This is a genomic window from Actinoplanes sp. TBRC 11911, from assembly GCF_012933445.1.
Taxonomy (GTDB): Bacteria; Actinomycetota; Actinomycetes; order Mycobacteriales; family Micromonosporaceae; genus Actinoplanes.
The window spans coordinates 1-85,624 of the sequence record NZ_JABBNC010000044.1 but is presented as its reverse complement, the minus strand read 5'-3'; the positions used below and the strand labels follow the sequence as shown (position 1 = coordinate 85,624).

The window sequence follows — 85,624 nt, the reverse complement described above, 5'->3', positions numbered from 1 at the left end:
TCTCCTCGACCCGCAGTCGGTGATGAAGGACCAGGTCAAGAACGTGATCGCCGATGGCTTCGTCACGAAGGCCGAGGTCTGCACCGCGGCGTTCGCCCAGGCATGCACGGCGGCGGGCATCAACTGACCTGAGGCAATATTCGGGCATGGCCCGATCTGTTTCGACGGCGCCGCCTGCACCCGGTCACGGGTGTGGGCGGCGCCGGAGTCAGGTCACCCCCCTCCGTCGCCATGGCGTTGCCAGGACGACCAACGGTCACTAACGAAGGAGAACCACCGTGGCCGCCACACCCCTCTTGGAACTCAAAGGGATCAACAAAGGCTTCGGTCCCGTACAGGTCCTGCACGACGTCAGCATCGCCGTTTATCCGGGTGAGGTCACCGCGCTCGTCGGTGACAACGGCGCGGGTAAGTCGACGCTGGTCAAGTGCATCAGCGGTATCTACACGATCGACTCGGGATCCATCTCATTCGGGGGCAACCCCGTGACGATTCACAGCCCGCGCGACGCAGCAGCGCTGGGCATCGAGGTCGTGTACCAGGACCTCGCACTCGCGGACAATCTGGACATTGTGCAGAACATGTTCCTGGGCCGCGAGAAGAAAAAGGGAATCGTCCTCGACGAAGCAACCATGGAGCAGATGGCCGGGGACACTCTCGCCAGCCTCTCGGTGCGCACCGTGAAGTCGTTGCGGCAGCTAGTCGCGAGCCTCTCCGGTGGACAGCGACAGACCGTGGCGATCGCGAAGGCCGTGCTCTGGAACAGCAAGGTCGTGATCCTGGACGAGCCGACCGCCGCACTCGGTGTGGCGCAGACCGCTCAGGTGCTCGAACTGGTCCGCCGGCTGGCCGACAACGGCCTCGGCGTACTGATCATCTCGCACAACATGAACGACGTCTTCGCGGTGTCCGATCACATCGCAACGCTCTACCTCGGCCGGATGGCCGCTCAGGTGAAGACCACCGACGTCACGCACGCGCAGGTCGTCGAGCTGATCACCTCGGGACGCAGCGGCGACATGGGACTTCCGCCGGAGAAGCCGGCCGAATTCGCCGACGCGGCGATCGACATCACGCCCGGAGGCGAGAAGTGACCACCACGACCCCCGACGAGACCACGACGGCAGGCGGCATCAAGGTCGCCAAACCCTCCGTCGGACGCTATTTCAACGACTACTGGGGCAAGATTCGCGCCGGTGACCTAGGCACGCTTCCGGCCGTCCTCGGCCTCATCGTGCTCAGCCTGATCTTCGGCATCTCCCAGGACACCTTCTTCAGCGCGCTGAACTTCGCGAACCTGTTCAACCAGGCCGCGCAGGTCGTCTTCATCGCGATGGGCCTGGTCTTCGTCCTGCTGCTGGGCGAGATCGACCTGTCCGCCGGCTTCGCGTCCGGCGTGTGTGGCGCGATCATGGCGATCCTGCTCACCAAGCACGACTGGCCCTGGTACGGCGCGATCCCGGCCGCCCTGGTCACCGGCCTGGTCATCGGCTGGGTCCTCGGCTTCCTGGTCGCCAAGATCGGTATCCCGTCGTTCGTCGTCACCCTGGCCGCGTTCCTCGGCTTCCAGGGCCTGCTGCTGGTGCTCCTCGGCGGCGGCACCAACATCACGATCACCGACTCGTTCGTGGTCAAGCTCAACAACGGCAACCTGTCGGTGCTGTGGAGCTGGATCCTCGCGGTCGCCGCGGTCGTCGGTTACCTGCTCGTCCAGCTCAACAAGCAGCGGAGCCGGGCGAAGGCGGGCCTGGTCACCGATCCGATGGGCGTGGTGGCGATCCGCGTGATCGCGCTCGGTGTCGTGATCCTCCTGGCGACCTTCGCGCTCACCCAGCAGCGTGCGGTCAACCCGGCGATCACCTCGGTCAAGGGCGTTCCGATCGTCGTTCCGATCATCGCCGGGTTCCTGATCATCTGGACGTTCGTGCTCGGACGCACCGCCTACGGCCGGCACGTCTACGCGGTCGGTGGCAACTCCGAGGCCGCCCGCCGGGCCGGTATCCCGGTCGACCGGATCCGCATCTCGGTCTTCGTGATCGGCTCGTTCATGGCCGCCATCGGCGGCATCATGGCGGTCAGCCGGGCCAACTCCGTCGACCCCAACACCGGTGGTAGCAACATCCTGCTCTACTCGGTGGGCGCGGCCGTCATCGGTGGCACCAGCCTCTTCGGTGGCCGCGGCAAGGTGATCCACGCGATCATCGGTGGCGCCGTGATCGCGGTCATCGACAACGGCATGGGCCTGCTCGGCTACCAGGCCGGCACGAAGTACATCGTCACCGGCGCGATCCTGCTGGTCGCCGCCAGCATCGACGCCCTGGCGAGGCGCAGATCGGCAGCCGCCGGCACCCGATGAGTGCCACGGTCCAGGCGACGGGGACGGCACGCTGATGCGGGCCGCCCCCAGCCAGGAAGAGGTTCGCCGGCACAATCTCGGGACGCTTCTCCGCTATGTGCACCTGCATGGCGCGACGACCCGGGCGGAGCTCACCACCAGGCTCGGGCTCAACCGGAGCACCATCGGGGCCTTGACCGCCGAGCTGACCACCGCGGGGTTGGTCAGCGAGGCGGCACCACGCGAAACCGGCCGGGCCGGGCGACCGTCCTTGGTCGTCCGGCCCGAGTCTTCCAAGGTGTACGCGTACGCGCTCAGCATCGAGGTGGACCGGCTGCGTGCGGCCCGGGTCGGGCTGGGCGGCCGGATCCTGGACCGCCGCGAGATCGAACGCCCGCGCGGTATGCAGGCGCTCGACGCGGTCCAGCCGCTGGCCAAGTTCGTCCGCGAGATGCGCGCCGGTGCGCCCGACGACGCCCGCTACATCGGCACCGGTGTGGCGGTGGCCGGCATGGTCCGGCGCGACGACGGCGTGGTCCGCCTCGCACCCACCATCGGCTGGGTCGAGGAACCGGTCGGTGCCGCCCTGACGGCCGAACTCGACGACGGCGAGAAACTGACCGTGGGCAACCACGCCGACGTCTGCGCGCTGGTCGAGCACAGTCGCGGCGCCGCGGTCGGCAGCGACAACGTCATCTACCTGTACGGGGATGTCGGCGTCGGTGCCGGGATCATCGCGGACGGCCGACGGGTGGCGGGTCACGGCGGGTACGGCGGCGAGGTCGGCCACATGGTCGTCAACCCGTACGGCCGGGAGTGCAGTTGCGGCTCGCGGGGTTGCTGGGAGACCGAGATCGGCGAGTACGCGCTGCTCAAACACGCCGGCCGCAGCGAGGAGAGCGGCCGCCAGGCGGTGCTGAATGTGGTCGACGCGGCCATGCGCGGCGACAGCCAGGCCAAGTTCGCGGTGCGCGAGGTCGGTGAGTGGATCGGCTTCGGGGTGGGCAACCTGGTCAACATCTTCAACCCGGAGGCGGTCATCTTCGGCGGCACGCTGCGCGACGTCTACCTGGTGGCGGCGGCCCAGATTCGCAGCCGGTTGACCGCGATCGCGTTGCCGGCGGCCCGCGAGCACATCCGCCTGCGGACGCCGGAGCTCGGCTACGACGCCGCGCTGATGGGTGCGGCCGAGCTGGCCTTCGAGCGGCTGCTGGAAGATCCGTTGCTGAGCTGAGACGGGCGCGGGGCGAAGCCCATGATCACGATCATTTATGCTTCGCGCCGTGCCCGCCCCCGCCACCGTCGAGTGCTACCGATTCACGCCGACGGTCGGCACGCGATGATCGAGCGCATCGACGTCGACGGGGTGCCGGCCCTGCTCGCCCCGGGGTCCGGCCAGACGCGTGCGGGACTGGCCTTCCGGGTCGGTTTCGTGGACGAGCCGCTGGCCCGGCGCGGCATCACCCACCTGGTCGAACACCTCGCCCCGTACTCGGCCGGTGTCGCGGACTACCACTACAACGGCGCGACCGGCGTCGAGTTCACGCTGTTCGACATGCACGGCAGCGACGAGGACGTGGCGAGCTTCCTCAGTGGTGTGTGCTCGTCGCTGCTCGAGCTGCCCATGCACCGGCTCGCGATCGAGAAGGACCTGCTGCGCGCCGAGGCGAACGGACGCGGCGCCCGGATAGCCGACGACCTTCCGATGTGGCGGCACGGCGCCCGCGACTACGGGATGCCCGGCTATCCGGAATGGGGACTCGCGGCGGTCACCGAGGATGAGCTGCACGAGTGGGTGGCGCGCTACTTCACCAAGGAGAACGCGGTCCTCTGGGTGGCCGGCGATCACGTTCCCGAGGGACTCAAGCTGATGCTGCCGAACGGCGAGCGGCGGGCCCTGCCCACACCGTCGTCGGCGCTGCCCGAGACACCAGCCTGGTTCACCGGGCCGAGCGGCGTTCTGGTGTGGGACGCGCTGGTGCCCCGCGGTGCCGCCGCGCCGGTCTTCGCCGACGTGCTGGAACGCGCGATGCGGCGGGAGATGCGCCAGGAGAGCGGGCTCTCCTACACGGTGACGACCGATTACGACACGCTCGGCGCGGAACGGGCCGTGGTCACCGCGGTCGCCGACGCACTGCCCGAGAAACAGGGCGAGCTGGTCGGCGCGTTCACCGGCGTGCTGGACGCGATGTGCGCCGGGCGGATCCACGAGACGGACCTGGCCGCGGTGGTCAAGCAGCGGGTCGAGGGGCTCGAAGAGGCGGCCCGTCGCGGCGCGACAGTGTCCGGGCAGGCGCTGAACCTCCTGGTCGGTGCCCCGGTGCGGGACGTCGCCGAGATGATCGACGAAGTGCGGGCGGTCACCGTGGCCGAGGTGGCCGATGTCGCGGCGGCGGCCGTCGCCTCCGGTCTGCTGCGCACGCCGGGGACGCGCGCGGACTGGGCCGGTTACGCGGCGGCGCCGGGTTTCTCCGACCACACGGTCGACGGGACCTCGTACGCAGCCCTGGCCGAACCGCGCGACCATCTGATCATCGGTGCGGACGGGGTCAGCAGAACTTCCTCGGACACCACGGCGACCGTACGCTTCGACGCCTGCTCGATCGTGCTCGCGTGGCCGGACGGCGGCCGGCAACTCGTCGGGCACGACGCCATGGTGGTCACGGTCGAACCCACCTTGTACGCGGACGGGCGGGCCGCGGTGACCCGGCTGGACGAGCACATCCCGGCCGGCCTGCGGGTGGACCTTCCGGCCCGCGACCCGGACGGCATCCCGCAGCCCCCGGCCGTCGCGGTGCGCGAACGTAGGGCGCCGCGGGACCGGGTAGGCGCCGTCGTCGGCCTGATCGTCCTGATCCCGCTCGCGTTGCTGTGTGCGATGGCCGCCTTCGGGTTGCTGCTGTTCATCACCGAGGGCGAGGACCCGGTCTACAACGGCGTGCTGATGGCGATCTTCGCGGCCGGGCTGGTGGTCTGCGGCTTCGCCATCCATCGCTGTGCTCGACGCGTCTACGGCCGCTGAAGGGAACCATGTCCACCCTGATCTTCGACCCAGCTTTGATGTACGCCGAGGTCACGCCCCTGATCTCGGCTCTGACCCGGCGGGACTGGGCGGGTTGCCGCACGGTGCTGGATGCCGCCCCGGCCACGGCTCGCACGCGCCTGATCGTGCTGGGCGGCGAACAGAGCGATCTCGACGGTTTTCTGCGCGGCGTGCTGCGCGAGGCCCCGGACGACGGCGCGGCGGCGGCCATGCTCGGCTCCCATCTGACCACCGTGGCGTGGCAGATCCGGAGCCGGAAACAGGCCCAGTTCGTCGGCCGGGACCAGTTCCGGGCCTTCCACGAGATGCTGGCCGCGGCCGAGGAGGTCCTCGTCGACGGCGCCGCCCGTAATCCCGCGGATGCGGCAATGTGGACGGCCCGGATGCCGACCGCGCGCGGCCTCGAACTGGGACAACCCGAGGCGCGGCGCCGATACGACCGGCTGAGCGCGGTCGAGCCGAACCATCTGCCCGCGCAGGAACACCTGCTGCAGCAGCTGTGCCCGAAGTGGGGCGGCACCTGGGAGACGGCGTTCACCTTCGCGCGAGACGCGATGCGGGCCGCGCCGCCGGGATCGCCGAATGCGGTGCTGGTCGCCGAGGCGCACCTGGAGCGATGGGTGGACGCGAACGGCAGCGACGCGTACATGCGCTCGGCCGAGGTGATCGCCGAGCTGCACGAGGCGGCACAAACGTCCATCTGGCACGCCGGCTTCGGTCGTGCGCACGGGTGGGTGCGGGTGTTGAGCACCTTCGCGATGGTGTTCAGCCTGGCGGACGACCAGCCGGCGGCGGAACGGGTGTTCGCCGCGCTGGGCGGGTTCGCCACCAAACGACCGTGGGATTACCTGGGCGACCCGGCGGCTGTCGTCCGGGAACGCCGCCGGAGAGCGGGGATCGGATGATCGAGCAGCACGAGGTCGACGGCGTACCCACGCTGCTGGCCCCCGCCGACGGGCCGATGCGGGCCGGCCTGGTCTTCCGGGTCGGACAGGCCGACGAGACGCTGGCCCGCAAGGGCATCACCCACCTGGTCGAGCACCTCGCCCTGTTCTCGTTCGGGGCCACCGACTACCACTACAACGGCGTGACCGGCAATGCGTACACGCTGTTCCACACGCAGGGCGACTCCGAGGAGATCGCCACCTTCCTCACCGGCGTCTGCGCCTCGCTGCGCGACCTGCCGATGACACGGGTGGCGACCGAGAAGGAGATCCTGCGCACCGAGGCGAGCGGTCGCGGCACCAGCGTGGGCGACGGGCTGGGACTGTGGCGGCACGGCGCGCGCGACTTCGGCCTGTCCGGCTATCCGGAGTGGGGACTGCAGTCGATCACCGAGGACGATCTCCGGTCCTGGGCGTCGCGCTACTTCACCCGGGAGAACGCCGTGCTCTGGGTGGTCGGCGACGCCGTGCCGACCGGGCTGCGGCTGGACCTGCCGGCGGGGGCGCGGATGCCGTTACCGCAGCCGTCCTCGGCCCTGCCGCGGACCCCGGCGTTCTTCGCGAGCCCGTCGAACGCGCTCGGCTGGGACACCGTGCTGCCGCGCGACACCGAGTCGGCCGTCTTCGCCGACATGGTGGAGCGCCGGATGTTCCGGGAGCTGCGGCAGGAGGCCGGCCTCTCGTACACGGTCGGCGTCTCGAGCGAACTGCTCACGGCGGACACCGTGCTGGTCACCGCGATCGCGGACGCGCTGCCGGAGAAGCAGGGCGCCCTGCTCGGCGGCTTCGTGGATCTGATGGCCGCGCTGCGGGTCGGCCGGATCACCGAGGACGAGGTGACCGCGGTGCTCGGGAAACGCTGCGACGACCTGAGCCAGGCCGAGAAGAACGGTGGCCGGCTGCCGGGGCAGGCGCTCAACCTGCTGGTCGGCAACGAGATCGAGCAGCTCGACGAGGTGCTGGCACAGACCCGCGCGGTGACCCGTGACGACATGGTGGAGAGGGCGGCCGAGGCGTACGGCAAGGGTTTGCTTCTGACCCCGGTGGTCCCGGGTCCGGCGTGGGCCGGATATGCCGCGGCGCCGACGCGCTCGGAGCAAGCGGTGGACGGCACCGCATACCGCGGCCGGCCGGACGGTGACCGCCGTCTGATCATCGGCTCCGACGGGGTCACCCTGGCCGATCACGGCGAGTTTGCGACCGTACGCTTCGACGCGCTCGCCGCCATGCTCGCGTGGCCCGACGGCGGCCGCAGGCTGATCGGGCACGACGCCATCGCGGTGAGCATCGAACCGTCCCTCTATCGTGGACTGTCCGCCGCGATGACCGCCGTCGACCGCCGCGTGCCGGATGACCTGCGTGTCGATATGCCGCCCCGATCGCCCGACATGATCCCCAGTCCGGCCCGGGTGCCGTGGCGGCGCCGGCTTCGTGCGCGCCTGCGGGTGCCCCACGTCGCGATCCTCAAGCTGATCCTGCCGTCGGCGATGCTCTCGCTCGCCTGCCTGGCCTTGGCGATCGGGATCGCCGTCGTCGGCTTCACCGGTGATCGAGCGCTGCAGAGCGTCGCGGCCTTCGGCATTCTGCTCGTGGCAGCCGCCCGCTACGCCCGCCGGGCCCGCGCCGTCATCCGGGCGATGCGATGACGTGGCCGGTCCGGTTCGCTCCGGATGACGCGTATCCGCAGGTGGGCGAGCTGCGCGACGCGGTCCGCGGGCGGGACTGGGCGGCGGTCGCCACGATCGTGGACCGGCTGGCCGGGGCCGACCGGACCGGGCTGCTGATCGACGTGGCGGCGACACCCGGACTGGCCGAACCGCTTGGCGAGTCACCGGCCGGCGACCCGACGGCCGCCGCACTGCTCGGGTTCCACCTCGTCGAGGCCGCGTGGACGGTCCGCACCGATCTGGCCGCACCCCTGGTCGGGCCGCGGCGATTCCGGGCATTCCATCAGGGCCTCAAGGAAGCCGAGCGAGTCCTGATCGCCGGCGCCGGCCGGCGTCCCGACGACCCGGCGATCTGGACGGCTCGGCTGGCCACCGCACGGGGGCTCGAACTCGGGCAGGACGAGGCCTGGCGCCGCTACCGGCGCCTTGCCGCGATCGACCCGAACCACCTGCCCGGCCAGCTCCACATGCTCCAGCAGGTTCTCCCCAAATGGGGTGGGACCTGGACGCGGGCGTTCGAGTTCGCCCGTACGGCCATGCGATCGCAACCGCCCGGCGGACCGAACGCGGTGCTGATTCCGGTCGCGCACCTGGAACGCTGGTTGTCGTTGGCGCCCCCGCACGACCAGGACTACATCGAGTCGCCCGCGGTACGCCAGGAGGTGGCCGAGGCCGCGCTGTGGTCGGTCGGGCATCCGGACTTCGCGCGTCGGCACGGCTGGGTGGGTGTGGTGAGCGCCTTCGCCGTGGTGTTCAGCCTGCAGGGTGACCACCGGTCGGCGGCGACGGCCTTCCGGATGCTCGGACCGCTGGCGAACCGACCCATCTTCGGCTATCTCGGAAACCAGCCGGCGACCGTCGTCCGACGTTACCGGCTGCTCGCGCTGAGCCCCGGGGCCGGCGGGCTGACCTGGACGAACGCGAAGGGCAGGCGGGCCTGGCATGCCCTGCGCCGGGCCCTTCCGCTGGTGGCGGGAGCCGGGCGATGAGCGAAAATTTCGAGATCGACGGCGGGCCGGCTCCGGACTCGCCGAGCGGTCGCGCCACCTGGGTGCCTGGACGGGTTCCGGGCCTGACCTGGGAGACCGTCGTCCCAGCGACGCCGGCGGCCGAGGTCTTCGCGGCCGTGCTGGGCCGCCGGATGGCCCGGGAACTGCGCGACGAAGCCGAGCAGGTACGGGTCGAGTACGAACCGCGGACCGACGGCAGCGCCCGGATCATCGCCGTGGCGGACGCGGCGGGCGGCCGGTCGGGGGCGCTGCTGGGCGGGTTCGTGGACGTCCTGGCCGGGCTGCGGGCCGGGCGGATCGACCCGGACGAGCTGCCCGCAGACGCCTCGGCCGGCGACCTGGATGAGCCGCCCGCGGACGCCTCGGTCGGCGTCACCCGCGACGACGTGGCGGCGGTGGCCCTCGACGCGGACGCCGCGGGGCTGCTGACGGCGCCGGTCGGCACCAACCCGGAATGGGCTGGGTTTGTCGCCGCGCCGGTTCCCGCCGACGCCGCGGGGCCCAGGGGCGGACCGGCATGGCCGCGTGGATCTCTGGCCGCGCAGTGGATCGCCACCGCGAGGTACGCGGCGATGCCGTTGGTGTTCTTCGTCTTCCTGGCCGTCGTCACCGTGGCCGGAGCGACCGGCATCACGTCGTCCTCCGACCCGGCCGGCACGGTGACCTTGGTGGCGATTTTCGGTGCCGCCGCGGCCCTCTGCGGGTGGTGGCTCTGGCGGCGAGCGCGCCATCTGGTGTTCTGAGTTCTTACGAAGGGGTTGTGTCCCTCGCAGGCTGGGTGGATCACGCGCATTCTTGAAGCGTGAAGTTATCGGTTCGCGCGGGCCTGTCCGGAGTGGTGGCGGCCGGGGTCGCCGTCGGCGTGGCCGAGATCGTCGCGGTCGTCAGCGGGCCGTTGTCGTCGCCGCTGCTGGCGGTCGGTGGCGTGGTGGTCGACAACGTGCCCGAGTCGGTCAAGAGTGGCGGCATCCAGATCTTCGGGGTGCACGACAAGACGGCGCTGATCGTCGGCACGGCGGTTCTGCTGGGCGTCTACTCGTACGGCGTCGGGGTCCTCGCGTTACGCCGGTGGTGGCAGGCGCTTGCCGGGATCGGGCTGTTCGCCGCCATCGGGGTGGCGTCCGCCATGACCCGCCACGATGCGAGCGCGTTCGCCTGGCTGCCGACGATCGTCGGTGCGGGGCTGTCCGTGCTGGTGCTGCGCTATCTGCTCGGGCTGGCCGGGGCGACCGACACGGCCACGGCGATCGGTGCGCGGCGACCGGCGACGGCCGGCGTCGCAGCGGGCAGGGGCGGCGCTCTGAGCTCAACCACGCAGATCCGCCCGGCGGCCGCGGACGGCCCGGACCACGACGAACCCGAGTTTCCGGGGCCGGGTGCCTGGCCCGTCGCGTACAGCCAAGAAAGCCGGCGCCGATTTCTCCAGGTCTCCGGGACGTTGGCGGTGGGTGCGGTGGTCGCGGGGTTCGGCGGGCGGCTGCTGACCGCGCGGCGAGCGGTGACCGCCGAGCGCAACGCCGTCGTGCTGCCGGCGCCGCGGCAGAGCCCGCCGATGCTGCCGGCCGGAGTGCAGGCGCCCGGCGCGGTGCCCTACGTGACCTCGAACAACGACTTCTACCGGATCGACACCTCGCTTTATCCCCCGCAGGTGGATCCCTCGACCTGGGAATTGCGCATTCACGGGATGGTGCGGAACCCGATCACGCTGAGCTGGGATCAGCTGCTGCAGCGGCCGATGATCGAGCGCTACATCACGATGACCTGCGTGTCGAACGAGGTCGGCGGGGATCTCGTTTCGAACGCGTTGTGGCTGGGCACGCCGATCAAGGAGCTGCTCGACGAGGCCGGCGTGCTGCCCGGCGCCGATCAGGTGATCCAACGATCGGTGGACGGGTGGACGTGCGGTACCCCGACGGCGGCATTGACCGACGGGCGGGACGCGCTGCTCGTGGTGGGGATGAACGGGGAGCCGCTACCGGTGAAACACGGTTTCCCGGTACGCATGGTGGTGCCGGGTTTGTACGGCTATGTGAGCGGCTGCAAGTGGATCACCGAGATCGAGCTGTCCCGATTCTCCGACTTCGACTCGTATTGGGTGCGCCGCGGTTATGCGCAGCAGGCGCCGATCAAGACGGAGTCCCGCATCGACGCGCCGCGCGACGGCTCGAATCGGCAGGCCGGGACGGTGATGGTGGCCGGTGTCGCGTGGGCGCAGCAGCGCGGGATCGCCAAGGTGGAGGTGCGCGTCGACGACGGGGCGTGGCAGCCCGCGACGCTTGCCGCGACCGTCTCCAGCGACACCTGGCGCGAGTGGACCTTCCCCTGGGCCGCTCCGAAAGGCACGCACACGCTGACGGTCCGGGCGACCGACACGACCGGCGCGACCCAGACGAGCACCCCCGCTGACGAGTTCCCGGACGGGGCCACGGGGTGGCATTCGATCCAGGTCGAGGTCGATTAGTTAATAGTTGAAGGCCGCACTGCCGGTCCGTCTTGATTTCGCAAGTCGCTCATACGGTGGCTTGCATGTCAGCCAATGCGGTTGTTGAAAAGCCGCGAAGCAACGCGGCCCGGCCCCCCACCGGGGACCGGGTCCTCATCGTGATACCGGGTGCCGCGCCGGGTCAGGCGGCCGGCGAGTGCCGTTGCGTGGGCACCGCCGATTTGTGGGGTCGTCCCAGGCGAGCCTCGAGACGAGCAAGGTCGACGCGTCCGTGATGCCGGTCGGCGAGGTCCTCCCAGCCGACGGCGAGCAGCCGCAGCCGCTCCGCTTCGCTGAAACCTCCCCAGACCCCGTACGGCTCGCGTACGGCCAGGGCGTGCGCGGCGCATTCCGCCCGAACCGGGCAGGCGGCGCACATCGCCTTGGCCTTTGCTTCCCGGCGGTTGCGGGACGACCCGCGCTCACCGTCCGGGTGGAAGAACTGAGCACTGTCCCGGCCTCGGCACAGCCCGTGTCGCTGCCAGTCCCACAGGTCGGCGATGGGCCCGGGCAGTCTGCGAACGTTCGACATCAAGCACCCTCCAGTCGCGCGGCACCGCGGAGTCCGGCCTTTGCTCAGGCCTGTCGCGGTGGTACCCCGGTGATCCGAGGCTCACACCCGACACTTCGATGTCTTCGGAAGTCGCATGACATCGGGCAAGCAACTCATACCGATCTTTCCCATTTTTTCCATCTAAAGCGCGTAATGCTGCGGCCCTCGCGTGATCTCCTCTGAGAGAGAAGGAGGATCACTGTGCGTACCGTCCTCGTGTGCGTCCGAACCCCGCTGGCGGCCCAGACCGTCGCGTCCACCGCGGCCCGGCTCGGCATGACCGGCGTCGTCCGGACCGCGGTCAGCGAGACCGAGGCCATGATCCGCCTCGCTGAACGGCCGGCCGAGATAATCCTGGCCGATACCGCCGTGACCCGTCCGGACAGCGTCGGTTTCACCCGCCGCGTCCTAGCCCGCGCGCCGCAGGCGCAGGTCGTGCTCTTCGGTGCCGAGGATCCGCGGGTCGCCGCGGCGGCCGTCGCGGCCGGCGCCCGCGGTGTCATCCGTGGCGTCGAGCATGACCTGGTCAGCGTCGTTGCCAAGGCGCTGCTCCTACTGCTTCTCCCGGTACGCCCGCAGGGGATGCCGATCAACGGCACCAACGCTCAGCCGGCCACCGTGGCCGGGGGAGCGCGCAACAACAACTCGCCGGCCGGGCGCGGCGCCTACCAGAACGGGATGGGGATGGGGTCGCCGAACGCGGCCGCCGTGCCGGCCATGCTGCCGAACTCGCCGATGGTTCCGGCGCAGCGCGGCGACGCGCCGATCGACCCGGTGACGGGCCGCCCGATGGTGTCCTGGCCGGGCAACGAGGGCCAGGTCGGTGTCGCGGAGCAGGCCCCGACCGGGCGGCGGCTCACGCTCACCGAGCGCGAGCTTCAGGTGCTGCGCGGGATGGCGGACGGCAAGAGCAACGCGGAGATCGGGCGGGAGCTCTTCGTCTCCGAGGACACGGTCAAGACGCACGCCCGGCGACTCTTCCGGAAGCTGGGCGCCCGGGACCGCGCGCACGCGGTGGCCGCCGGCTTCCGAGCCGGGCTGGTCGCATAAATAGGTGTTTCTCTGGATGAGGGGGCTTACTTACGCCCCCTCATCACCGTCGTCCGATCCCTCGGTCAACGTGTCATGTACGCCGTCGGCGTAACCCCTCGCGTACTCCCACGTCACGTAGTGATCGGGGTCGGGATCGTAGGCCGGCTCGTGCACGCGCGGCCGCCCGCTGCTCAGCAGATGGCGCAGATTTCCCCTGAGCAGATCCCAGTCGAAGTAGTGCGGCTCGTGGCAGTCCTCGCACTCGATGACCAGGCCGCGGATGCCCGTCGGACTCAGCAGGGCCTGGTAGATCTCCAGGTCGGACAAGTCCTCGAGGACGTCCTGCCGCTCGGCCTCGGTCAGCGGGTCGTTCTCGGCGTCCTCGTTGAGGTCGTCGAGTCCGGCGGCCGGGTCGGCGGGGTCGCCGTTGAACGGGTCGATCGGCTCTTCTTGCACCCCCTTACGGTACTCACCTCAGGCCGATGTGTGCTGGCCCGCACGCCCGGTCCGCCACCGGAGGCCACCCTCGGCGGATGGGTACGATGAAACATCCGTCCTCCTGCAGTAAGGGAAGCTCCGTGGAGACTGAGTCCGCCCGTTTGGTTCCTCTTGGCCTGACCTTTGACGACGTGCTTCTGCAACCCGGTGAATCGGATATCGTGCCCAGCCGGGTCAATACGAACACGCGGCTGACTCGCAACATCGAGCTGCGCATTCCGCTGCTCTCCGCGGCGATGGACACGGTCACCGAGGCGCGTATGGCGATCGCCCTGGCGCGCGAGGGCGGCATCGGCGTCCTGCACCGCAACCTCGCGCCCGAGGACCAGGCCGCCCAGGTCGACCTGGTGAAGCGCTCCGAGTCCGGCATGATCACCAACCCGGTCACGTGCAGCCCCGACGACACGCTCCGGCAGGTCGACGCGCTCTGCGGGCGGTACCGGATCTCCGGCGTCCCGGTGGTGGACGCCGACGGCACCCTGGTCGGCATCGTCACGAACCGGGACATGCGCTTCATCAGCGACTCGGACGCCAAGGTCCGCGACGTCATGACCAAGATGCCGCTGGTCACCGCCCCGGTCGGGGTCACCAAGGACGCCGCGCTCGCGCTGCTCCAGCAGCACAAGGTGGAGAAGCTGCCGCTGGTCGACGACGGCAACCGGCTGCGCGGCCTGATCACGGTCAAGGACTTCACAAAGTCCGAGCAGTTCCCGGACGCCACCAAGGACCCGCAGGGCCGGCTCCGGGTGGCGGCCGCGGTGGGGGTCGGCGACGACGCGTACAAGAGGGCCCGGGGCCTGATCGACGCGGGCGTCGACGCGATCATCGTGGACACGTCGCACGGTCACCAGCGCCAGGTGCTCGAGATGATCGCCCGGCTCAAGCGCGACACCGCGACCGACATCATCGGCGGGAACGTGGCGACCTACGCGGGCGCCAAGGCGATGGCCGAGGCCGGTGCGGACGCGGTGAAGGTCGGCGTCGGGCCGGGCGCCATCTGCACCACCCGGATCGTGGCCGGCGTCGGCGTCCCGCAGATCACCGCGATCATGGAGGCCGCGCGGGCCTGCCGCCCGGCCGGCGTGCCGGTGATCGGCGACGGCGGCATCCAGTACTCGGGCGACATCGCCAAGGCGATCGTGGCCGGCGCCGATACGGTGATGCTGGGCGGGCTGCTGGCCGGCTCCGAGGAGAGCCCCGGCGACCTGATTTTCGTCAACGGCAAGCAGTACAAGTCGTACCGTGGCATGGGGTCGCTGGGTGCCATGCAGTCGCGTGGCCAGGCCAAGTCCTACTCCAAGGACCGCTACTTCCAGCACGACGTACCGGAGGAGAAGCTGGTGCCCGAGGGCGTCGAGGGCCAGGTGCCCTATCGTGGGCCGCTGTCCCGGGTGGTCGGCCAGCTGGTCGGCGGCGTGCGCCTGGCGATGGGTTACGCGGGCGCCGAGACGATCCCCGACTTGCAGGAGCGCGGGCAGCTCATCAGGATTACCGCCGCGGGCCTCAAGGAGAGCCACCCGCACGACATCCAGATGACCACCGAGGCCCCTAACTACCACTCCCGCTGATTCCGAGAAAGCAGAAGCCATGCGTGACGTCGTGGAGATCGGTCTAGGCAAGACCGCTCAGCGCGGTTACCACTTGGACGACATCGCCATCGTCCCGAGCCGGCGCACCCGCGACGTGGACGACGTGTCCACCGAGTGGCGCGTCGACGCCTATCCCTTCAAGATCCCCTGCGTCGCGCACCCGTCGGACGCGACCATGAGCCCGCAGTCGGCGATCGCCCTGGGCCGCCTCGGCGGCCTGGGCGTGCTCAACGCCGAGGGCCTGTGGACCCGCTACGAGGACCCGACCAAGATCCTTGAAGAGCTGGCCGCGCTGGGCGAGGACGTGGACGCCACGCCGCGCCTGCAGGAGGTGTACGCCGAGCCGATCAAGCCGGAGCTGATCGCCGAGCGGGTGAAGACGATCCGGGACGGCGGCGTCACCGTCGCCGTGCGGGTGTCGCCGCAGCACACCCTCGCGCTCGCCCCGGTGGTGCTGGACGCCGGCGTGGACCTGCTGGTCATCCAGGGCACGCTGGTGAGCGCCGAGCACGTCTCGACCACCGACGAGCCGCTGAACCTCAAAGAGTTCATCGCCGACCTGGACCTGCCGGTCATCGTCGGCGGCTGCACCGACTACAAGACCGCGCTGCACCTGATGCGCACGGGTGCGGCCGGCGTCATCGTCGGGGTCGGCGCGGACGAGTGGTCGACCACCGACACCGTTCTCGGTATCCGGGTGCCGATGGCGAGCGCGATCGCCGACGCGGCCGCCGCCCGCCGCGACTACCTGGACGAGACCGGCGGACGGTACGTGCACCTCATCGCGGACGGCGGGATCAGCACATCCGGCGACATCGCGAAGGCGATCGGCTGCGGCGCCGACGCGGTCATGCTCGGCGAGCCGCTGTCGCTGGCCGAGGGCGCCCCGGCCGGTGGCGCATGGTGGCATTCGTCGGCGAGTCACCCGTCGCTGCCGCGCGGCGGGTTCGGGGTCGCCGGCGACCCGGAGGGCACGCTGGAGGAGCTGCTGTTCGGGCCGGCCGACCACCCGGACGGCCAGCTGAACCTGTTCGGCGGGCTGCGCCGCGCGATGGCGAAGTGCGGATACAGCGACGTCAAGGAGTTCCAGAAGGTCGCGCTCGTTTTGGACAAGTAGCCTCGGCCCTATGAGGCGGGCCGGGTTACTCGCAGTTGTGATCGTGCTGGCCGGGTGCTCTTCGGAGCCCCGGCCGGCGGCGTCTTCGAGCCCTCCGGCGTCTTCGAGTCCCCTGGCGCCGTCGAGCCCTGCGGCGTTCCATGCCGGTGCCGAGGGGGCCGGGGATCCCTACTTTCCGAAGTACGGCAACGGTGGCTACGACGTGGCCGGGTACGACCTTAAGCTGAAATATGATCCCAAATCGGGCGAGCTGGGCGGCACTGCGACGATCACCGCGACGGCCACTCAGGACCTGTCGCGATTTGACTTCGATCTGGCCCGGATGACCGTCCGAAATGTCCAGATAGACGGACGCGCCGCAACCGTGAAGCAGCAGGACGCGGAACTGATGATCACTCCGTCGGCCGGTATCACGAAAGGCCGGAAATTTACCGTCATCGTCGACTACTCCGGTAAACCCGGGCAGATCGGCAACCAGAGCCTCGGCGAGGGCGGCTGGCTGCGCACCGGCGACGGGGCGATCGCACTCGGCCAGCCGGAATCCGCGAGCACGTGGTATCCGGTGAACGACCACCCGTCGGACAAGGCGACCTTCGCCCTGGCCATGACCGTGCCGGACGGCCTCGAGGTGATCAGCAACGGCGTGCCCGGCGCTCAGCAGCGGGCCGGCGGCTGGACGACGTGGCATTGGAGCGAGTCGTCGCCGATGGCGAGTTACCTGTCCACGGTCGTGATCGGACAGTACGAGGTCAGCACGTCCACCCACGACGGCAAGCCCATGGTGATCGCGCTGGCCGACTCCCTCGGCCCGGGCAGTGGGGCGGCCAAGTCACTCAACCGCACCGGCGAGATCGCCGACTTCCTGGCGACCAGGTTCGGGCCGTACCCCTTCGACGCGTACGGGGGCGTGGCGCTGGACGACTCGCGGATCGCGTACGCCTTGGAAACGCAGTCCCGTCCGGTCTACGGGCAGGCCTTCTTCACGCAGGGGCAGAACGATCGGGTGGTGGCGCACGAGCTCACCCACCAATGGTTCGGCGACAGCGTGGCGCTGACCCGGTGGAAGGACATCTGGCTCAACGAGGGCTTCGCGACCTACGCCGAGTGGCTGTGGGCCGAGCACGAGGGCACCTCCACCGTGCGGCAGAGCTTCGACGACGCGTACGCGAGCTTCGCCTGGGGTCAGGGGGAGAAGGCCGGCGATCCGGGCGTGAACCGGCTCTTCGGGGACGCCGTCTACACCCGCGGTGGCATGACCGTCTACGCGCTGCGCCAGACCATCGGCGACGCGGCCTTCGATCAGTTGCTCCACCGGTGGACCGCCGATCATCGCGACGGCAACGCGACGACCGACGATCTCAAGAGGCTGGCCGAGCAGCTTTCCGGCAAGGACCTCGATCCGCTGTTCAACGCGTGGCTCTACAGCGGCGAAAAGCCGGCAAAGCCCTAGCTAGACCTTATTGATCAGCTTGGGGTGTTTAGCAAGATACTGCTCGATCTGGCCCGCGGTAACGGCCTTGAGGAAGCCCTTGCCCTCCGCGGTGAGCTGCTCGCCCAGGTAGGAACCGCCACTGCCGACACCGGAACCGGGCAGGCCGACGAGCGTGATGTCGGCCGGCGTCAGGTCGCGCAGCGCGTAGGCGTACTCGAGCGGCTGCCGTCCGCCCACATAGACCAGTGAATCGCCGAGCGCGTCCATGATGCTCTGCAGCCTGGTCTGGTCCGCGACCAGACCCTCGTCCATCGCCTTGCCCAGCAGCGCCTTCACCAGCTGGCGCTGATGCCGCTGCCGGTCGTAGTCGCCGTCCGGCAGCCCGTACCGCTGGCGGGCGTAGTCGATGGCCTGCCAGCCGACCAGGTGCCGCTTGCCGGGTTGATACACCGCCTGCGGTCCGGTGTAGTCGCCGCCGCCCGGCTTCAGCGGCCGCAACGAGCCGTCCGGCTTGCGGTGATGCGACGACACCTTCTGGTCGATGACCAGGTCCACCCCGCCGAGCGCGTCGGTCAGCTTCTGCAGGCCGCCGAAGTTGAGGATCACGCCGGCCTGGAACTGCTTGATGCCGGTGTACGCGCTGAGCGACTTGGTGAGCAGCTCGTAGCCCTGGGCCACGTCGTGCTTTTCCGAGCCCGGCACCCGTGAGCCCCGGCCCATCGCCTCGGTGATCTTGTACGTCCCGCCGGGGAACCCGGCCTTGGGGAACTTCGGCATCTTGACCCGCAGATCGCGCGGTAAGGAATAGAGGTATGACGATTTCAGGCCGGGCTCGACGTGCAGCAGCATGATCGCGTCCGAGTGCGGCTCCCAGTCCGGGACCGAGACGCGCGTGTCCACCCCGAGGATCAGCAGGTCGAGCGGCCCGGTGATGTCGGCGCCCGGCGAGGGCGGCGGTGTGGTCGGGGTTTCCGCGACCACCGGCGCTGCCGAGGACGGTGCCGGGCCGGCCGTCCGGTGGCTCGGCCGCGATGTCACCGCCCACGCGATGCCGCCACCGGCGAGCAGCGCGACGACGACGGCGCCGCCGACCCAGAGACCCAGCTTGTTGGATTGCACAGCGGAACAGTAAAGGACCCGCTCAATCCCGCAACCCGATCACTCCCGGACATCACCGGAACGGTGCCACGCCGCGCCGAACGTGAGGGGACCGGCCTCGAAGCCGGCTTTCTCATCGGGGGTGGGCATGCGGGGTCTGATCGCGGCGGTGCTGGTGGGCGCGGCACTGGTGGTTCCGGCGCGGTCCGCCGTGGCGCACGCCGATGCCATCCGCCCGAACGATCCCGGCTACGTGCGTCAATGGGGACTGACCAAGACCCGGGTGAACGAGGCATGGTCGGCCGGCAAGGGCAACGGCCGCGTCGTGATCGCGGTGGTGGACACCGGTGTCAGCCCCGTGTCCGACCTGGCCGGGCGCGTCCTGCCCGGATACGACTTCGTGAACGGCGACACCAACGCGGCCGACGACAACGGGCACGGGACGATGGCGGCCGGCGTGATCGCGGCCTCCGGCTACGACGGCAAAGGTGTCGCGGGCGTCTGCTGGGCCTGCCGGATCTTGCCGGTCAAGGTGCTGAACGCGAACGGTGAGGGCGGCTACGACAAGATCGTGGCGGGGATCCGGTACGCGGCCGATCACGGCGCGACGATCATCAGCCTGTCCCTGGGTGCGGCGGAGGACGATGCCGCGTTGCGCGCCGCCGTGGCGTACGCGCAAGGAAAGGGTTCGCTGGTCATCGCCGCGGCCGGGAACAGTGGCAAGTCGGCCGTGCACTTCCCGGCGGCGTTCCCGTCGGTGCTCGCGGTCGGCGGTGTCGATCAGGCCGACAAGCGGTATGCCTGGTCGAACTACGGCAGCTGGGTGGATGTCGCGGCGCCCGGCTGCAACGTGGCGCAGCAGCCGTCCGGCGTGATCGGCGACTACTGCGGCACCTCGTCGGCGACCCCGTTCGTGGCGGGCGTCGCGGGGCTGCTCGCCTCGACCGATCCGGCTCCCACGGCGGCGCAGATCCGGGCCGCGCTGATCGCCTCGAAGGTGCGCCCGTCCGGCCGGATCGACGCGCTCGCCGCGATGAACGCGCTGCCGTTCGCCGGCGACGTGACCCGCCCGGCGGTGGCTTTTGTCGGGGTTCCGGCGGTCGCGCGCGGTCGCGTGACGATCACGGCGGCGGCCGCGGACCAGCACGGCGTGGCCAAGGTCCAGTTGTACGCCGCCGGCAAGCTGGTCAGCACCGACACCACTTCCCCGTACGCCCTGACGTGGCAGACACCGGGCAAAAGCTCCACCGTGCGCCTCGAACTGCGCGCCTACGACCGGGCCGGGAACGTGACCGCCGTCCGCCGTGACGTGCGGACTCAGTAAACTCGGAGGGTGAGCACACCTCGCCCAGTTCTCGTCGTCGATTTCGGCGCCCAGTACGCCCAGTTGATCGCCCGCCGCGTCCGCGAGGCGCGGGTCTACTCGGAGATCGTGCCGCACTCGATGCCGGTGGCCGAGATGCTCGCCAAGAACCCGGCGGCGATCATCCTGTCCGGCGGACCGTCCAGTGTGTACGAGACGGGCGCGCCCTCGCTCGACGCCGGTCTGTTCGACCACGACGTGCCCGTTTTCGGCATCTGCTACGGGTTCCAGGCGATGGCCCAGGCGCTCGGCGGCACGGTGGCGCACACCGGCGCGCGGGAGTACGGGCGTACGGTGCTCAGCGCCCAGGGCGGCACCCTGTTGCGTGACCTGCCCGCCGACCTGCCGGTGTGGATGAGCCATGGCGACAGCGTCGCGGTGGCGCCGGAGGGGTTCGCGGTCACCGCCTCGACGCCGGGCGCGCCGGTCGCCGCCTTCGAGGACCTCACCGGCCGGCGGGCCGGCGTGCAGTTCCACCCCGAGGTGGCGCACACCGCCGACGGGCAGCGGATGCTCGAGCGGTTCCTCTACGAGATCGCCGGGATCGAGCCCACCTGGACCCCGTCCAACATCATCGAGGACCAGGTCACCGCGATCCGTTCGCTTGTCGGCGACAAGCAGGTGATCTGCGGCCTGTCCGGCGGGGTCGACTCCGCGGTCGCCGCCGCGCTCGTGCACAAGGCCGTCGGCGACCAGCTGACCTGCGTGTTCGTCGACCACGGCCTGTTGCGCGCGGGCGAGGCCGAGCAGGTCGAGAAGGACTACGTGGCGGCCACCGGCATCCGGCTCAAGGTGGTCGACGCGGCCGACGTCTTCCTAGGGCACCTCGAGGGCGTCACCGACCCGGAGCAGAAGCGCAAGATCATCGGCCGCGAGTTCATCCGGACGTTCGAGGCCGCGGCCCGCGAGCTGGACGCCGAGCGGCACATCGAGTTCCTGGTGCAGGGCACCCTCTATCCCGACGTGGTGGAGTCCGGTGGCGGCACCGGCACCGCCAACATCAAGTCCCACCACAACGTCGGCGGCCTGCCCGACGATCTGCAGTTCGCGCTGATCGAGCCGCTGCGCACGCTGTTCAAGGACGAGGTGCGCGCGCTCGGCACCGAGCTGGGCCTGCCCGACGAGATCGTGCAGCGGCACCCGTTCCCCGGCCCGGGCCTGGCGATCCGGATCATCGGCGCGGTCGACCGGGACCGGCTCGACATCCTGCGCGGCGCCGACCTGATCGCCCGCGAGGAGCTCACCGCGGCCGGTCTCGACCGCGACGTCTGGCAGTTCCCGGTGGTCCTGCTGGCCGACGTCCGCAGCGTCGGCGTCCAGGGCGACGGCCGCACGTACGGGCATCCGGTGGTGCTGCGCCCGGTCTCCAGCGAGGACGCGATGACCGCGGACTGGTCGCGGCTGCCCTACGACGTGATCGCCAAGATCTCCACCCGGATCACCAACGAGGTGCGGGAGGTCAACCGGGTGGTTCTCGACGTCACGAGCAAGCCGCCGGGCACCATCGAGTGGGAGTGAGCCATCAGGCCGCCGGTGGTTGACCCCAGGTGGGATCCGAGGGATCGCGCCAGGCGGGTGCCGCCGGCGTCGGCTCTTCCGGCATCAGAAACCACATGATCGGGTACGCGATGAGCGCGGTACCCCAGGTCAGCACGGCTAAGAACGCGAGCGCGACCCGGATGAGCACCGGGTCGACGCCGAAGTAGCGCCCGACGCCGCTGCAGACGCCGGCCACGATGCGGTCGTCCTGGGGACGCAGAAGTTGGCGGTACGGAACCTCAGTCATGCATCGAGAGTGCCGTGGAACGGGTCGCAGAAACCTCGGTGAACGCCCGGATACGGACCCTGAAAATCTCACCCGTACGGATAGTCACGTAGCGTACGCACCACGTGCTCACACCCCTGCTGATCTGCTATTACGCGCCTTCACTCAGGTGTCAGGAATCTGACAGACGTTTTCTGTAGGTAACATATTCCGGGCAGAATGCCGCCGTGACCCCCGCACTGGAACCACTCCGCCGGATCGCCGCGTACGCCGTCGCCATCGACGACGACGGCCGCGTGCTGCTCGTGCGCGCTTCGAGCCGCTCCGGCACCCCCGGCGTCTGGTCGCTCCCCGGCGGCGCAGTCGACCACGGGGAGGACCCGAACCACACCGTCGTCCGCGAGACCGCGGCCGAGACCGGGCTGTCCGTCGCCGTTGACGGGCTCCGCGACGTCCTGGCCGACATGCGCTCGCTGCCGCACCGCGGCGTCACGATCCACACGGATCGTCTGATCTATTCGGTGTCGATCCGCGGCGGCACCCTGATCGACCGGGTCGGCCACCCCACCGACCTGGCCCGGTGGCACACCCTGGAGGAGGCCGAGCGTCTCCGGCTCCGGCCGTTCACCGCGGCGGCGCTCGGGCTCAGCGGCGAATCGGCCGACCTGCGGCCGGAGGAGGCGCCCGACTTCCCGTCGTTCTACGCCTATCCCGGGCCGGACGGTCTCTACCGGGCGCAGCGCTTCGCGGCGTACGCGATCGCCACCGACGAGCACGAGACCAGCCTGCTGCTCACCCGGATCGCCCCGGGCTACCCCGGCGAGGGCCGCTGGCACCTGCCCGGCGGCGGCACCGACTACGGCGAGCAGCCCGGCACCGCGCTGATCCGCGAGCTCGTCGAGGAGACCGGCCAGGCGGGCCGGCTGGTCGAGCTGCTCGGCGTGGCCAGCCACCGGGACGCGGCCTCACTCGGCCCCGAGGGGTACCCGATCGACTGGCACGGCGTCCGTGCCTTCTACCGGGTGATCGTCGACGCGCCCACCGAGGTGATCGTCAAGGACGTCGGCGGCTCCACCTCCGAGGCCCGGTGGATGCCGATCAAGGAGGTCGCCGACCTGCCGGACGAGCTGCTCACCGAGGTGACCGACGAGGCCCTGCGAAAGGCGAAGCTACTCTAGGCCGGGTGAAGATCAGGCGCGTCGGGGCGTACGGCGTGAGCCGTGACCCCTCCGGATGGATCCTGCTGGCCCGCAATTCGGATGCCAGCGAGTTCCCCGGTCTCTGGACCCTGCCCGGTGGCGGGGTCGAGCAGGGGGAGCACCCCGACGACGCCGTGATCCGCGAGTTCGGCGAGGAGACCGGGCTCGAGGTCGGCATCACCGGACTGCGCGACGTGACGGCGGACGTGGAGGTCCTGCCGAACGGCAACCTGGAGCACACCGACCGGATCATCTACGACGTGCTGCCGGTCGGCGGCTCGCTGCGAGCCGAGGTGGGCGGCACCACCGACCTGGTCGAATGGGTCGCGCCGGACGCGCTGGAGGCGCTGCCGCTGATGCCGTTCACCGCCCGGGTGCTCGGCATGCCGGTGCCGGCGCTGCCCGCCTACCAGGTCGCCAACGGCGGGGTCGCGGCCCGGCCGGCGTCGGTGCAGCGGTTCAGCGCGTACGCGGCGGCCACCGACCCCGCCGGACGCATCCTGCTCACCCGGATCGCCGCGGGCTATCCCGGCGCCGGGCTGTGGCACGCGCCCGGCGGCGGCACCGACCACGGCGAGACCCCGGAACAGGCCCTGCATCGGGAACTGGCCGAGGAGACCTCGCAACACGGCCGAGTGATCAGCCTTTTGGGTGTTTCGCACCGATACGACCCCGCGGCCGTTGGACCGGAGGGGACACCTGTCGACTGGCACGTCATCCGCGTCCTTTTCCGGGTCGTGGTGGACGCGCCGACCGAACCCATAGTGAGCGAGGCCGCCGGCGGATCCACCGACGCGGCCGCCTGGTTCTCGCTGCGGGAGGCCGACGAGCTCGAACTCACCGAGCTTGCTCGCGGTGCACTGACGGGGATCAGAGCGGAAACGGCGGGTTAAACTCCAGCCAGGGCTGAGCTAGCAAAACCTGGCCGCAGCGGGCCGACCGGCGAGTAACTTGATCACTCGCCAACGCCGTCCGGCTGTGCGATGGTGTAACCCCGCAATCGAGGGTCCGCGGGTGCGGGCGGGCTACAGGGCATTAACCCACAGCCATAAGTGCAGGTGGGCACACCGATCCCATGGAGGAAGCACGTGCCGAGTACCCCTTGGCGCCGGCGTCGATCGACGGATAGCCCCCGTCCCGCCGGACGCCGTTGGGCAGGCCGGTTGCGCCGCGGCGGAACCCTCGCGCGGCAGGCATTGCTGGTGCGGGTCGGCCGCCGGTCATCCGAGTCGGGCCGCGCCGCCACCGCCACCCGGGCCGAGGTGATTTATACCGGTCCGGAGCTCGGCCAGACCCGGGAGTACGCCCCGGCCGGAGCGCACCTCAGTAACCCTGTGTCACCCTCGGCGCCCGCCGACGACTCGCTGCTTCCCGGCGAGCACAGCACCGCCCGCCGCGTCCGCTTCGTTCTGGTCAACGCCTGCACGCTGGCCAGCCTCAGCCTCGGCCTGATGGCGATCTTCCTGGCCATGCACGGCGACGTGCGGTACGCGGCCGCCTGCCTGGTCGCCTGCGTGGCGTTCGACGGCCTGGACGGCGCGCTCGCCCGCAAGCTGGGCGTCTCCAGCCCGTTCGGCGCGCAGATGGACTCGCTGGCCGACATGTGCTCGTTCGGCCTGGCCGCCCCGGTGGTCGTCTATGCGTCGCTGGCGCACACGGTGCCCACCGCGGCCGCGATGGTCGCCTGCATCCTCGTCGCGGTGTGTTCGGCGATCCGGCTGGCCCGGTTCAACGTCTCGCCGAAGGACGGCAAGTTCTTCACCGGCGTGCCCACCACGATGGCCGCGGCCGTGCTCGCCCTGACCGTGCTGATCGGCCTGCCGTTACCCGGGTTCGCGATGGTCGCCGGGGTGGCGCTGCTGGCGTTTGCGATGGTGTCGAGCTTCCCCTACGCGAAACTTGCTCGCTTGATCAAACTGCCGCCGTGGGTGTGGCTGCTTCCGCTGGTCGCCGCGTTCGTGGACCCGCGGCTGTCGTTCGTGATCCTGGTCGGGGGATACCTGGCCAGCGGTCCGGCGATGTGGTTCCGCACCCGTCGGGCCTGATCGCGCCGAAGGCGAGGGCCGCGTCTCGCGGCCCTCGCCTCCACTGCCTTCCGGCCCGGCTCAGCGCCGCCGCGCGGCTTAGCGCGGCGCTGCTCAGTGCCAGCGCGCGATGACCGTCGACCCGCCGATGACCTTGTCGTCGACCGCGACCAGCGCTTCCGCCTTGTCGGCCGGCAGGTAGACGTCGGTGCGTGAGCCAAAGCGGATCAGGCCCATCCGCTCGCCCTTCGCCACCAGCGTGCCGATCGGCACCCGCTGCACGATCCGCCGCGCGATCAGGCCGGTGCGCTGGGCCACCGCGACCGTGCCGTGCTCGGTGTCCAGCACCGTGTACGCCGCGACGTTGTGCTCGGCGGCCGCGGTCATCGCGTTCGCATACCCGCCGTCCTCGACGAAATAGTCGGTCACCCGGCCGGCCACCGGCACCCGGTTGACGTGCACGTCGAGCACCGACAGGAACACCGCGATCCGCAGGAACTCGCCCGCTCCGAACCGGCTGTCGGTCATCCGCTCCACGGACAGCACCCGGCCGTCCGCGGCTGCGACCACGGCGGCCGGGTCCTCCGGCACGTCGCGTTCCGGGTCGCGGAAGAAGGCGGCGACCGGCGCGGCGGCCAAGGCGGGGAGAAGCCAAAGACGGGACTTCGGCCGCAGCGTACGGGCGAGGGCCGCGAGACCCAGCGCGATACCGGCCGCGGCGACCCCGTTCGAGTCGATGTGCATGGTGCGGGTCAGCGGCACGCTGGACGGGCGGTACGCCGGCGCGATCTTCGACGCGACGCTGGTGGCGGCCGCGGTGAAGCGCAGCTTGTGCACGCGGACCGGCGGCTGGTTGCGCACCACCAGGTCGGAGCCGACGCCGAACAGCGCGTTTTGCCGGAACAGCTCGGCCGCGGCCCCGCCGGTGCGGCCGGGCAGCGCCGGGGTCGCGATGGTGACCACCGCTCCCTCGTTCAGGTGTTTGCCGAGGCGGTCGATCAGCGCGCGGGCGTCGTGCGCGGAGCCGGTCACCGGGTCGCCGACGATCACCACGTCGGCCGGCTCGGCCTCGTCGATGGTGTCGAGCACCCGCACCCGGTCGGCGATCCAGCTGCCCAGGCCGGTGATGTGGTCGCGGAGCAGGTCGGCGGTGCTGCGTTCGCCCGCCACCAGGGTCAGCGTGTCGCCCGGGAGCAGGGCCTCGACGGCGGCGGCCACCACCAGCGAGGCGTGATCGGCGCCCACCACCAGCGCCGAGGTGGGCGCGTTGTGCCGGGCGAACTCGGCGGTCAGGGCGCGCGCGGCGGTCGAGCCGAGACCGACGACGGGTGCGTGGGGCGCAACGGGGAACGAGCTCATCGAACGAGCATATGGTGCCGCCCGCGACCCAGGATCCCTGGGCCGCGGGCGGGGCGGTGTGTCGATTTCAGTCTCTGCGCTTTGCGGGCCTCAGTCTTTGCGCTTCGCCGGGTCCGCGTCGGGGTGCTCGCGGCTGAACCGCTCGGCCGGGTCGTCCAGCAGCTCGCGGACGATCGAGGCGTGCATCTCGGGCGGCAGGTCGCCGGGCACCTCGGGCTTCTCCGGCTCGGCCGGCGCGGGCGGCGCCGTCACCGGGACCCGGCGGCCGGCCGAACGCAGTGCGCCGAGCAGGCCGACCACCCCGAACAGGATCAGTCCGGCGGCGACCATCCAGCCCACGGCCGGCAGGTGGATGTTCACCACCCGTGACACCGCCCACCACAGAACCCCCAGCAGGAACAGCACGCCGAAGCTGAGCGAGACGCCATCGGTGCGATGCGGCTTCATCGGTTCACCTCCAGGTTGCCCGTGTCCATCTGCAGATTCAGGGTCAGGTTGCCACCGCCGGGCCCGTCCGGGCCGGTGTTGACGACCTGCTGACCGTCGACGTCGCGGCCGTCGAAGTGCTTGCCGAAGACCTCGGCCCGGCCGTTCTGCATCTGGACCGTGGCCGTGGTGTCGACCGTCGGTGGCAGCAGCACCTTGAGCTGGCCGACCTTCATGTTCACCGTGATGTCCTGCTTCTGGCCGGCGAAGTCGATCTGGGTCAGGTCGAGCGTGGCGTTGCCGACCGCGAAGTCGTACCGGTCGGCGACCGCCTGAATGGTCAGCGGCCGATAGACGCTGTTGCCGATCTCGCCGCCCCAGCGCTCGGCGCCGGTCGAGACGAGCAGGCCGACCGCGGTGATCAGGCCCAGGGCGATCAACCCGCGGGCCCGGCCCAGCCAGGCACCGACCACCAGGCCGAGGCCGATGGTGACCAGGGCGGCGGCGAAGTACGCGGAGACCGCGATGCTCGCGCCGGCCATGTCGATGGCGGCCATCAGACCGAGCACGACGACCACGGCGAAGAAGGTCAGGCGGCCGAGCTTGGACCGCTCCCGGGGCCGGCGCTGCCGGCGCGGCACGCTCGGCACCTGCGGGACCGGCGGCATGGGCGGCATGGGCGGGACCTGCGGCGCGTACGGGCCGTGCGGGGCGAAGGGCGGCCGGTACGAGCTCTGCGGCGGCCGGGGCGGCAGCTGCTCGGTCACCGGTTCCGTGGCCGTTGCGGCTGCGGGTGCCGGGGCCGCGAAAGCCGCGGCCGGGAACTCGGCAGTCGGGGCAGCCGACGGCGCACCCGGGGCCGGTGGTGGTGGCGGCGGCGCGGGGAAGGTGCCGGGAAATGTGGCCGCCTCCGGCGCGGGGCTGTTCGAGTTCGACTGGCCTCGCTTGATCAGCAGGACCGCGGCCAGGATGACCGCGGCGGCCAGCAGCCCGGCCCGCACCCCGTCCTGCACGATGAACGCGAAGGTGAGCACTGCCGCGCCGCCGAGCACGACCACGGACAGCGGGCTCATGCCGGAGCGGCCCTTGCCGAGCAGCGACTCGACCGGCGAGGCGGAGTCTCCCTCGGACGGGATGACCAGCCAGCCGATCAGGTACAGCAGGACGCCGACGCCGCTCATCACGCCGAGCACGGCCAGCAGCACCCGCCAGAGGACCGGGTCGGTGTTCGTGGCCCGGGCCAGCGCTCCGCTCACGCCGGCGATGTATCGGCCCTGCTTGGGGCGGATCAGGTGGGCGCGGTTGAAGCCGGGAATGTTGCTCCAGGGCGGCGGCGTGGGACCGGGACCGGGCGGCGGCGTGGGACCGGCACCGGGCGGCGGCGTGGGACCGGCACCCGGTGGCGGCGGCGGGGCCGCGCCGGGCGGCGGGGGGCCCTGGCCGGCGGGCGGCGCGTCGGCCTCCGGAATGCCACCGGCCGGCGGCGTCCACGCGGACGGCCTCGGCCCGATCGGCGCGGTCGGCTCGTCACCCGCGGCGTCCGCGGTGGGCGCGGTGGCCGCGAAAGGCTCGGTGCCCGCGGGACTCTCGAAAGGCTCGGTGGCGCCGGCGGCCCCGGGAGGCTCGGCGGCCGTCGGGGCCTGCGCGGGCCCGGGGTCGCTGGTGGGAGCCGCCGGCGGGATGCTCTCGGCGGCAGCGGACGGATCCCGCTTGTCGGCAGCTTCGTCGTTCATGCCATCGATCCTGACGCCGAACCCACCCGAGACGCTTCCGGCACCGACCCTGAGGCCACCCTGAGATCCGAGGGCCCCGAACCCGGGGGAAGTTCCCCGTGGCCCGCGCGGCCCGGACGTGTGACGATCGAACGGAACGATTGAGGAGGAGCCATCACCGCCGCCGTCACACCGCCCACGCGCCGCCTGTACCGTCCGCGCGACCATCGGGTCGTCGCGGGGGTCGCGGCCGGCCTGGCGGAGCACCTGGGGCTGCCGCTGCTCGCGGTGCGCATCGCTCTGGTGGTCCTGCTGGGTTTCAACGGTCTCGGCCTTCTTCTCTACGCGGCCTTCTGGGCGGTCCTGCCGCAACAGATTCCCACCGATGCGAACCCGCCGCGCCGCGACTACGCCATGCTGCTGCCGTTCGGCGCCATCGGCCTGGGCGTGGTGCTGCTGCAGGCCCTGGTGTTCAAGGACAACGTGGCCGGCACGGTCGGCTGGCTGATCGCGGTGGTCGCGGTCGGCGCCGGCATCATCTGGCACCAGTCCGACCCGACGCGCCGCGGCCACTGGTCCGGCTCCCGCCCGCCGACACCGTGGCTGGCCGCCGTGGTGGCCGAGAGTGACCGGCGATACTTCTTACTCCGCCTGATCGGCGGCGGCGTCCTGGTCGCCACCGGCATCATCGGCGTGGTCGCCGTGTACGCCCCGACGGGCACCCTCGGATCGGTGCTGAACGGCCTGATCTTCGCGCTGGTCGGGCTGCTCGGGTTCGGCGTGGTCGCCGCCCCACTGATCTACCGCATGTTCAACCAGCTGCGCACCGAGCGTGAGGGCCGGATCCGGGAGCAGGAGCGGGCCGAGGTGGCCGCGATGATCCACGACCAGGTGCTGCACACGCTGGCGCTGATCCAGCGCAACTCGGCCGACGTCAAAGAGGTGCAGCGGCTGGCCCGCGGCCAGGAGCGCAGCCTGCGTAACTGGCTGTACAAGCCGACCGCCTCGCCGACCGAGCGGTTCGCCGCCGCGCTGGAGCAGGCCGCCGCCGAGGTCGAAGACACGTACGCGATCAGCGTGGAGACGGTCGTGGTCGGCGACACCGAGTGCGACGACCGGGTCGCGGCGCTGGTCGCGGCCGCCCGGGAGGCGCTGGTCAACGCGGCCCGCCACGCCGGCGTGCAGACCGTCTCGCTCTACGCCGAGGTCGAGTCCGATGAGCTGAGCGTGTTCGTCCGCGACCGCGGGGCCGGGTTCGACCTGTCCGGTGTGGCGGAGACACGGCACGGCGTTCGTGGTTCGATCATCGGACGGATGCAGCGTCACGGGGGCAAAGCGGAGATCCGCAGTGCTCCCGGCGACGGCACCGAGGTGCGGCTGACGTTGCCGGCCACGCGGGACAGCATGACTGCCGGGAAGGAGACTGCACGATGACCGAGGCCACCGAACCGGTGAACCGCAGGCTGACCGTGTTCCTCGTCGACGACCACGCGATGTTCCGCGCGGGCGTCCGCGCCGAGCTGGGTGCCCACGTCGAGGTGGTGGGCGAGGCGAGCACGGTTGCCGAGGCGATCAGCAAGATCACCGCGCTCGAGCCGGACGTGGTGCTCCTCGACGTGCACATGCCGGACGGCGGCGGCCGCGCGGTGCTGGACGCGATGCGGCGCAGTCACCCGCAGGTGCGTTTCCTGGCACTGTCCGTATCGGACGCGGCCGAGGACGTGATCGGTCTGATCCGGGCCGGCGCCCGCGGGTACGTGACCAAGACCATCTCCCCGGACGAGCTGGCCGCCGCCATCAAGCGGGTGGCCGACGGCGACGCGGTGTTCAGCCCGCGACTGGCCGGGTTCGTGCTCGACGCCTTCGCGTCCAGGCCGGACGTCCCGGTCGCCGATCCGGAACTCGACCAGCTCACCAACCGGGAGCGGCAGGTCCTGCGGTTGCTCGCGCGCGGATACGCGTACAAGGAAATCGCGAAGGAATTGTTCATTTCGATCAAGACGGTGGAAACACACGTTTCCAACGTCTTGCGCAAGCTCCAAATGAGCAACCGCTACGAATTGTCACGGTGGGCGGCGGATCGTCGTCTCGTGTGACCAGTCCGACGTCGATTATCGCGGTGCGTTGTCACATCAATACGCGGTGATGTTTTCCCAGGTCGCGCGCTTGTCCCTTGAGGACGAATGGGTGCTGAGGTTGCCTGTCCACAAGCCATCGCTAATATCGGCTTGATAACGGGACCTTGGCGGTCGCTGGCTCTGTGTCACAGTGGCAGCTACTCACACGACCCCCGTGAGCGCCCCTGAAGGAGGCACCCCTAGATGCCTGGGAAGAGCCGATGGAGAATGGTGGCCCCGGTGGCCACCATCGCCTTGTTGGCGGCAGGTTGCAGCGGTGGTGATTCGCAGGACACCGAGGCGCTGCCGAACAGCATCAGCATCAGCATCGGCGAGCCGCAAACGCTGATCCCGTCGGGCGTCGTCGAGACGTACGGGCTGCAGGTTCTGACGTCGCTGTTCTATCCGCTCGTCGGAATCGACAAGACCAACAAGCCGTACACGATGGCCGCCGACTCGATCACCCACGACAAGTCGGCCAAGGTGTGGACGATCAAGCTGAAGGATGGCTTCACCTTCAGCAACGGCGAGCCGGTCACGGCGGACAACTACATCAATGCGTGGAATTACGCCGCATTCGCGCCGAATGCCCAGGTCACCTCGTACTACTTCGACCGCATCGCGGGGTACGCCGACCTGCAGCCGGACCCGGCGACGAAAAAGCCGCCCACGGTGAAGAAGATGTCCGGCCTCAAGAAGATCAACAACTTGACTCTTCAGGTGACGCTGGACGCACCGTTCATCGGCTTCGAAACGGTGATGAGCTACGCCTCGTTCTACCCGTTGCCCAAGGCCGCCTTCAGCGGGGACGGCGTGCTGAACAAAGACTTCAACGAGGAGCCGATCGGCAACGGGCCCTTCAAGATGACGGGCAAGTGGCAACACGACCAGAAGATCCAGGTGACCAAGGTCCCGGACTTCAAGGGCACGGTCCCCAAGGTCGACAACATCACCTGGAAGATCTACCAGGACCTCGGCGCGCAGTACAACGACCTGATCAGCGGCAACCTCGACGTCGACACCAAGATCCCGACCGAGAGCCTCGGATCCGCCTCCTCCGACCTCGGCCTGCGACTGCAGAAGAGTCCGAGCTCGGCGTTCCAGTTCATCGGCGTCCCCACGTTCGAGAAGGACTTCTCCGATCCGCGGGTGCGCCGCGCGCTGTCCATGGCGATCAACCGCCAGGAGATCGCCGACCAGATCTACCTGGGTACGCAGCTACCGGCGACGTCCTGGGTGTCCCCGCAGATCGACGGCTATCGCGCGAACAGCTGCGGCGACGCGTGCGAATACAACCCGACACAGGCCAAGAAGCTGTACACCCAGGGCGGTGGCCCGGCCGAGATCACCATCTCGTACAACACCGACGGCGGGTACAAGTCCTACATCGACGCGCTGTGCAACCAGATCAAGTCGTCGCTCGGGATCAACTGCACGAGCCACGCGGTGCCGTCTCTGAGTGAGCTCGTCAAGGACCTTCAGGAGAAGAAGAACGTCGGCCTGGTCCGGCTGGCCTGGGCGATGGACTACCCGCTGATGGAGTCCTACCTGGGGCCGGTCTACACGACCACCGGCTCGTCGAACTACTCCGGCTACACCAACCCGACGTTCGACAGCCTGGTCAAGGACGGCGACGAGGCGAAGACCCCGGACGAGGCCATCAAGAAGTGGCAGCAAGCCGAGGACATTCTGAAGGACGACATGCCGGTCATCCCGGTGATGTTCGGTCAGAACGTCTACGGCTACTCGCCGAAGGTCGACGACGTGACCATGGACCTCTCCCAGAACGTGGACATCTACACGATCGACGTGGCCAGCTAGCACGACTCCGCGGTGGTGGCGCCACGGTCGACCAACCGTGGCGCCACCACCGCGTCAACGCCCCGCCCACAAGGCACGAAGAGGCCCTCATCCATGACCCGATACATCGTGCGGCGCCTGCTCCAGATGGTTCTGACCTTCTTCGGGGCCACCTTCGTGGTGTACGCGCTGATGTTCGCCAACCAGGACGACCCGTACCAGGTCCTGGCCGGTGACCGCGTCGTCTCGGACAGCCAGCGCGCGGCGCTCAACGCCCAGTACCACCTGGACAAAGGCTTCTTCACGCAGTACTGGTACTACGTGAAGGGCCTGCTCACCGGCGACTTCGGCACCTCGCTCACCGGCCGCCGGATCGGGGACATGCTGGCCGAGGCGTGGCCGATCACCATCAAGCTCACGCTGCTCGCGATCGTGATCTCGGCGGTCGTCGCGATCGCCGCCGGGGTGTTCTCCGCGGTCCGCCGGGGCGGGATCTTCGACCACGTGACCCTGGTGCTCACGCTGGTGGTGCTGGCCATGCCGATCGTGGTGCTGGCCCCGGTCGCCCAGCTCATCTTCGGGGTCAAGCTGGGCTGGTTCCCGGTGACCGTCACCCGGGACGCGAACCTCTACCAACTGCTGCTGCCGGCGCTGGTGCTGGGCACGCTCGTGGTCGCCACCGAGCTCCGGGTGACCCGGTCGTCGGTCGCCGAAAATCTGCGCGCCGACTACGTGCGTACGGCCCGAGCGAAGGGGTTGAGCACCCGGCGCGTGGTGGGCGTGCACGTGCTGCGCAACTCGCTGATCCCGGTGATCACGCTGATCGGCGTGGACCTCGGCGTGCTGATGTCCGGCGCGATCGTCACCGAGGGCGTGTTCAACATCCCCGGCGTGGGCTTCAACCTCTTCCGCGGCATCCGGACCGAGGACGGCCCGGTGGTGGTCGGGTTCGTCAGCGTCCTGGTGATCGTCTTCCTGGTCGTGAACCTGATCGTCGACCTGCTCTACGCCGTGCTCGACCCGAGGATTCGCTATGAGTGACATCAACGCGGTGACCACCGCGGAGGCGCCCGGACCGGCCGCGACCCGGCCGGCGGACGCCTCCTCGGCGAAGCCGCGCAGCCTGGCCGGGGACGCCTGGCGGGATCTGCGCCGCAGCAAGGTGTTCTGGATCGCGGCCGTGCTGGTCGCGGTGATTCTTTTGATGGCGGTCTGGCCGACGCTGTTCACCTCGGCCGACCCGGCCAACTGTCAGCTCGCCAACCGGCACCACCCGGCCGGCGGCGGCGCCCTGTTCGGGTACGACTTCCAGGGCTGCAACGTGTACGCGCGGACCATCTACGGCGCCCGTGACTCGATCTTCGTGGCGGTGGTCGCCACGCTGATCGCCGGGGTCATCGGGCTGACCGTCGGCCTGGTCGCCGGCTTCTACGGGCGGTGGGCGGACGCGGTGCTGTCCCGGTTCATCGACATCGTGCTCGGGGTGCCGTTCCTGCTGGCGGCGATCGTGCTGGCCCGCCGGTTCACCGTGCACGAGACCGACACCGGCGTGCTGGCCGTGACGCTGACGCTGGGCCTGCTCGGGTGGACCACGGCGGCCCGGGTGATGCGCTCCGCGGTGATCACCGCCCGCAACCAGGATTATGTAACCGCGGCCCGCATGCTCGGCGCCGGGCCGGGACGTCTGATGTTCCGGCACATCCTGCCGAACGCGGTCGGGCCGTTCCTCGTGGTGCTCACGCTCCTGCTCGGCATCAACATCGCGGCCGAGGCCACATTGTCCTATTTGGGCGTCGGGCTCCAAGGGGACGCGATCAGCTGGGGCACGTCGATCGCCGGGAACGGGCCGTACGTCCGCGTGGTTGCCGGTCCGGTGGTCTGGCCGTCGATCTTCCTGGCCGTGACCGTGCTGGCCTTCATCATGCTGGGCGATGCCGTCCGCGACGCCTTCGACCCGAAGCGGCGATGACCCGATGACCGACATCTTCGACCCGGAGCGGCGGACGCGATGACCGACATCTTCGACCCGGAGCGGCGGACGCGATGACCGACATCAAGGCCGAGATGGACGTGCTGCCCGGGATGGACCCGCGCGCACACCTGCTGCACGTCGACGAGTTGCACGTGGAGTTCCGCACCCGCGACGGCGTGGCCAAGGCGGTCAACGGCGTCAACATGTGGCTGCGCCCGGGCGAGACGCTGGCGGTGCTCGGCGAGTCCGGCAGCGGCAAATCGGTCACCGCGCAGGCCATCATGGGCATCCTGGACACCCCGCCCGCGCACGTCACCGGCGGCCGGGTGCTGTACCGCGGCGTGGACCTCCTCAAGCTCAGCGAGGCGGACCGTCGCAAGGTGCGCGCCAACCGCATCGCGATGATCTTCCAGGACGCGCTGTCCGCGCTGAACCCGGTCTTCACGGTGGGATTCCAGCTCGCCGAGATGTTCCGGATGCACCGCGGGATGTCCCGGCGCGACGCCAAGGCCCGCGCCATCGAACTCCTCGACCAGGTGCGGATCCCGGGCGCCCGGGACCGGATCCACGACTATCCGCACCAGTTCTCCGGCGGCATGCGGCAACGCGTCATGATCGCCATGGCGCTGGCGCTCGATCCTGAGATCCTCATCGCCGACGAGCCGACCACCGCGCTCGACGTGACCGTCCAGGCGCAGATCATGAAGTTGCTCGCCGAGCTGCAGCAGCAACGGAACATGGGACTGATCCTGATCACCCACGACATGGGCGTGGTCGCCGACGTCGCGGACCGGATCTCGGTGATGTACGCCGGGCGGGTGGTCGAGGAGGCGCCGGTCCACGACATCTACTCGCGACCCGCTCATCCGTACACGAAAGCCCTGCTCGAGTCGATTCCCCGGCTGGATCGCAAGGGCCGGCAGCTCAACGTCATCCCGGGACTGCCGCCGCCGCTCACCGACCTGCCCTCGGGCTGTTCGTTCCACCCGCGGTGCGCGTACGCCCGGGAGATCTGCTCGCGGGACGAACCTCCGGCGTACCAGATCGCGCCGCAGCGGATTGCCAGCTGCCATTTCGTCCGGGAGGTCCTGGGTGTCTGACGTCGTCCTGGAGGTGCGCGACCTGGTCAAGCACTTCCCGAGCCGCTCCGGTGCGGTGCACGCGGTCGACGGGGTGAACCTGGAGCTGCGCCGGGGCGAGACGCTCGGCATCGTCGGCGAGTCCGGGTGCGGCAAGTCGACGCTGGCCAAGATGCTGGTCGGGCTGGAACGGCCCACCGCCGGCACGGTCTCGGTGCGCGGCCAGGAGATCTCCCGGCTGCGCGGCGGGGCGCTGCGCCGGTCCCGCCGCAACATCCAGATGGTGCTGCAGGACCCGTACACGTCGCTCAACCCGCGGATGACGGTCGGCGACATCATCGGTGAGCCGTTCGCGATCCACCGCGACGCGACGCCCACGTACGGCCGGCACCGCGCCGTGCAGGAACTGCTCGAGGTGGTCGGTCTCAGCCCCGATCACATCAACCGGTACCCGCACCAGTTCTCCGGCGGTCAGCGCCAGCGCATCGGGATCGCCCGCGCGCTGGCCCTGCGGCCCGAGATCATCGTCTGCGACGAGCCGGTGTCGGCGCTCGACGTCTCGGTGCAGGCCCAGGTCATCAACCTGCTGGACGGTCTCAAGCAGCGGTACGGGATTTCGCTGATCTTCATCGCGCACGACATGTCCGTGGTGCGGCACATCTCGGACCGGGTCGCGGTCATGTACCTCGGCAAGATCGTGGAGACCGGATCGGACGTCGCGATCTACGACCAGCCGACCCATCCGTACACGCAGGCGCTGCTCTCCGCGGTGCCGGTGGCCGACCCGCGGTTGCGCGACCGCCGCGGCCAGATCACGCTGGAGGGCGACGTGCCGTCACCGGCCGATCCACCCTCCGGCTGCCGATTCCGTACGAGGTGCTGGAAGGCGCAACCGGCCTGCGCGGAGCACGAGCCGCTGCTGGAGATCCGCCAGCGCTCCGCACACCCGGTTGCCTGCCACTTCGCCGAGGTTGCTCAGGCTCTTTAGAGGGGGCCTCGGCCGGCTCGGAGGATCATCAAGGCGACCTGGGTGCCGTCGGCGCCCAGGGCCGAGCGGAAGCGTTCGACGATCTCCCGCTCGCGGGAGAGCACCAGCCGCGTGCCGCCGCTGGCGATGCGGGTCTTGCCGACCTCCTGGGACAGGCGCGCCCGCTCCAGCCACAGGTCGATGATGGCCTGGTCGATCTCGTCGATCCGCTCGCGGTACGCGCGGATCTGATCGGCGGCCAGTGGCTCGTTCGCGCCGGTGGAGTGGTCCACGGTGTCGGCGGTCATCACTTGCTCCTCGGGTGCGTGCTCCGGTCGGACCGGCCCGGGCAGCATCAAGCCCCGGGCGGGAAGCCCGGGGCTTGATGTAGGTCTGTCGTACGACGCGGCCTACGGCTGCCGGACTTCCGGGCCGTAGTAAAAAAATCGCGCCGTTGGGATCACGAGACGAGTATGCCGCTGCCCGTTGGAGGTCCGCAAGGAAACGGCCCGACCAGTGGGACGCACGCCACTCAAGGGATCGTCACGATGCGGTTGGCCGGGCCGGGGGCGACCGGCGCGCCGGCTCCCAGGTAGGCCACCAGGGCGTCGATGTCGAAGCCGGGAGCGGTGGTGCGCGCGGTGCCCGAGGTGAGCACCGAGAAGCCGTCGCCGCCGTTGGCCAGGAAATCGTTAGTGGTGACGCGGTAACTGACCGCCGGGTCGATCGCGGTGCCGTTCAGCGCCAGGTTCGTGATCTTCGAGCCGAGCGGCGCCGAGGCGCTCCACGTGTACGTCAGGCCGGCCGACACCTGCAGGATCTTCGTCGACGGCTGGCCCTGGAAGCCGGCGAACTGCTGTTCCAGCACGCTCTTGAGCTGTGCGCCGGTCAGCGTCTGGGTGACCACCAGGTTGTTGAACGGCTGCACGGTGAACGCCTCGCCGTAGGTGACCTGACCGGTGGCCTCGCCGCCCGCGGACGACTCGGCGTCGAAGTCGGCGCGGATACCACCCGGGTTCATCAGCGCGAGTTGCGCGCCGTCGCCGGTGGTGCGGGCCAGCTGGGCGTCCGCGATCACGTCGCCGAGCGGGGACTCGCCGGCCGGCGTGGCGGTCCGGGTGATGTCCCCGGTGATGGAGCCGACGATCCGGTTGGCGATCGGGGCGACAGCGGTCCGGTACTTGTCCGCGATCTTCTTCGCCGCCTTATCCACCGTATCCGGATTTTTCAGGAAAACGCCGTTGGCGTCGCGCAGCCACCCGCCGTTGCCGTCCGGCACGCCGTTCTCGACGATCACGTTCTTGGCGGTGATCTGCGCGAACTTCCCGGTACGCCGGTCGATCGAGTAGTCGATGTCGGTGACCAGCTGCCCGTTCGTCCCGGCGCTGGTGACCACCGAGGTGGACTTCGCGTTCGGCAGCGTGCACGAGTAGAACCGGTGCGTGTGCCCGGAGACGACCAGGCCGAACTCCGGGTTCAGGCCCTTGACGATGTCCACGATCGGACCGGAGAAGTTCGTGCAGTCGCTGACGCCCGGGGTCGGCGTGGCCGCGCCCTGCTGGCCACCCTCGTGCACCAGCAGCACCTGCGCCTTGACGCCGAGCAGCTTCAGCACGTTGCTCCACTTGTTCGCGGTCTGCACCACGTTCGCGAAGTGCACGTCGGAGATCCCGGCCGGGTTCACGATGCCCGCGGTGCCCTCCAGGGTCGCCCCGACGAAGCCCACCGGCACGCCGTGGACCAGCCGGATGTCGATCGGCGGGAGGATCGGCAGCCCGGTCTTGTTGTTGATCGTGTTGGCGGCGAGGTAGCGGAACTTCGCGCCGCCGAAGCCGTCGCCGTCCTGGCAGCCGTCGGTCGGGTGGCAGCCGCCGCGCTGCATGCGCAGCAGCTCGGTGACGCCCTCGTCGAACTCGTGGTTACCCACCGAGCTGACCTGCAGCCCGATCTGGTTCATCAGCTCGATCGTCGGCTCGTCGTGGAACGCGGCGCTGACCAGCGGGCTCGCCCCGATCAGGTCGCCGGCGCCCGCGGTGATCGTCTCGCGGCCCTCGGCCTTGGCCTCGGCGCGCAACTTCTTCAGGTACGTGGCCAGGTATTCCACCCCGCCCGCCGGGGTGCTGGTCCCGCCCGCGTTGACGACGGCACCGCTGCCGGACGGCGGATCGATGGCACCGTGGAAGTCGTTGTAGCTGAGGATCTGGCCCTTGATCGTGCTGCCGTGCGAGGTATAGGTGACGCCTGCCGGGGCGTAGGCGGACGGCGCCGCGACGGCCGGCGTGGAACCGGCTGTCACGGGCAGGGTGGCGACGACGGCCAGCGCGATCGCCGCTGCGGTGAGGCGGGGACGGTCCATGGTCTCGGGTCTCCCGATCGAGGTTGTCTACATCGACGGGCATCATCCTGAGACATTGAGGACGGTGAGCGCTACCGCCCTAACGGGTAAGCCACACCCGCCACAACGACGCCGGATCGCTCAGCGGGTCGCCGTGCACCAGGCTGAAGTGCGCCGGCCCGCCCGCCACCAGCCGCCCGGCCTCGGGAACGCCCATCAGGTCGCCGCCGCGCCACGTCACCGCGGCCAGCGCGTCCTCGGCCCGCATCCCGCCCTCGACCAGCGCCTCCACCTCCCACGCGAGATGGTTCGCGCGGGGCGAGCCGCCGCCGGAGTCGGTCCCGGCCGCGATCGTCACCCCCTCCGCGTAGGCGAGCCGAAAGCTCGCGCCGACGGTCTCGCGCAGCGCCGCCTCCCGCTTCTCCGCGGCCGGTCCGCTGAAATCCCCCCGGGTCGTCCCCGCGAAGCCGGCCCGCGACTTCCACACTGCCATCGTGGCCACCAGCGTGACGCCGTTTCGCTTCATCACCCGTACGGTGTCCAGGTCCAGCTCGTTGCCGTGTTCGAGGCTGTCGATCCCGGCCTCGGCGCCGACCCGGTTCCCGGCCAGCAGGGTGCCGTGCGCGGCGACCTTCGCGCCCCGCTCGTGCGCCGCCTCGACCGCCGCCCGTAGCTCGGCGGCGCTGAACGGCGCGGCCGCCGGGTCCGGACCGTCCAGATAGATCTTCACCAGGTCGGCACCCTCGTCGAGCTGCTGGTTGACCGCGGTGACCAGGTCGGCGGCGTGCTCCACCTCGATCATCAAACCGGGGAGCATCGATCCCTTGCGGCTGATCCAGGTGCCGGCCGCGCGCAGGTACGGCCGGTCCGCCCGGCCTTGCCAGCGGTCCCGCAGCGTGAGATTGAGCGCCCGGTCGGCACCGACGTCCGGATCGTGCCACCGCGGCGCCCCGACGTCGCGGGCCCACCGCACCCCGGCCCGGACCAGGAGCTCGCCGTTCTCCTCGGCGACCTGCACGAGCTCCTCGGGTGGGTCCAGGACCCGTTCCACCCACCGTCCGCCGCCCGGGAAAGCCAGGTGGGCGTGCGAATCCACCATGCCCGGCACGATCGTCGCGCCGGACCCGTCGATCACCGGCACGTCGCGGACCTGGGCCGCGGCCGGCTCGTCTCCGTCGGTCCACAGCCCGGCCACCAGGCCGTTCTCCACGAGGAGCGAGACGCCGAGGGTCAGCCGGGACGACCGCCCGTCGGCCAGGGCCGCGTCACGCACCAGAACCCGCTCGCCGTTCAATCTGCTCATGCGCTCACGACGGCCCGGCGCGCCGATAATTCAGCCGGAGTGGTCAGCGACCCAGGACAGGCAGGTTTTGTCCACCGCCGAGAACGGCTGGCCCAACGCCGTACGGGAAGCGGAATCCAAAGATTTTTGCTCGCGCAGCTTGAGGCGGACGAACTCCATGGCGCGGCTTTCGCCGTACTTGGTGACGATGCAATCGACCGAGTAGTGGCCGAGGCCGTAGAAGATGTCGACCTGGTCACCGGTGGCGCTCGACTTCAGTGGCGGCGCGGCGATCGTCTTCGGGCGGTTCTTGCCCTGGAACGCCTGGTGCAGGACCGGCATCTCCAGGTCGCGGCCCGCGTGCAGGGGCAGCCAGCCGGCGTACTCGGCGACACCCTCCATCAGCCAGAGGTCGTCATCGTCCTCGTCGCGGCCGATGTTGCTGAGGGTCGCCACGTGGGCCATCTCGTGCTGGACGGTGATCTGCAGCTGGTGCCGGTTGTCGAAGTCGCTCATGTGCAGCACGACGTCGCTGCCGGAGGCACCCAACGGAATCGTGTACGCCACCGAGTAGCTCGGGAAACGGCCCCCGTACCAGGCTTTCCACGACTTGTCGTCGGCGAGGAAGACGCGGTACTTGTCCTGTGGGTTGCGCATCTTCTTCGCGATCTTGTCGTCCACGGTGGCGGCCTGATCGGCGACCGACACCACCTCGTCCAGGCGCCCGCGCAGCGCCGACGGTGCTCCCACGACGACGCGTTTGCCCTGCTTGAAGACGAGGTCGCCGTTCTGCCACGGGGTCTGCGGCGCACTCTTGCCGGCGGCCAGGCCGGTGATCAGCCAGCCCTTCGCGGTCTGCTTGAGGGTGAGCTTCTGACCGAACCACGGCGGGTCGCTGCACACCTTCGCGGCCCGGAACAGGCAGTAGTCGACGGCGGCGTCCGCGGTGAGCTCGTCGCGCACCTCGATGGCCGGATCGAGGTCGTAGGTGAACTTGGTGACCTTGAGCGAGCGCAACGTCGTGAACAGGTTTTGGTACTGCTTGCGCAGCGCCGGCCGGCTCGGGTCGACGGCGGCCAGCCAGCCGGCCTGGTCGCCCCGGAGCAGGGCGGCGGCCTGCTTGTTGAGCATCTGCTCGGCCAGCTCGTACGGCGCGGGCGGCGCCTTCGCGGCCTCGGCCGTGCTGGGCCCGAAGGAGCGAAGCTCGCCGTGGATGACGCCGGGAATCGGGGCGACGATGACCGCGACCATGATGACAATCCCGGCAATTACCGCGATCAGCCCGCCGTGACGTTCCTTCGTCGGGGGTAACGGCGGCGGCAGCCACCCACCCGGAAGGTTGTCGTGCGTCGGAACGTGTTGCCCCGGAATGGTGACCGGAGTCAGCCCCGTCTCCTCCAGCACTGATCCTCCCCAGCGGCCATCGATGTAGCGCTGATTGAAGCAGACGCGAGCAGACTTCATCGTCACGCCCGGGCGTGCGCCTCTGATTCTTGTCGGTGCGTCGGCATAGACTTGCCCGCGCGATGCGAGCTTCCTCAGAACCCTCGAAAAACGGCGCACTGTTCTCGATGCCGCCGACCACCACGGCGCCCGCGACCGGCTCCGGCGAGCCGCCCAAGGCCAAGGCCAAACGGATCGATCCGGAGTCGCTGCTGCACGGCCTGAACGGCCCGCAGCGGGACGCGGTGACGCACGCCGGGTCGCCGCTGCTCATCGTGGCCGGTGCCGGGTCCGGCAAGACGCGGGTGCTCACCCACCGCATCGCCTACCTGCTGGCCGAGCGGGACGTGCACCCCGGCCAGATCATCGCGATCACGTTCACCAACAAGGCCGCCGGCGAGATGAAAGAGCGGGTCGCCCATCTCGTCGGGCCGCGCGCCCGGCTCATGTGGGTGTCGACGTTCCACTCGGCCTGCGTGCGCATCCTGCGGGCCGAGCACGAGCACGCCGGGCTCAAGAGCACGTTCTCCATCTATGACGCGGACGACTCGCGGCGGCTGATGACGCTGGTCGGCCGCGAGCTCGACCTCGACCCGAAGCGTTACACCGCGCGGGGTCTGGCGGCGCAGGTGTCGAACCTGAAGAACGAGCTGATCGAGCCCGAGGAGTTCAAAGACCGGGCGAAGGGGCCGAACGAGCGGGCCGTCGCCGAGGCGTACGAGCTCTATCAGCGCCGCCTCCGCGAGGCGCACGCCCTGGATTTCGACGACATCATCATGTCGACGGTGCACCTGTTCCAGTCGCATCCGCACGTGGCCGAGGCGTACCGCCGCCGCTTCCGGCACGTTCTGGTCGACGAATACCAGGACACCAACCACGCGCAATACACATTGGTGCGCGAGCTGGTCGGTGAGAGGGGCGGGGAGGTCGAGCCCGGCGAGCTGTGCGTGGTGGGTGACGCCGACCAGTCGATCTACGCGTTCCGCGGCGCCACCATCCGCAACATCCTGGAGTTCGAGCGCGACTACCCGGACGCCCGCACGATCCTGCTGGAGCAGAATTACCGCTCCACCCAGACGATCCTGAACGCGGCGAACGCGGTGATCGACCGCAACACGTCACGCAAGCCCAAGCGGCTCTGGAGCGATCAGGGCGCCGGCGAGCAGATCGTCGGCTACGTGGCCGACACCGAGCACGCCGAGGCCGACTGGGTGGCCCGCGAGATCGACCGGCTGACCGACAACGAGGACGTACGCCCCGGCGACGTGGCCGTCTTCTACCGCACGAACGCGCAGTCGCGAGTGTTCGAGGAGGTGTTCATCCGCGTCGGCCTGCCGTACAAGGTGGTCGGTGGGGTGCGCTTCTACGAGCGCAAGGAGGTCCGCGACGCTTTGGGTTACTTGCGCGCCATCGTGAACGACGACGACACGGTCAGCATCCGCCGCGTGCTGAACACGCCGAAGCGCGGCATCGGCGACCGGGCCGAGGCGACCATCGAGGCGCTGTCCAATCGCGACCGCATGTCGTTCGGCCAGGCGCTGCGCCACGCCAAGGACGCGCCGGGCATCGCCACCCGCGCGGTGAACAGCATCAACGACTTCGTGCAGATGCTCGACGACCTGCGCGAGCTGGCCCGCACCGCCCCGCCCGAGGAGGTGCTGGAGGCGGTGCTGCAACGCTCCGGCCTGCTCGGCGAGCTGGAGGAGAGCCTCGACCCGCAGGACCAGGGCCGGGTGGAGAATCTGCAGGAGCTGGTGAGCGTCGCCCGGGAGTACACGGAGCGCGTCGAGGCCCAGGCCGCCGAGGACGACGAGGCCCAGGCCGCCACGCTGGCCGGCTTCCTCGAGCAGGTCGCGCTGGTCGCCGACGCCGATCAGGTGCCGGTCGACGATCCCGACCATCAGGGTGTCGTCACGCTGATGACGCTGCACACGGCCAAGGGGCTGGAGTTCCCGGTGGTCTTCCTGACCGGGCTGGAGGACGGCGTCTTCCCGCACATGCGCGCGCTGGGCGACAACGCCGAGCTCGAGGAGGAGCGCCGCCTGGCGTACGTGGGGATCACCCGGGCCCGCCAGCGCCTCTATCTGTCTCGCGCGGTCACCCGGGGCGCGTGGGGTCAGCCGCAGTACAACCCGCCCTCCCGGTTCACCGACGAGCTGCCGCCGGAGCTGGTGCGGTGGGAGCGCACGGCCGCGTCGTACACGTCGTGGTCCGGGACCGGCGGCGGGGTGGGTGGTCGCGCCGGGGGCGACCGGTCACGCGGCGGCGGTTTCGCCGGCGGTACGCCCAAGGCCCAGCAGCTGGCCAGCCGGCTCGGCATCGACGGCAGCAAGCTGGCGACCGCGTCCGAGCTGCCTCAGGCGCCGAAGGTGTCGGTGGGCGACCGCGTCAACCACCAGCGGTACGGCCTGGGCCGGGTGCTGGCGGTGCAGGGTCAGGGGCCGGGCGCGCGGGCTCAGATCGACTTCGGCGACCAGGTGATGTGGCTCGTGCTGCGGCACGCGCCGATCGAGAAGATCTAGCTGTGCTGGCCGCGCTCCTCGCTGGTTAACCAGCGGCGGCGGCCAGGCCGGCGTACACCGACTCGACCTGGAGCTTGATGTCGACGCCGCGCTCCTGCAGGAACGGGATCGGGTCCACCGGCTGGCCGTTCACGTGCACCTCCAGGTGCAGGTGGGTGCCGTAGGACGCGCCCGTGTTGCCGACCTCGCCGAGCACCTGGCCGGCCTTGACCTTGTCGCCGGCCTTCACGAACAGCTGCCGCGAGTGGGCGTAGATGACCTCGGTGTTGTCGGCGTTGCGAACGGTCACCGAGTAGCCGTAGCCGCCGTTGTAGCCGGCCTGGGTCACCTCGCCCGCGTGGACCGACTTGTACGGCGTGCCCTCCGGCGCCGCCAGGTCGATGCCGGCGTGCAGCACCCCCCAGCGGATCCCGAAGGCCGAGGTGAACTGGTAGTCGTCGAGGGGGAGCAGCCAGACGTCCTGGGGCGACTCGTCGTCGGCCACCTTGGTCTTGGCCACCGCGTCGCGGTTCTCGCTGCGGGACGCCTTCTGCGGGTCGGCCGCGCGGTTCGCGATCGCGTTGGAGGCGACCTGCCCGCTCTTCAGGCTCTGCATGACGTCGGGGTTGACGGTCTTGGCGTCCGGCAGATTGGACGCCGCGCCGAGCGCGACCACTCCCGCGCCGACGAACGCCGCGGTGGTGACGACGGCGTAGCGGCTGCGAGGAGGGGTGGGAACGCGACGACGGCCGCGGTACCGATCGGGCTCAGACGACAAGCGCTGGCGCACGAACAACCCTCCGTTGACGACATTGCGGCGGTGGTCACCGACCCGGAATCCCGGGTTGTTGATGCTCACCAGGCTGCCGGGTTGGGGGATATCCGGACGGCAGCCGTGGGCCAATGTAACGAAACGACAGTCCAGTCACAAGCCGCAGCGCCATTTCGTTAACGGTTCCGATCCGCTTTGCGCAGCGATTGTCCGAATTGGCTACGTTTCCCTTGGGCCACGCAGGGTGATCACACCAGAAACGCAAAGTCAGGTGACGCAGAATACATTTTTGGCCACCCTGGGTGATCTCGGTTCGGCCGACTGGGTTACCCCCGGGTGTGCCGGCAGGTTACCGTTCGTTCAGGAGAGCTGCAGCCAGCGCGCGGAGGGTCAGGATGTCAGCACGGATCAGGGTCGTGGTCGCGAAGCCGGGACTGGACGGCCATGACCGGGGTGCCAAGGTGGTGGCCCGTGCGCTGCGCGACGCGGGCATGGAGGTGATCTACACCGGACTCCACCAGACTCCGGAGCAGATCGTCGAGACCGCCATTCAAGAGGACGCCGACGCGGTCGGTTTGTCCGTTCTGTCCGGGGCGCACATGACGCTGTTCCGGCGCGTAATTGAACTGCTGGCAGAGCGTGACGCTGCCGACATCGTGGTATTCGGTGGCGGCATCATTCCGGCCGACGACATCGCCGAATTGGAATCGGCGGGGGTCGCCAAAATCTTCACACCGGGAGCCACCACCGCGTCCATCATCGAATGGGTGCGCGCCAATGTGGCATCGCCCGTGAGCTGAGGCAATACCCAAGGTAAAGCGCAAGGGGAGAGGCCGGACGCACCCCTCACACGTCCGGCCTCTCTATGCACGATGCCCCGCCGCCACCCCTCGACCGACAGGGCATCGGCCGCTTTACGCATCGGTTTGCCGTAGCGCTCCGACACCACTCTCAACGACGCCCTGAAGGGTGGGTTACGGGGACTTTTCGGCGGCTTCGCGCCGCAGGGGTGTGTGGTCTTGCACACCATGCACCCGCGACTGCTCGACGCCGGTTCCGGTCGATAGTCTGCGACTGAAGGCCGCTCACGGCCGGCAAACTCTTCACGCTGGCGGCGCCCCCAAACGCCCGCCGCGCACAAAGGTCGGGACGCAACGGTGCGGCTTGCCGACGGTAGGCGTCGCGAGCGAAAGGAGACACGTGGACCTGTTCGAGTATCAGGGGCGTGACCTGTTCGAACGGCACGGGCTGCCCGTGCTGGGCGGCGGTGTCGCGCAGACCCCGCCGGAGGCGCGCGCGATCGCCGAGCGCCTCGGCGGCAAGGTCGTCGTCAAGGCACAGGTCAAGGTCGGCGGCCGGGGCAAGGCGGGCGGCGTCAAGCTCGCCGACGGTCCGGACGAGGCGCAGGCGCGCGCGACCGACATCCTGGGCATGGACATCAAGGGCCACACGGTGCACAAGGTGATGCTGGCCGAGACGGCCGACATCAAGGAGGAGTACTACTTCTCCTACCTGCTGGACCGCGCCAACCGCACGTTCCTCTGCATCGCCAGCGTGGCCGGCGGTATGGAGATCGAGCAGGTCGCCCACGAGCAGCCGGACCGGGTCGCGCGGATCTCGATCGACGCCAGCAAGGGCGTCGACGAGGCCAAGGCGCGCGAGATCGTCGCCGCCGCGAAGTTCCCGGCCGAGGTCGCCGACCAGGTCACCGACATCGCGGTCAAGCTGTGGCAGGCGTTCGTGGCCGAGGACGCCACGCTCGTCGAGGTCAACCCGCTCGCCAAGGTGGGCGACGGCCGGGTGCTGCTGCTGGACGCGAAGGTCACGCTGGACGAGAACGCGGCGTTCCGGCACCCCGACCACGAGGCGCTGGTCGACCAGTCCGCGGTCGACCCGCTGGAGCAGGCCGCCAAGGCGAAGAACCTGAACTACGTCAAGCTCGACGGCGAGGTCGGGATCATCGGCAACGGCGCCGGACTGGTGATGTCCACGCTGGACGTCGTGGCGTACGCGGGCGAACGGCACGGCAACGTCAAGCCGGCCAACTTCCTGGACATCGGCGGTGGCGCCAGCGCCCAGGTGATGGCCAACGGCCTGGAGATCGTGCTGGGCGACCCCTCGGTCAAGTCGGTCTTCGTGAACGTCTTCGGCGGCATCACCGCCTGCGACGAGGTCGCGAACGGCATCATCCAGGCCCTCGCCCTGCTCGCCGAGCGTGGCGAGCAGGTCACCAAGCCGCTGGTGGTACGCCTCGACGGCAACAACGCCGAGGCCGGTCGTGCCATCCTCGACGGAGCGAAGAACCCGCTGGTGGAGCGGGTGGACACGATGGACGGAGCGGCCGAGCGTGCCGCCGAGCTCGCGGCTGCGGGGAAGTGACGTAATGGCTATCTGGCTCACCAAGGACTCCAAGGTCATCGTCCAGGGCATCACCGGTTCGGAGGGGTCGAAGCACACCCGCCGGATGCTCGCCGCGGGCACCAACGTGGTCGGCGGCACCAACCCGCGCAAGGCCGGCACCCGCGTCGACTTCGACGGCACCGAGCTCCCCGTCTTCGGCACGGTCAGCGAGGCGATGAAGGAGACCGGGGCGGACGTCACGGTCATCTTCGTGCCGCCGGCGTTCACCAAGGCCGCCGTCATCGAGGCGATCGACGCCGAGATCCCGCTCGCCGTGGTGATCACCGAGGGCATCCCGGTGCAGGACTCGGCCGCCTTCTGGTCCTACAACGTCGCGCGCGGCGAGCGGACCCGGATCATCGGCCCGAACTGCCCGGGCATCGCGTCGCCGGGCGCGTCGAACGCCGGCATCATCCCGGCCGACATCACCCCGGCCGGCCGGATCGGCCTGGTGTCCAAGAGCGGCACGCTGACCTACCAGATGATGTTCGAGCTGCGCGACATCGGCTTCTCCACCGCCGTCGGCATCGGCGGCGACCCGGTCATCGGCACCACGCACATCGACGCGCTGAAGGCGTTCCAGGACGACCCGGACACCGACGCGATCGTCATGATCGGTGAGATCGGCGGCGACGCCGAGGAGCGGGCCGCCGAGTTCATCAAGGCGAACGTCACCAAGCCGGTGGTCGGCTACATCGCCGGCTTCACCGCCCCGCCCGGAAAGACCATGGGCCACGCCGGCGCGATCATCTCCGGTTCGGCGGGCACCGCGGACGCCAAGAAGACGGCCCTCGAGGCCGCCGGGGTCAAGGTCGGCAAGACGCCGAGCGAGACCGCCCGGCTCATGCGCGAGGCCATGAGCTGATTCCCGTACGCCTGCGGACCGCGCGCCGCCGATCGAGTCGTTGCTCGATTGGCGGCGCGCCGTCGTATCTGCATCGCCGCGCGGCCGTCCACGTGCCAAAGTAGGCGGCGATGCCTTCCACTCCCGACCGTCCCGACGACTCGGACGACCCGTTCGCGGTCGCCGAGGCGGCGCTGCGCGAGACGGCGCCCGCGGAGCGGAGCGAACACGTCGATCGCCCGACCGAGGCGATCGTCGAGGAACGCCCGACCGTCCTGGTCGACGACAAGGCGCTCGGCGCCCGCGAGACCGTGAAGATCCCCGGCCAGCGCCGCCCCCGGGCCCGGATGCGCCGCGCCCCGCTGCCGGTGGCCGCCGGCTTCGCGATGCTGTGGGCGGCCGTCCTGTCCTACCTTCCGGTCGCCGCCGTGGTCGGCCTGGCCCGCACGTTCGAGGCGCAGGGCGGCCTGGCCGGTGCCGCGCGCGGTGGCCTGGCCGGCTGGATGCTCGGCCACGGCGTCCCGATCGGCACCTCGATCGGCCCGCTCGGGCTGGCCCCGCTGCTGCTCACCCTGCTCGTCGTCTGGCGGCTCGACCGGGCCGGCCTGCACGTCACCCGGGCCATCGGCGTCCGGCGCAGCGGCAAGATCGGCGACGCGCTGCTGGTGGCGTTCGCGATCGGGCTCGGCTATTCACTGCTCGGCTCGGTGGCCGCGCTCGCGGTGGACGGCCGGGGCACCGAGGTGACACCGGCCCGCGCCGCGATCAACTTCTTCGTCCTCGGCACGCTCGCCGCGTTCTCCGGAGCGCTGCGCGGCACCGACGCCGTCGCCACCATCGCCGGGTGGCTGCCCGGCCCGCTGCGGCACGGCGTGCGCACCGGCCTGATGGCGTCGTTCTTCATCCTGGCCGCGGGCGCCGCGATCACCGGCCTGTCGGTCGCGGTGGGCGGCGGCCAGGCCGCCGACATGATCTCCGCCTACCGCACCGGGGTGGCCGGGCAGGCCGGGATCACCCTGGTCAGCCTCGCGTACGGGGTGAACGCGGTGATCTGGGCGGCGGCATACCTACTGGGCCCGGGCTTCGCGCTCGGCACCGGCTCGGCGGTGCGGCTCACCGAGGTGACCGTCGGTCCGCTGCCCACGGTGCCGCTGCTGGCCGGGCTGCCGAACGGCCCGATGGGCGCGGCCGGCACGCTGCTGCTGGCCATGCCGGTGGTCGCCGGGCTGGCCGCCGGCTGGCTGCTCACGCTGCGGCTGCGGCGACCCGGCGACGCTGACGCCGACGACGGGCTGGCCCGCGACACCGCGGCTGCCCGGCGAGCCGGCGACACGGCGATTGCCCGGCGGGCCGGCGGCACCGCGGCTGCCCGGCGGGCCGGCGAGACCGCGGCCGACACCCTCCCGCGCTGGTCGCACGTGCTCGGTGGCGGCCTGCTGGCCGGCCCGGCGGCCGGGATCGTGCTGGGCGTGCTGGGCCGGCTGTCCGGCGGCCCGCTGGGCGACGGCCGGCTCGCGATGATCGGCCCCGACCCGTGGCAGGTCGGCTTGATCGCCACCCTCGTCGTGGGTGTCTCGGCGGCGCTGGGCGCGGCCGCCGCCCGGACGTTCGGACCCGCCCCGAAATAGCCCAGGCCAACGGAGATAGGGTTCTCGGGTGACCGACCCCGCGCCCGCCCGCCTGGTCGTCCTGCTCTCCGGTTCGGGCAGCAACCTCCAGGCATTGCTCGACGCCTGCGCCGACCCCGCCTATGGCGCCCGGGTCGTCGCGGTGGGCGCCGATCGGGACGGCGTCGCCGGTCTCGACCGCGCCACCGCCGCCGGCGTCCCCACCTTCGTCGACTCGGTGAAGGCCTACGCGACCCGCGACGACTGGGATGCGGCGCTCGCCGCGCACGTCGCCGAGTTCAAGCCCGACCTGGTCATCTCGGCCGGTTTTCTGAAGCTGGTCGGTTCCGCGTTCCTGGCCGCGTTCGGCGACCGGTACATCAACACCCACAACGCCCTGCTGCCGGCCTTCCCCGGCATCCACGGGCCGCGTGACGCCCTCGCGTACGGCGTGAAGATCGCCGGCGCCACCCTCTTCTTCGTCGACGCCGGGGTCGACACCGGACCGATCATCGCGCAGGTCAGCGTCCCCGTGCTCGACGACGACACGGAGGAGACGCTCACCGAGCGGATCAAGGTGGCCGAGCGCGCCCAATTGGTCGATTCCGTCGGCCGCCTGGTCCGCGAGGGCTGGACCATCGAAAACAGGAAGGTACGGATCCCATGAGCGAGGGCCGGCGCCCGATCAAAAGGGCTTTGCTGAGCGTGTACGACAAGACCGGTCTCGTGGAGCTCGCGAAGGTGCTGGCCGGCGCCGGGGTGGAGATCGTGTCCACCGGCTCGACCGCCTCGACGGTGGAGGCCGCGGGTGTTGCGGTCACCCGGGTGGAGGAATTGACCGGCTTCCCGGAGACGCTGGACGGCCGGGTCAAGACGCTGCACCCGAAGGTGCACGCCGGGCTGCTCGCCGACCTGCGCCTGAAGAGCCACGCCGCGCAGCTCGCCGAGCTCGGGATCGAGCCGTTCGACCTGCTGGTCAGCAACCTCTACCCGTTCACCGAGACGGTGGCATCGGGTGCGGGCGAGGACGAGTCGGTGGAACAGATCGACATCGGTGGCCCCGCGATGGTCCGGGCCGCGGCCAAGAACCACCCGTCGGTTGCGGTGGTCACGTCCGTCGAGACGTACCCGCAGGTGATCGAGGCCGTGCAGAGCGGCGGTTTCACGCTGCAGCAGCGCAAGTGGCTCGCGGCTCGCGCCTTCGCGGACATCGCCGACTACGACATCGCGGTGGCCAACTGGACCGCGACGGTGCTGGCGCCCTCCGAGTGGCCCGAGTTCGCGGGTGTCGGGCTGCGGCGGGAGAACACGCTGCGCTACGGGGAGAACCCGCACCAGCAGGCCGCGCTCTACGTCGACCATGCCGCGCCGCAGGGGCTCGCCCAGGCCGAGCAACTGCACGGCAAGGAGATGTCCTACAACAACTACGTCGACGCGGACGCCGCCTGGCGCAGCGCGAACGACTTCACCGAGCCGTGTGTGGCGATCATCAAGCACGCCAACCCGTGCGGCATCGCGATCGGCGCCGACGTGGCCGAGGCGCACCGCAAGGCGCACGCCTGCGACCCGGTCTCCGCGTTCGGCGGCGTCATCGCGGTCAACCAGGAGGTCTCCGCGGACCTGGCGCGGCAGCTCGCCGAGATCTTCACCGAGGTCATCGTCGCGCCGTCGTATTCGGCGGAGGCCCTGGAACTGCTGCGCGAGAAGAAGAACCTGCGCGTGCTGGTCGCCCCGGCCTGGAACCCGCCGCCCGCCGAGATCAAGCAGATCGGTGGCGGCATGCTGGTGCAGATGGCCGACCGGATCGACGCCGACGGCGACGACCCGGCGAACTGGACCCTCGCCACCGGCGCGCCGGCGAGCCCGGAAATGCTGCGCGACCTCGCGTTCGCCTGGCGGGCGATCCGCAGCGTGAAGAGCAACGCGATTCTGCTCGCGCACGACGGTGCCACCGTCGGCGTCGGGATGGGCCAGGTGAACCGGGTCGACTCGGCTCGCCTCGCGGTCGCGCGGGCCGGTACGGATCGCGCCGTGGGCAGCGTGGCGGCGTCGGACGCGTTCTTCCCGTTCCCGGACGGGCTCGAGGTGCTGATCGACGGCGGGGTCAAGGCGGTGGTGCAGCCGGGCGGCTCGATCCGGGACAACCTGGTGATCGAGGCCGCCGAGAAGGCCGGGATGACCGTGTATCTGACCGGCACGCGGCACTTCTTCCACGGCTGACATGGCCGAGACCCTCGTTCAGGACGAGACCTTCCGGGGCCAGGACTGGGCCCTGGAAGAGGTCTCGTACGTCCGGTACGAGGACTGCGCGTTCCACGACGTCGACTGGTCGGAGGCGCAGCTGACCGGCTGCGTCTTCACCCACTGCACGTTCGGCAACGTGCGGTTCAACGCGTCCGCCCTGACCCGCGTGGCGATCATGCAGTCGACGTTGCAGCGCTGCTCGTTCTTCGACGCCACGCTGACCGACTGCAAGCTGACCGGCAGCCAGTTCCTGGACTGCGGGCTGCGGCCGCTGACCGTCGACGGCGGCGACTGGGGCTTCGTCTCGTTACGCGGCCAGAACCTGACCGCGGCCAAGCTCGGCGGGCTGCGGCTGCGCGAGGCCGACCTGACCGGCGCCGACCTCAGCCGCGCCGACCTGCGCAAGGCGGACCTCAGCGCGGCCCGGCTCAAGGACGCCGTGCTGAACGGAACCGACCTGCGCGGGGCCGACCTGGGCGGCGTCGAGCTCAACGAGGTCAACCTCCGCGGCGCGAAGATCGATCTGGCGCAGGCGGTGCTCGTCGCGGCGGCGTACGGGGCGGTGGTCTCTGAATGACGCAACTAAGCGACTGATACCGTCCGAAAAAGTGTCCCGAGGACTGGGAGAGACTATGGGCAAGAAGGTAACCGTTGTAGGCGCCGGTTTCTACGGGTCGACGACCGCACAGCGACTGGCCGAGTACGACATCTTCGAGACCGTGGTGCTCACCGACATCATCGACGGCAAGCCGGCCGGTCTCGCGCTCGACATGAACCAGTCCCGCCCGATCGAGGGCTTCGAGACCAAGGTGGTCGGTGTGACCACCGGCCCGAACGGCGAGGGCTACGAGGCCATCGAGGGCTCGGACGTCGTCGTGGTCACCGCCGGTCTGCCACGCAAGCCCGGCATGAGCCGCATGGACCTGCTCGAGGTCAACGCGAAGATCGTGCGCCAGGTCGCGGAGAACATCGCCAAGTACGCCCCGAACGCCGTCGTCATCGTGGTGTCGAACCCGGTCGACGAGATGACCGCGCTGGCCCAGCTGGCGACGCAGTTCCCGAAGAACCGGGTGTTCGGCCAGGCCGGTGTGCTCGACACGGCCCGTTTCACGAACTCGATCGCGGAGACGCTGGCGGTGCCGGTCAAGAGCGTGCAGGCGCTGACCCTCGGCTCGCACGGCGACACCATGGTCCCGGTCCCGTCGCGCTGCACGGTGGACGGCAAGCCGCTGTCCGACCTGCTGCCCGCCGACAAGATCGAGGAGCTGGTGGTCCGCACCCGCAACGGCGGCGCCGAGGTGGTCGCGCTGCTGAAGACGGGCTCGGCTTACTACGCGCCGTCGGCCGCCGCGGCCCGCATGGCGAAGGCCGTCGTCGAGGACTCGGGCGACGTGCTGCCGGTGTGCGCGTGGGTGGACGGCGAGTACGGCATCTCCGGCGTGTACCTGGGTGTCGAGGCGCGGATCGGCGCCGAGGGCATCAAGCAGGTCATCGAGGACAAGCTCACCGACACCGAGGTGGCCGGCCTGAAGGAGGCCGCCGAGGCGGTCCGCGCCAAGCAGGCGGACGTCGCCACCCTGTAATCAGGTGTGCCATCGCAAGACCCGTCGCCCGCGGCAACGCGAGGCGGCGGGTCTTTTTGCGTTTGCGCGGTTCCGCGTTCGGTGTATCCGGCGCCGCGCTCGCCGGTTAGTCCGGTGGCCGCCGCTCTGGTTGTCTTGGTGGCGCAACCTGCTGGCCCGCGCAAAGGATTTGGTAATGGCGAACCGATTAGTGGTGCAGCGTTTCGGCCGGGGACTCGCCGTACGCCTTCCGATGCTGTTCCGCGAACCGGCTCAGGTTCCCGAAGGCCCATCGGTAGGCGATCGTGGCGACCGTGGTGGTCGACGGGTCGGCGTCGAGCAACTCGGCATGGGCCCGGGCGAGGCGCACCGAACGCAGCACGGCCATCGGCGATGAGCCGAGATGCCGCTGGAACCCCTCCTGCAAGGTCCGCACGGCCACGTGGCACCGGTCGGCGAGCACGGCCGTGGTCAACGCCGTCTCCGGTTCCGCGTGGATGATCTCGAGAGCCGTGTGTACCGCCGACGGCGGGGCGGGCCGTGCGGGGCGTTCCAGGATTCGTAGATAGCGCGAGTTGGCAACGGCGAGGAAGCCGTGCACGAGGGCTTCCACGTAAGGCATCGCCACCATCGGTTGACGCAGCAGGCTGTGCGGGTCGTCAAGCTGGCGGACGAACGCGCGGACCAGCTCGCTGAAGCTTCGGCCCCGGCCGGTGCACAGGTCGATGCTCGGGGTGAATCCGGTGCCGGTGCGGCCACCGGTGACCTTCATCAGCGCGTGGTCGACGGCGGCACGGTCGAGCACGAACGCCGCGTTGCGGCTGCCCGCCTCCCAGCGGGTGACCTCGACGTTGTCCTCCGGCAGGCAGACGGCGGCGAGCCCGGTGTCCGCGTCGACGTCGACGTTGCGATGCCGATAGTGAATCCTGCCGGTCAACGGGACGCTGACCAGGTAGGTCCCCAACTCGGAGAACGCCAGCCGGACATCGGCGTCGTAGGTCACGTCGCTGTAGACGAGCGAGCCCACGCGGGCGTTCCGAATGGCCGCCATCAGGTGCTGGCCGGTCGTCAACGGCTCCACGGTGTGCCTGGTGAGGAGCTGGCTGCAGTACTCGACGACGTCCTCGGCGGAGTCGAGGCGTACCCGCGGGGCTGTTTCGAGGGTGCCCATCGCCTCATCGTGCCGCCGGGGCGGGCGGGCTGCCCATGACCGTGATCACCGTACGACAAATCATGAGAAAGGCATCATCATGTCTCGTGTCGTCATCGTCGGAGCCGGACCCACCGGACTGTGGCTCGGCTCCGAACTCGCGCTCGCCGGGGTCGACGTGACCCTCATCGAGCAGCGCACCGAGCGCAACCCCGCAGCGCGGGCCTTCACCAACCATCCGCGGACCTTGGAGCTGTGGGCGTCGCGCGGCATCGTGGATCGCTTTCTGGAAGCCGGGCACACCGTGCCGCACTCGCATTTCGGGCTGCTGGACGACCGTTTGGACTTCCATGATCTCGACACGAGGTTCCCGCACGTCCTGATACTCGAGCAACCCCGGATCGAGGAGATCCTGGAGGAGTACGCGCTCGGCCTGGGCGTCGACATCCGCTTCGGGCACGCGTTCACCGGCTTGACACAGCGGCCGGACTCCGTGGTGGTGTCGGTGTCCGGTCCGGGCGGGGAGTACGAATTGGAGGGTGACTACCTGGTCGGCTGTGACGGGTCGCGGAGCCCGGTCCGCGCGGCGGCCGGCATCGGCGCCTCCGGCACCGAGAGCACGGGCGTGTCCTGGATCGCCGAGGCCGTCCTGGACGACCCGCCGGAGGTCAACTACTACTCGGCGCACAGCCCGGCGGGCAACCTGCTGATCGTGGACGTCGGCAACGGGCGGCACCGCATCGGCGGGTTCGACGCCCGCCCGGGCGACCAGGATGACTCGGCCGTCGAATTCACCCTGGCCGAGATGGCCGAGAAGGCCACGGCCGTCGCGGGCACCGACTTCGGGTTGCGCGAGACGTTCTGGCGGTCGCGGGACATCTCGGCCACCCGGCTGGCCGACACGTATCGGGCCGGGCGGGTCCTGCTCGCCGGGGACTCGGCGCACCGGATCTTCCCGGCCGGTGGTCGCGGGCTCAACACCGGCATGCACGACGCGCACAACCTCGGCTGGAAACTCGCCGCGACGATGAACGGCTGGGCGCCCGACGATCTGCTGGACAGTTATCATGAGGAACGGCACCCCGTCGGCGCCGCGGTCATGCGGTTCACCCGTGCGCAGATGCCGCTCATGACCCAGTTCACGCCGCAGATCGCCGCGCTGCGTGAGGTGCTCAGCGAGATGATCGCTCGGGTGCCGGAACTCAACCGGATCCTTTCCGAGAACACCTCGGGCCTCGACGTCGTCTATCCGCCGAAGGCACCGGACGCGCACCCGCTGACCGGACGCCGAGCCCCGGACCTGACCTTCGGCGACGGGACTTCCCTGCTGGGCCTGGTGTCGACACCTGCGCGGTACCTGCTGCTCGACCTGGCCTCGCACCCCCTCGATGTGGACGAGGCCGCGCCGGTGGTGGTGCACTCGGGAACTGCGGAGGGTGACCGGCCCGACTGGCGGAACGTGACCGCGGCGCTCATCCGGCCGGACGGACACGTGGCCTGGGCGACCGAGGAGACCGGCGAGGCCCGGCAGGCGGCGGCGGAGGCCGCGCTGAAGACGATCCGGCGCTGAGGCGGCGCAACGACCGGCGGCGATGAAGAGAACGGGGGCGAAAGTCGATCTTCAAGCCCCTGCAGTACGCTCGTACTGCTAAAGCGTGGGTTTCTGGAGAGGAGCGCCGGCCGATGGCGAAAATCAAGGTCACGAACCCGGTCGTGGAGCTCGACGGCGACGAGATGACCCGGATCATCTGGAAGCAGATCCGGGAGCAGTTGATCCTGCCCTACCTCGACGTCCCGCTCGAGTACTACGACCTGTCGATCCAGCACCGCGACGAGACTGACGACCAGGTGACGATCGACGCGGCCAACGCCATCAAGCGGCACGGCGTGGGTGTCAAGTGCGCCACGATCACCCCGGACGAGGCGCGCGTCCAGGAGTTCGGGCTCAAGAAGATGTGGCGCTCGCCGAACGGGACGATCCGGAACATTCTCGGCGGCGTCGTCTTCCGTGAGCCGATCATCATGGAGAACGTGCCGCGGCTCGTCCCGGGCTGGACCAAGCCGATCATCATCGGCCGGCACGCGCACGGCGATCAGTACAAGGCGACCGACTTCGTCGCGCCGAGCGCCGGCAAGTTCACCATGACCTTCACGCCGGAGGACGGCTCGGCGCCGATCGAGTTCCACGTGGCCGACTTCCCGGCCGGCGGCGTCGGCATGGGTATGTACAACTACGACGACTCGATCCGGGACTTCGCGCGCGCCTCGTTCCGGTACGGGCTCGCGCGGAACTACCCGGTGTACCTGTCGACGAAGAACACGATCCTCAAGGCGTACGACGGAAGGTTTAAAGATCTTTTCGCGGAGATCTTTGAGACCGAGTTCGCCGACGCTTTCCGGGACGCGGGGCTGACCTACGAGCACCGGCTCATCGACGACATGGTCGCGGCCGCGCTCAAGTGGGACGGCGGGTACGTCTGGGCCTGCAAGAACTACGACGGTGACGTGCAGTCGGACACGGTCGCGCAGGGCTTCGGCTCGCTGGGCCTGATGACCAGCGTGCTGATGACCCCGGACGGCAAGACCGTCGAGGCCGAGGCCGCGCACGGCACCGTCACCCGGCACTACCGGCAGTGGCAGAAGGGCGAGAAGACCTCGACCAACCCGATCGCCTCGATCTTCGCCTGGACCGGCGGCCTCAAGCACCGCGGCGTCCTCGACGGGACCCCCGCGGTGACCGAGTTCGCCGAGACGCTCGAAAAGGTCTGCGTCGAGACCGTCGAGGCCGGTCAGATGACCAAGGACCTGGCGCTGCTGATCTCGAAGGACGCGCCGTGGCTGACCACTGACGAGTTCATGAACGCGCTGGACGAGAACCTGGCGCGCAAGTTCGCCTGATTTCCGGGATCCCACCTTTTGCGCGGCGTGGCGTAAAAGGTGGGATCTTCGTGTTTGTGGTCATAGCGGCCTGCGCTTGGTCCCCGGTGACGACCAGACAGATCTTCGTCGTCTGACCGTCCGGATTGGACCATCACCCGTCCGGGCCATGCGGCAAATCGCATGTTTACCTCCGTAACCGGCGGGTACGGGGGTCGTTTTTCATGGCAGAACGGATGACGGTCGCGACGTCGAGGAGTCGCCCGCCGAGCAGGCTGCCTTGTCCCGGGCGCCGCCCGGTTCTCCTTGTCACCGCGCGCGGCCAGTGGGCGCCGCCGCGCTCGCCGTCCCTTCCCCTGCGGGGGGCCTTGTCCCGGGCCCCCCGCCCCTCTCGCCGGTTACTGCCCGATGCGCCCGTCGATGCGTTCGCGCAGCAGGTCGGCGTGGCCGTTGTGCCGGGCGTACTCCTCGATCATGTGGATCATCACCTCGCGCAGCGCGCCACCAGAGGCCCCGGTGTGGCCCAGGTCGTCGACCGAGTCCACATAGTCCTCGGCGAAAGCGATCTCGTTGCGCCAGGACGCGAACGCCTCCTTGACGACCTCCGGGTCGGCGACGGCGCCGTCGAAGTCGGCGTCCTTGTTCGCCTCTGTCCAATAGCGGGGCGGCGCCTCGAAGCCCGCCATCCGGACCCGGAACCAGATCTGCTCCACGTCCGCCATGTGCCGCACCAGGCCGAGCAGGGACAACTTGGAGGGCTCGACGGCACGCGCCGCCAGCTGCTCCGCGTCCAGGTCGGCGCACTTCAGTTCCAGCGTCAGGCGCTGGTCGCGCAGGTAGTTGACCAGGGTGTCGCGCTCACCGGTGAACCCGCCCTCGGTGCGCGGATCCTCCTCGGGCGAGACGAACATGTTGGACCACGCGAAGCCGCTCATGCGGAGAAGTTACCGAATCTCAGACGGCGCTGACTACGACGAGGTCCTTCACCGCTTCCTCGAGGATGTCGCGGGCCTCGGCATCCAGGCCGTCGTCGGTGATGAGCACGTCGGCGCGGTCGAGCGGGACGATCGAGGAGATGCCGACCGTTCCCCATTTGGTGTGGTCGGCGAGCACCACGAGACGTTCCGCGGCCTCCACGAGCGCGCGGTTGACGTCGGCCTCCATCAGGTTGGGCGTGGTGTAGCCGGCCCGCTCGCTCATCCCGTGCACGCCCAGGAAAAGGATGTCCAGGTGCAGCTTGGCGACCGCGTTGACGGCGACCGGGCCGACCAGGGCGTCCGAGGGCGTCCGCACGCCGCCGGTCAGCACCACCGTCTGATCCGGACGGCCGGCCCGGTAGAAGATGTCGGCGACCGGGATCGAATTGGTCACCACGGTCAGCGAGGGCATGTCGACGAGACGCTGGGCCAGCGCGGCGGTGGTGGTGCCGGCGGAGAGCGCGACCGCGTCGCCGGGCGACACCATCGCAGCGGCGCGCAGGACGATCGCCGCCTTCTCGTCGCGCTGGCGCACGGATTTCGCCTCGAAGCCCGGCTCGTGCGCCGAACCGGGGCTGACCGTGGTCGCCCCGCCGTGTACCTTCGCCAGCAGGCCGCGGTCGGCGAGGGCCTCGAGGTCGCGGCGGATCGTCATGTCGGACACGCCGTATTCGGCGGCGAGCTCGCTGACGCGCACCCCGCCGGCGGCGCGGACGCGGTCGAGGATCGCGGCCTGGCGCTGCTGAGCCAGCATCAGTGAGCCCTGGGGGAGAACCGCACTATTTCGAACACAGCCGAACACTACCCTGTGAACCGGATGTGAACAATTGGGTGCGTTAGATTCCCCGCCCCCGTTTGTGCAGCGCGGACAGGACGTTTTCCACCTTTACCGCGCCGGTCATGGCGGCCAGCGCGATCGCGGTCCGCGGCTCGCGCCAGTTGGCCCGCACCGCCTCCTTGCTGAACTGCCAGGCCTGGCTGCGGTTCCCGGTCGCGGCCGACCAGCAGGCAAGCTGCCCGTAGACCCGCGCGGCGCCCGGCCGGCATCCGCTGATCTCGGGGTGCCGTTGCATCATCCAGCGCAGCGAGGAGATCTTCGTCGCGTACTCGTAGGCGTAGTGCGAGGTGCGGCCCCACAACACCCGTACCAGCGGCTCGTCCAGGTGCACGATCGGGGCTCGGCGCGCGGCCCGCAGCAACAGGTCCCAGTCCTCGTTCTGGCTGCCCGGCGCGTCCTCGGCGACCAGGCCGATCGCCTCGGCGACCAGCGCCTCGCGCCGAATCAGGAACGTCGACGAGTGCAGCATCGCCATCCGGGACCGGGCCAGCTCGTCGATCGTCACCCGGCTGTGCCCGGCGAGGCGCGGCGTGCACTTGCCCTCGAACTCCACCTCGATCGCACACGTGGCGAACTCCGAGTCGGGTTCGGCGAGCAGCGCCGCGACCTGGCGGCGCAGCTTGTCCGGGTGCCAGCGGTCGTCGTCGTCGCAGAACGCGACGTACTCGGTGTCCAGGGCCAGGATGCCGGTGTTGCGGGCGCCGGCCAGACCGGACGTACGCCAGTTGGTCAGCACCAGCACCTGGACGCCCTCGGTGGACGCGAGCAGGTAGTCGGGTTCGGTCTGGTCGTAGACCACCAGGATTTTGACGTCGCCGGGATAGCGCTGTTCGCGGACCCCGGCGATCGCCTTGCGGACCAGTTCGGGCCGGTTCCGGGTGGGGATCACGACGCCCACGGATGGCCAGTTCATCTCAGGTCCTTTCCAGCAAGCGGGTATCCATACGCGCGCAGCATCGGGGCGCACACCGCGCCGACCAGTCGCCGCTGCTTGGGCGGGAGCTGGCGGATCCACGCGTCGTCGCGGCGCAGCGCCAGGCGGCCGACGGTGAAGCGCATCGGGTTCCCGGCGGCGCTGTGCCCGGTCCGCAGCTCGGCGTGGCCGTCCGAGACGAACGAGAGATCGTCCGCGGTCGGCGTCAGGCCGGCGAAGGTGGCGATGTCGACGAGCGCGCCGCGCGGGTCGGCGAGGAACTCCTCGTAGCGGATCCGGTGCACCGCCACGCCCCGGCGGGCGAGCAGGCCGAACGCGGCGTTGTGCGCGTTCCACAGCAGAGCCGAGCGGCCCGGCGAGTAGCGCGTCATCTCGTCGGCGCCGTCGCTCTCCGGCCGCGCCACCGTCTTGGTCCACGAGTACGCCACGCCGCGGGCGTCCCGTACGACGTGCACCACGCGCAGGTCGATGTCGCCGGCCCAGCGGAGCACGTGGGCGAGCGCGGAATGCTTGGACGAATCGACCACGACCGACGAGCCCGAAATAGCGGCCGCCGCCGCATAAATCCGGGAATAGTACGTGGCGTACTCATGTACCTCGTCCGGCGCCTCGACGGCGGTGGCCAGCCGAGGAATGTGCCGGGTGCGCTCCACCGCGTCGCGCAGCGCGTGCACCCGCTCGACGTCCACGTTGTGCCATCCGCCGAACGCCAGCTCCCCGACGCGCTGCCAGAACGAGCATGCGGAGAAGCGCGCCCCGCAACCGCAGCGCTCGTCGTCGCGCAGGTCGCGCTGCCACAGGTGGACGACTTCACCGAGGGCGCAGACACCCGGGAGTTCGCCGAGCAGACGTTCGACGAGCGTGGTTCCGCTTCGTCCCAATCCACCCAAAAATAGCACCCGTGCCACTTTGGCCCACCTTCGCTCGTTTCGCTCCTATAACGAGCGAAGTACCGAGGAGGCGTTGGGTGACCATCGAGGCGTTCGACCGGGTCGATCTGGACGGGACCGGGTTCGACCGGATCACCGAGGAGGAGGTGGTGGCCGTCGTGCGCGACGCGCTCGCGCGCGGCCGGGGCGGGCGCATCCTCACCCCGAACATCGACGTCATGCGCCTCGCGCGGACCAACGAGGACGTACGCCGCCTGCTCGGCGAGGCCGACCTGATCGTGGCCGACGGTATGCCGCTGGTGTGGGCGAGCCGGCTCAGCGGGACGCCGCTGCCGGAGCGGGTGGCGGGCAGCAGCCTGATCTGGTCGCTGTCCGCGGGGCTGGGCCGGGACCGGCGCTCGATCTACGTGATCGGCGGCGCACCGGCCGCGGAGGGCGACACCGACGGCGCGACCCGGGCCGCGGACCGGCTCGCCGCCGCCTTCCCGGGCCTGCGCGTGGCGGGCACGTTCTGCCCCGAGTTCGGCTTCGAGAGCGACAACGACGCGTACGTGGACATGTGCGCGAAGGTCGTCGAGGCGGAACCGGACATGGTCTTCGTCGGGCTCGGCTTCCTCAAGCAGGAGAAGGTGATCAGCGAGATCCGCCCCGAGTTGCCGGCAAGCTGGTTCCTCGGCTGCGGCGCGGCGGTCAACTTCGTGGCCGGCGACATCGGCCGGGCCCCGAGGTGGATGCAGCGCACCGGCCTGGAGTGGGCCCACCGCCTGGGCACCGAGCCGAAGCGCCTGGCCGGCCGCTACCTACGCCACGACGCCCCGTACGCCTTGCGCTTGCTGGCCCAGGCCCCGTCCCAGCGAGCCAGGTCCAAATAGCCGGATGCCACACAGAACCTCATTCGTGCCACACAGAACCTCATTCGTGCCACACAGGAACTCATTCGTGCCACACAGCTGCCCATGCGTGCAACACAGGAGTTGGCCTCGCGCGACAAGACGCCCGCCGGTGACAAACCGTACGGGCGTACGGTAGGAAGGGGGGATGGGGTTTGCGTTTGCGGGGCTGCACCACGTTCAGATCGTGATTCCCGTTGGTGGCGAGGACGTCGCGCGCGGCTACTACGGCCGGGTCCTGGGCATGACCGAGCTGGTCAAGCCGCCGGCGCTGGCGGCGCGCGGCGGGTGCTGGTTCCGGGGCGGGGACTGGGAGGTGCATTTAGCTCCCGTGCCCGAGTTCCACGCCGCGGCGCGCGCTCATCCCGGCGTACTGGTCGATGATCTGGAAGGTCTTGCCGGGGTGCTCGAGAAAGCCGGGCGGCTCGTTCAGTGGGATCCGCACTTCCCGGGCCACCGGCGGCTCTACTCGCGGGACGACCACGGCAACCGGCTCGAGTTCCTGGAGAAGCTCAGGGATTGAAGTACGGGTCCCGGACCATCCGGTGGAACGCCTGGAACGCGGCCCGGTCGCCGGTGAGCTGGAACTGTTTCGTGGGGCCGTTGCCGTCCGGGTCCGACTCGAAGTAGGCGATCGCCTTGATCTGCGGGTTCGCCTTGAACGTGCGGGCCGCGTCGCGTAACCAGGCCGCGCGGCCGGCCGAGCCCCACGCCTTCGCCACGCCGAACTCGCCGACCACGATCGGTTTGGGATGCTGCGCGGCCCAGCGCAGGAACGGATCCATCAGCGCGCCGATCGGCTGGAACTTCTCCCCGGCGTAGACGTCCACGCAGGTCCAGTCGACCTGGTCGTCGCCCGGGTAGAAGTCCGGTGCGTCGCCCCGCATGAAGCCCTCGGCGGTCGGGCACCAGACCCACGACACGTTCTCGGCGCGCTCCTGCCGGAAGATCTCCCGGACGTACTTCCAGGCGGCGATGTAGTCGGCGCCGGACCACATGGTCGGGCGCAGGTTGGGCCGGTCCATCTCCCAGCGCATCCGCAGCAGCACCGGCTGATGCAGCTTGCGGATCGCGCGCGCCTGCTTGCGGATCAGCTTGTCGTGCTCACCGTCCAGGATGGACCGGTTGTCACCGGTGGCCCAGCTGATCATCAGGGTCGCGCCCTGCGCCTGGAACTCCTTGTCGGCCGGGGTGCCGATCTTCTGCTCGAAGCGCCGGTACGTGTTCACGATGCTCAGCCGCCGGCCGAGATCCGCCTGCAGGCTCTCCACGGCGGCGAGCCGGCCCACGTGGGTCAGCTCGTCCGGCTTGATCCACGCGCCGACCAGGGCGCCCTTGGCCGGGGCCGGGAACGGTCCGGAGGCGTACGGGCCGGGGTTGACGGCGATGGCCGAGGGCGCGGCGGTCAGGTCGGGGGACGGCGAGGGGGCCGGTTTCTCCTTCTTGCCGATGGTGCACCCGGCGAGAAGGAGAACCAGCACCAGGACAGCGGCCCTACGCACGGCGAGCGGTGTAGAGGACGTTCACCGCGTACGTGTTGGCACCGGGAAGCCGGCGCAGCGCCGCGTCGGCCGCCCGGGCGATCGAGTGGTCGTGCAGCGACGGCGTGATCATCGAGAAGCCGCGCCGTTCGGTCACCTCGAAGCCGTGCCGGGCGAACAGCTTCTCCACCTCTTCGTGGGAGAGCTCGGCGAACCAGCGTTCGCCGCGGTGCCGGCGCGAGCGCAGGTGCCGCAGCGAACCGGCGTTGCCGTGGTTCTCCACCACCAGGATGCCCGAGTCGAACGTCGGCAGCGCCTTCGCGGCGAAGCCCATCGCCCGATCGCGGACCTCTTCGTCCACATTGAGCATCAGCCGGAACATGGTGACGATGGCCGGGTGGCCGGCCGGCACCGGGCTCGGCACCGGGCCGTCCACCGGCACCTGGTGCCACGCCGCCCGGGAACCGACGTCGGCCGCCTTCGCCATCATCTCGGCCGACGTGTCGTAGCCGTGCGCCTCGCGGACCAGGCCGTGCAGCGTCCGGATGGCCCGCCCGGTGCCGCAGGCGAAGTCGTGCTGCACCGGGGCCATCGGGCCGAACTCGCGGCGGACCAGCGTGCGCAGATAGTCGCGCTGCCGGTCGTTGATCTGCGAGGCGTAACTGTTGGGGGCGTACGTGATGGTCTCGTATTTCTCGACCGCTTCGGTGTCCTGGAACACCTTGGTGTAGTCCGTCAACGCGTTCTCCTGATCTTTGTGAAGGCGTCCAGCTCGAGGTGGTCGCGCCACCGCCACGCGCCGGCCACGTATACGGCCACGGCGACGACGACGGCACCGGCGACGGTGACGGTGGCGACGAGCGGCGCGAGGACGCCGAAACAGCCGGCCGCGAGCAGGGCGGCGGTCCGGGTGCCGCGCCCGAACGGGTGCAGCCCGACCGCGCGTCCCACCTGCACGAGCGGCAGCAGGTTGTTGGCGAGCATCGCGCCGGCCAGCCCGATCGCCGCACCGAGCGCGCCCAGCCGCGGGATCAGCAGCACGTCCAGGCCGATCGTCACGGCCAGCGCGATCAGCACGTTGACCAGGTTCCACGAGGTCTTGCCGGCCATCGCGAGAACCATGTCGACCATGCCGCAGCCGGTGGCGACCAGCATCGCGCCGGCCAGCACCACCACCACTGTCGCGCCGCTCGTGTAGTGCTCGCCGAAGATCCGCAGGTAGGTCGGCGCCAGCAGGATCACCAGCAGACTGATCGGCCAGGTCACCAGCACCAGCCAGCCGGTCGCGGTCTGGTAGAGGCGGTTCGCGGTGGCGCGGTCCCCGGTGGCGAGGGCCTCGGCGAGGCGGGGCTGCACCGACTGCGAGATGCCCTGATTGGCGAACTGGATGAGCACCACGAACCGGCCCGCCACCGCGTAGATCGCCGCCGCCGCCAGCCCACCGAGGGCCGCGACCAGCAGCACGTCCACCCGCTGCACGGCCAGTTGCGCCACGCTGGCCAGCGCACGCGGGCCGGTGAACCGCCAGAAGTCGCGGCGCATGCCGCGCCGTTCCACCCGGTGGGTGGTCACCCCGGGCGGTTTGCCGGCGCGATAGAGCTTTCGGAGCGCGTACGCCGCGAGCACCGTCACCGGCAAATAGGGCGCGGCCCACGCCAACGCCAGGGTGGGCAGCGACCCGGCCGTCCACAGTGCCGCGACGCCCGCCCAGCCGACCAGCGCCATCTGCAGCGTGCTGCGCAACACCCGGTCGACCAGCACCGTCGGGCGCATCGCGTGGTAGCCGCGGGTGGCGGTCAGCAACGCGTCGGTCAGCGCCTGCAACGGCAGGAACACCGCCAGCACCCGCAGGCCGGTGGTGTGCGCGCCGACCACGTCCGCCGCCTCGTGCGCGGTGATCCGGGCCAGCTCCGGCGCCGCCACCCACATGGCCGCGGCCAGCAGCACCGACAGCCCGGCGACCGGCAGCAGCCCGGCCCGCAGGCACGCGCCGAGCAGATGCTCGCGCCCGGTCGCGCGCAGCCGGGCTGGCCAGTAGACCAGCCCGGTCTGGGTGCCGAGCTTCGCCAGTCCGCCGCCGAGCACGAACGCGGCGGTCGCGGCGAAGAACGCGCCGGCCTGCTCGGCGCCGAGCGTGCGCGCGACGATCCAGGTGACCACCACCCCGGCACCGCCGGCCAGGGCCGAGCCCACCATGTTGGCGAGCCCGCCGCGCGCGGTCTTCTCGAGAACCGCCGTCATGCTTTACGGCGCCAGATCGGCATCCGCCCGAGCCACCGGGCGAGCGCGTCGTCGTGCGGCAGGTAGTGGTCGGTCAGGTCGCGGCGCAGCCCCGGATCCATGTCGCTCTGCCGGGGCCGCGCGTTGTGCTTCTCGAACACGGGCCGCTCGAAATACGTGGGCAGCCCGAGGAACTCGCACACCTCGTCGTAGACGGTCTCCGGCTCGGCGAAGAAGCGCTCGCTCTCCACCACGTGGATGCGGTCGCGCCCGACGTGCTGGGCCATCACCGACAGGTACCGGGCGTACTCGCCGCGCGCCCGGTAGGCGTGGTGCTGATGCGCGAAGCTGTAGTACGCCGGGTCCTCGGCGAGCCGTTCCTCCTGCCGGTGCAGCCGGGCCGGTTCCAGCGCCAGCGCGCCCCCGAAGTCGCGTTCCGTCTCGAACCCGCGGGCGACCTCGTGGTGATGCTGCGAGTAGGCGCGTTCCACCGGATCGCGGACCAGCACGAGCAGCCGGGCGTCCGGCAGGTCGCGGGCGATCCGGGCGGCCGCCTGCGGGTGGTACATGTAGTACGGGCTCGACTCGAAGGTCTGCGCCGGCACCCCGTACCGCTCGGTGACCTTCTCGGCACTGCGGTTCATCGGGAAATGCGCCTTGTACCAGGCCATCCCATGGTCGTACGAGGTGTCGAAGTAGTGCACGCCCTTGTGCAGCACGGCCTTGAGCACCACCGGATGGCCGGCCAGCGCGCGGTAGAGCGACGTGGTGCCGCAGCGCTGCCCGCCGCAGATCAGGAACGACGGGGTCATCCGGCCCGGGGCGGTGAGCCGGCCGTACGAGCGGGAGCCCAGATGCACGACCCGTTTCATCGGCATCGGCATTTTACGAACGTCCATGATGGCCTTTCAGAGTTCCTCGACCCGGCGGATCAGCACCGGCAGCAGCCAGGTGCCGAGCACGCCCAGGCGGGCGCCGGCCTCGGCCTGGCGATCGGTCAGGTAACGGGTGGCCAGGTCGACCAGGTACAGCAGGGCGGTGACCTCGCGGCCCGGCCCCGGCACCCCGAACGGCGCGAGCAGTTCCGCGGCCCGGCGCACTGTCGACTCCACCGCGTCCGTCGCGTCGCCGGTGGACTGGATCCGCTTCTGCAGCTCGTGGTGCACCGCGTCGAAGCCGAGCGGCACCCCGGTGGCGAACCGTTCCCAGTCCCAGACCAGCAGCGCATCGGCCAGGTTCGCCATGTTCCAGGGCGCCCAGTCGCCGTGCCACGCGCCGTAGCGGAACACGGTGTCGCCGGCGTGCTCCACCAGCTTCCCGGCCGCCTTGGCGAGCCCGGCCCCCTCGGTGCGGTCGGCCACCGCGGCCAGCCGGACCCGCAGCTCGTGCCAGTACGCGCTGCCGTCCAGCGTGCCCTGCGTGTAACCGCAGCAGCCGGCGATGTCGAGCATCGCGGCGGTGAGCCGGCGCGGGGTCAGCGGCGCACGTGGCAGCCACACCGGCAGCGCCGACTGCACCAGCACCTGCAGGTCGCGCCACTGCCCGGCGTGCAGCACCCGCGGCACGATCAGCTTGCTCAGCCCGCTGCCGTTCAACGCGGTCAGCGCCGCCGTCTCGGCCCGCACCAGGCGCTGGGTGAGCGGGCCGGTGCCCAGCTTCCCGAAGCCGAACGTGTCGCCCTCCGGGCCGATCAGCTGCAGCACCGGCTTGCGGTTGGCGCGCGCCGGACCGATGTGGACGCTGACCGACAGCTCGCGGCCGAGCGCCTCGCTCAGGTAGCCGTCGATGCTCTTGGAGAACGGGCCGGTCACCTTGACCCGGTCGCGCAGCAGCACCCCGGACGCGCCGGTGCGCAGCGCGGCGACCACCGCGTCGCGCTTGAAGCGCGCGGCCCTCGACTGCGGCTCGGCGTACCGGCGGACCGCGGCGGCCGCCACCTTCTTCGACGTCGACGGGACCAGCAGCCGCGGGCGGCGCGCGTCCGGCACCACCACGTACTCCACGATCGGGGTGCCGGGCGTGCCGTCGGTGCGGCACGGCGCCGGATACAGCAGATCGAGCACCTCGGCCAGGTATTGGGTGCGTAACGCGGCATCGGAGGCGGTGAGTTCCGCGGGCGCCGTCTTCACCGGGCACATGTTGGGTCGTCCCCCTCGAGTGAGTTGCGCCAGAGCAGCGCAAACGCAAGAACCATGAACGCCAGAGGGGTGACCAGCGAGTTGTACCAGAGCATCGCCGAGAAGGACGTGACGATCGCGGCCGAGCCGGCCACGCCGATCGCGCTGCGGTCCCGGCGGAACCGCCACAGCCCGTAACCGAAGAAGCCGAGATATCCGGCGGTGCCGGCCGCGCCGTGGGCGAAGAGGAGTTGCCACAGCTGGCCGTTGCCGCCGACGGTGAAGTTGCCGCAGCGCTCGCAGCCCGCGCTCTCGCCCACCGTGATCGAGTTCCGGCCGCCGAGCGTGTTGCGGGTGCCGCCGTAGCCGATCACCGGTGACCCGAGGAAGCCGTCGAGCGCGCGGTCGACGAGGAACGAGCGCACGCCGTTCGACTTGCCGTTGTCCAGGCGCGCGCCGACCACGGTGCCCAGCGGGGTGGCCGTCAGCGCCAGCGCGAGCAGGGCGGCGGCCACCGTCACCGCGCCGAGGATCCACACGCGGCCGGCCAGCACGTACCGGGCGGCGACGTAGACGACCAGCACGCCGATGCCGATCCACAGACCGCGGTTGAGCGACACCACCGCCGGGACGATCGAGACGGCCAGGCAGAGGATCGCGCCTAGCTTGGCCCCGGGCTTGCGCGAGCGCCACGCGGCGACGACGAGCCAGCCGGCCAGCAGGCAGAAGTTGTTGCCCCAGGTGTTGGTGTAGCCCCAGGGCGCGGCCGGGCGCGGCTTCTCGCCACCGACCAGGTCCATGATCTGCGCCGCGTACGGATGCACCAGCGACTGCACGAAGCCGTTGGACCGGATGTGCCCGGGCAGCATCAGCTCGACCGGCGAGGTGAACTCGAAGGTGCCCGCCACCATGCCGAGCAGTCCGCCCGCGACGGTCACCACGAACAGCCAGCCGAGGAGGCGTACCAGACGTCGTTTCGGCAGTTCCGACTCGGTCAGGTTGCCGGCGTAGAGCAGGAGCACGGTCGCCGAGGCGTACATGATCAGCTTGTAGCCCGCGCCGGTCAGCCGGCCGGACGCGTGCCCGGCCACGGTGCCGGGCGGGTCGGCGCCCAGCACGGCGATACCAACAACCACCGCCACCAGGAACAACACCCACCAGCCGAAGCCGGGTGGCAGGCGCAGCAGGCGACCCGCCGCGCGCCGCCGGAGCAGCAGCACGAGCATCGGCACCGCCAGCACCGCGAAGACCAGCACGCCCAGGCCCAGCGCCCACCACAGTGGGTAGAACGCCAGCAAGCTCGCGACCGGCCAGGCCGGCAGAACGCGGCTCCGAAGACTGCTGGCGTGGGCGGGTGCCTTGACCGCCAGGGTCACTTGTGGTCGCCGTCCGAGTCCTTGACCAGTCCGGACATGTCAATCACGGCGGTGATGTCCTCGGTGCCGCCGCGCTGGCGCACGGCTTTGTCAGTTTTATCCACATTTTTGCGTCCGGCCGAGGTCGTGCCGGTCGGGATGCGCATCGGCTGGGTCAGCTCGACGTCCGGGATCGCCTGGTCGGCCGTCGGGGCGGGCGCGCTGCCCGACGCCGTCGACGGGGTCAGCGCCACGGCCGGCGCCATCGGCTCGGGCGTGCGCACGTGCGTCAGCCGCGGCAGCACCACCGCGCCCAGCAGCGGCGTGCCGACCCGGCGCAGCTGCTCGGCCGCGTCCAGCAGGGCGGGCCGCCGCGACCGGCGCAACTCGACCGCGAGGATGGCCGCGTCCGCGAGACTCGCGAGGCTCTGCGCATCCGCGCTGCTCGCCGTCGAGGGCGCCTCGATCACCACGTAGCCGCCCTGCCGGCGCAGCGTCTCCAGGGTGTCCTTGAGCCGCTGCGACTGCATCAGGCCGGCCGCGGTGGCCGCGCCGCCCGTGGTGATCACCCGCAGCGACGGGATGCGCGGCGTGCGCTGCAGCGTGCGGGCCAGGCTCACCCGGCCGGCCAGCAGGTCGGACAGGCCCGGGACGGCGGCGACGCCGAGCATCCGGGCCAGCGGCGCCGCGTCCACCACGCTGTCCGGCAGGTGCGCGCCGATCAGCACCACGTCACTGCCGGTACGGGCGAGGGCCGCGGCCAGGTTCGCCGCGACCAGCGTGCTCGCCGAACCCCGGCTCGCCCCGGTGACGACGATGATCTGGTCGCCCTGCGGCAGCGTCGCGAGGACCTCGTTGCGCAGCCGGTTGAAGACGCGCCCGCCCGCCCCGTACGGCTGCAGCACGTCGTCGAAGTGCGGGGTGGTGCGTTCGTCGAGGGCGGCCAGCACGTTCATGCGGCCGCGGTCGCGGACGTCGGCGGCGGTGCGCAGGCGGCGGTCGAAGCGCTCCCGGACGAACGCGAGCGCGGCCCCGGCCAGCAGCCCGAGCATGCCGCCGGTGGCCAGGTTGACCATCGCGTTCGGACTGGCCGGGGTGTCCGGCAGGCGCGCGTCGCTGATGATGCTGCCGGCCCCGACCGTGGTGGTGGTCAGCTCGTTCAGCTTGCCGGTCAGGTTGTTGAGCTGGTTCTGCGAGTTGTTGCGCAGGCTCTGCAGGTTGCTCTCGTCCGGGCTGCCCTTGAGCGCGCGGGCCAGCCGGGCGTTGATTCCGCTGAGCGTCGTGGTGAGCTGCTTGACCTTGGTGGACAGCGTCTTGATCTGCTGATCCAGGCCGCTCTGCGCGGTTTCCTCGCGATTGCGCAGGTACGCCTCGGCGAACGCGTGCGATCCGGCCTGCGCGTCCTGCGGAGTCCCCGCCTGGAACGTGATCACCAGAACCGTGGTGTTCGCCGGCACCTCGACCTTGACGTCCTTGGCCAGGTCGATCGGCGAGCGGCTGGTGCGCAGCAGGGCGGCGGCCTTGACCGCGACCGCACCGGACCCGACGAGCTGGGCCTCGGTGTCGAGGTTGACCATGCTCTTGGTGCGGCCGCCCTGCGCGTTGGTGTCCTGGTCGACCGCCTGCACCAGCACCGAGGTGGACGACTCGTACACCTTGGGCAGGGCCGCGGTGATCAGCACGCCCGCCCCCAGCCCGGCGCCCGTCGCGATCAGCGGGACCCACCAGTGCCGGCGGAACACGCCAAGGTAGTGCGAGACATCCGCGGGGCGTGACGCTTCCATCAGCTGGCGGCCCTTTCGGGGGTGAGTGAGTGTCTATTTCCGGGCGTTTCGCCCCCGGAGGGGTAAACGTCTCACTCCCGCCTTCGTGATGGCTCAGGTCAGTTTTGGCTCCACCCAGCCGTGCTCCACCAGGTATGCCTGCACGAGCTCGACCGCCTCGCTCACCGACATGTGCGTGGTGTCGATGGTCAGCTCGGCGCGGGGCGGCTCCTCGTACGGGTCGTCGATGCCGGTCATGCCGCGCAGCTGCCCGGCGCGCGCCCGCGCGTAGAGGCCCTTGCGGTCGCGCTGCTCGCACACCTCGAGCGGGGTGTTGACGTGCACCAGCACGAACCCGGCCCCGGCCTCGGCGGCCATCGCGCGGGCCGCGGCACGGGCGTTCTCGTACGGCGCGATCGGGCACGCCACGGCCATGCCGCGATGGCGGCCCACCTCGGCCGCGACCCAGCCGATCCGGCGCACGTTGCGGTCCCGGTCGGCCTTGCTGAAGCCCAGCCCGGCGGACAGCTCGCGGCGCACCACGTCGCCGTCCAGCAGGGTGATCGTGCGCTGGCCGTCCTCGCGCAGCGAATCGGCGAGCCCGCGCGCGATCGTCGACTTGCCCGAGCCGGAATAGCCGGTGAAGAACACCACCAGGCCCCGGTGCCGGCGCGGCGGACGGGCCCGGACCAGCTCTTTCGCCACCGCCGGGGGAGTGTGCCACTCGGGCAGCGGGAAACCGCGGTCCAGCAGGTCGTCGATCTCGGCCGGGGTCATGGCGAGGCGGCGGTTACGCGGCGGGATGTCGTCGCGCCAGCGCCACTGCCCGTCCCGGTTGTCGTAGGCCAGCTCACGCGGCACCAGCACGCGCAAACCGGCGCCGGAGAGCATCTCGCCGGTGGACAGAACATGAGTCACGCCGTACGCCGCGGCCACGCGCGACCGCAGCAGAGCATCGCGCAGTTCGTCTCCCCGCGGCATCAGCGGCACCGCGACCACCGTGGCCGGGGGCATCCGGTCGCGCGCCGCGAAGATCGAGCGGACCAGCGCCTCGGGCGGCAACCCGTCCGGGCCGGGACCACTGACCGGGATGAGGATGAGCAGGTGGGCGGCCAGCGTGCGGGCGGCGTGCGCGATCTGCGCGAGCTGCGGGCGATGCAGCGGACGGTCGGCGATCACGCCGAGCACCCGGCCGGGCGGCAGCAGGGCGGTGACTTCCTCGGGCGTACGGCGTAGCCGCTGGAACGGGCCGTGCCCGCCGTCGCCCATCCGCCGGACCGTGCCGGCGACGTTGTAGCGCCGCTCGGCGATCGGCCAGACGTCGGTCACATCGAGGGCCGCCACCGGCGCGCCCTCCGGGTCGGTGAGGATCACCGTGCGGTGCAGCGGGTCGTCAAGCACCAGCCCGGTGGCCAGCTCGGCCGGGATCTCCAATGTGACCGGAACCGGCCACGGTGTTCCGTCGGCGAGGCGTCCCCGGCGGCGCAACGCGTCCAGGTCGGCCCGGCCCAGGAAGCCGGTCAGCGGCTGGTAGGCCCCGGACAGGAGAAGTTCCAGGTCCGCGAGCTCGTGCGGGTGCGGGGTGTACGACGGGGCGTCACGCAGTACGTCCTCGGGCAGCACCGAACCATTCACTCTCGTATCCCCCTGCGGCCGATTGGCGTCCAGTTTCGCAGCCGCGCCGATCGCGGTCGAGACGGGTCTCCCGTCCCGCTTCTCCGCACCTCTTTAGCTCTACTCTTCCTCGTTTGGTAATAGACAAATCGGTCTTAAGTCACAATACTGGCGATTCGTGAGTCGACGCCCGCGCTTTGTACGCTTCGTGGCCATCCCCACGGCCGTTGTCATTTCCGTGGTCACCACTCTCGCCTGGGCGTGGACCGGCGGGGTGGACCAGATCGGACTGCCGCTCGGCGACCCGACCGTGTCGTTGCCGCTGCTGTCGCCGCCGTCCGGCGATCTCGACGGCCCGCATCCCGACGGCCGCCCGCAGGCCCGCGTGCCGGCGACGCCCTCGTCCGCGCCGGCATCGGCATCGGCGTCCGCGGCGGCGCCCGCCACCACCGTGCTGGCGCCCGCGCCGCTGCCCCCGGCACCGCTGCTGCTGCCGGCCGGGCGGCGTGGTGGATGTGTCACCGGGTCGAAGCTGGTCCCCACCTGCGGCGTGCTCTGGGGGGTCGCGCCGGGCGCGCACACCGAGAGCCGCGGCGCCTACGCGCTCGCCCGCTTCGAACGCAAGACCGGTCGCCATCAGGCGATCTACCACGCCTACCACGGCGGGATCCGGCAGCTCTTCCCGACCGAGCAGGAGATCGCGATCGCCCACCAGAAGGGCCGGCACCGGGTGCTGTTCCTGAACTGGAAGCCCGAGTCCGCGTCCTGGGCGAAGATCGCGAAGGGGGATCGCCGGACCGACGCGTTCCTGGACCGGCTGGCCACGCACATCAAGAAGAACTTCCCGGACAAGTTCTTCTTCGCGGTGCACCACGAGGGCGAGAACGACGTCCGCGAGAGGGCCGGCTCCGGCTACACCGCGCGTGACTACGCCGCGATGTACCGGCACGTGGTGAAGCGGCTGCGGGCCAAGGGCGTCACCAACATCGTCACCGTGCTCGTGCACATGGCCTACGTGAAGCACGCCACCAAGGCCTGGTTCAACCAGATGTATCCGGGCGACGACGTGGTCGACTGGATCGGCTTTGACACGTACGCGTACAGCGACCCGGGTTACGGCCACGGCGACTTCGCCGAGGTGTTCAACCGGCGGCAGGAGGTCGAGGGCAAACGGGCCTGGCCGGGCTTCTACACGTGGGCGGTGACCCGGCATCCGGGCAAACCGTTGATGATCGCCGAGTGGGGCGTCTGGTCGTCCAAGAAGCACACCAAGTACAAGGCCGACTTCTACCGCGAACTGGGCCGGGAGATCCGGGGCTTCCCGCAGATCAAGGCCATGGTGCAGTTCGAGACCCCGCACAACCAGAAGGGCCAGGACTCGTCAGTGGACAGCACACCCCAGGCCCTGTACGCCTACCGCAAGCTCGGCCGGTTGCCGATCTTCCAAGTGGCGGTCGATACCGCCTAGCTCTACGCTCGGCCGGATGGTGACCGGCTTCCTCGCCCGCCGCGGCCGGACCGTCCTGGTCTGGACCGCGGCGGTGCTGTTCGCGGTGATGGTCGTGGCCGCGCTGGTCGGGCACATCCCCGGTCTGGGCATCACGCTGCTCTGCCTGACCGGTCTGTTCGCGATCGCGTTCACCCTGGTCCCGGCCCGCGACGAGATCGAGGTCGTGGACGGCGCGCTGGTGGTTCCCGGCGACCCCGGCCTGCTGGTCCTGGGACTGGCCCACCTCACGCTGATCGCCTCGATCTGGGTGGTCGGCGTGCACGACAGCGCGCGGGCGGCCTGGGCCGTGCTGATCGTGTTCTTCGCGCTGCCGTTCCTGCTCTACGGCCCGGGTCTGCGCTCCGGCACCGGGGTGTCGCTGACGCCGGACGGCATCCGGGCGCGCAAGCAGTCCGGTTCGGTGTGGATCCCGTGGGCGGCGCTGGCCACGACCCAGCCGCCGCCGGACCCGGACGGCACGATCGTGCTCGCCCTGTCGCACCCGTCGCTGATCGTCAAGACGGCCTGGCCGTTCGATGCCGAACGGCTGCCCCGGCACGCCGTGCTCGCGGTGGCGATCCGGTACTACACGGCGAACCCCGAGGCGCGGGCCGCGATCGGCACGCCCGAGTCGTACGAACGTCTGGTCGCCGAGATCGGGGCCGAACCGCTGCCGGCCCGCCGGGAGAGGGCGTCGCGCGCCGCCCGCGACCTCACCGTCGGCGGCGTGGTGATCGTCGCGTCCGTGGCGATCTTCGTCTGGACGCGCGCGGCGTTCGACGGTCACGGCCTCATCGAGGTGCTGCCCCCGCTAACCGCGGTGCCCGCCCTGTTCGGCGCCGCCCTGGTCGCCGGCGCCTTCGGCCTGCGTGGCTGGAAGGCGCTCGCGAAACGGTCCTAGCCGGACGGCGGCCTCGGCCACTTCCCGCTGCAGCCGGTCGGTGGGCGGCAGGTCGCTCAGGTCGCGGCGCATGCCGATGACGCTCTCCACCATGCCGAACACCAGGTCACCGGTCACCGCATCGCCGACCAGCCGGCGGTAGACGGACCGCAGCCGCTCGCGCTCGGCCCGGAAGCGCGCGAACGGCTCGCCGGTGACCTCCGGCAGGGCGTACAGGATGCCGATGTTCCACCGGGCGTCGAGCAGGACACCCACATCGAACCGGACCAGTGCGTCCAGCGCGTCCGCCGGCTCCCGGCCCGCCAGCGTGCCCGCGTAGTCCAGCGACGGGCGGACCGTCGACTCGAGCAACTCGGCGAGGATCTGTTCCTTCGTGTCGAAGTGGTAGTAGAGCGACGCCTGCCGCACGCCGACCATCTCGGCGATCATCCGGGTCGAGGTGGCCGCGTAGCCACGCTGGGCGAACAGCTCGGCGGCGGCGTCGAGGATCTCGGCACGGGCGGTGCCTTCCGGAAGGCGTCGTGCGCCGGACCGCGGCCGACCAGGGTTCACCGCGGCATCGTCGCACGCGAGCCCGTTAACACTGTGGATACACCCCGCAATGCAAGGTTTACGGCGCAGAAACCGCGGTCGATGGGCGCCACCGGAAACCTGTCACCTGACAGGTATTCCGAGGAGGTCGCCATGTCCAGCGCCACCACCGACGCCGCCGATCTGCGCGGATTCGGCTACGAACCCCAGCTTCGCCGCAGCATCGGCGGCTACGCCTCGTTCGCCGCCGGGTTCTCCTTCGTCTCGATCCTGACCACGGTCTTCCAGCTGTTCGCGTTCGGCTTCTCGTTCGGCGGCCCGGCCTTCTTCTGGACCTGGCCGCTGGTCTTCGCCGGCCAGTTCATGGTCGCCCTCAACTTCGCCCAGCTCGCCGCCCGCTACCCGATCTCCGGGGCCATCTACCAGTGGTCGCGGCGGCTGGCGAACGCGACGGTCGGCTGGTTCGCGGGCTGGGTCATGATCATCGCGCAGATCGTGACGGTGTCCGCGGCCGCGATCGCGCTGCAGGTCGTGCTGCCGTCGATCTGGTCCAGCTTCCAGCTCGTCGGCGGCGATCCCGCGCTGACCTCGACGAGCGGGGCCACCAACGCGGTGATCCTCGGCTCGGTCCTGATCGCCCTGACCACCGTGGTCAACATCGTCGGCGTCAAGCTCATGTCGGTGATCAACAGTGCCGGGGTGACCCTGGAGATCATCGGCGTGGCGGCGGTCGTGGTGCTGCTGCTGACCAAGGCCGAGCGCGGTCCCGGCGTCGTCCTGCACACCGGCGGCACCGGCTCCGGCCTGGCCTACGTCGGCCCGTTCCTGGTCTCGGCGCTGATGGCGGCGTACGTGGTGGTCGGTTTCGACAGCGCCGGCGAGCTCAGCGAGGAGACCCGCGACCCCCGGCACACCGCGCCCCGGACCATCCTGCGGGCGCTCGCCGCGTCCGGCATCGGCGGCGGGCTGATGCTGCTGGTCGCCCTGATGGCGGCGCCCAGCCTCACCGACGGCCGGCTCGCCACCGAAGGTCTCCCGTACGTGCTCACCAGCCGCCTCGGCGAGACCGGCGGACGGGTGCTGCTGGTCGACGTGGCGATCGCGATCGCGGTGTGCACGCTGGCGATCCAGACCGCGGGCAGCCGGATGGTCTTCTCGATGGCGCGCGACGGCGTCCTGCCGTTCTCCGCGGCGCTGTCGCGGGTCTCGCCGCGCACCGGGGCGCCGGCCCTGCCCGCGATCGTGGTGGGTGCCGGGTCGGCCGCGGTGCTTCTCGTCAACATCGGTCAGCCCGCTCTTTTCACGGCTCTCACCAGCGTCTGCATCGTTCTGCTCTACATCGCGTACGCCCTGGTCACCGTCCCGTTGCTGGTACGGCGGCTGACGGGCTGGCCGAACACCGACGAGGTGATCCGCACCGAACGTGACGGCAAGCTGTTCACCCTGGGCCGGTTCGGTGTCGCCGTCAACGTGCTGGCGGTCGTCTACGGCATCGGCATGATCCTCAACCTGGGCTGGCCGCGCCCGGAGGTCTACGACCCGGCCGGGACGCACTGGTACCTGCACTACTTCTCGCTGCTCTTCGTCGGCCTCACGCTGGCGGCCGGTGGTCTCGCCTACCTGCGGTACCGGACGCGCGCGCTGTCGCTGCACCTTGCGCTGCCGGTGGTGCCGGTAGCCGTCGCGGAGGTCGAGGCCGCATGAGCACCGCCACCACCGCCGGGGCGCGTGCACACGCGCGGGCCCAGGCCGGCACGCACACCGAGTCCATGCCGATCGTGCCGGCGTCGCGGGCCGACGACGTCCCGGGCGTCGCCGCCGCGGATCTGACGTGGGCCGAGACCGTTCCGGGTGGCGGCTACGCGAGCCGTCGCCTGGCCCGCGGCACCACGCTGCGACTGACCGATGTGGACGGCGACGCCTGCGTCTCGGTCCTGTTGTTCAACGCCGACGAGCCGTGGGAGCGGCTCAACGTCGCGGACACCGTCAAGGTGCTGTGGCAGGCATACGTCGGTGCGGGCCATCTGCTGCTGTCCGGCCAAGGCCGGGTTCTCGCCTCGGTCATCGCCGGGGCGCCGGATCGCTCGGACACGTTCTGCGGGACGTCCACCCTGGTGGGCAACACATCGCGGTACGGCGACGGATCGCCTCGGAGCGCCACCCCGGCGGGCCGCGAGCTGTTCACCGTGGCCGCCGCGAAACACGGGCTCACCCGCCGGGACCTGCCCCCGAGCATCTCTTTCTTCCAGGGTGTACGCGTCGACAAAGCCGGCTCGTTCCAGTGGCTCGGCTCGGCCGGCCCGGGCGGGATCGTCGAGTTGCGCGCCGAGATGCCGGTGACGGTGCTGCTGGTCAACGTGCCGCACCCGCTCGACCCCCGCCAGGCGTACACCTGCACGCCGCTGCGGATCCGCGCCTGGCGCGGCGGTGTTCATCCACCGCTCGCGCTCTCGCCGGAGGGGGAGCGCGCGTTCGCCAACACCGCCGACTATCTCGCCGCCCGGGGGCTCGCATGATGCTCGACCAGACCGTCGCGGCCCGGGCGCCCTGGTCCGCGATCGTGCCCCGCGGTCACCTGCTCACGATCGTCGACCTGCACGGCAACCAGGCCGTGGACTGCCTGCTCTACAACGCCGAGGACACCACCGAGCGCTACTCCGCACCGGACACCGTCGCCGCGCAGGGCCGCATCTTCCTCACCACCGGCAGCGTGCTGCGCTCCAGCGAGGGCCGCCCGCTGATGACCATCGAGGCCGACGAGGTGGGCCGGCACGACACCGTCGGCGGCGCGTGCAGCCGCGAGTCCAACACCCTGCGGTACGGCCACCACACCACACACCAGCACGCGTGCGTGGAGAACTTCCTCGCCGAGGGCGCCCGCTGGGGCCTGGGCCAGCGCGACCTGGTCAGCAACATCAACTGGTACATGAACGTGCCGGTCGACCCGGACGGCAGCCTCGGCATCGTCGACGGCATCTCGGCGCCCGGCCTGCGGGTCGCGCTGCGCGCCGAGATGGACGTGCTGGTCCTGGTGTCGAACTGTCCGCAGATCAACAACCCGTGCAACGGCTTCGACCCGACGCCGGTCCGCATGCTGATCACGTCCTGAGGGGTTGCCCGATGTTCGACACACTCCTGGTCGCGAACCGTGGCGAGATCGCCGCCCGGATCATGCGCACCGCGGCCCGGCTCGGTCTCAAGACCGTCGCCGTCTACTCCGACCCCGACCGGTCCGCGCCGCACGTCCGCATGGCCGACATGGCCGTACGCCTCGGCCCCGCCCCCGCCCGCGACAGCTACCTGCTCGTCCACCGTGTCCTCGACGCCGCGCGGTCCGCCGGCGCGGGAGCCGTCCACCCCGGCTACGGTTTCCTGTCCGAGGACGCCGGGTTCGCCGCCACCGTCGAGGAGGCGGGACTCGTCTGGGCCGGGCCCACCCCGGCCCAGTTGGTCGCGTTCGGAGCCAAACACACCGCCCGCGACCTGGCCCGCGCCGCGGGCGTCCCGATGATCGAGGGGACCGGCCTGCTCTCCGGGCTGGACGAGGCGCTCGACGCCGCCGAACGCATCGGCTACCCGGTGATGGTCAAGGCGACCGGCGGCGGCGGTGGCATCGGCCTGCAGGCGTGCCGCGACCCGCGCGAACTCGCCGACGCGTACGACCGGGTGGAACGTCTCGCGGTGGCCAGCTTCGGCAGCGGCGGCGTGTTCCTGGAACGGTTCGTGCCCCGGGCCCGGCACGTCGAGGTGCAGGTCTTCGGGGACGGCAAGGGCCGTGTGGTGGTGCTCGGTGACCGCGACTGCAGCCTGCAGCGGCGCCACCAGAAGGTGATCGAGGAAGCGCCCGCGCCGGGGCTGCCGGACGCGGTGCGTTCGCGGCTGCACTCATCGGCGGCCGCGCTGTGCTCGTCGGTGTCCTACCGCTCGGCCGGCACGGTCGAGTTCGTCTACGACGTGGAGCGCGAAGAAGCCTCATTTCTGGAGGTCAACGCCCGCCTGCAGGTCGAGCACCCGGTCACCGAGGAGATCCTCGGCGTCGACCTGGTGGAGTGGATGCTGCGTCTGGCCCAGGGCGACGACACCATGCTCGACACGCCACTGACCGCCGCCGGCGCGGCCGTCGAGGCACGCGTGTACGCCGAGGACCCCACCGCCGGGCACCGCCCCAGCGCCGGGCTGATCACCCGCGCCGCGTTCCCCGCCGACGTCCGGGTGGACGGCTGGGTCTCGGCCGGGACCGAGGTGAGTACGGCGTACGACCCGATGCTCGCCAAGGTGATCGCGTTCGGGGCAACCCGCGACGAGGCGTACGGGCGGTTGCGGACCGCGCTCGCCGGCACCCGGGTGGACGGCATCGAGACAAACCTCGGCCTGCTCCGGGCCGCGGCCGCCGAACCCGCCGTCCTGGCCGCGCGGCACTCGACCGCGACGCTTGCCGACGTCCGCGACACCGAGCCGCGCATCGTCGTCGAACGGCCCGGCACCCTCACCACGGTGCAGGACTGGCCGGGGCGTACCGGGCTGTGGGAAGTTGGCGTACCCCCGTCCGGGCCGATGGATGATCTGTCGTTCCGGCTGGGTAACCGGGCGCTCGGCAATCCGGCGGGCGCGGCGGGCCTGGAGTGCACGGTGGACGGGCCGGCGCTGCGCTTCACCGCGCCCGCCAGCATCTGCGTGACCGGGGCGCCGGTGCCGGTGACGATTGACGGCGTGCCCGTGTCGCGGTGGGAGCCGGTGACGGTGCCGGCCGGGGCGGTTCTCGACGTCGGGCGCGTCACCGACGGCGGACTACGGGCGTACGTGCTGGTTGCCGGTGGTCTTGATGTTCCGGACTATCTGGGTAGTGCGGCCACCTTCACGCTCGGGCAGTTCGGCGGGCACGGCGGCCGGGCCCTGCGCGTCGGTGACGTGCTGCGCGCGGGGAGACCGACCGGTCTGGTCACCGGGCCGGTTCCGTCCGAGGCGCGGCCGGCGATCCACCGGGACTGGCGGATCGCGGTCACCGAAGGACCGCACGCGGCGCCCGAGTTCTTCCGCCGCGAGGACATCGACGCCTTCTACGCTGCCCGCTTCGAGGTGCATTTCAACTCGGCACGTACGGGCGTACGGCTGATCGGGCCGAAACCGCGCTGGGCGCGTACCGACGGCGGGGAGGCCGGGCTGCATCCGTCGAACATCCACGACACTCCGTACGCCGTGGGCGCCGTCGACTTCACCGGCGATGTGCCGATCCTGCTCGGTCCGGACGGCCCTAGCCTCGGCGGATTCGTCTGCCCGGCCACGGTGGTTACCGGCGAGCGCTGGAAGCTCGGCCAGCTCGCGCCCGGCGACACCGTCCGGTTCGTGCCCGTCTCCGACGACACCGCGGCCGCGCTGCGGGCTTTCTCTCATCCGGCGGTCCCGCCCCTGCTCACCCGCGACGACGGCGTTCTCGCCCGTCGCGAGCCGACCGACGCTGCCCCGGCCGTGACCTACCGGCGCTCCGGCGACGACAACCTGCTCGTCGAGTACGGGCCGATGACGCTCGACCTCGGACTGCGGATGCGCGCCCACGCACTGATGGACCGGCTGCGTGCCGAGCACCTTGACGGCGTCGTCGATCTGACGCCCGGGATCCGCTCGCTGCAGATCCACGTCGACCCGGATGTGCTGTCCGTGCGCCGGGTCCTGGACGTGGTCCGCTCGGTGGAGGACGACCTGCCCGCCACCCGCGACCTCGAAGTGGCGAGCCGGGTCGTGCACCTGCCGCTGTCCTGGGACGACCCGGCGACGCGGGAGGCGATCGCCAGGTACATGGCCGGCGTCCGCGACGACGCGCCGTGGAATCCGTGGAACATCGAGTTCATCCGCCGGATCAACGGCCTGGACAGCGTCGAGGACGTCTACCGGACCGTGTACGACGCCAGCTACCTGGTGCTCGGGCTCGGCGACGTGTATCTCGGTGCCCCGGTCGCGACGCCGCTGGACCCGCGGCACCGGCTGGTCACCACGAAATACAACCCGGCCCGCACCTGGACGCCGGAGAACGCGGTCGGCATCGGCGGCGCCTACCTGTGCGTGTACGGCATGGAAGGCCCCGGCGGCTACCAGTTCGTCGGCCGCACCGTGCAGGTGTGGTCCCGCTGGGCCGAGCGGCCGTGGCTGCTGCGCCACTTCGACCGGATCTCCTGGTACCCGGTCGGCGCCGAGGAACTGCTCGACCTGCGCGCCGACGTCGCGGCCGGCCGGCACCGCTTCCGGATCGACGACGGCACCTTCCGGCTGGCCGAGCACGAGGAGTTCCTGGCCGGCAACGCGGCGTCCATCGAGGAGTTCCGGGTGCGGCAGGCGGATGCGTTCGGCGCGGAACGTGACGCGTGGGCGGCGGCCGGGGAGTTCGATCCGCGGCCCGAGCCGCCGGCGCCACCTTCGGCCGGGGCGGTTTCGGTTCCGGACGGCGGGGCGGTGGTCGAGGCGCCCTTCGTATCCAGCGTCTGGCGGGTCGACGTCCGGCCCGGCGACCGGGTGCGGGCCGGACAGCCGCTGCTCGCGCTGGAAGCCATGAAGCTCGAAACCGTGGTGACCGCCCCGCAGGATGGACAGGTGACCGACATTCTCGTGACCCCGGGATCGCAGGTCGCGCCGGGCAGCCCGCTCGTCGTCCTCACCGGGAGTGCCGCATGACACCGTCGCAGCGGGTACACGCCGCCTACGCCAGGCTCGCCCAGGGTGAGCGCCCCGAAGCATGGATCACGCTGCGGCCGTTGCCGGACGTGTTGGCCGACGCCATCGCGGTCGACCCGACGCTGCCGCTGGCCGGACAACTGCTCGCGGTCAAGGACAACATCGACGTCGCCGGCCTGCCCACCACGGCCGGCTGCCCCGCGTACGCCTACCAGCCGTCCCGAAACGCACCGGCCGTCCAGCGGCTGGTCGACGCCGGCGCGATCGTGCTCGGCAAGACCAACATGGACCAGTTCGCCACCGGGCTGGTCGGCACCCGGAGCCCGTACGGTGTGGTCCGCGCGGTGGCCGACCCGGCTCGCGTCGCGGGCGGTTCCAGCTCCGGCTCCGCCGTGGTCGTCGCGCTCGGCATCGCCGACTTGGCCCTCGGCACGGACACCGCCGGATCCGGCCGGATTCCCGCGGCGTTCCAGGGCATCGTCGGGCTGAAACCGACACGTGGTCTCGTCCCCGTCGAGGGCGTCGTGCCGGCCTGCCAGAGCTTCGATTGCGTGACGGTGTTCGCGCGTACGCTCGGTGCGGCCGCCGCGGCGATGTCCGTGATGAGTGACCCGCTGCCCGCGGACGCGCCGCTCGCCGCGCCGCCGTCCCCGGTGGTCGCGGTCCCGCATCGCGACGAGCTGACCGGGATGTCGCCGGAGTGGCTCGATGCTTTCGAAGCGGCCACGAAGACCCTGTCGGCGGCGGGCGTGACGCTGCGCCCGATTCGTCTGTCGCCGTTTCTCGCCGCCGCCCGGCTGCTCTACGGCGGCGGGTTCGTCGCGGAACGCTACGCGGCGGTGGGCGCCTTCATCGACGAGCATCCGGACGAGGTCGACCCCACCGTGCGGGGCATCATCACCGCGGCCCGGGACATTCCGGCCCACGTGCTGGTGGCGGACACCGCACGGCTCTCCCGGTTGCGGGCGGCAGCGATGGCCGAGTGGGGTGACGCGGACGCGTTGCTGCTGCCGACGGCGCCGATGCACCCGGCGATCGCCGACGTCGCCGCCGACCCGGTCGGGGTCAACTCGGCCCTCGGCACGTACACGAACTTCTGCAACCTCTTCGACCTGTGCGCCGTCGCGGTCCCGGCCGGGATCGGCGTCCAGGTCATCGCCCGCGGATACGCCGACGCGGTGGCCACCGGCATCGCGGCGCTGCTGGTACAGGAAAGGCCGCCCGCGCCGGTCGGTGGGCTTCGCCTGGCGGTGTTCGGCGCGCACCTGACCGGGCAGCCGCTGAACGGGCAGCTCACCGCGCCGGGCGGCCGGTTGGTGGGGGCGATCCGCACCGCGCCGGAGTATCGGCTGTACGCGCTCGCGACCAGGCCTGCGCTGGTCCGCGTCGAGCACGGCGGCGCGGCGATCGAGGGTGAGCTGTGGGAACTCCCCGCTGCCGCGCTCGGCCCGTTCCTGGACCGGCTGCCCGCGCCGCTGGTCCTCGGCAAGGTGCGGCTCGACGACGGGAGTGCCGTTACCGGCTTCCTGTGTGAGAGTGTCGCGGTGCTGGACGCGCCGGACATTTCGTCGCATGGTGGCTGGCGCACCTACTTGGAGTCGTCGTGAACCACCAGGCGCCGCGGTATCTGCTCGGCGACCTGCTTCTGCGGTTGCTGGCCCGGGCTGCTCGCCGGCTGGGTGGTTCGCGTCGCCGGGCCCGGCCTCCGAGGGTTTTCAGATGGTGAATGGTCGCGGTCACCGTCGCCTGCCAGCCCCTGGCCCGCGCACTGGGCGCGGGCATCACCGACCCCGGTCAGCGGGTGTCGGCCGCGACCATGGGGCGGCTGGCCTGTGACGCCCGGATCGTGCCGGTCGTGCTCGGCAGTGCAGGGCAAATCCTCGATGCGGGCCGCGCCGGCCGGCTGGGCTACAGGCCCGTTACGCCGTGCCCTGCACCCCGGGACGGCGCCGGCGCGGCCCCGGACTAGGACCGTCCGCCACGCTGGACTGACGCGCATCACCTGACCGCCTAGACCGACGGCGGTGTTACCACTTTGGACAGTCCCAGGTCTCACTAGACGAGTAAGTCCTAACCGTGGTGGTAGGCGGTGGTGCGGTGGTGCCAGAGCGAGGCGCTGTCGCGATTCGTTCGCGGGCGGCGGTCCCGCTATGTGTAACTGTTCAGCGGGTTCCGTCGGCCGCGAGTCCCCGTGCGAGGCGACGCCGCCAGGCCCGGGCAGGTCCCAGCTCCCCACAGTGGCCGCCCCACCCGGGCGTGGGGAGCCGCGACGCCGAGGAGGTTGCGGTTGCCCACACCGCAGCCACCCCCATCCAGGTGTGGGCAGTCGCGACGCCGAGGAGGTTGCGGTTGCCCACACCGCAGCCACCCCCACCCCGGTGTGGGCGGTCGCGACGCCGAGGAGGTTGCGGTTGCCCACACCGCAGCCACCCCCATCCCGGTGTGGGCAGTCGCGACGCCGAGGAGGTTGCGGTTGCCCACACCGCAGCCACCCCCATCCAGGTGTGGGCAGTCGCGACGCCGAGGAGGTTGCGGTTGCCCACACCGCAGGCACCCCCACCCCGGTGTGGGCAGCCGCCACGACCGGAAGGTCCCGGCTCCCCACAGCGACGGTCCGCGCAGGTCCGCCGCGCATGGCCAACTCATCGGAGCGTGAGCGGCGCGAGAAACAGCTGAACAGTTCCGCTATGTGGACACCGCGGTCACATCGTGGATTTTTGTGAACCTTGGAGAGTTGCGCCCACATACGAGCCATAACTCTCCAAGGTTCACATTCGGCCGGAGAAAGCTTCCGGGCAAAAGCCTCATTATTTGACAAAGGCATTCTCTACAATGGACGTCGGTCCCACATCGCGGACGGTGGGTCCATGATGCGGGCGCGGGTCTCAGCAGGCGGTCGCCTATCTCACGGAATGGAAGCGCCGCGCGGCCGCGCGCCGAGCCCGCCCGTCCAGCGGCCCAGCCAATTCGGCAAATCCCATGAAATGTCGGATATGCGAGAAGCGTGGCAGGGCTGGCGGACGGCGATCAGGTCGCTGATTCGCCTGCGGCCACTGATTCGCCTGCGGCCACTGATTCGCCTGCGGCCACTGATTCGCCTCCGGCGCAGCCTCTACCACCCCACCGCCATGGACCGCTGGGCGGTGGTGGGCCGCTGGGTGGCGGTGGGCCGCTGGGTGGCGGTGGGCCGCTGGGCGGCGGTGGGCCGCCGGGCGACCACCCATCGACGGATGGCCATGCACCGCCAGCAACGCCCCGGTCACCGAACTAGCCCCTGACGGCGTGGTGGCGGCGCTTCCCGGCGTGATCCAGCGCACCCCAACCCGGACCGGCGTCGACACACCCAGGGAGGTGATGTGGC

General features: G+C 70.5%; 73 protein-coding genes and 1 pseudogene. 48 read left to right on the top strand and 26 right to left on the bottom strand.

Annotated features, from left to right (window positions below; all coding sequences use genetic code 11):
• The 10 genes and pseudogenes from HH310_RS44500 to HH310_RS38420 all read left to right on the top strand — a co-directional run.
• Positions 1 to 127, top strand: a pseudogene (locus tag HH310_RS44500) (sugar ABC transporter substrate-binding protein); the annotation flags it as partial.
• A 151-nt stretch (positions 128 to 278) separates the two neighbouring features.
• Positions 279 to 1,094, top strand: coding sequence for an ATP-binding cassette domain-containing protein (locus HH310_RS38460; protein WP_169180686.1), 816 nt, complete (start codon positions 279 to 281; stop codon positions 1,092 to 1,094).
• A complete protein-coding gene (locus tag HH310_RS38455) occupies positions 1,091 to 2,356 on the top strand; it encodes a sugar ABC transporter permease (RefSeq protein ID WP_169180685.1) in 1,266 nt (421 codons plus the stop codon). Before HH310_RS38460 ends, HH310_RS38455 begins: the two co-directional genes overlap by 4 nt.
• Positions 2,357 to 2,390: 34 nt before the next feature.
• Positions 2,391 to 3,569, top strand: coding sequence for an ROK family transcriptional regulator (locus tag HH310_RS38450; RefSeq protein WP_169180684.1), 1,179 nt, complete (start codon positions 2,391 to 2,393; stop codon positions 3,567 to 3,569).
• A gap of 105 nt (positions 3,570 to 3,674) precedes the next feature.
• Positions 3,675 to 5,357 carry an insulinase family protein gene (locus HH310_RS38445; protein ID WP_211193151.1) on the top strand — a complete coding sequence of 561 codons (1,683 nt, stop codon included), beginning with the start codon at positions 3,675 to 3,677 and terminating at the stop codon, positions 5,355 to 5,357.
• Positions 5,358 to 5,365: 8 nt separating this feature from the next.
• The gene (locus tag HH310_RS38440; RefSeq protein WP_169180683.1) at positions 5,366 to 6,283 is read left to right on the top strand and encodes a hypothetical protein; all 918 of its coding nucleotides are present in this window, start codon (positions 5,366 to 5,368) and stop codon (positions 6,281 to 6,283) included.
• Complete coding sequence (locus HH310_RS38435) at positions 6,280 to 7,968, top strand: pitrilysin family protein (RefSeq protein WP_169180682.1); 1,689 nt, start codon at positions 6,280 to 6,282, stop codon at positions 7,966 to 7,968. Before HH310_RS38440 ends, HH310_RS38435 begins: the two co-directional genes overlap by 4 nt.
• A complete protein-coding gene (locus HH310_RS38430; RefSeq protein ID WP_169180681.1) occupies positions 7,965 to 8,978 on the top strand; it encodes a hypothetical protein in 1,014 nt (337 codons plus the stop codon). The genes HH310_RS38435 and HH310_RS38430 overlap by 4 nt, the downstream gene beginning before the upstream one ends.
• The gene (locus tag HH310_RS38425; RefSeq protein WP_169180680.1) at positions 8,975 to 9,742 is read left to right on the top strand and encodes a hypothetical protein; all 768 of its coding nucleotides are present in this window, start codon (positions 8,975 to 8,977) and stop codon (positions 9,740 to 9,742) included. Before HH310_RS38430 ends, HH310_RS38425 begins: the two co-directional genes overlap by 4 nt.
• Before the next feature lie 59 nt (positions 9,743 to 9,801).
• Positions 9,802 to 11,460, top strand: a complete 1,659-nt coding sequence (locus HH310_RS38420; protein WP_169180679.1) for a molybdopterin-dependent oxidoreductase — start codon at positions 9,802 to 9,804, stop codon at positions 11,458 to 11,460.
• Between the two features lie 163 nt (positions 11,461 to 11,623).
• On the opposite strand, the gene HH310_RS38415 is transcribed toward HH310_RS38420, so the two are convergent.
• A complete protein-coding gene (locus HH310_RS38415; protein WP_169180678.1) occupies positions 11,624 to 12,013 on the bottom strand; it encodes a WhiB family transcriptional regulator in 390 nt (129 codons plus the stop codon).
• A gap of 222 nt (positions 12,014 to 12,235) precedes the next feature.
• Between HH310_RS38415 and HH310_RS38410 the strand changes: the two genes are divergently transcribed.
• Positions 12,236 to 13,084: a response regulator transcription factor gene (locus tag HH310_RS38410; RefSeq protein ID WP_169180677.1), complete on the top strand. Its 849-nt coding sequence runs from the start codon at positions 12,236 to 12,238 to the stop codon at positions 13,082 to 13,084.
• A gap of 30 nt (positions 13,085 to 13,114) precedes the next feature.
• On the opposite strand, the gene HH310_RS38405 is transcribed toward HH310_RS38410, so the two are convergent.
• Positions 13,115 to 13,522 (bottom strand): DUF5319 domain-containing protein, encoded by a 408-nt coding sequence (locus HH310_RS38405; protein ID WP_169180676.1) that lies wholly within the window; start codon positions 13,520 to 13,522, stop codon positions 13,115 to 13,117.
• A gap of 86 nt (positions 13,523 to 13,608) precedes the next feature.
• On the opposite strand from HH310_RS38405, the gene guaB reads away from it, so the two are divergent.
• The 3 genes from guaB to HH310_RS38390 are packed head-to-tail and all read left to right on the top strand — an operon-like array spanning position 13,609 to position 17,720.
• Positions 13,609 to 15,132: an IMP dehydrogenase gene (guaB, locus tag HH310_RS38400; RefSeq protein ID WP_248294839.1), complete on the top strand. Its 1,524-nt coding sequence runs from the start codon at positions 13,609 to 13,611 to the stop codon at positions 15,130 to 15,132.
• 19 nt (positions 15,133 to 15,151) lie between these two features.
• Entirely contained in the window at positions 15,152 to 16,270 is a 1,119-nt protein-coding gene (locus tag HH310_RS38395; RefSeq protein WP_169180674.1) for a GuaB3 family IMP dehydrogenase-related protein, read from the top strand.
• Between the two features lie 10 nt (positions 16,271 to 16,280).
• A complete protein-coding gene (locus HH310_RS38390; RefSeq protein ID WP_169180673.1) occupies positions 16,281 to 17,720 on the top strand; it encodes a M1 family metallopeptidase in 1,440 nt (479 codons plus the stop codon).
• Here HH310_RS38390 and HH310_RS38385 read toward each other — a convergent pair whose 3' ends face one another.
• On the bottom strand, positions 17,721 to 18,821 hold the full coding sequence (locus HH310_RS38385; RefSeq protein ID WP_169180672.1) for an LCP family protein: 1,101 nt from the start codon (positions 18,819 to 18,821) through the stop codon (positions 17,721 to 17,723).
• Positions 18,822 to 18,948: 127 nt separating this feature from the next.
• Here HH310_RS38385 and HH310_RS38380 point away from each other — a divergent pair, with 127 nt between their 5' ends.
• Both HH310_RS38380 and guaA read left to right on the top strand, forming a co-directional pair.
• Positions 18,949 to 20,124 (top strand): S8 family serine peptidase, encoded by a 1,176-nt coding sequence (locus tag HH310_RS38380; RefSeq protein ID WP_169180671.1) that lies wholly within the window; start codon positions 18,949 to 18,951, stop codon positions 20,122 to 20,124.
• A gap of 9 nt (positions 20,125 to 20,133) precedes the next feature.
• Positions 20,134 to 21,681, top strand: coding sequence for a glutamine-hydrolyzing GMP synthase (gene guaA, locus HH310_RS38375; RefSeq protein ID WP_169180670.1), 1,548 nt, complete (start codon positions 20,134 to 20,136; stop codon positions 21,679 to 21,681).
• Positions 21,682 to 21,685: 4 nt separating this feature from the next.
• On the opposite strand, the gene HH310_RS38370 is transcribed toward guaA, so the two are convergent.
• Complete coding sequence (locus HH310_RS38370) at positions 21,686 to 21,949, bottom strand: PspC domain-containing protein (RefSeq protein WP_169180669.1); 264 nt, start codon at positions 21,947 to 21,949, stop codon at positions 21,686 to 21,688.
• A 206-nt stretch (positions 21,950 to 22,155) separates the two neighbouring features.
• On the opposite strand from HH310_RS38370, the gene HH310_RS38365 reads away from it, so the two are divergent.
• From HH310_RS38365 to HH310_RS38355, 3 genes are all read left to right on the top strand, one after another.
• Positions 22,156 to 23,106, top strand: a complete 951-nt coding sequence (locus tag HH310_RS38365; RefSeq protein ID WP_169180668.1) for an NUDIX hydrolase — start codon at positions 22,156 to 22,158, stop codon at positions 23,104 to 23,106.
• Between the two features lie 5 nt (positions 23,107 to 23,111).
• On the top strand, positions 23,112 to 24,020 hold the full coding sequence (locus tag HH310_RS38360) for an NUDIX hydrolase (RefSeq protein WP_169180667.1): 909 nt from the start codon (positions 23,112 to 23,114) through the stop codon (positions 24,018 to 24,020).
• 195 nt (positions 24,021 to 24,215) lie between these two features.
• Positions 24,216 to 25,172, top strand: coding sequence for a CDP-alcohol phosphatidyltransferase family protein (locus tag HH310_RS38355; RefSeq protein WP_396027566.1), 957 nt, complete (start codon positions 24,216 to 24,218; stop codon positions 25,170 to 25,172).
• Between the two features lie 93 nt (positions 25,173 to 25,265).
• Here the strand turns inward: HH310_RS38355 and HH310_RS38350 are convergent, their stop codons facing one another.
• The 3 genes from HH310_RS38350 to HH310_RS38340 form a co-directional block, all read right to left on the bottom strand.
• Positions 25,266 to 26,510 carry a phosphatidylserine decarboxylase gene (locus HH310_RS38350; RefSeq protein WP_169180665.1) on the bottom strand — a complete coding sequence of 415 codons (1,245 nt, stop codon included), beginning with the start codon at positions 26,508 to 26,510 and terminating at the stop codon, positions 25,266 to 25,268.
• A gap of 90 nt (positions 26,511 to 26,600) precedes the next feature.
• Positions 26,601 to 26,957 (bottom strand): hypothetical protein, encoded by a 357-nt coding sequence (locus HH310_RS38345; protein ID WP_169180664.1) that lies wholly within the window; start codon positions 26,955 to 26,957, stop codon positions 26,601 to 26,603.
• Positions 26,954 to 28,669, bottom strand: coding sequence for a PspC domain-containing protein (locus HH310_RS38340; protein WP_169180663.1), 1,716 nt, complete (start codon positions 28,667 to 28,669; stop codon positions 26,954 to 26,956). Before HH310_RS38340 ends, HH310_RS38345 begins: the two co-directional genes overlap by 4 nt.
• 186 nt (positions 28,670 to 28,855) lie before the next feature.
• Here HH310_RS38340 and HH310_RS38335 point away from each other — a divergent pair, with 186 nt between their 5' ends.
• The 7 genes from HH310_RS38335 to HH310_RS38305 all read left to right on the top strand — a co-directional run bounded on the left by HH310_RS38335 (position 28,856) and on the right by HH310_RS38305 (position 36,604).
• Positions 28,856 to 30,082, top strand: coding sequence for an ATP-binding protein (locus tag HH310_RS38335; RefSeq protein WP_211193160.1), 1,227 nt, complete (start codon positions 28,856 to 28,858; stop codon positions 30,080 to 30,082).
• Positions 30,079 to 30,744, top strand: a complete 666-nt coding sequence (locus tag HH310_RS38330; RefSeq protein ID WP_169180662.1) for a response regulator transcription factor — start codon at positions 30,079 to 30,081, stop codon at positions 30,742 to 30,744. Before HH310_RS38335 ends, HH310_RS38330 begins: the two co-directional genes overlap by 4 nt.
• Positions 30,745 to 30,969: 225 nt before the next feature.
• Positions 30,970 to 32,586 (top strand): ABC transporter substrate-binding protein, encoded by a 1,617-nt coding sequence (locus HH310_RS38325; RefSeq protein WP_169180661.1) that lies wholly within the window; start codon positions 30,970 to 30,972, stop codon positions 32,584 to 32,586.
• Between the two features lie 93 nt (positions 32,587 to 32,679).
• Positions 32,680 to 33,606, top strand: coding sequence for an ABC transporter permease (locus HH310_RS38320; RefSeq protein WP_169180660.1), 927 nt, complete (start codon positions 32,680 to 32,682; stop codon positions 33,604 to 33,606).
• The gene (locus HH310_RS38315; RefSeq protein WP_169180659.1) at positions 33,599 to 34,534 is read left to right on the top strand and encodes an ABC transporter permease; all 936 of its coding nucleotides are present in this window, start codon (positions 33,599 to 33,601) and stop codon (positions 34,532 to 34,534) included. Before HH310_RS38320 ends, HH310_RS38315 begins: the two co-directional genes overlap by 8 nt.
• Before the next feature lie 74 nt (positions 34,535 to 34,608).
• Positions 34,609 to 35,637: an ABC transporter ATP-binding protein gene (locus HH310_RS38310; RefSeq protein ID WP_169180658.1), complete on the top strand. Its 1,029-nt coding sequence runs from the start codon at positions 34,609 to 34,611 to the stop codon at positions 35,635 to 35,637.
• Positions 35,630 to 36,604: an ABC transporter ATP-binding protein gene (locus tag HH310_RS38305; protein ID WP_169180657.1), complete on the top strand. Its 975-nt coding sequence runs from the start codon at positions 35,630 to 35,632 to the stop codon at positions 36,602 to 36,604. Before HH310_RS38310 ends, HH310_RS38305 begins: the two co-directional genes overlap by 8 nt.
• Here the strand turns inward: HH310_RS38305 and HH310_RS38300 are convergent.
• The 4 genes from HH310_RS38300 to HH310_RS38285 all read right to left on the bottom strand — a co-directional run bounded on the left by HH310_RS38300 (position 36,601) and on the right by HH310_RS38285 (position 41,604).
• Positions 36,601 to 36,891, bottom strand: a complete 291-nt coding sequence (locus tag HH310_RS38300) for a chorismate mutase (RefSeq protein ID WP_169180656.1) — start codon at positions 36,889 to 36,891, stop codon at positions 36,601 to 36,603. The genes HH310_RS38305 and HH310_RS38300 overlap by 4 nt on opposite strands.
• 224 nt (positions 36,892 to 37,115) lie before the next feature.
• Positions 37,116 to 38,939: a bifunctional UDP-sugar hydrolase/5'-nucleotidase gene (locus tag HH310_RS38295; protein WP_169180655.1), complete on the bottom strand. Its 1,824-nt coding sequence runs from the start codon at positions 38,937 to 38,939 to the stop codon at positions 37,116 to 37,118.
• Positions 38,940 to 39,018: 79 nt separating this feature from the next.
• The gene (locus HH310_RS38290) at positions 39,019 to 40,221 is read right to left on the bottom strand and encodes an amidohydrolase family protein (RefSeq protein ID WP_169180654.1); all 1,203 of its coding nucleotides are present in this window, start codon (positions 40,219 to 40,221) and stop codon (positions 39,019 to 39,021) included.
• A gap of 30 nt (positions 40,222 to 40,251) precedes the next feature.
• The gene (locus HH310_RS38285; protein ID WP_169180653.1) at positions 40,252 to 41,604 is read right to left on the bottom strand and encodes a hypothetical protein; all 1,353 of its coding nucleotides are present in this window, start codon (positions 41,602 to 41,604) and stop codon (positions 40,252 to 40,254) included.
• A 167-nt stretch (positions 41,605 to 41,771) separates the two neighbouring features.
• Here HH310_RS38285 and pcrA point away from each other — a divergent pair, with 167 nt between their 5' ends.
• Positions 41,772 to 44,165 (top strand): DNA helicase PcrA, encoded by a 2,394-nt coding sequence (gene pcrA, locus HH310_RS38280; RefSeq protein WP_396027567.1) that lies wholly within the window; start codon positions 41,772 to 41,774, stop codon positions 44,163 to 44,165.
• Positions 44,166 to 44,190: 25 nt separating this feature from the next.
• Here the strand turns inward: pcrA and HH310_RS38275 are convergent, their stop codons facing one another.
• Entirely contained in the window at positions 44,191 to 44,934 is a 744-nt protein-coding gene (locus HH310_RS38275) for a M23 family metallopeptidase (RefSeq protein WP_169180689.1), read from the bottom strand.
• A gap of 377 nt (positions 44,935 to 45,311) precedes the next feature.
• On the opposite strand from HH310_RS38275, the gene HH310_RS38270 reads away from it, so the two are divergent.
• The 8 genes from HH310_RS38270 to mdh all read left to right on the top strand — a co-directional run bounded on the left by HH310_RS38270 (position 45,312) and on the right by mdh (position 53,594).
• Positions 45,312 to 45,716, top strand: a complete 405-nt coding sequence (locus HH310_RS38270; protein ID WP_169180651.1) for a cobalamin B12-binding domain-containing protein — start codon at positions 45,312 to 45,314, stop codon at positions 45,714 to 45,716.
• 400 nt (positions 45,717 to 46,116) lie between these two features.
• Positions 46,117 to 47,295 (top strand): ADP-forming succinate--CoA ligase subunit beta, encoded by a 1,179-nt coding sequence (sucC, locus tag HH310_RS38265; protein ID WP_169180650.1) that lies wholly within the window; start codon positions 46,117 to 46,119, stop codon positions 47,293 to 47,295.
• Between the two features lie 4 nt (positions 47,296 to 47,299).
• Entirely contained in the window at positions 47,300 to 48,181 is an 882-nt protein-coding gene (gene sucD / locus HH310_RS38260; protein WP_169180649.1) for a succinate--CoA ligase subunit alpha, read from the top strand.
• 110 nt (positions 48,182 to 48,291) lie between these two features.
• A complete protein-coding gene (locus tag HH310_RS38255) occupies positions 48,292 to 49,788 on the top strand; it encodes a DUF6350 family protein (protein WP_169180648.1) in 1,497 nt (498 codons plus the stop codon).
• Positions 49,789 to 49,816: 28 nt separating this feature from the next.
• Entirely contained in the window at positions 49,817 to 50,434 is a 618-nt protein-coding gene (purN, locus tag HH310_RS38250; RefSeq protein WP_169180647.1) for a phosphoribosylglycinamide formyltransferase, read from the top strand.
• Positions 50,431 to 51,987: a bifunctional phosphoribosylaminoimidazolecarboxamide formyltransferase/IMP cyclohydrolase gene (gene purH / locus HH310_RS38245; RefSeq protein WP_169180646.1), complete on the top strand. Its 1,557-nt coding sequence runs from the start codon at positions 50,431 to 50,433 to the stop codon at positions 51,985 to 51,987. Before purN ends, purH begins: the two co-directional genes overlap by 4 nt.
• Position 51,988: 1 nt before the next feature.
• Positions 51,989 to 52,588, top strand: coding sequence for a pentapeptide repeat-containing protein (locus tag HH310_RS38240; protein ID WP_169180645.1), 600 nt, complete (start codon positions 51,989 to 51,991; stop codon positions 52,586 to 52,588).
• Between the two features lie 55 nt (positions 52,589 to 52,643).
• Complete coding sequence (gene mdh, locus HH310_RS38235) at positions 52,644 to 53,594, top strand: malate dehydrogenase (protein WP_169180644.1); 951 nt, start codon at positions 52,644 to 52,646, stop codon at positions 53,592 to 53,594.
• Between the two features lie 187 nt (positions 53,595 to 53,781).
• Here the strand turns inward: mdh and HH310_RS38230 are convergent, their stop codons facing one another.
• Positions 53,782 to 54,744, bottom strand: a complete 963-nt coding sequence (locus HH310_RS38230) for a helix-turn-helix transcriptional regulator (RefSeq protein WP_169180643.1) — start codon at positions 54,742 to 54,744, stop codon at positions 53,782 to 53,784.
• Positions 54,745 to 54,823: 79 nt separating this feature from the next.
• Here HH310_RS38230 and HH310_RS38225 point away from each other — a divergent pair, with 79 nt between their 5' ends.
• Both HH310_RS38225 and HH310_RS38220 read left to right on the top strand, forming a co-directional pair.
• Entirely contained in the window at positions 54,824 to 56,293 is a 1,470-nt protein-coding gene (locus tag HH310_RS38225; RefSeq protein WP_169180642.1) for an FAD-dependent monooxygenase, read from the top strand.
• 113 nt (positions 56,294 to 56,406) lie between these two features.
• On the top strand, positions 56,407 to 57,621 hold the full coding sequence (locus tag HH310_RS38220) for an NADP-dependent isocitrate dehydrogenase (RefSeq protein ID WP_169180641.1): 1,215 nt from the start codon (positions 56,407 to 56,409) through the stop codon (positions 57,619 to 57,621).
• Between the two features lie 377 nt (positions 57,622 to 57,998).
• Here HH310_RS38220 and HH310_RS38215 read toward each other — a convergent pair whose 3' ends face one another.
• The 4 genes from HH310_RS38215 to HH310_RS38200 form a co-directional block, all read right to left on the bottom strand.
• On the bottom strand, positions 57,999 to 58,535 hold the full coding sequence (locus HH310_RS38215; protein WP_211193148.1) for a DinB family protein: 537 nt from the start codon (positions 58,533 to 58,535) through the stop codon (positions 57,999 to 58,001).
• 19 nt (positions 58,536 to 58,554) lie between these two features.
• Entirely contained in the window at positions 58,555 to 59,331 is a 777-nt protein-coding gene (locus tag HH310_RS38210) for a DeoR/GlpR family DNA-binding transcription regulator (protein ID WP_169180640.1), read from the bottom strand.
• Between the two features lie 82 nt (positions 59,332 to 59,413).
• On the bottom strand, positions 59,414 to 60,328 hold the full coding sequence (locus HH310_RS38205) for a glycosyltransferase family A protein (RefSeq protein ID WP_169180639.1): 915 nt from the start codon (positions 60,326 to 60,328) through the stop codon (positions 59,414 to 59,416).
• Entirely contained in the window at positions 60,325 to 61,257 is a 933-nt protein-coding gene (locus HH310_RS38200) for a sulfotransferase (protein ID WP_169180638.1), read from the bottom strand. Before HH310_RS38200 ends, HH310_RS38205 begins: the two co-directional genes overlap by 4 nt.
• Before the next feature lie 59 nt (positions 61,258 to 61,316).
• Here HH310_RS38200 and HH310_RS38195 point away from each other — a divergent pair, with 59 nt between their 5' ends.
• Both HH310_RS38195 and HH310_RS38190 read left to right on the top strand, forming a co-directional pair.
• Positions 61,317 to 62,111, top strand: coding sequence for a WecB/TagA/CpsF family glycosyltransferase (locus HH310_RS38195; protein ID WP_169180637.1), 795 nt, complete (start codon positions 61,317 to 61,319; stop codon positions 62,109 to 62,111).
• Positions 62,112 to 62,277: 166 nt separating this feature from the next.
• Positions 62,278 to 62,652, top strand: a complete 375-nt coding sequence (locus HH310_RS38190) for a glyoxalase (RefSeq protein ID WP_169180636.1) — start codon at positions 62,278 to 62,280, stop codon at positions 62,650 to 62,652.
• Here HH310_RS38190 and HH310_RS38185 read toward each other — a convergent pair.
• From HH310_RS38185 to cysC, 8 genes are all read right to left on the bottom strand, one after another.
• Positions 62,642 to 63,631: a glycosyl hydrolase gene (locus HH310_RS38185; RefSeq protein WP_169180635.1), complete on the bottom strand. Its 990-nt coding sequence runs from the start codon at positions 63,629 to 63,631 to the stop codon at positions 62,642 to 62,644. The genes HH310_RS38190 and HH310_RS38185 overlap by 11 nt on opposite strands.
• On the bottom strand, positions 63,624 to 64,349 hold the full coding sequence (locus HH310_RS38180) for a class I SAM-dependent methyltransferase (RefSeq protein ID WP_211193147.1): 726 nt from the start codon (positions 64,347 to 64,349) through the stop codon (positions 63,624 to 63,626). Before HH310_RS38180 ends, HH310_RS38185 begins: the two co-directional genes overlap by 8 nt.
• Positions 64,346 to 65,851 (bottom strand): lipopolysaccharide biosynthesis protein, encoded by a 1,506-nt coding sequence (locus HH310_RS38175; protein ID WP_169180634.1) that lies wholly within the window; start codon positions 65,849 to 65,851, stop codon positions 64,346 to 64,348. Before HH310_RS38175 ends, HH310_RS38180 begins: the two co-directional genes overlap by 4 nt.
• On the bottom strand, positions 65,848 to 66,729 hold the full coding sequence (locus HH310_RS38170) for a sulfotransferase (protein ID WP_169180633.1): 882 nt from the start codon (positions 66,727 to 66,729) through the stop codon (positions 65,848 to 65,850). The genes HH310_RS38175 and HH310_RS38170 overlap by 4 nt, the downstream gene beginning before the upstream one ends.
• A gap of 9 nt (positions 66,730 to 66,738) precedes the next feature.
• A complete protein-coding gene (locus HH310_RS38165; RefSeq protein WP_169180632.1) occupies positions 66,739 to 67,968 on the bottom strand; it encodes a hypothetical protein in 1,230 nt (409 codons plus the stop codon).
• The gene (locus HH310_RS38160) at positions 67,956 to 69,323 is read right to left on the bottom strand and encodes a hypothetical protein (RefSeq protein WP_169180631.1); all 1,368 of its coding nucleotides are present in this window, start codon (positions 69,321 to 69,323) and stop codon (positions 67,956 to 67,958) included. The genes HH310_RS38165 and HH310_RS38160 overlap by 13 nt, the downstream gene beginning before the upstream one ends.
• Positions 69,320 to 71,086: a Wzz/FepE/Etk N-terminal domain-containing protein gene (locus HH310_RS38155; protein WP_169180630.1), complete on the bottom strand. Its 1,767-nt coding sequence runs from the start codon at positions 71,084 to 71,086 to the stop codon at positions 69,320 to 69,322. The genes HH310_RS38160 and HH310_RS38155 overlap by 4 nt, the downstream gene beginning before the upstream one ends.
• 93 nt (positions 71,087 to 71,179) lie before the next feature.
• The gene (gene cysC, locus HH310_RS38150) at positions 71,180 to 72,700 is read right to left on the bottom strand and encodes an adenylyl-sulfate kinase (protein ID WP_169180629.1); all 1,521 of its coding nucleotides are present in this window, start codon (positions 72,698 to 72,700) and stop codon (positions 71,180 to 71,182) included.
• A 187-nt stretch (positions 72,701 to 72,887) separates the two neighbouring features.
• Here cysC and HH310_RS38145 point away from each other — a divergent pair, with 187 nt between their 5' ends.
• Positions 72,888 to 74,147: a glycosyl hydrolase gene (locus HH310_RS38145; RefSeq protein WP_312034595.1), complete on the top strand. Its 1,260-nt coding sequence runs from the start codon at positions 72,888 to 72,890 to the stop codon at positions 74,145 to 74,147.
• A gap of 16 nt (positions 74,148 to 74,163) precedes the next feature.
• Positions 74,164 to 75,069 (top strand): hypothetical protein, encoded by a 906-nt coding sequence (locus HH310_RS38140; RefSeq protein ID WP_169180627.1) that lies wholly within the window; start codon positions 74,164 to 74,166, stop codon positions 75,067 to 75,069.
• Here HH310_RS38140 and HH310_RS38135 read toward each other — a convergent pair.
• Complete coding sequence (locus HH310_RS38135; RefSeq protein WP_169180626.1) at positions 74,980 to 75,621, bottom strand: TetR/AcrR family transcriptional regulator; 642 nt, start codon at positions 75,619 to 75,621, stop codon at positions 74,980 to 74,982. The genes HH310_RS38140 and HH310_RS38135 overlap by 90 nt on opposite strands.
• A 132-nt stretch (positions 75,622 to 75,753) precedes the next feature.
• On the opposite strand from HH310_RS38135, the gene HH310_RS38130 reads away from it, so the two are divergent.
• The 7 genes from HH310_RS38130 to HH310_RS38100 all read left to right on the top strand — a co-directional run bounded on the left by HH310_RS38130 (position 75,754) and on the right by HH310_RS38100 (position 85,541).
• Positions 75,754 to 77,304, top strand: coding sequence for an amino acid permease (locus HH310_RS38130; RefSeq protein ID WP_169180625.1), 1,551 nt, complete (start codon positions 75,754 to 75,756; stop codon positions 77,302 to 77,304).
• On the top strand, positions 77,301 to 78,116 hold the full coding sequence (locus HH310_RS38125; protein WP_169180624.1) for an urea amidolyase associated protein UAAP1: 816 nt from the start codon (positions 77,301 to 77,303) through the stop codon (positions 78,114 to 78,116). The genes HH310_RS38130 and HH310_RS38125 overlap by 4 nt, the downstream gene beginning before the upstream one ends.
• Positions 78,113 to 78,709: an urea amidolyase associated protein UAAP2 gene (locus tag HH310_RS38120; protein WP_169180623.1), complete on the top strand. Its 597-nt coding sequence runs from the start codon at positions 78,113 to 78,115 to the stop codon at positions 78,707 to 78,709. Before HH310_RS38125 ends, HH310_RS38120 begins: the two co-directional genes overlap by 4 nt.
• 11 nt (positions 78,710 to 78,720) lie before the next feature.
• Entirely contained in the window at positions 78,721 to 82,263 is a 3,543-nt protein-coding gene (gene uca / locus HH310_RS38115; RefSeq protein WP_169180622.1) for an urea carboxylase, read from the top strand.
• The gene (gene atzF, locus HH310_RS38110; protein ID WP_169180621.1) at positions 82,260 to 83,870 is read left to right on the top strand and encodes an allophanate hydrolase; all 1,611 of its coding nucleotides are present in this window, start codon (positions 82,260 to 82,262) and stop codon (positions 83,868 to 83,870) included. Before uca ends, atzF begins: the two co-directional genes overlap by 4 nt.
• 119 nt (positions 83,871 to 83,989) lie before the next feature.
• Positions 83,990 to 84,232 (top strand): DUF222 domain-containing protein, encoded by a 243-nt coding sequence (locus tag HH310_RS38105; RefSeq protein ID WP_169180620.1) that lies wholly within the window; start codon positions 83,990 to 83,992, stop codon positions 84,230 to 84,232.
• A gap of 1,024 nt (positions 84,233 to 85,256) precedes the next feature.
• A complete protein-coding gene (locus HH310_RS38100) occupies positions 85,257 to 85,541 on the top strand; it encodes a hypothetical protein (RefSeq protein WP_169180619.1) in 285 nt (94 codons plus the stop codon).
• Positions 85,542 to 85,624: the final 83 nt, after the last annotated feature.

Bases quoted from the DNA above. Each gene is read 5' to 3' on its own strand.
- HH310_RS38450 (WP_169180684.1), top strand. From the start codon at position 2,391: ATGCGGGCCGCCCCCAGCCAGGAAGAGGTTCGCCGGCACAATCTCGGG.
- HH310_RS38445 (WP_211193151.1), top strand. From the start codon at position 3,675: ATGATCGAGCGCATCGACGTCGACGGGGTGCCGGCCCTGCTCGCCCCG.
- HH310_RS38440 (WP_169180683.1), top strand. From the start codon at position 5,366: ATGTCCACCCTGATCTTCGACCCAGCTTTGATGTACGCCGAGGTCACG.
- HH310_RS38435 (WP_169180682.1), top strand. From the start codon at position 6,280: ATGATCGAGCAGCACGAGGTCGACGGCGTACCCACGCTGCTGGCCCCC.
- HH310_RS38430 (WP_169180681.1), top strand. From the start codon at position 7,965: ATGACGTGGCCGGTCCGGTTCGCTCCGGATGACGCGTATCCGCAGGTG.
- HH310_RS38425 (WP_169180680.1), top strand. From the start codon at position 8,975: ATGAGCGAAAATTTCGAGATCGACGGCGGGCCGGCTCCGGACTCGCCG.
- HH310_RS38415 (WP_169180678.1), bottom strand. From the start codon at position 12,013: ATGTCGAACGTTCGCAGACTGCCCGGGCCCATCGCCGACCTGTGGGAC.
- guaB (WP_248294839.1), top strand. From the start codon at position 13,609: ATGAAACATCCGTCCTCCTGCAGTAAGGGAAGCTCCGTGGAGACTGAG.
- HH310_RS38395 (WP_169180674.1), top strand. From the start codon at position 15,152: ATGCGTGACGTCGTGGAGATCGGTCTAGGCAAGACCGCTCAGCGCGGT.
- HH310_RS38390 (WP_169180673.1), top strand. From the start codon at position 16,281: ATGAGGCGGGCCGGGTTACTCGCAGTTGTGATCGTGCTGGCCGGGTGC.
- HH310_RS38380 (WP_169180671.1), top strand. From the start codon at position 18,949: ATGCGGGGTCTGATCGCGGCGGTGCTGGTGGGCGCGGCACTGGTGGTT.
- HH310_RS38370 (WP_169180669.1), bottom strand. From the start codon at position 21,949: ATGACTGAGGTTCCGTACCGCCAACTTCTGCGTCCCCAGGACGACCGC.
- HH310_RS38350 (WP_169180665.1), bottom strand. From the start codon at position 26,510: ATGAGCTCGTTCCCCGTTGCGCCCCACGCACCCGTCGTCGGTCTCGGC.
- HH310_RS38345 (WP_169180664.1), bottom strand. From the start codon at position 26,957: ATGAAGCCGCATCGCACCGATGGCGTCTCGCTCAGCTTCGGCGTGCTG.
- HH310_RS38340 (WP_169180663.1), bottom strand. From the start codon at position 28,669: ATGAACGACGAAGCTGCCGACAAGCGGGATCCGTCCGCTGCCGCCGAG.
- HH310_RS38330 (WP_169180662.1), top strand. From the start codon at position 30,079: ATGACCGAGGCCACCGAACCGGTGAACCGCAGGCTGACCGTGTTCCTC.
- HH310_RS38325 (WP_169180661.1), top strand. From the start codon at position 30,970: ATGCCTGGGAAGAGCCGATGGAGAATGGTGGCCCCGGTGGCCACCATC.
- HH310_RS38320 (WP_169180660.1), top strand. From the start codon at position 32,680: ATGACCCGATACATCGTGCGGCGCCTGCTCCAGATGGTTCTGACCTTC.
- HH310_RS38315 (WP_169180659.1), top strand. From the start codon at position 33,599: ATGAGTGACATCAACGCGGTGACCACCGCGGAGGCGCCCGGACCGGCC.
- HH310_RS38310 (WP_169180658.1), top strand. From the start codon at position 34,609: ATGACCGACATCAAGGCCGAGATGGACGTGCTGCCCGGGATGGACCCG.
- HH310_RS38300 (WP_169180656.1), bottom strand. From the start codon at position 36,891: ATGACCGCCGACACCGTGGACCACTCCACCGGCGCGAACGAGCCACTG.
- HH310_RS38295 (WP_169180655.1), bottom strand. From the start codon at position 38,939: ATGGACCGTCCCCGCCTCACCGCAGCGGCGATCGCGCTGGCCGTCGTC.
- HH310_RS38290 (WP_169180654.1), bottom strand. From the start codon at position 40,221: ATGAGCAGATTGAACGGCGAGCGGGTTCTGGTGCGTGACGCGGCCCTG.
- pcrA (WP_396027567.1), top strand. From the start codon at position 41,772: ATGCCGCCGACCACCACGGCGCCCGCGACCGGCTCCGGCGAGCCGCCC.
- HH310_RS38270 (WP_169180651.1), top strand. From the start codon at position 45,312: ATGTCAGCACGGATCAGGGTCGTGGTCGCGAAGCCGGGACTGGACGGC.
- sucD (WP_169180649.1), top strand. From the start codon at position 47,300: ATGGCTATCTGGCTCACCAAGGACTCCAAGGTCATCGTCCAGGGCATC.
- HH310_RS38255 (WP_169180648.1), top strand. From the start codon at position 48,292: ATGCCTTCCACTCCCGACCGTCCCGACGACTCGGACGACCCGTTCGCG.
- purH (WP_169180646.1), top strand. From the start codon at position 50,431: ATGAGCGAGGGCCGGCGCCCGATCAAAAGGGCTTTGCTGAGCGTGTAC.
- HH310_RS38240 (WP_169180645.1), top strand. From the start codon at position 51,989: ATGGCCGAGACCCTCGTTCAGGACGAGACCTTCCGGGGCCAGGACTGG.
- mdh (WP_169180644.1), top strand. From the start codon at position 52,644: ATGGGCAAGAAGGTAACCGTTGTAGGCGCCGGTTTCTACGGGTCGACG.
- HH310_RS38230 (WP_169180643.1), bottom strand. From the start codon at position 54,744: ATGGGCACCCTCGAAACAGCCCCGCGGGTACGCCTCGACTCCGCCGAG.
- HH310_RS38225 (WP_169180642.1), top strand. From the start codon at position 54,824: ATGTCTCGTGTCGTCATCGTCGGAGCCGGACCCACCGGACTGTGGCTC.
- HH310_RS38220 (WP_169180641.1), top strand. From the start codon at position 56,407: ATGGCGAAAATCAAGGTCACGAACCCGGTCGTGGAGCTCGACGGCGAC.
- HH310_RS38215 (WP_211193148.1), bottom strand. From the start codon at position 58,535: ATGAGCGGCTTCGCGTGGTCCAACATGTTCGTCTCGCCCGAGGAGGAT.
- HH310_RS38210 (WP_169180640.1), bottom strand. From the start codon at position 59,331: ATGCTGGCTCAGCAGCGCCAGGCCGCGATCCTCGACCGCGTCCGCGCC.
- HH310_RS38205 (WP_169180639.1), bottom strand. From the start codon at position 60,328: ATGAACTGGCCATCCGTGGGCGTCGTGATCCCCACCCGGAACCGGCCC.
- HH310_RS38190 (WP_169180636.1), top strand. From the start codon at position 62,278: ATGGGGTTTGCGTTTGCGGGGCTGCACCACGTTCAGATCGTGATTCCC.
- HH310_RS38175 (WP_169180634.1), bottom strand. From the start codon at position 65,851: ATGACGGCGGTTCTCGAGAAGACCGCGCGCGGCGGGCTCGCCAACATG.
- HH310_RS38170 (WP_169180633.1), bottom strand. From the start codon at position 66,729: ATGGACGTTCGTAAAATGCCGATGCCGATGAAACGGGTCGTGCATCTG.
- HH310_RS38165 (WP_169180632.1), bottom strand. From the start codon at position 67,968: ATGTGCCCGGTGAAGACGGCGCCCGCGGAACTCACCGCCTCCGATGCC.
- HH310_RS38155 (WP_169180630.1), bottom strand. From the start codon at position 71,086: ATGGAAGCGTCACGCCCCGCGGATGTCTCGCACTACCTTGGCGTGTTC.
- HH310_RS38140 (WP_169180627.1), top strand. From the start codon at position 74,164: ATGGTGACCGGCTTCCTCGCCCGCCGCGGCCGGACCGTCCTGGTCTGG.
- HH310_RS38130 (WP_169180625.1), top strand. From the start codon at position 75,754: ATGTCCAGCGCCACCACCGACGCCGCCGATCTGCGCGGATTCGGCTAC.
- HH310_RS38125 (WP_169180624.1), top strand. From the start codon at position 77,301: ATGAGCACCGCCACCACCGCCGGGGCGCGTGCACACGCGCGGGCCCAG.
- HH310_RS38120 (WP_169180623.1), top strand. From the start codon at position 78,113: ATGATGCTCGACCAGACCGTCGCGGCCCGGGCGCCCTGGTCCGCGATC.
- uca (WP_169180622.1), top strand. From the start codon at position 78,721: ATGTTCGACACACTCCTGGTCGCGAACCGTGGCGAGATCGCCGCCCGG.
- atzF (WP_169180621.1), top strand. From the start codon at position 82,260: ATGACACCGTCGCAGCGGGTACACGCCGCCTACGCCAGGCTCGCCCAG.
- HH310_RS38105 (WP_169180620.1), top strand. From the start codon at position 83,990: ATGGTCGCGGTCACCGTCGCCTGCCAGCCCCTGGCCCGCGCACTGGGC.
- HH310_RS38100 (WP_169180619.1), top strand. From the start codon at position 85,257: ATGCGAGAAGCGTGGCAGGGCTGGCGGACGGCGATCAGGTCGCTGATT.